The organism is Roseococcus suduntuyensis (assembly GCF_014196305.1).
In the GTDB taxonomy this organism is placed as follows: Bacteria; Pseudomonadota; Alphaproteobacteria; order Acetobacterales; family Acetobacteraceae; genus Roseococcus; species Roseococcus suduntuyensis.
In genome coordinates this window covers 1-109,744 of the sequence record NZ_JACIDJ010000006.1, presented here as the reverse complement: position 1 = coordinate 109,744, position 109,744 = coordinate 1, and the positions used below count along the sequence as shown (strand labels likewise).

Annotated in this window: 113 protein-coding genes and 2 tRNA genes (1 of these 115 cut by a window edge); 60 read left to right on the top strand and 55 right to left on the bottom strand. The window is 70.4% G+C overall.

The window, feature by feature from the left end; all coding sequences use genetic code 11:
* The 4 genes in view from GGQ83_RS15890 to GGQ83_RS15875 are tightly spaced (each overlapping or abutting the next) and all read left to right on the top strand, a layout consistent with a single transcriptional unit that may run on beyond the window.
* On the top strand, positions 1-1,295 hold the 3' portion of the coding sequence (locus GGQ83_RS15890) for a TonB-dependent receptor (protein ID WP_184385775.1). It extends 892 nt beyond the left edge of the window; 1,295 of the gene's 2,187 nt are visible here — the last part of the coding sequence; its start codon lies off the left edge, out of view; its stop codon occupies positions 1,293-1,295.
* Positions 1,289-2,188: an ABC transporter substrate-binding protein gene (locus GGQ83_RS15885; RefSeq protein ID WP_311728492.1), complete on the top strand. Its 900-nt coding sequence runs from the start codon at positions 1,289-1,291 to the stop codon at positions 2,186-2,188. Before GGQ83_RS15890 ends, GGQ83_RS15885 begins: the two co-directional genes overlap by 7 nt.
* Positions 2,185-3,156: a FecCD family ABC transporter permease gene (locus tag GGQ83_RS15880; RefSeq protein ID WP_184385773.1), complete on the top strand. Its 972-nt coding sequence runs from the start codon at positions 2,185-2,187 to the stop codon at positions 3,154-3,156. Before GGQ83_RS15885 ends, GGQ83_RS15880 begins: the two co-directional genes overlap by 4 nt.
* On the top strand, positions 3,149-3,901 hold the full coding sequence (locus tag GGQ83_RS15875; RefSeq protein WP_184385771.1) for an ABC transporter ATP-binding protein: 753 nt from the start codon (positions 3,149-3,151) through the stop codon (positions 3,899-3,901). The genes GGQ83_RS15880 and GGQ83_RS15875 overlap by 8 nt, the downstream gene beginning before the upstream one ends.
* Positions 3,902-3,913: 12 nt before the next feature.
* On the opposite strand, the gene GGQ83_RS15870 is transcribed toward GGQ83_RS15875, so the two are convergent.
* The 5 genes from GGQ83_RS15870 to GGQ83_RS15850 all read right to left on the bottom strand — a co-directional run bounded on the left by GGQ83_RS15870 (position 3,914) and on the right by GGQ83_RS15850 (position 11,718).
* Positions 3,914-4,879, bottom strand: coding sequence for a YihY/virulence factor BrkB family protein (locus GGQ83_RS15870; RefSeq protein ID WP_207018281.1), 966 nt, complete (start codon positions 4,877-4,879; stop codon positions 3,914-3,916).
* 709 nt (positions 4,880-5,588) lie between these two features.
* Entirely contained in the window at positions 5,589-6,572 is a 984-nt protein-coding gene (locus tag GGQ83_RS15865; RefSeq protein WP_184385767.1) for an isopenicillin N synthase family dioxygenase, read from the bottom strand.
* Positions 6,573-6,582: 10 nt separating this feature from the next.
* Positions 6,583-7,869, bottom strand: a complete 1,287-nt coding sequence (locus GGQ83_RS15860; RefSeq protein ID WP_184385765.1) for an amidase — start codon at positions 7,867-7,869, stop codon at positions 6,583-6,585.
* Positions 7,866-9,635, bottom strand: coding sequence for a hydantoinase B/oxoprolinase family protein (locus tag GGQ83_RS15855; protein WP_184385763.1), 1,770 nt, complete (start codon positions 9,633-9,635; stop codon positions 7,866-7,868). Before GGQ83_RS15855 ends, GGQ83_RS15860 begins: the two co-directional genes overlap by 4 nt.
* A 10-nt stretch (positions 9,636-9,645) precedes the next feature.
* Positions 9,646-11,718 (bottom strand): hydantoinase/oxoprolinase family protein, encoded by a 2,073-nt coding sequence (locus GGQ83_RS15850; RefSeq protein WP_184385761.1) that lies wholly within the window; start codon positions 11,716-11,718, stop codon positions 9,646-9,648.
* Positions 11,719-11,831: 113 nt separating this feature from the next.
* Between GGQ83_RS15850 and GGQ83_RS15845 the strand changes: the two genes are divergently transcribed.
* Positions 11,832-12,467, top strand: coding sequence for an isochorismatase family protein (locus tag GGQ83_RS15845; protein WP_184385759.1), 636 nt, complete (start codon positions 11,832-11,834; stop codon positions 12,465-12,467).
* Here GGQ83_RS15845 and GGQ83_RS15840 read toward each other — a convergent pair whose 3' ends face one another.
* Complete coding sequence (locus GGQ83_RS15840; RefSeq protein ID WP_184385757.1) at positions 12,468-14,852, bottom strand: xanthine dehydrogenase family protein molybdopterin-binding subunit; 2,385 nt, start codon at positions 14,850-14,852, stop codon at positions 12,468-12,470.
* Positions 14,853-15,138: 286 nt separating this feature from the next.
* Between GGQ83_RS15840 and GGQ83_RS15835 the strand changes: the two genes are divergently transcribed.
* From GGQ83_RS15835 to GGQ83_RS15815, 5 genes are all read left to right on the top strand, one after another.
* Positions 15,139-16,362, top strand: coding sequence for an ABC transporter substrate-binding protein (locus GGQ83_RS15835; protein WP_184385756.1), 1,224 nt, complete (start codon positions 15,139-15,141; stop codon positions 16,360-16,362).
* Positions 16,363-16,431: 69 nt separating this feature from the next.
* Positions 16,432-17,307 (top strand): branched-chain amino acid ABC transporter permease, encoded by an 876-nt coding sequence (locus GGQ83_RS15830; protein ID WP_184385754.1) that lies wholly within the window; start codon positions 16,432-16,434, stop codon positions 17,305-17,307.
* Positions 17,304-19,148: a branched-chain amino acid ABC transporter ATP-binding protein/permease gene (locus tag GGQ83_RS15825; RefSeq protein ID WP_184385752.1), complete on the top strand. Its 1,845-nt coding sequence runs from the start codon at positions 17,304-17,306 to the stop codon at positions 19,146-19,148. The genes GGQ83_RS15830 and GGQ83_RS15825 overlap by 4 nt, the downstream gene beginning before the upstream one ends.
* Positions 19,145-19,888, top strand: a complete 744-nt coding sequence (locus GGQ83_RS15820) for an ABC transporter ATP-binding protein (protein ID WP_184385749.1) — start codon at positions 19,145-19,147, stop codon at positions 19,886-19,888. The genes GGQ83_RS15825 and GGQ83_RS15820 overlap by 4 nt, the downstream gene beginning before the upstream one ends.
* Positions 19,889-20,023: 135 nt before the next feature.
* Complete coding sequence (locus tag GGQ83_RS15815) at positions 20,024-20,224, top strand: type I restriction enzyme endonuclease domain-containing protein (RefSeq protein WP_184385747.1); 201 nt, start codon at positions 20,024-20,026, stop codon at positions 20,222-20,224.
* Between the two features lie 299 nt (positions 20,225-20,523).
* Here GGQ83_RS15815 and GGQ83_RS15810 read toward each other — a convergent pair.
* Positions 20,524-20,599 (bottom strand) — tRNA-Glu (locus tag GGQ83_RS15810).
* A gap of 123 nt (positions 20,600-20,722) precedes the next feature.
* Here GGQ83_RS15810 and GGQ83_RS15805 point away from each other — a divergent pair.
* The 8 genes from GGQ83_RS15805 to GGQ83_RS15770 all read left to right on the top strand — a co-directional run bounded on the left by GGQ83_RS15805 (position 20,723) and on the right by GGQ83_RS15770 (position 29,601).
* The gene (locus GGQ83_RS15805; RefSeq protein WP_184385746.1) at positions 20,723-22,111 is read left to right on the top strand and encodes a M20/M25/M40 family metallo-hydrolase; all 1,389 of its coding nucleotides are present in this window, start codon (positions 20,723-20,725) and stop codon (positions 22,109-22,111) included.
* A complete protein-coding gene (locus GGQ83_RS15800) occupies positions 22,111-23,148 on the top strand; it encodes a uroporphyrinogen decarboxylase family protein (protein ID WP_184385744.1) in 1,038 nt (345 codons plus the stop codon). The genes GGQ83_RS15805 and GGQ83_RS15800 overlap by 1 nt, the downstream gene beginning before the upstream one ends.
* A 77-nt stretch (positions 23,149-23,225) precedes the next feature.
* On the top strand, positions 23,226-24,746 hold the full coding sequence (locus GGQ83_RS15795) for an ABC transporter substrate-binding protein (protein WP_184385742.1): 1,521 nt from the start codon (positions 23,226-23,228) through the stop codon (positions 24,744-24,746).
* A gap of 3 nt (positions 24,747-24,749) precedes the next feature.
* Entirely contained in the window at positions 24,750-25,667 is a 918-nt protein-coding gene (locus GGQ83_RS15790; protein WP_184385740.1) for an ABC transporter permease, read from the top strand.
* A gap of 1 nt (position 25,668) precedes the next feature.
* Positions 25,669-26,559, top strand: a complete 891-nt coding sequence (locus GGQ83_RS15785) for an ABC transporter permease (protein ID WP_184385738.1) — start codon at positions 25,669-25,671, stop codon at positions 26,557-26,559.
* Positions 26,556-27,554: an ABC transporter ATP-binding protein gene (locus GGQ83_RS15780; RefSeq protein ID WP_184385736.1), complete on the top strand. Its 999-nt coding sequence runs from the start codon at positions 26,556-26,558 to the stop codon at positions 27,552-27,554. Before GGQ83_RS15785 ends, GGQ83_RS15780 begins: the two co-directional genes overlap by 4 nt.
* Positions 27,551-28,537 (top strand): ABC transporter ATP-binding protein, encoded by a 987-nt coding sequence (locus GGQ83_RS15775; protein WP_184385734.1) that lies wholly within the window; start codon positions 27,551-27,553, stop codon positions 28,535-28,537. Before GGQ83_RS15780 ends, GGQ83_RS15775 begins: the two co-directional genes overlap by 4 nt.
* A gap of 92 nt (positions 28,538-28,629) precedes the next feature.
* Complete coding sequence (locus GGQ83_RS15770; protein ID WP_184385732.1) at positions 28,630-29,601, top strand: mandelate racemase/muconate lactonizing enzyme family protein; 972 nt, start codon at positions 28,630-28,632, stop codon at positions 29,599-29,601.
* 43 nt (positions 29,602-29,644) lie between these two features.
* Here GGQ83_RS15770 and GGQ83_RS15765 read toward each other — a convergent pair whose 3' ends face one another.
* The 19 genes from GGQ83_RS15765 to thrS form a co-directional block, all read right to left on the bottom strand.
* On the bottom strand, positions 29,645-30,904 hold the full coding sequence (locus GGQ83_RS15765; RefSeq protein ID WP_184385731.1) for an FkbM family methyltransferase: 1,260 nt from the start codon (positions 30,902-30,904) through the stop codon (positions 29,645-29,647).
* A 42-nt stretch (positions 30,905-30,946) separates the two neighbouring features.
* Positions 30,947-32,200, bottom strand: coding sequence for an aspartate aminotransferase family protein (locus GGQ83_RS15760; protein WP_184385729.1), 1,254 nt, complete (start codon positions 32,198-32,200; stop codon positions 30,947-30,949).
* The gene (locus GGQ83_RS15755) at positions 32,197-32,790 is read right to left on the bottom strand and encodes a peroxidase-related enzyme (RefSeq protein WP_184385727.1); all 594 of its coding nucleotides are present in this window, start codon (positions 32,788-32,790) and stop codon (positions 32,197-32,199) included. Before GGQ83_RS15755 ends, GGQ83_RS15760 begins: the two co-directional genes overlap by 4 nt.
* Positions 32,790-33,215 carry a carboxymuconolactone decarboxylase family protein gene (locus GGQ83_RS15750; protein WP_184385725.1) on the bottom strand — a complete coding sequence of 142 codons (426 nt, stop codon included), beginning with the start codon at positions 33,213-33,215 and terminating at the stop codon, positions 32,790-32,792. Before GGQ83_RS15750 ends, GGQ83_RS15755 begins: the two co-directional genes overlap by 1 nt.
* On the bottom strand, positions 33,215-34,666 hold the full coding sequence (locus GGQ83_RS15745; RefSeq protein ID WP_184385723.1) for an NAD(P)-binding domain-containing protein: 1,452 nt from the start codon (positions 34,664-34,666) through the stop codon (positions 33,215-33,217). Before GGQ83_RS15745 ends, GGQ83_RS15750 begins: the two co-directional genes overlap by 1 nt.
* Before the next feature lie 133 nt (positions 34,667-34,799).
* On the bottom strand, positions 34,800-35,504 hold the full coding sequence (locus tag GGQ83_RS15740) for a class I SAM-dependent methyltransferase (RefSeq protein WP_207018283.1): 705 nt from the start codon (positions 35,502-35,504) through the stop codon (positions 34,800-34,802).
* Positions 35,494-35,958, bottom strand: a complete 465-nt coding sequence (locus tag GGQ83_RS15735; RefSeq protein ID WP_184385721.1) for an Rrf2 family transcriptional regulator — start codon at positions 35,956-35,958, stop codon at positions 35,494-35,496. The genes GGQ83_RS15740 and GGQ83_RS15735 overlap by 11 nt, the downstream gene beginning before the upstream one ends.
* Before the next feature lie 139 nt (positions 35,959-36,097).
* A tRNA-Arg gene (locus GGQ83_RS15730) sits at positions 36,098-36,173 on the bottom strand.
* A gap of 92 nt (positions 36,174-36,265) precedes the next feature.
* Positions 36,266-37,378, bottom strand: a complete 1,113-nt coding sequence (gene leuB, locus GGQ83_RS15725; protein ID WP_184385718.1) for a 3-isopropylmalate dehydrogenase — start codon at positions 37,376-37,378, stop codon at positions 36,266-36,268.
* An 81-nt stretch (positions 37,379-37,459) separates the two neighbouring features.
* The gene (gene leuD / locus GGQ83_RS15720; protein ID WP_184385716.1) at positions 37,460-38,071 is read right to left on the bottom strand and encodes a 3-isopropylmalate dehydratase small subunit; all 612 of its coding nucleotides are present in this window, start codon (positions 38,069-38,071) and stop codon (positions 37,460-37,462) included.
* 3 nt (positions 38,072-38,074) lie between these two features.
* A complete protein-coding gene (gene leuC, locus GGQ83_RS15715; RefSeq protein WP_184385715.1) occupies positions 38,075-39,505 on the bottom strand; it encodes a 3-isopropylmalate dehydratase large subunit in 1,431 nt (476 codons plus the stop codon).
* A 68-nt stretch (positions 39,506-39,573) separates the two neighbouring features.
* Positions 39,574-39,978 (bottom strand): 50S ribosomal protein L19, encoded by a 405-nt coding sequence (gene rplS / locus GGQ83_RS15710; RefSeq protein WP_184385713.1) that lies wholly within the window; start codon positions 39,976-39,978, stop codon positions 39,574-39,576.
* A gap of 23 nt (positions 39,979-40,001) precedes the next feature.
* Positions 40,002-40,709: a tRNA (guanosine(37)-N1)-methyltransferase TrmD gene (gene trmD, locus GGQ83_RS15705; RefSeq protein ID WP_184385711.1), complete on the bottom strand. Its 708-nt coding sequence runs from the start codon at positions 40,707-40,709 to the stop codon at positions 40,002-40,004.
* Complete coding sequence (rimM, locus tag GGQ83_RS15700) at positions 40,706-41,212, bottom strand: ribosome maturation factor RimM (RefSeq protein WP_184385709.1); 507 nt, start codon at positions 41,210-41,212, stop codon at positions 40,706-40,708. Before rimM ends, trmD begins: the two co-directional genes overlap by 4 nt.
* Positions 41,213-41,238: 26 nt before the next feature.
* A complete protein-coding gene (gene rpsP / locus GGQ83_RS15695) occupies positions 41,239-41,574 on the bottom strand; it encodes a 30S ribosomal protein S16 (protein ID WP_184385707.1) in 336 nt (111 codons plus the stop codon).
* A 21-nt stretch (positions 41,575-41,595) separates the two neighbouring features.
* Positions 41,596-42,966 carry a signal recognition particle protein gene (gene ffh, locus GGQ83_RS15690; protein ID WP_184386046.1) on the bottom strand — a complete coding sequence of 457 codons (1,371 nt, stop codon included), beginning with the start codon at positions 42,964-42,966 and terminating at the stop codon, positions 41,596-41,598.
* A 219-nt stretch (positions 42,967-43,185) separates the two neighbouring features.
* Entirely contained in the window at positions 43,186-44,016 is an 831-nt protein-coding gene (locus GGQ83_RS15685; RefSeq protein WP_242535168.1) for a hypothetical protein, read from the bottom strand.
* A 105-nt stretch (positions 44,017-44,121) separates the two neighbouring features.
* The gene (gene infC / locus GGQ83_RS15680; protein ID WP_184385705.1) at positions 44,122-44,646 is read right to left on the bottom strand and encodes a translation initiation factor IF-3; all 525 of its coding nucleotides are present in this window, start codon (positions 44,644-44,646) and stop codon (positions 44,122-44,124) included.
* 68 nt (positions 44,647-44,714) lie between these two features.
* Entirely contained in the window at positions 44,715-46,667 is a 1,953-nt protein-coding gene (gene thrS / locus GGQ83_RS15675) for a threonine--tRNA ligase (protein ID WP_184385703.1), read from the bottom strand.
* Positions 46,668-46,795: 128 nt separating this feature from the next.
* Between thrS and GGQ83_RS15670 the strand changes: the two genes are divergently transcribed.
* The gene (locus GGQ83_RS15670; RefSeq protein WP_184385701.1) at positions 46,796-47,641 is read left to right on the top strand and encodes an NYN domain-containing protein; all 846 of its coding nucleotides are present in this window, start codon (positions 46,796-46,798) and stop codon (positions 47,639-47,641) included.
* On the opposite strand, the gene GGQ83_RS15665 is transcribed toward GGQ83_RS15670, so the two are convergent.
* Positions 47,572-48,738, bottom strand: a complete 1,167-nt coding sequence (locus tag GGQ83_RS15665; protein ID WP_184385699.1) for a glycosyltransferase family 4 protein — start codon at positions 48,736-48,738, stop codon at positions 47,572-47,574. The two genes, GGQ83_RS15670 and GGQ83_RS15665, sit on opposite strands and share 70 nt — an antisense overlap.
* 85 nt (positions 48,739-48,823) lie before the next feature.
* Between GGQ83_RS15665 and GGQ83_RS15660 the strand changes: the two genes are divergently transcribed.
* The gene (locus GGQ83_RS15660) at positions 48,824-49,597 is read left to right on the top strand and encodes an alpha/beta hydrolase (RefSeq protein ID WP_184385697.1); all 774 of its coding nucleotides are present in this window, start codon (positions 48,824-48,826) and stop codon (positions 49,595-49,597) included.
* Here GGQ83_RS15660 and GGQ83_RS15655 read toward each other — a convergent pair.
* Entirely contained in the window at positions 49,532-50,416 is an 885-nt protein-coding gene (locus GGQ83_RS15655) for a Rossmann-fold NAD(P)-binding domain-containing protein (RefSeq protein WP_184385695.1), read from the bottom strand. The two genes, GGQ83_RS15660 and GGQ83_RS15655, sit on opposite strands and share 66 nt — an antisense overlap.
* An 80-nt stretch (positions 50,417-50,496) precedes the next feature.
* Here GGQ83_RS15655 and GGQ83_RS15650 point away from each other — a divergent pair, with 80 nt between their 5' ends.
* A complete protein-coding gene (locus tag GGQ83_RS15650; protein WP_184385693.1) occupies positions 50,497-51,372 on the top strand; it encodes a tetratricopeptide repeat protein in 876 nt (291 codons plus the stop codon).
* A gap of 29 nt (positions 51,373-51,401) precedes the next feature.
* Here GGQ83_RS15650 and GGQ83_RS15645 read toward each other — a convergent pair whose 3' ends face one another.
* Entirely contained in the window at positions 51,402-51,599 is a 198-nt protein-coding gene (locus GGQ83_RS15645; protein ID WP_184385691.1) for a hypothetical protein, read from the bottom strand.
* Positions 51,600-51,625: 26 nt separating this feature from the next.
* Complete coding sequence (locus GGQ83_RS15640; RefSeq protein WP_207018285.1) at positions 51,626-51,808, bottom strand: DUF1289 domain-containing protein; 183 nt, start codon at positions 51,806-51,808, stop codon at positions 51,626-51,628.
* An 89-nt stretch (positions 51,809-51,897) separates the two neighbouring features.
* Here GGQ83_RS15640 and GGQ83_RS15635 point away from each other — a divergent pair, with 89 nt between their 5' ends.
* Entirely contained in the window at positions 51,898-53,214 is a 1,317-nt protein-coding gene (locus GGQ83_RS15635; RefSeq protein ID WP_184385689.1) for a dihydroorotase, read from the top strand.
* A gap of 150 nt (positions 53,215-53,364) precedes the next feature.
* Here the strand turns inward: GGQ83_RS15635 and GGQ83_RS15630 are convergent, their stop codons facing one another.
* From GGQ83_RS15630 to GGQ83_RS15615, 4 genes are read right to left on the bottom strand one after another with little or no spacing between them, the layout of a single operon-like run.
* On the bottom strand, positions 53,365-53,643 hold the full coding sequence (locus GGQ83_RS15630) for a hypothetical protein (protein ID WP_242535169.1): 279 nt from the start codon (positions 53,641-53,643) through the stop codon (positions 53,365-53,367).
* Entirely contained in the window at positions 53,640-54,161 is a 522-nt protein-coding gene (locus tag GGQ83_RS15625) for a GNAT family N-acetyltransferase (protein ID WP_184385687.1), read from the bottom strand. Before GGQ83_RS15625 ends, GGQ83_RS15630 begins: the two co-directional genes overlap by 4 nt.
* Entirely contained in the window at positions 54,158-54,733 is a 576-nt protein-coding gene (locus GGQ83_RS15620) for a helix-turn-helix domain-containing protein (protein WP_184385685.1), read from the bottom strand. Before GGQ83_RS15620 ends, GGQ83_RS15625 begins: the two co-directional genes overlap by 4 nt.
* A gap of 43 nt (positions 54,734-54,776) precedes the next feature.
* Complete coding sequence (locus GGQ83_RS15615) at positions 54,777-55,175, bottom strand: hypothetical protein (RefSeq protein WP_184385683.1); 399 nt, start codon at positions 55,173-55,175, stop codon at positions 54,777-54,779.
* 93 nt (positions 55,176-55,268) lie between these two features.
* On the opposite strand from GGQ83_RS15615, the gene GGQ83_RS15610 reads away from it, so the two are divergent.
* The 12 genes from GGQ83_RS15610 to GGQ83_RS15555 all read left to right on the top strand — a co-directional run bounded on the left by GGQ83_RS15610 (position 55,269) and on the right by GGQ83_RS15555 (position 66,603).
* Positions 55,269-55,919 carry a tetratricopeptide repeat protein gene (locus GGQ83_RS15610; RefSeq protein WP_184385681.1) on the top strand — a complete coding sequence of 217 codons (651 nt, stop codon included), beginning with the start codon at positions 55,269-55,271 and terminating at the stop codon, positions 55,917-55,919.
* Positions 55,919-57,304 carry a PQQ-like beta-propeller repeat protein gene (locus GGQ83_RS15605; protein ID WP_184385679.1) on the top strand — a complete coding sequence of 462 codons (1,386 nt, stop codon included), beginning with the start codon at positions 55,919-55,921 and terminating at the stop codon, positions 57,302-57,304. Before GGQ83_RS15610 ends, GGQ83_RS15605 begins: the two co-directional genes overlap by 1 nt.
* Positions 57,301-58,665, top strand: a complete 1,365-nt coding sequence (der, locus tag GGQ83_RS15600) for a ribosome biogenesis GTPase Der (protein ID WP_184385677.1) — start codon at positions 57,301-57,303, stop codon at positions 58,663-58,665. Before GGQ83_RS15605 ends, der begins: the two co-directional genes overlap by 4 nt.
* Before the next feature lie 85 nt (positions 58,666-58,750).
* The gene (locus GGQ83_RS15595) at positions 58,751-59,566 is read left to right on the top strand and encodes an isocitrate lyase/PEP mutase family protein (RefSeq protein WP_184385675.1); all 816 of its coding nucleotides are present in this window, start codon (positions 58,751-58,753) and stop codon (positions 59,564-59,566) included.
* Between the two features lie 134 nt (positions 59,567-59,700).
* Positions 59,701-60,381, top strand: coding sequence for a 3-oxoacid CoA-transferase subunit A (locus GGQ83_RS15590; protein WP_184385673.1), 681 nt, complete (start codon positions 59,701-59,703; stop codon positions 60,379-60,381).
* 46 nt (positions 60,382-60,427) lie between these two features.
* Positions 60,428-61,072, top strand: a complete 645-nt coding sequence (locus tag GGQ83_RS15585; protein ID WP_184385671.1) for a 3-oxoacid CoA-transferase subunit B — start codon at positions 60,428-60,430, stop codon at positions 61,070-61,072.
* On the top strand, positions 61,069-62,178 hold the full coding sequence (locus tag GGQ83_RS15580) for an acyl-CoA dehydrogenase family protein (RefSeq protein WP_311728389.1): 1,110 nt from the start codon (positions 61,069-61,071) through the stop codon (positions 62,176-62,178). Before GGQ83_RS15585 ends, GGQ83_RS15580 begins: the two co-directional genes overlap by 4 nt.
* A gap of 20 nt (positions 62,179-62,198) precedes the next feature.
* Positions 62,199-62,984 (top strand): enoyl-CoA hydratase/isomerase family protein, encoded by a 786-nt coding sequence (locus GGQ83_RS15575; RefSeq protein ID WP_242535170.1) that lies wholly within the window; start codon positions 62,199-62,201, stop codon positions 62,982-62,984.
* A 277-nt stretch (positions 62,985-63,261) separates the two neighbouring features.
* Positions 63,262-64,431 (top strand): acyl-CoA dehydrogenase family protein, encoded by a 1,170-nt coding sequence (locus GGQ83_RS15570; RefSeq protein ID WP_184385669.1) that lies wholly within the window; start codon positions 63,262-63,264, stop codon positions 64,429-64,431.
* Positions 64,428-64,799 carry a cupin domain-containing protein gene (locus tag GGQ83_RS15565; protein WP_184385667.1) on the top strand — a complete coding sequence of 124 codons (372 nt, stop codon included), beginning with the start codon at positions 64,428-64,430 and terminating at the stop codon, positions 64,797-64,799. Before GGQ83_RS15570 ends, GGQ83_RS15565 begins: the two co-directional genes overlap by 4 nt.
* A 56-nt stretch (positions 64,800-64,855) precedes the next feature.
* Complete coding sequence (locus GGQ83_RS15560) at positions 64,856-66,259, top strand: amidase family protein (protein WP_184385665.1); 1,404 nt, start codon at positions 64,856-64,858, stop codon at positions 66,257-66,259.
* 2 nt (positions 66,260-66,261) lie between these two features.
* Positions 66,262-66,603 carry a hypothetical protein gene (locus GGQ83_RS15555; RefSeq protein WP_184385663.1) on the top strand — a complete coding sequence of 114 codons (342 nt, stop codon included), beginning with the start codon at positions 66,262-66,264 and terminating at the stop codon, positions 66,601-66,603.
* Positions 66,604-66,717: 114 nt separating this feature from the next.
* Here GGQ83_RS15555 and rnhA read toward each other — a convergent pair whose 3' ends face one another.
* The 3 genes from rnhA to ispH are packed head-to-tail and all read right to left on the bottom strand — an operon-like array spanning position 66,718 to position 69,124.
* Entirely contained in the window at positions 66,718-67,173 is a 456-nt protein-coding gene (rnhA, locus tag GGQ83_RS15550; RefSeq protein WP_184385661.1) for a ribonuclease HI, read from the bottom strand.
* Between the two features lies 1 nt (position 67,174).
* Positions 67,175-68,146, bottom strand: coding sequence for a homoserine kinase (locus GGQ83_RS15545; protein ID WP_184385659.1), 972 nt, complete (start codon positions 68,144-68,146; stop codon positions 67,175-67,177).
* 15 nt (positions 68,147-68,161) lie between these two features.
* A complete protein-coding gene (gene ispH / locus GGQ83_RS15540; protein WP_184385657.1) occupies positions 68,162-69,124 on the bottom strand; it encodes a 4-hydroxy-3-methylbut-2-enyl diphosphate reductase in 963 nt (320 codons plus the stop codon).
* Positions 69,125-69,306: 182 nt separating this feature from the next.
* On the opposite strand from ispH, the gene GGQ83_RS15535 reads away from it, so the two are divergent.
* The 4 genes from GGQ83_RS15535 to GGQ83_RS15520 all read left to right on the top strand — a co-directional run bounded on the left by GGQ83_RS15535 (position 69,307) and on the right by GGQ83_RS15520 (position 72,193).
* Entirely contained in the window at positions 69,307-69,825 is a 519-nt protein-coding gene (locus GGQ83_RS15535; RefSeq protein ID WP_184385655.1) for a hypothetical protein, read from the top strand.
* Positions 69,826-70,121: 296 nt separating this feature from the next.
* Positions 70,122-70,622, top strand: a complete 501-nt coding sequence (locus GGQ83_RS15530) for a methanogen output domain 1-containing protein (RefSeq protein ID WP_311728384.1) — start codon at positions 70,122-70,124, stop codon at positions 70,620-70,622.
* Positions 70,609-71,682, top strand: a complete 1,074-nt coding sequence (locus GGQ83_RS15525; RefSeq protein ID WP_184385651.1) for a sensor histidine kinase — start codon at positions 70,609-70,611, stop codon at positions 71,680-71,682. Before GGQ83_RS15530 ends, GGQ83_RS15525 begins: the two co-directional genes overlap by 14 nt.
* Positions 71,683-71,698: 16 nt before the next feature.
* Entirely contained in the window at positions 71,699-72,193 is a 495-nt protein-coding gene (locus GGQ83_RS15520) for a response regulator (RefSeq protein WP_242535171.1), read from the top strand.
* A gap of 7 nt (positions 72,194-72,200) precedes the next feature.
* Here the strand turns inward: GGQ83_RS15520 and GGQ83_RS15515 are convergent, their stop codons facing one another.
* The 6 genes from GGQ83_RS15515 to GGQ83_RS15490 all read right to left on the bottom strand — a co-directional run bounded on the left by GGQ83_RS15515 (position 72,201) and on the right by GGQ83_RS15490 (position 76,958).
* The gene (locus tag GGQ83_RS15515; protein ID WP_184385649.1) at positions 72,201-72,500 is read right to left on the bottom strand and encodes a DUF2312 domain-containing protein; all 300 of its coding nucleotides are present in this window, start codon (positions 72,498-72,500) and stop codon (positions 72,201-72,203) included.
* Between the two features lie 64 nt (positions 72,501-72,564).
* Positions 72,565-72,915 carry a DUF1244 domain-containing protein gene (locus GGQ83_RS15510; protein WP_184385647.1) on the bottom strand — a complete coding sequence of 117 codons (351 nt, stop codon included), beginning with the start codon at positions 72,913-72,915 and terminating at the stop codon, positions 72,565-72,567.
* 53 nt (positions 72,916-72,968) lie between these two features.
* Positions 72,969-74,048 (bottom strand): tartrate dehydrogenase, encoded by a 1,080-nt coding sequence (locus GGQ83_RS15505; RefSeq protein ID WP_184385645.1) that lies wholly within the window; start codon positions 74,046-74,048, stop codon positions 72,969-72,971.
* Positions 74,049-74,099: 51 nt separating this feature from the next.
* A complete protein-coding gene (locus tag GGQ83_RS15500) occupies positions 74,100-74,570 on the bottom strand; it encodes a DUF427 domain-containing protein (RefSeq protein ID WP_184385643.1) in 471 nt (156 codons plus the stop codon).
* Between the two features lie 5 nt (positions 74,571-74,575).
* Entirely contained in the window at positions 74,576-75,562 is a 987-nt protein-coding gene (locus GGQ83_RS15495; RefSeq protein WP_184385641.1) for a Bug family tripartite tricarboxylate transporter substrate binding protein, read from the bottom strand.
* A 79-nt stretch (positions 75,563-75,641) separates the two neighbouring features.
* A complete protein-coding gene (locus tag GGQ83_RS15490) occupies positions 75,642-76,958 on the bottom strand; it encodes an LLM class flavin-dependent oxidoreductase (RefSeq protein ID WP_184385639.1) in 1,317 nt (438 codons plus the stop codon).
* Between the two features lie 99 nt (positions 76,959-77,057).
* On the opposite strand from GGQ83_RS15490, the gene GGQ83_RS15485 reads away from it, so the two are divergent.
* The 5 genes from GGQ83_RS15485 to hemB all read left to right on the top strand — a co-directional run bounded on the left by GGQ83_RS15485 (position 77,058) and on the right by hemB (position 82,669).
* Positions 77,058-78,350, top strand: a complete 1,293-nt coding sequence (locus GGQ83_RS15485; RefSeq protein ID WP_184385637.1) for a glycerate kinase type-2 family protein — start codon at positions 77,058-77,060, stop codon at positions 78,348-78,350.
* 10 nt (positions 78,351-78,360) lie between these two features.
* On the top strand, positions 78,361-79,797 hold the full coding sequence (pyk, locus tag GGQ83_RS15480; RefSeq protein WP_184385635.1) for a pyruvate kinase: 1,437 nt from the start codon (positions 78,361-78,363) through the stop codon (positions 79,795-79,797).
* A 14-nt stretch (positions 79,798-79,811) separates the two neighbouring features.
* Positions 79,812-80,249 (top strand): hypothetical protein, encoded by a 438-nt coding sequence (locus tag GGQ83_RS15475; RefSeq protein ID WP_184385633.1) that lies wholly within the window; start codon positions 79,812-79,814, stop codon positions 80,247-80,249.
* A 64-nt stretch (positions 80,250-80,313) separates the two neighbouring features.
* Positions 80,314-81,600: an O-acetylhomoserine aminocarboxypropyltransferase/cysteine synthase family protein gene (locus GGQ83_RS15470; RefSeq protein WP_184385631.1), complete on the top strand. Its 1,287-nt coding sequence runs from the start codon at positions 80,314-80,316 to the stop codon at positions 81,598-81,600.
* A 58-nt stretch (positions 81,601-81,658) separates the two neighbouring features.
* Entirely contained in the window at positions 81,659-82,669 is a 1,011-nt protein-coding gene (hemB, locus tag GGQ83_RS15465) for a porphobilinogen synthase (RefSeq protein WP_184386034.1), read from the top strand.
* A gap of 59 nt (positions 82,670-82,728) precedes the next feature.
* Here the strand turns inward: hemB and GGQ83_RS15460 are convergent, their stop codons facing one another.
* The 6 genes from GGQ83_RS15460 to GGQ83_RS15435 form a co-directional block, all read right to left on the bottom strand.
* The gene (locus GGQ83_RS15460; RefSeq protein ID WP_184385630.1) at positions 82,729-83,076 is read right to left on the bottom strand and encodes a DUF5368 domain-containing protein; all 348 of its coding nucleotides are present in this window, start codon (positions 83,074-83,076) and stop codon (positions 82,729-82,731) included.
* Positions 83,077-83,092: 16 nt separating this feature from the next.
* Complete coding sequence (locus tag GGQ83_RS15455) at positions 83,093-84,421, bottom strand: NAD(P)/FAD-dependent oxidoreductase (protein WP_184385628.1); 1,329 nt, start codon at positions 84,419-84,421, stop codon at positions 83,093-83,095.
* Between the two features lie 130 nt (positions 84,422-84,551).
* On the bottom strand, positions 84,552-85,400 hold the full coding sequence (locus tag GGQ83_RS15450) for an alpha/beta fold hydrolase (RefSeq protein WP_184385626.1): 849 nt from the start codon (positions 85,398-85,400) through the stop codon (positions 84,552-84,554).
* Positions 85,397-86,602: a CaiB/BaiF CoA transferase family protein gene (locus tag GGQ83_RS15445; protein ID WP_184385624.1), complete on the bottom strand. Its 1,206-nt coding sequence runs from the start codon at positions 86,600-86,602 to the stop codon at positions 85,397-85,399. Before GGQ83_RS15445 ends, GGQ83_RS15450 begins: the two co-directional genes overlap by 4 nt.
* Positions 86,599-87,150, bottom strand: coding sequence for a P-loop NTPase family protein (locus GGQ83_RS15440; protein WP_184385622.1), 552 nt, complete (start codon positions 87,148-87,150; stop codon positions 86,599-86,601). Before GGQ83_RS15440 ends, GGQ83_RS15445 begins: the two co-directional genes overlap by 4 nt.
* A gap of 183 nt (positions 87,151-87,333) precedes the next feature.
* Positions 87,334-87,837: a pyridoxamine 5'-phosphate oxidase family protein gene (locus GGQ83_RS15435; RefSeq protein WP_184385620.1), complete on the bottom strand. Its 504-nt coding sequence runs from the start codon at positions 87,835-87,837 to the stop codon at positions 87,334-87,336.
* A 101-nt stretch (positions 87,838-87,938) separates the two neighbouring features.
* Between GGQ83_RS15435 and GGQ83_RS15430 the strand changes: the two genes are divergently transcribed.
* Positions 87,939-89,450 (top strand): aldehyde dehydrogenase family protein, encoded by a 1,512-nt coding sequence (locus GGQ83_RS15430; RefSeq protein ID WP_184385618.1) that lies wholly within the window; start codon positions 87,939-87,941, stop codon positions 89,448-89,450.
* A 19-nt stretch (positions 89,451-89,469) separates the two neighbouring features.
* Here GGQ83_RS15430 and GGQ83_RS15425 read toward each other — a convergent pair whose 3' ends face one another.
* Positions 89,470-90,756: a replication-associated recombination protein A gene (locus GGQ83_RS15425; RefSeq protein ID WP_184385616.1), complete on the bottom strand. Its 1,287-nt coding sequence runs from the start codon at positions 90,754-90,756 to the stop codon at positions 89,470-89,472.
* A 72-nt stretch (positions 90,757-90,828) separates the two neighbouring features.
* Here GGQ83_RS15425 and GGQ83_RS15420 point away from each other — a divergent pair, with 72 nt between their 5' ends.
* The 3 genes from GGQ83_RS15420 to GGQ83_RS15410 are packed head-to-tail and all read left to right on the top strand — an operon-like array spanning position 90,829 to position 93,668.
* The gene (locus tag GGQ83_RS15420) at positions 90,829-91,785 is read left to right on the top strand and encodes a Bug family tripartite tricarboxylate transporter substrate binding protein (protein ID WP_184385614.1); all 957 of its coding nucleotides are present in this window, start codon (positions 90,829-90,831) and stop codon (positions 91,783-91,785) included.
* A gap of 60 nt (positions 91,786-91,845) precedes the next feature.
* Positions 91,846-92,727 (top strand): class A beta-lactamase, encoded by an 882-nt coding sequence (bla, locus tag GGQ83_RS15415; protein ID WP_184385612.1) that lies wholly within the window; start codon positions 91,846-91,848, stop codon positions 92,725-92,727.
* Complete coding sequence (locus GGQ83_RS15410; RefSeq protein WP_184385610.1) at positions 92,724-93,668, top strand: Bug family tripartite tricarboxylate transporter substrate binding protein; 945 nt, start codon at positions 92,724-92,726, stop codon at positions 93,666-93,668. The genes bla and GGQ83_RS15410 overlap by 4 nt, the downstream gene beginning before the upstream one ends.
* A gap of 3 nt (positions 93,669-93,671) precedes the next feature.
* Here the strand turns inward: GGQ83_RS15410 and GGQ83_RS15405 are convergent, their stop codons facing one another.
* The gene (locus tag GGQ83_RS15405; protein ID WP_184385608.1) at positions 93,672-94,463 is read right to left on the bottom strand and encodes a thiazole synthase; all 792 of its coding nucleotides are present in this window, start codon (positions 94,461-94,463) and stop codon (positions 93,672-93,674) included.
* A gap of 1 nt (position 94,464) precedes the next feature.
* A complete protein-coding gene (gene thiS, locus GGQ83_RS15400) occupies positions 94,465-94,707 on the bottom strand; it encodes a sulfur carrier protein ThiS (protein ID WP_184385606.1) in 243 nt (80 codons plus the stop codon).
* A 141-nt stretch (positions 94,708-94,848) separates the two neighbouring features.
* On the opposite strand from thiS, the gene aroQ reads away from it, so the two are divergent.
* From aroQ to aat, 4 genes are all read left to right on the top strand, one after another.
* Entirely contained in the window at positions 94,849-95,301 is a 453-nt protein-coding gene (gene aroQ / locus GGQ83_RS15395; protein WP_184385604.1) for a type II 3-dehydroquinate dehydratase, read from the top strand.
* Positions 95,301-95,780 carry an acetyl-CoA carboxylase biotin carboxyl carrier protein gene (gene accB, locus GGQ83_RS15390; RefSeq protein ID WP_184385602.1) on the top strand — a complete coding sequence of 160 codons (480 nt, stop codon included), beginning with the start codon at positions 95,301-95,303 and terminating at the stop codon, positions 95,778-95,780. Before aroQ ends, accB begins: the two co-directional genes overlap by 1 nt.
* Positions 95,781-95,930: 150 nt before the next feature.
* Positions 95,931-97,271 carry an acetyl-CoA carboxylase biotin carboxylase subunit gene (accC, locus tag GGQ83_RS15385; RefSeq protein ID WP_184385601.1) on the top strand — a complete coding sequence of 447 codons (1,341 nt, stop codon included), beginning with the start codon at positions 95,931-95,933 and terminating at the stop codon, positions 97,269-97,271.
* Between the two features lie 91 nt (positions 97,272-97,362).
* Positions 97,363-98,031 (top strand): leucyl/phenylalanyl-tRNA--protein transferase, encoded by a 669-nt coding sequence (gene aat, locus GGQ83_RS15380; RefSeq protein ID WP_242535172.1) that lies wholly within the window; start codon positions 97,363-97,365, stop codon positions 98,029-98,031.
* A gap of 157 nt (positions 98,032-98,188) precedes the next feature.
* Here the strand turns inward: aat and GGQ83_RS15375 are convergent, their stop codons facing one another.
* Positions 98,189-98,740 carry a cytochrome b gene (locus tag GGQ83_RS15375; RefSeq protein ID WP_184385599.1) on the bottom strand — a complete coding sequence of 184 codons (552 nt, stop codon included), beginning with the start codon at positions 98,738-98,740 and terminating at the stop codon, positions 98,189-98,191.
* A 3-nt stretch (positions 98,741-98,743) separates the two neighbouring features.
* On the opposite strand from GGQ83_RS15375, the gene GGQ83_RS15370 reads away from it, so the two are divergent.
* Genes GGQ83_RS15370 through GGQ83_RS15355 form a run of 4 tightly spaced genes read left to right on the top strand, consistent with a single transcriptional unit; the run spans position 98,744 to position 102,426 of the window.
* The gene (locus GGQ83_RS15370; RefSeq protein ID WP_242535173.1) at positions 98,744-99,670 is read left to right on the top strand and encodes a hypothetical protein; all 927 of its coding nucleotides are present in this window, start codon (positions 98,744-98,746) and stop codon (positions 99,668-99,670) included.
* A 22-nt stretch (positions 99,671-99,692) separates the two neighbouring features.
* Entirely contained in the window at positions 99,693-100,316 is a 624-nt protein-coding gene (locus GGQ83_RS15365; protein ID WP_184385597.1) for an FMN-binding negative transcriptional regulator, read from the top strand.
* Positions 100,317-101,081, top strand: coding sequence for a short-chain dehydrogenase/reductase (locus GGQ83_RS15360; RefSeq protein ID WP_184385595.1), 765 nt, complete (start codon positions 100,317-100,319; stop codon positions 101,079-101,081). It abuts the gene before it with no gap.
* A 7-nt stretch (positions 101,082-101,088) separates the two neighbouring features.
* Positions 101,089-102,426, top strand: a complete 1,338-nt coding sequence (locus GGQ83_RS15355; RefSeq protein ID WP_184385593.1) for an NAD(P)/FAD-dependent oxidoreductase — start codon at positions 101,089-101,091, stop codon at positions 102,424-102,426.
* A 7-nt stretch (positions 102,427-102,433) separates the two neighbouring features.
* On the opposite strand, the gene GGQ83_RS15350 is transcribed toward GGQ83_RS15355, so the two are convergent.
* Positions 102,434-102,715: a PGPGW domain-containing protein gene (locus GGQ83_RS15350; RefSeq protein ID WP_184385591.1), complete on the bottom strand. Its 282-nt coding sequence runs from the start codon at positions 102,713-102,715 to the stop codon at positions 102,434-102,436.
* A gap of 199 nt (positions 102,716-102,914) precedes the next feature.
* Here GGQ83_RS15350 and GGQ83_RS15345 point away from each other — a divergent pair, with 199 nt between their 5' ends.
* Positions 102,915-104,354: an FAD-dependent oxidoreductase gene (locus GGQ83_RS15345; protein WP_184385589.1), complete on the top strand. Its 1,440-nt coding sequence runs from the start codon at positions 102,915-102,917 to the stop codon at positions 104,352-104,354.
* Positions 104,355-104,659: 305 nt separating this feature from the next.
* Entirely contained in the window at positions 104,660-105,595 is a 936-nt protein-coding gene (locus GGQ83_RS15340) for a Bug family tripartite tricarboxylate transporter substrate binding protein (RefSeq protein ID WP_184385587.1), read from the top strand.
* Between the two features lie 231 nt (positions 105,596-105,826).
* On the opposite strand, the gene GGQ83_RS15335 is transcribed toward GGQ83_RS15340, so the two are convergent.
* Positions 105,827-106,558: an aspartate/glutamate racemase family protein gene (locus tag GGQ83_RS15335; protein ID WP_221223532.1), complete on the bottom strand. Its 732-nt coding sequence runs from the start codon at positions 106,556-106,558 to the stop codon at positions 105,827-105,829.
* A 27-nt stretch (positions 106,559-106,585) separates the two neighbouring features.
* On the opposite strand from GGQ83_RS15335, the gene GGQ83_RS15330 reads away from it, so the two are divergent.
* The 3 genes from GGQ83_RS15330 to GGQ83_RS15320 all read left to right on the top strand — a co-directional run bounded on the left by GGQ83_RS15330 (position 106,586) and on the right by GGQ83_RS15320 (position 109,652).
* Positions 106,586-107,716 carry a M20/M25/M40 family metallo-hydrolase gene (locus GGQ83_RS15330; protein ID WP_184385585.1) on the top strand — a complete coding sequence of 377 codons (1,131 nt, stop codon included), beginning with the start codon at positions 106,586-106,588 and terminating at the stop codon, positions 107,714-107,716.
* 139 nt (positions 107,717-107,855) lie between these two features.
* A complete protein-coding gene (locus tag GGQ83_RS15325) occupies positions 107,856-108,140 on the top strand; it encodes a hypothetical protein (RefSeq protein WP_184385583.1) in 285 nt (94 codons plus the stop codon).
* A gap of 57 nt (positions 108,141-108,197) precedes the next feature.
* On the top strand, positions 108,198-109,652 hold the full coding sequence (locus tag GGQ83_RS15320; protein WP_184385581.1) for a M81 family metallopeptidase: 1,455 nt from the start codon (positions 108,198-108,200) through the stop codon (positions 109,650-109,652).
* The last annotated feature ends 92 nt before the right edge of the window (positions 109,653-109,744 follow it).

Sequence of the window (109,744 nt, the reverse complement as noted above, 5' to 3'; positions counted from 1 at the left end):
CGGTGCGCGACGTGGACCATTTCCGCTGGCGCTCCCCCATCCAGCGGGGGGGCACCGGCCTGCCGGTGATCGGCACCGACGCGGACCGCAACCACCGCACGCTGGACATACTGGGCCTGCGCCTGCAGCCCTCCATGCGGCTGTGGCAGGGAGCGGAGCTGGTCACGGGGCTCGACCTCGAGCATTCCACCCTGCGCTCCACCCGCTGGCGCGTGGGGCTGCCCGGCAGCGGCATCACCACCCAGGTGCCGCCCTACGACAATGACCAGACAGAACGGACGCTGGGCCTCTTCGCGGAATTGTCGCAGCGCCTATGGGATGACCGGCTGACGCTGCGCGGCGGCGTGCGCCGGACCTGGGGCGAGACCCAGGTGGACGCAACCCCCAACCTGCCGGCGCTGCGCCTGCGGAGCGCGGATTACGAGGCCACCACCTGGTCGGCCGGCGCCAGCCTGCGCGTGGCGGAGGGCGCGGTGCTGCGCGCCAATGCGGCCACGGGGTTCCGCGCGCCGACCGCCACCGACCTCGCGGCGGACTTCACCGCGCTGGGCGGCGGGCGCGTCTTCGGCAACCCGAACCTGCGCCCCGAGACCAGCACGCAATATGAAGTCGGTGCCGCCCTGTTCCGCCCCGGCTGGCGCGCCGATGTGGCGCTGTTCCAGAACACCATCCATGACCGCATCACCACCCGCGCGCGGGCCGGCGTGGCCAATACCTCGGACTATGTGAACAACCCCGGCGACATCCTGGTGCGCGGGCTGGAGGTGCAGTTCCAGGCCGACATGGCGCGCGCCTTCGGCGTCCAGGGCTGGCGCTGGACGGCCTTCGCCAATGCGTCCTGGAACTTCGACATGATCGACGAGGGCGCGCGGCTCGGCCCCACGGTGAACACGCGCACGGCGCAGCGCATGTATCGCTACCAGGCGGCCATCGGCACCACGGTGGGCCAGGCGCGCTGGGATGTCTCGGTGCTGGGCATCCTGCGCGGCCCCGTCCACTACGACACCGAGGAGAACCTGCTGATCCCGGCCGCGGAGCCCTTCCGCGAATACATCCACCGCAAGGGCCCCTTCTGGGTGTGGAACCTGCGCGGCAGCTTCCAGCCCCTGCCCGAGCAGGCGCCGGGCTTGCGGATCTTCGGCGCCATCAACAACCTGTTCGACGTGAACAACCACGCGCTCTTCATCGCGACGGCGGGGCAGCCCTTCCTGGGGGATGCGCGCCTGTCCAATGGCGGGCTCGGCAATTCGATGCCGGGGCGCGAGTTCACGGCCGGGATGCGCGTCACATTCTGACGCTGCCGCGCCGCGCGCTGCTGGCCGCGCCACTCCTCGTCCCCGGTTTCGCGCGGGCGGGGTCATGGCCGCGCGCGCTGACGGATGGGCTGGGGCGGCGCGTCGTCATCGCGGCCCCCCCACGTCGGATCGTCGCCATCTTCGCCTCGAACACCGAGATGCTGGCCGCCATCGGCGCGCTGGACCGCGTGGTGGGCATCGAGGCCTACACCCACTTCCCCCCCGAGGTGCAGGGCCTGCCGCTGGTGGGCGGGCGGCTCGGCTTCTCGGCCGAGGCCATCGCGCGACTCGAAGCGGATCTCGTGGTGATGACGCCCGCCCGCAATGCCGCCCATGCGCTGACCGAACCCATGACGCGCATCGGCGTGCCGGTGCTGGTGGTGACCCACCGCGACCTGCCCCAGGTCTTCGCCAACCTCCGCCTGCTGGGAATGGCCACGGGGCAGGAGGGCGTAGCGGAAGCGCTGGTGGCGCGGCTGGAGGCGCGGCTCGGCGCCGTGCGGGCGCGGCTGGCGGGGCGCGCGCCCGTGCGGGTGTTCATGGAGACCTCCAGCACCGGGCGCGGCGTCTATGGCACCCTCCGCCCGGGCAGCTATTCCTTCGACGCCATTCGGCTGGCGGGGGGGGAGAGCGTGTTTCCGGAACTGTCGGCCAACGGCCCGCCCCTCGTCTCGGGCGAGGCCATCCTGCGCGCCGACCCCGCCTTCTACCTGGTGGCCGGGCGCCCGGACCAGGCGGCGGAAGTCCCGCGCCGCACCGCCTTCGCGGCGCTGTCGGCCGTGCGCGCGGGCCGCGTGCACGTGGTCAGCCGCGCGCAATTCCTCATCCCCGGCCCGCGCGTGGTGGACGGGGTGGAGAGCCTGGCGCAGTTGCTGCACGGGACGGCGGCATGATCGCCTGGCTGCTGCCACCGCTCGGCCTGCTGGCCGGGCTGATGCTGGGGGCGGTGACGCTGACGCCGGCCGAGGCATGGTCGCTGCTGGCCGACCCCACGCAGCCCCTGGGACAATTGCTGTGGCAATGGCGCCTGCCGCGCGTGCTGGCGGCGGGCTGCGTGGGGGCGCTGCTGGCGCTGGGCGGCGCGGTGTTCCAGGGCGTGTTCCGCAACCCGCTGGCCGAGCCCTATCTGCTGGGCAGCGCGGGGGGCGCTGCGGTGGGGGCGACGGTGGCGCTGCTGGTCGCGCTGCCGCTGCCGCAATGGTTGTCCCTTCCGATGCTGGCCTTCTGCGGCGCATGGGGGGCCACCTGGCTGGTGCTGGCGCTGGCGCGGCTGGCCGATGGCACCTCCGTCGCGACGTTGCTGCTGGCGGGCGTCGCGGTCGCGGCGCTGCTGGGGGCGGTGCGCTCCTTCCTGATGCTGGCGCTGTCGGACGAGACGGTGAGCCTGCAGGCCGTGCTGGCCTGGGCGCTGGGGGGCGTGCAGACGCCCTCCTGGCCGGAGCTGGCAGTCCTGGCCGCGCTGACGGCGGCGGCGCTGGCCCTGTGCCTCGCGCTGGCGCGGGGGCTCGATTTGCTGGGCCTGGGCGAGGCCGTGGCGGAATCCTTCGGCCTGCCGGTGCGGCGCTTCGTGGCGCTGGCGGTGCTGGCCGGCGCCTTCGTCGTGGCGGTCAGCGTGGTGTGGGGCGGGCTGGTGGGCTTCGTGGGGCTGATGGCGCCGCATCTGGCGCGCTGGACCTCCGGGCCGCTGCATCGGGGGCTGCTGCCGCGCGCGGCCGCCATCGGCGCGGGGCTGGCCATGCTCTGCGACGGCGCGGCGCGGGCCCTGCTGCCGCCCGCGGAAATCCCGCTTGGCTTGGTGACCGCAGCGATCGGGGCGCCCTTCTTCCTGCTGGTGCTGGCGCGGGAGGCGCGGCGTGGCTGAGGCGGCGCTGGACTTGCGGGGCCTGGGCTACAGGACCGGGGCGGCGGCACTGGTGGAAGACGTCACCTTCGACCTGCATCCCGGCGAGGTGCTGGGCCTCATCGGCCCCAATGGCGCGGGCAAGACCACGCTGCTGCGTCTGATGGCCGGGCTGCTGCGCCCCTTCACAGGGGAAGTTCGGCTGCACGGCCGCCCCCTGCCCGACTGGCCGGCGCGGGAGCGCGCGCGGCGGATGGGCTACCTGCCGCAGCATTTCGCGCCGCACTGGGACTACACGGCGCGCGAGCTGCTGCGCCTGGGACTGGAGCGGGGCGGCAGCGCCGAGGGTCTGGAGGATGTGGCCAGCCTGCATGGCGTGGCGGGGCTGCTGGAGCGGCGCTGGTCAAGCCTCTCCGGCGGCGAGCGGGCGCGCGTGCTGGCCGCCTCGGTGCTGGCCACGCGGCCCGGCGTGGTGCTGGCCGACGAGGCGACGGCGGCGCTGGATGTGGGGCAGTCCCTCGCCCTCATGGGGCGGCTGCGCATGGCGGCGCGGGAGGGTGCGGCGGTGGCCGTGGTGGTGCATGACCTCAACCTGGCGCTGGCCGGCTGCGACCGCCTGGCCCTGCTGCACCAGGGCCGCTTGCAGGCGCTGGAGACGGCGGCGAGCCTGGCCGAGGATGCGCGGCTGGACGCCGCCTTCGGCGTGGATTTCGTCCGGGTGCGGACGGAGGGGGGCCTGTTGCTGACCGCCCGCGGGGGCGGTTGAGACGCGCCCCGCCTACCTCGCCGCCACATGGTCGGCCATTTCCGCATGGCGCGTGCCCATCGGCTTGTCCGGTGCGTCGGTCGTGTCGCGGGCGGTTTGGTGCTCCATCTCGGCGTTGAGCTCGCCGCCCAGCAGGATGACCAAGGCCGAGAGCCAGATCCAGGTCATGAAGCCCACCACGGCGCCGAGCGAGCCATAGGTCTCGTTGAAGGTGCCGAAATTCGAGACATACCAGGAGAAGGCCGCGGAGCCCCCCAGCCACGCCACCGAGGCGAAGGCGCTGCCCCAGCTCACCCAGCGCCATTTCGCGCTCGCACGGCTCGGCCCCCAGCGGTAGAGGCAGGCCAGCACCAGGCCCACCAGCATCAGCAGCACCGGCCAGCGGCCGTAGCGCAACAGGGTCTCCGCCGTGCCGCCCATCCCCACCATGCCCAGCACCACCGGCACCGCGACCACGGCCATCATGGTCAGGATGGCGAAGAGGATGAGGCAGAGGGTGAAGGCCAGCGTCACCGCCGTGAACTTGATGAAGCTGCGCTTCTCGCGCTCCTCGTAGACGATGTTCAGCGCATCGAACATCGCCTTCGCCGCCTGGTTGGACGACCACAGCGAGATGAGCAGGCCCACCACCGCGCCGAAGCCCAGCGTGCCGCCGGCGGTCTCGGTCACGCGCGACACCTGCTCCTCGATGATCTGCATGCCGCCTTCCGGGACGAAGCCGCCCAGCGCGGAAAGGTGCCCCTGGATGGTCGCGGGGTCCGTCCACAGCGCATAGAGCGAGGCCATCGCCGCCAGCGCGGGGAACAGCGCCAGCAGGGTGTAGAAGGTGATGGCGGCGGCCTCCATCATCAGCCGGTCCTCATTGGCCTGCTGGGCGGTGCGCTTCAGGATCTGCCACCAGCCGCGAGCGGGTATTTCGGACGGGCTGCGCGCCGCGCCGCCCGAACTGGCGGGTTGGTTCCTGGCGGGCTGGTTCACCGCCCCCTGCGCCGGGACAGGCGGGCGTGGGGATGATGTGAGGGAACTCTTCGCGCCCATCGCCAGGATCGCCGCCAGCGCGGCCCCGCCCAGGAGCCAGTCGCCTCGCCGGCCACCACGCTCATCCCCATATCGCTCCCAGCGTGCCATGCCGAACCCCTGCCTTACCTGCGAAGCCAACGCCGGAGGGCGGCCCGGGTGGCGCGTGGAGATCGGATTTCACGGGCTGATACGGATGTTTTTGGGGGAAGCGTGGAACATCAGCGCCTTAACCGCGCGTGACGGCCCGAGGGGAGACAGATACCTGTCACTCGAACCACGATCTGGTGATGCGGCGGAGAAACGTGGCCAGGCGAAAGGACCTGACGTCAAACATTCTCCGCACAATGCGCGCCGACGTCGCCCCCGGCGTGTCCGGTTCCGGCAGGCCCCCCAAGCTCCCGTCCTCAGCCCCTCACCGCCGCCAACGCTGGAAGCCGGAACCGATCTCTATCCTCGCCCAAATCCTTGCCCACGCTTTCAGGAGCGCCCGTAGATCTTAACGGCATCTTCCGGCGAACCGCGGAAGGCGGTTTTCGTCGGAGGATGCGCTGCGAGCACTTGGCAGTCGAAACCTCCATGCGTGAGCAGAACCGTGATCTGCCGTCACCCAGGGCCCTCGCGCCACGAGCCGGTGGCGGCGCCGGTCTCCGTCAGCGACCCCTGCCCCTCACACCTGCGTGCGCACGAACTGTGCGCGCAGGTGCTCGCCCGAGGTGGTGGGCGCGAAGTTCGGCGCCTCGCCCTCGGGCACGGTGCCGGGCAGGGCCGCCACCGGCGCGTCGTAGTTCGGGTTGTGGAAGAAGACGAGCGAAAGGCGCCGGCTGCCCGCCACGAGTTCTGCTGGCGGGTTCACCACGCGGTGCAGTGTCGCCTTCCATTGGCCATTGGTCCAGCGTGCCATCAACTCGCCGATGTTGACGATGTAGCTGTCGGGCGCGATGGGCACGTCCACCCATTCTTGCGCGCGGTTCAGCACCTGCAGGCCGCCCGGCTTGTCCTCGGCGCGCAGGATGGTGAGGGAGCCATAGTCGGCGTGGGCGCCCGCTCGCAACTGGCCGGGCTTTGGCGGCACCTTCGGCGCGGGATAGTTGCGCACGCGCAGGCGGCTGATGTGGTGGTTGATCTTGGCGGCGAAGAAATCCTCTTCCAGGTCCAGCGCGAGCGCGAACATGGCCATGAGGTCCTCGGCCAGCGCGCCCATCGCGCGGAAGTATTCCTCATACAGGGCGCGCAGTTCGGGCGGGTTCTCGGGCCAGAGGTTCGGGTGGAAGTGCTTGCCCGCGGCGGGGCCGTGGAAATACGCGGTGTCCGGCACATCCACCGGGCCGATCATCAGGCTCTCGTTCAGGTCGCCCGGGACGTCCACGCCCTGGCTGCGGCCCACGCTCTCGGCCTCCAGCGGGATGTAGCCGCGCGTGACGTCCGGTGCCGGGCGCAGAACGCGGTTCTTCTCCGCCGCGTCCAGGTCGAAGAAGGCGTTGGACGCGGCCTGCACCTTCGCGATCAACCCCGGATCCACGCCATGGCCCGTGATGACGAGAAAGCCGATGTCATGGATGGCGCGGCCCACCTCGGCCGCGATGGCGCGCTTCGTGGCGGGGTCACCGCCGTGGAAGGGCGCGACGTTGATGACGGGGACGTTCAGCAGCATGGCAGTCTCCCTACAGGTCCAGTTCGGTGGCGAGGTCGGAGAACAGGAAGCCGGCGAGCCGCGCATCGTGGCCCGGGGCGGCGAAGAGCAGCGCTCCAACCGGCATGCCGGCATCGAGCCCCGCGCGCAGGCTCGCGACGGGCCCGCCAAGCGCCGTGGTGGGGATGACGAAAGAGGGGTCGCCGGTGGTGCCATCGGCGGGCGCGACATCCGGCGCGGCGGGCATCAGCAGCGCGTCGTCGTCGCCGAAGGCGGCCCAGAAGGCGCGCCGCATCCGCGCCAGGTCACGAAGGGCGGCGTGGTACTCGGAATCGCTCATCGCCAGGCCGGTGGCGATGTCCGCGGCGAGACGTGGCGAAATGCGGTCCATCGGCAGCCGCGCATGGGTGCGTCCGGCCTCGGCCAGCAGGACCTGGCGGTGGGCGAGGAGTATGGCCTCCAGCGGGACAGGCGTCCGGGCCTCCACCACCTCCAGCCCCGCTGATTTCAGCGTGGCGGCAAACGCGTCCACGCGGGCCGCCGTGCCCAAGGCCGTCATGCGGGCCAGCATGTCGTCGCGCAGCACCACGACGCGCGGGCGGGTGGGCCGCGCGCCCAGCAGGCCGAGATGATCCGCGGCGAAGCCAGCCGCAAGGAAGGCCGCGTCCTGTGCCGTCTGGCCGAAGGCGCCCATGGTGTCGAAGCTCGGCGCCAGGGGCACCACCCCCACGCCGCCGACGGACAGCGTGGAGGGCTTGAACGCCCCCGTGCCGGTATAGGCGGCGGGCCGGTTCACACTGCCCGCCGTCTGCGTGCCCAGCGCCAGCGGCACCATGCCGGATGCCACCGCGGCGCCCGATCCGGCCGAGGAGCCGCCCGGCGTGCGCGCCGGATCCCATGGATTCCTGGTGGGCGGGACGGGCGCGAAATAGGCGTATTCGGTGGTGTGCACCTTGCCCAGCACCACGGCGCCCGCCGCGCGGAGGTGGGCCACCACGGTGGCATCCGCCGTGGCGGGCGGCGCATTGGCGCGGGAGAGGCTGTTGGCGCGGGTGGGCAGGCCACGCACGTCGATCACATCCTTCACCGCGATGGGAATGCCGTGCAGCGGGCCGCGCTTCGTGGTTTCGCGGTCGAGCGCGCGGGCCTGGGCCAGCGCGTCCTCGGCCAGCACATGCAGCCAGGCCTGCACCTCGCCATCCACGGCGGCGATGCGGTCCAGGCAGCGCTGCACCAGCGCCTCGGAGGTCAGTTCGCCGCGCGCCATGGCGGCGCCGAGGTCGCGCACCCGGCCAGGGTCCTGAACCAGCTTGTTCATGCGCGCAGCTCCGCGCGGCGCGCCTCGGTGGCGGCGATGTCCACGGCGAGCGTCTCATCCTCGATCTCGCCGGTGAACACCACGCCATAGACGTCGCGCGCCTTCTCGCGGCTCTCCCAGCCCTCCAGCACATCGTGCAGCACGCGGTCCAGGCCGCGGTCCAGCGGATTGCCATAGCCGCCGCCCGAACTGTCGCGGCCGCGCAGCGCCTGGCCCTTCTGCAGCGCGACCTGCACCACATTGGGCAGGCGCGCAGCATCGCCATTCTCGCCCAAGAGCCAGGTCTTGCCGGCGGTGCCGTCATGCCCGCCCACCACGCCGCGCGGCGGCGCGTGCTGCCCGTCGCAGGAAATGACGGCGGTGACGGGATTTCCCGTGGCCGCCAGCTCGATCTGCTGCGCCGGCGCGCCGCGATGCCGCCCCGCGCCGGAGCTGTCCGGCACGATCTCGAGGCTGTTTACGCGGATGGGGTGCTTGAGTTCGTCCACCTCCACGCTGTCGCGGTACATGAGGCCGGCGATGACCGGGATGGCGTAGTTCACCCAGCCATCGGCCACCGGAGAGGCCGGGCCGCCATTGGTGGAAAGCATCATCCGGTTCACGAAGGGCGCGTCGCCACGGCGATGATCCTTGCCGGAAATCACCGCCATGCCGGCGCCGAGGCCGGTGCCGCCCTCGCTCAGCCCATGCCCGTCACCAAGCTGCGCGAAGGCGGATTGGGTGATGTTCACCAGCCGCTCGGACACGTTGGTGGTGCCCATCGAACAGGAGTGCGGGAATCTCGGCGCGGCCACCACGCTCTCTTCCGCATACTTGAACGTCAGCCGCCGGAAGCTGCCGGCGTTTCGGGGGAGATCCTTGTCCAGCGCGTTGAAGATGGCGCCGACCACGGCGGAGGTCGCCGCACCCAGCGAGGTGTTCAGCCCCACATCCACGCAGGGTGGGTTGTCGGAAAGGTCCACATGGATCATCGCCACGTCGGGGTCGATCTCGATCTTGACCGTGAGTTCCAGGCCCCCTGGAAGGATACCCTCCAGCGGGTCCGACCTTCCCTTGTTCACCAGCTTCGCGCGCGGCATGCGGCGGATATTCTCGACCATGCGACGCTCGGAGTAGTCAAACCATTCGGCCATGAAATTCTTCACGGTGGCCACGCCGTATTTCGCGCAGAACTCCTCCAGCCGGCGCTCGGCCACGCGCGCGGAACCGAGGCCCGCCAGGTAGTCGCCATACCATTGGTCCGGCACGCGGATGCGCGCCCGGCACATCCGCACGATGTCCTCGATGTTCTTGAAATCGCGCTGGATGCGCACGCCCGGGAAGACCAGCGCACCCTCGTGGTACACATCGCGCGCCAGCACGAAATAGCTCGACGGAATGGAGTTGCCGATATCCGCCATGTGGCACTTCGCCACGGAGGTGAAGAGGTGCTCGCCCTCGAAGAAGATGGGCACCATGAAGGTGTGGTCGGCCGGGTGGGTGTTGCCGCCGTAAGGGTCGTTGTCGAGGTAGGCATCGCCGCGCCGGATGTCGCCCGCATGATAGCGGCGCATGTTGGCCGTTTGGATGTGGCAGCCGAAGATGTGCACGGGCAGGCCTTCGGCCGGCGCCAGCAGCTGGTCATCGCCCGTGACCAGGCAGCAGGAGAAATCCCGCGCGGAGGAAATCACGGCCGAACGCGCGGCGCGCAGCAGCGTGTTCGTCATTTCGCGCACGATGCCGTCGAGGCGGTTGGCCATGACGGAGAGCAGGACGGGGTCCATCATCGGTTCCTCCTCACGCGCAATGCAGGATGTAGTTGCCGGCGGCGGAAAGCTCCGCCGACAGGCCGGGATAGACCACGATGGTGGTGGTCGGTTCCTCGATGATGGCCGGCCCCGCGATCTGCGCGCCAGGTTGCAGCGTGGCACCCCGGAAGATGGGCGTGGGGGCGCGCCCCGTCTCGGTGAAGTAGCAGGGGCGCTGGGTGGCGGGTTCGGGCCTGTGCGGCGTCGCCACGACGTCGGGCGGCGGTGGCGGCGCAAAGAGGCTGATGGAAATGCGCCCCTTCCAGTTCACGAATTCCACCGGGCTGCCTTCGTCGCGCACGGCGTAGACGCGCTCATGCGCCTGGTGGAAGGCCTCGGCGAGGCCGGCGACATCGGCCTCGGCGATGCGGGTGACGGGCAGGCGCGTGTCCAGTTCCCAGACCTGCGCGCGGTAGCGGGCCTCGACCACGAGCTCGACGCTGGCTTCCGCGCCATCCGCGCCCTGCAGGCCGCGGCGGAAGGCGGCGAGTTCCGCCTCGATCTCCTCCAGCGCGCGGTTCACGCCGGCAATGTCGAAGCCCGTGCTGTCGGTCAAGCGGCTGCGCGTCGCCTCGAAGACGATGGCACTGTACTGCATGCCGCAGGCCGACAGCGCCGAGGCCAGGCGCGGCAGCACCACCGTCGCACAACCCAGTTCCTGCGCGATGGGCATGATGTTGAAGCCCGCGGCGCCGCCGCCCGCCACGACCACACTCTCGCGCGGGTTCAGGCCTTCGTTCACCGTGATTTCGCCGATGGCCTTGATCATCAGCTCGTTCGCGATGGTCATGATGGCGGCCGCCGTCTGGTCCGGTGTGCGGCCGATTTCGCCCGCGAGCCGCGTGATGACGCGGGCCGCCGCGTCCGCGTCCAGCGTCAGCCGTCCGCCGTTGAAGTAGGCAGGGTCGATGTAGCCCAGGAAAAGCGCCGCATCGGACACGGTGGGCTGGTCGCCGCCGCGCCCATAGCAGGCCGGCCCGGGCGTGGAGCCGGCTGATTGCGGCCCCACCCGCAGCAACCCGCCCGCATCAAGCCAGGCGATGGAACCACCGCCCGCGCCGATGGACCGCACATCCACTGTGGAGGTGCCGATGATGTCGCCCAGCCAGCGCTGCCCGAGCCAAGCGTCGCGCGTGTAGACAAGCCCGCCATCGCGCACCAGGCCTACGTCGAAGGTGGTTCCGCCGGTGTCGCAGACGATGGCGTTGCCGCCCAGACGCTCCACCGCGCAGGCGGCGCGTCCCGCCACGGGCGCCATGGCCGGGCCCGATTTCAGCGTGTGGATGGGCCGCGCGATCAGTTCCTCCACGGCTTGGCAACCGCCCACGGAGGTGCTGACCAGCAGGTCGCCGGTGAAGCCCGCCCCGCGCAGGTCGGAGGCCATCTCGCCCAGGTGCTTCTGCATCAGCGGCTTCAGCGAGGCATCGATGGCGGTGGCGGAAGCGCGCCGGTATTCGCGCAGGATCGGCACCAGCTGGTGCGACAGCGTGTAGGGCACGCCCGGCATCATCTCGTCCAGCAGCGCGCCCAGCCGCAGCTCATGCGCGGGCTCGGCGATGGACCACAGCAGCGAGACGGCGACGGCCTCCACGCGCCGCGCCTTCAGCGTCTCGATCACCTGGCGCGCCTGGGCCTCGTCGAAGGGTATCACGACCTCGCCCTCGGCGCTGATGCGCTCCGTGATCTCGAAGGAGAGGCGGCGCGGGATGTAGGGATCGGGGTAGTCGTAGCTGTAGTCGTGCGGGCCGTGCTTGCCGCCTTCCTTGAGGGTCAGCGTGTCGCGGAAGCCGCGCGTCGTCAGGAAGGCCGTACGCGCCGTGCGCTTCGTCACCACGGCATTGGTGGCGCGCGTGGTGCCGTAGATCAGGATTGCCGCCTCCGCGAGCAGCGTGCCCAGGCTGATGCCCAGATCACCGGCAACCACCGAAAGCGCACCCTTCATTCCTTCGAAGATCCGGTCGGGCGTGGTGAGGGATTTGCCGATATGCAGCGTCCCGGCATCATCAAGCACGACGATGTCGGTGAAAGTCCCCCCGGTATCCACGGAAATCCGATACGCCATGCCGCTTTCCTTTGGACCAATGCCTGTCTTTCGCGATGGTGCATCGGGCCTTGGGGCTGGCAAGCTGGTCCCCTGTGGGAATCACACGCTCTCAGACATTGGGTGAAAACGGGATGAGCGAAGACGTCTATGCGGCGCGCGGCTATGGCGCGAAGGGGGTGGGCTTCGGTGAGAAGCCCGGCCTGGTGGTCGTGGATTTCCAGACGGGCTTCACCGATCCGGCCTTCCCCATGGGCGGCGCGCCGCTGGTGGACCGCGCGCTGGACAACACCGTGCGCCTAATGCGCGCGGCCAAGGCGGCGGGCGCGCCCATCATCGCCTGTGTCATCGCCTTCGATGGACCCAAGGGAGCGCCGCACTGGAAGGTGCCGCCCGTGCTGGACCTGCTGGCCGGCACCGCGGGCACCGCGCTCGACCCGCGCATCGCCGCCGAGGGGCCGGACGTGGTGCTGACCAAGACGGCGCCATCGATCTTCTTCGGCACGGCCGCCGGCGCCATCCTGACGCGGGAGCGGGTGGATACGGTCATCGTCACCGGCTGCATAACGTCCGGCTGCGTGCGTGCCAGCATCATCGATGCCTTCTCGCTGGGCTTCCGCGTGCAGGTGCCAGAGGATTGCGTGGGCGACCAGGACCAGGCCGCCCATGACCAGAACATCAAGGATGTCGGCCGCCGCTATGCCGACATCACCACCGCCGATGCGATGATCGCGAAGCTGGAGGAATGGCGCACCAGCAACAGTCGCTGATCATTCCGCCGCCATCGGCATCTCCGCGGCCTTGATCGCGCGCCAGATGCGCGCGGGCGTGGCGGGCATGTCGATGTGCGTGATGCCATAGTCCGACAGCGCATCCACCACCGCGTTGATCACGGCCGCCGGGGCGCCGATGGAGCCCACCTCGCCGCACCCCTTCACGCCCATGGGCGTGTCGGTGGAGGGGACGGGATGGTTCTTCATGGCATAGCTCGGCACGTCATCGGCGCGCGGCATGCAGTAGTCCTGGAAGGAACCGCTGAGCATCTGCCCCGTCGCCGGGTCATAGACGCAGTGTTCCAGCAACGCCTGGCCGATGCCCTGGGTCACGCCGCCATGCAACTGCCCCTCGACGATCATCGGGTTGATGACGGTCCCCACATCATCCACGCCGACATAGTTCACCAGCGTGATATGTCCGGTGTCAGGGTCGATCTCCACCTCGGCCACGTGCGCGCCGCCAGGGAAGGAGAAGTTCACCGGGTCGTGGAACGCCTGTTCCTCCAACCCGGGATCCAGCGTCTCCAGCGGATAGTCGTGCGGGACATAGGCGGCCAGCGCCACCTCCTGGAAGGACTTCCCGCGGTCGGTGCCGGCGACGGTGAAGCGGCCTTCGGAGAACTCGATGTCCACCTCGCTCGCCTCCAGCAGGTGGGCAGCGATCTTGCGGCCCTTGGTGATGACGCGGTCCGACGCCTTTGCCAGCGCGGCACCCCCCACCACCAGAGAGCGCGAGCCGTAGGTGCCCATGCCGAACTGCACGCGGTCGGTGTCGCCAAACACGATGTCGATGTCCTCGAACTTCACGCCCAGCTTTTCCGCCACGATCTGCGCGAAGGTGGTCTCGTGCCCCTGGCCATGGCTGTGGGTGCCGATCAGCACCGTGACATGGCCAGTGGGATGCACGCGCACGGTGGCACTCTCATACAGCCCGCCCCGCGCGCCCAACTGCCCGGCGATGCGCGAGGGTGCGAGGCCGCACGCCTCGATATAGGTGGACAGCCCCACGCCCAGGAGCTTGCCGCGCTGCTTCGCGATAGCCCGGCGTTGTGGAAAACCTTCCCAGTTTGCCAGCGCCAACGCACGGTCGAGGCAGCCCAAGGGGTCGCCGCTGTCGTACTTCATCATCACCGGCGTCTGGTAGGGGAAGGCGCTGCGGGCGATCATGTTGCGGCGGCGGATCTCGGCCTTGTCGATGCCCATCTCGATGGCCGCCATGTCCACCAGGCGCTCCACCACGAAGGTAGCCTCGGGGCGGCCCGCGCCGCGATAGGCATCCACCGGCACCGTGTTGGTGAAGGCCACCTTCACCTGGCAATGGATGGCTGGCGTCGTGTACACGCCGGCCAACAGCGGCGCGTAGAGGTTGGTGGGGATATTCGGCCCGAAGGTCGAGATGTAGCCACCGATATTGCCTATGGTCAGCACCTTCATGCCGAGGAACTTCCCCTCGGCGTCGAGCGCCAGCGCGGCCTCGGTCACATGGTCGCGGCCATGGGCGTCGCTGATGAACCCCTCGCTGCGCTCGCAAACCCATTTCAGCGCACGGCCAAGGCGCTTGGCCGCGAAGGTGATCACGGCCTCCTCCGCATAGTGGAACTGCTTCACGCCGAAGCCGCCGCCCACATCGGGGGCCACCACGCGCAGCTTGTGCTGCGGGATGTTGAGCACGAAATTGCCCATCAGCAGCCGCACCACATGCGGGAACTGGCTGGTGGTCCACAGCGTATATTGTCCCGTGGTGGGTTCATATTCCGCAATGGCGGCGCGCGGCTCCATCGGGTTTCCCACCAGGCGGTTGTTCACCAGCTTGAGGCGCGTGACATGGGCGGCGCGGGCGAAGGCGGCATCGGTGGCCGCCGCGTCGCCGATGGACCAGTCGCAGCACAAATTGCCCGGGACATCGTCGAAAATCTGCGGCGCGCCGGGGGCGACGCTGCTTTCCAGGTCCACCGCCGCGGGCAGGGGTGAGTAGTCCACGGTGATGAGTTCCGCGGCGTCGCGCGCCTGGTGCGCCGTCTCGGCCACGACGAAGGCCACCGCGTCGCCCACGTAGCGCACCTTGCCGATGGCGAGTGCGGGGTGCGGCGGCTCCTTCATGGGCAGGCCATCGCTGCCGGTAATGCCCCAGCCGCAGGGCAAGCCGCCCACGCCGGCGGCGGCCAAATCCACCCCCGTGATCACGCCCAGCACGCCGGGTGCGGCCAGCGCCGCCGACACATCCAGCCCGTTCAACACGGCATGCGCGTGCGGTGAGCGCAGGAACACCCCATGCGCCATGCCCGGTCGCTGCATGTCGCCCACGTAGTTCCCGCGGCCGGTGATGAAGCGGTGGTCCTCCTTCCGCCGAACCGATGACCCGATGCCGCTCTGCGCCATGCCTCATGTCCTCCCGTGGGACGCCGAGTGTTGACGAGCGACGGGCGGAATGGCGCGCAAAGAACAAGTCGTTCAGCCGACGAAGAACGCTTCCGCACGCGCCGCAGGCAGTTTTGTGGAAATAGGCACAAAATCTATGCACGACTTCGTCCATATGCCGACAGACCGCGCAGCTGATCCATCGCGGCGCGTTGCGGCCACCTCCGGGCAGCCCCTAGGGTTTGGCGGCTGCCTCGGCAGGCCACCCTCCGGCACGGCCGGACCCGGGACCAAGGAGACGATCCAGATGTCACGAATTCCCCCCTTCGCGCCGCGCCGCGCACTGCTGGGCCTTGGCGTGCTGGCTGGCCTGGCACTTGGTGCTGCCGCACCGGCCGCCGCGCAGCGCGCGCAGCCCTGCATCGGCGCATCCTGGGAGCTGACGGGCCCCCTGGCGCACACGGGCCTTTCCATCCGCATCGCCGTCGAGACCGCGATCGAGGAGATCAACGCGGCTGGCGGCGTGCTCGGCCAGCCGCTGCGGCTCATCGCCTATGATGACCAGGGCGAACCGGCCCGCGCCGTGGACAATGCGCGCCGCATCGGCGAGCGCGACAACTGCATCGTGATGATGGGCGGCTTCCGCACCCCCAACGCCATCGCCCTGCGCGAGCCGCTGGACGAAATGGGCCTGCCCTGGATGGGCGTGATCTCGGCCGGCACGGGCGTCATCGAGCACCCCAACAACGCGAACCGCTGGATGTTCCGCGTCTCCATGAAGGATCGCTGGGTGGCGCCCTTCCTGGTGGATGCCGCCCGCGCGCGCAGCGCCTCGGGCAGGATCGCGCTGGTCTATGAAGGCACCGCCTGGGGCCAGGGCGCCATCCCGGACGTGACGGCGGCCATGCGCGCGGCGAACATCCCGCTGGCCGGCCAGGAGACGTTCAACATCGCCGACACCGACATGTCCGCCCAGCTCATCCGGCTGCGCGATGCCGGCGTGGACACCATCATCTTCTATGGCGTGGACCGCGAGGCGACGAACCTGCTGCGCTCCATGGACCGCCTCGGCTACCGCCCGCAGATCGTCTCGGCCTGGGGCGTCGGCGTCCAGTTCGCGCAGACCGCGGGGCCGCTGGCCAACGGGGTGATCGTCGCCGGCACCTACACCTGGATGGGCGAACTTCCGCCGCGCGCCGCCGGCGTGCTGCAGCGCATTCAGGCGCGCTTCCCGCAGATCCGCACCGCGGCCGACATCCCGCTGCCCTCAGGCACGGCCAACGCCTACGACGCCACGTTCATCATCGCCGAAGCCATCAAGCTGGCCGGGCGACTTGATCGCGAGGCCTTCCGGGAGGCGCTGTTCCGCGTGAACTACCAGGGCATCGTCGCCAACTACGCGCCCGCGTTCGAGCGGCGGCAGGAGCGGCACGACGCCATCCAGGCCAGCGCCTACCAGCTCTTCGCCTTCCATGATGGCCAGCTGCTGCCGATCGCGCAGACGCCCTACGGCCGCGCACGCACGAACTGAGGCAAGACACTCTTCGCGGCGCGGGGCGCCAGCTCCGCGCCGTGTCTGTTTTCACGCACGGAGGCCCGCTTGGAAGCGATCCTGCAATACCTGCTGACCGGGATTTCCGTGGGCAGCGTCTACGCCATGGTGGCGCTGGGCTTCTACGTGATGTGGAGCGCCGCCAAGGCCGTCAACTTCACCTATGGCAACGTCTTCATGCTGGGCGGGGTGCTGACCGTGGTGCTGGTGGAGCTGGGCATGCCGCTGCTGGTCGCGGCCGGCGGGGCCATCGCCATCGCGACGCTGACGGGGGCGGTCATCGAGCGTGTCTTCGTGCGTCCCTTCAATCGCGACGCCAACGCCATCGGCTGGATGCTGACCACCATCGCGGTCGGCATCATGATGGAAAGCTTCGCCACCGCGACCTATGGTCCCCTCGGCCGCCCGCTCGATACGCCCTTCATGCAGGAGCCGCTGCGCATCGGGGGTGCCGGCATCTACGCGCAGGAATTGCTCATTCCGGTGGCGTTGATCGTGCTGACCTTCGGATTGGAGGCCTTCTACCGCCGCACCGTGCTGGGCCGCGCGCTGCGTGCAGTGGCCCTGAACCGCACCGCGGCCGGGTTGGTCGGCATCGACGCGGACCGCATCACGCTGTTCGCCTTCGGCCTCGCCGGCGGCATCGGCGCGCTGGCGGGCTTCCTCATCGCGCCAGTGGTGCAGGCGTCCTCCACCATGGGCGTGGTGGTGGGGCTGAAGGGCTTCATGGTGGCCATCATCGCGGGCATCGCCAACGCCAAGGGCGTGGTGGTGGTGGGCATCCTCTACGGCGTGCTGGAACGGTTCATCGAAGGCTTCCTCTCCAGTGCGGCGCGTGACGCCATCGGCTTCACCATCATGATCCTGGCACTGCTGCTGTTTCCCCAAGGCCTGTTCGGCCGCAAGGAGGTCCGCAAGGTATGAACGCGCACCGCGCCGGATGGCTGGCCCTGCTGCTCCTTGCCGCGATCATCGCGGGCTTCCCCTGGTATGGGGACCTGACGGGCGAACGCTTCCCCACCAGCTACGAATTGCGCCTGGTCATGCGTGCCATGATCTTCGCCATCGTGGTCATCGGTCTGAACCTTCTGGTCGGGCTGGCTGGCCTGGTCTCGCTCGGCCAGGCGGCGCTGTACGGGCTGGGCGCGCATGTGGCGGCGCTGCTGTCGCTGCGCGCGGGCTTCTCCTTCGCCGAAAGCATGGCCTTTGCCATCCTCATCCCCGCCATGATGGGCGCGGTGCTGGCCTTTCCCACGGTGCGGGTGCGCGGAGTGTACCTCGCCGTCATCACCATCGCCTTCGGGCTGATCTTCGTGAACATCCTGCGGGAATGGGTGAGCTTCACGGGCGGTGCCTCGGGCCTCGCCGGCATTCCCCGGCCGACCCTGTTCGGCGAGCCGTTGATGGCCGTCCGCCGCACGAACTTCAACTACTACTACCTGATCCTGCTCTGCCTGCTGCTGGCGGTCTGGGCGCAATACGCCATCACCTACAGCCGCTACGGCCGGGCCATGCGCGCCGCCGCGCAAAGCGAAAATGCAGCGCGCGCCCTGGGCATCAACGTCGTGGCCATTCGCACCATGGCGTTCTCGATCTCGGCCGGGTTCGCAGGGCTGGGCGGTGGGCTGTTCGCCAACCTGGCGCTGTTCGTGAACTACGAGACCTTCACCTTCACCACCAGCATCGAACTGCTGCTGATGGTGATCCTGGGCGGGTCGGGCACCATGGCGGGGCCGCTGGTCGGGACCACCGTTCTGTTCACGGCGACGCAGTTCCTGCAGGGCCTCGGCCAGTGGCAGACCTTCGGCTATGGGCTGCTGCTGGCGGTCGTGCTGTTCGCCATGCCTCAGGGCATCGTGGGGTCCCTTGGCAGGCTGCCGGCGTGGCTTTGGACGAAGCCCAGCCCCCGCGCCACCGGCGGCTGGCCCAACTGGGGCACTGGGCTGGAAGCCGTCGTCGGGCGCTCTGACGCGCGGGGCCAGGCGACGCTTCTCGCGGAGGGCGTCACGCTGCGCTTCGGCGGCCTCACCGCCGTGAACACGGTGAACATGGAGGTCCGCGCCGGCACCGTCCATGCCCTGATCGGACCCAATGGCGCGGGGAAGTCCTCCCTCCTGAACGTCATCTCCGGGTTCTACAGGGCGACCGAAGGGCGCGTGACCCTGTTCGGCGAGCGCCTGCGCGATGCACCGCCCTATGCGCTGGCGCGCCTGGGTGTGGCGCGCAGCTTCCAGAACACGGAACTGTTCTCGCAGATGACGGTGCTGGAAAACGTGCTGGTCGGCGCCCATCCGCACTTCCGCGCGACCTTCGCGGAGACCCTGCTGCGCCTGCCGCGCTTCCACCGTGAGGAACGCGCGGCCCGGGCCGAAGCCTTGCGCCTGCTGGAGTTCGTGGGCATGTCCGAATTCGCCGACGAAGCCGCGGGCAACCTGCCCTTCGGCCATCAGCGCCGGCTGGAGATTGCCCGTGCGCTGGCGCTGCGGCCCAAGCTCCTGTTGCTCGATGAACCCGCGGCCGGCCTGACCCATGGGGAAATCGAGGACCTCATCGCCCTCATCCGCGGCCTCGCGGACCGTGGCATGACGGTGATCCTGGTCGAGCACCATGTGGACATGATCATGGCCGTCTCCGACCGCGTCACGGTACTGGATTATGGCGAGGTGATCGCCGATGGCACCGTGGCCGAGGTGCAGGCGAACCCCAAGGTCATCGAGGCGTATTTCGGGCAAGGCGCCACCCCCTCGCTGGAGGCCGCGAAATGACCGAACGCCCCATCCTGGAGGTCTCGGGCCTCTGCGTTTCCTACGGGCGGATCGAGGCGGTGCGCGGCGTGGACATCCATGTGGGCGCCGGCGAGTTCGTGGGCGTCATCGGCTCCAACGGCGCGGGCAAGACCAGCACGTTGCGCGCGATCTCAGGCGTGGTGAAGCCGGCGGCCGGCGCGGTGAACTTCGACAGCAGCGACGTGACCGGCCAGCCCAGCCACCGCATGGTGGCACGCGGCCTGGCGATGGTGCCGGAGGGCCGCATGGTCTTCTCCGACCAGAGCGTGCGCGACAACCTCGTGCTCGGCGCCTACACCCGCATCAAGACCGACCCGCGCGGCGTGGACGAGGACATCGAGAAGACCATCGCGATGTTCCCCCGCCTGGGTGAACGCATCGACCAATCCGCCGGCACGCTCTCGGGCGGGGAGCAGCAGATGCTGGCCATTGCGCGCGGCTTGCTGTCGCGCCCGCGCCTGCTGGTCATTGATGAGTTGTCGCTGGGCCTCGCGCCCAAGATCCTGGACATGCTCTTCCCGGTGCTGATCGACCTGAACCGCAAGGGCCTGTCCATCCTGCTGGTGGAGCAAATGGCGTCTTACGCGCTTTCCGTCACGCACCGGACCTATGTGATGGAGAACGGGCGGGTGCTGCTGGAGGGCAAGTCCTCGGACCTCGCCCATGATGAGCGGGTGCTGGACGCCTATCTCGGCCGCCGGTCCCACGCGCGGGGATGAGGCGGCCGCTGATCGGGGCCGCAGCCCGCCCTGTCACAGCATCGAGTCGGCAATCTCCATCGCGCCTTGGTCAGGCCTGCACTCAGGCTGGCCTGCAGCCAGGCTGCCATGGCCTGCGCGCCATGCCACCAGAACGTGCTGCCCAGCTTCGTCGCGGATGATTCCCGGCGGCGGGTGGCGGCTGGCATGATGGTGGGCGACGCCTTTCGGCTGCTGGCCCAGATGCTCGTGAAGCGTATCCTTCGGAAGTATGGCTGTCCGTCGGACATTCAGGACGCGGCCTTCCCTACGGTTCTGCAACAGGCCGAGGCGCTGTCGGCGGCACGGGCGCCCTGATCCTCGTCTCGGAGAGGTGGCTACCGATCAACGATTCGGTGCCAGCATCCTTCGCCGCCGCCTCCGCTTCACAAATGCCGCCACGCTTCCGTTTCCGAAAAAAAATTCGCTTTTTCAGGACTTTCCGTGCGGCCCGATAATCGGCCAAGTCACCGGTCTGGAGAATGCGGGCACGGAGAGAGGCTGATTCGGCGCTCATCCCTCCGGCGCCGTAGCCGGGCCGTCCGCAAAAAATCGCGGAAACATCTGCGCTCCCGGCGTGGCCGCCAGGCAGGGAGACAGATGGGTGAGGGTGGAGGTGGCGTCCCGTACGGGATTCGAACCCGTGCTGCCAACGTGAAAGGCTGGTGTCCTAGGCCTCTAGACGAACGGGACTAGCGCTGGGCCGTCGCATAGAGGCCCCCCCGCCGCAGGTCAAGCCGGGGTGGCCCTCGGTTGTGGAATACAGTGCCCAGTGCCAGCATCCGCCCCGCCAAGGCAGGGAGATATTGGGCAAGGATGCAACCGTCCCGGGACGGCGCGCTGCGGCGCGCGGAGGAATGCTTCGACAGCGGTGCCTATCTGGAGGCGCTGCGGCGGCTGGTCGCCGTGCCCACCGAAAGCCAGATGGCCGGCAGCCAGCCCGCCCTGACCCGCTATTGCGAGGAGACCATTCCCGCGCTGATGGATGGCATGGGCTTCGAGGGCCGGGTCATTCCCAACCCCGGCTTCGGCCCGGTCTATGTCGGCACCCGCATCGAGGACCCCGCCCTGCCCACCATCCTGGTCTATGGCCATGGCGACGTGGTGCGCGGCCTGGCCGGCAAGTGGACGGACGGGCTCGACCCCTTCGCCGTCACCGTCAAGGGTGACAAGTGGTATGGCCGCGGCACGGTGGACAACAAGGGCCAGCACCTCATCGCCATCGAGGCGCTGCGCGCGGTGATCGCGGAACGCGGGCGGCTCGGCTTCAACGCCAAGGTACTGGTCGAGACGGGCGAGGAACAGGGCTCGCCCGGGCTGCGCGACATGATCGTGCAGCACCGCGACGCGCTGGCGGCCGACGTGTTCATCGGCCTGGACGGCCCGCGGCAGACCACCTTCATGCCCGAGCTGAAGCTCGGCGCGCGCGGCGGCATCGCCTTCGACCTGGTGGTGCATTTGCGCAACGAGGCGCACCATTCCGGCCATTGGGGCGGCGTGCTGCGCGACCCGGGCTTCGTGCTGGCGCATGCGCTGGCCAGCATCGTGGACCAGGACGGCAAGATCCTGGTGGAGGGCTGGACGCCGAAATCCGTCCCGCCCGGCGTGCGCCAGGCCATCGCGGGCCTGGTCTTCGAGGACATCCCGGGCCTGCCGGAAGCGGACCCCAAATGGGGCGAGCCCGGGCTGACCAAGGCGGAAAAGATCTTCGGCTGGACCAGCGTCATCGTGCTGGCGCAGATCACGGGCCACCCTGACGCGCCCACCAATGCCGTGCAGGGCGAGGCCCGCGCCCGGCTGCAAATCCGCCACACTGCCGATGTGCCCGCGAAGGACTTCCTGCCCGCGCTCCGCGCGCACCTGGACGCGCGCGGCTTCGAGGGCGTGCAGATCATCCCCGTGGCGGAACGCGACGTCTTCGGCGCCGCCCGCACCGACCCCTACAACCCCTGGGTCGGCGTGGTGGCGGAGAGCATGACGCTGACCGCCGGCCGCGCGCCCAACATCGTGCCCAATTCCTCGGGCTCGAACCCGTCGGACATGTTCATCGAGGAACTCGGCATGCCCGTGATCTGGATTCCGAACTCCTATGCCGGCTGCAACCAGCACGGGCCGGACGAGCACGCGCTGGCGCCGCTCCTGCGCGAGGGCATGCGGCTGATGGCGGGCATCTGGTGGGATATTGGCGAAGGAAAGCGCGGCTGATGCAACAGAAACTGCCCCTCCTGCCCACGACGGTCGTGGGCAGCTATCCCCAGCCGGCCTGGCTCGTGGACCATGCGAAGCTGCGCGGGCGCCTGGTGCCCCGCGTGCGCACGCCCGAGGTGTGGCGCGTGGAGGAAGCCTATCTGGAGCAGGCCCAGGACGACGCCACCCTGATCGCGATCCGTGACCAGGAGCGCGCGGGCATCGACATCATCACCGATGGCGAAATCCGGCGCGAGAGCTACAGCAACCACTTCTCCTCCACGCTGGAGGGCATTGACCATGGCAGCCCTGGCGAGGTCATCGGCCGCACCGGCAAGCCCACCATCGTGCCGCGCGTGACGGGGCGTATCGCGCGCACCCGCGCCGTCGAGGTGCGAGACGTGGAATTCGCCCGCGCCAACACCGACCGCGCCATCAAGATCACCCTGCCCGGCCCCTTCACCATGACGGCGCAGGCGAAGAACGAGTTCTATGCCGACGAGGCCGAGCTCGCGATGGATTTCGCCGTGGCGCTGAACGCCGAGATCCGCGAGCTGAAGGCCGCCGGCGCGGACGTGATCCAGCTCGACGAGCCCTGGATGCAGGCCTTCCCCGAGCGCGCGCGCCGCTTCGCCATCCCCGTCATCAACCGCGCGCTGGAAGGGATCGAGGGCACAACGGTCGTGCACATGTGCTTCGGCTATGCGGCGATGGTGAGCGAGAAGCCCTCGGGCTACTCCTTCCTGCCGGAACTGTCGGGCACCACGGCGGCGCAGATCTCCATCGAGGCCGCACAGCCCCGGCTCGACCTCGGCATCCTGCGCGAGCTCGAGGGCAAGGCGGTGATGCTGGGCGTGATCGACCTCGGCACGCGGGAGGTCGAGACGCCCGAGACCGTGGCCGCGCGCATCCGCGCGGGACTGGAGGTTCTGCCGCCCGAACGCCTCATCCCCGCGCCCGATTGCGGCATGAAGTATTTGCCGCGCGATGTGGCCTTCGCCAAACTCCGCGCGCTGTCCGAAGGTGCGGCGATCGTGCGCGCGGAACTCGGCTGAACACCGCGCGCACCCGCCTTCGCGGTTGACCCTGCGGGCGAGGCCCTTATCGTCAAGAACAACAAGGAGGCACAAGCATGAGAAGGTATCTTCTGGGGGCCGTGGCCATGGCCGCCGCGGTGACGTTCGGCGCACCCGCCGTGCTGGCGCAGCCGGCGCAGAACACCATCCGCTGGTTCTCCGACACCGAGCCCGCGAACATGTCGCCCTACTTCAACTCGACGCGCGAGGGCGTGATCTTCGGCTTCCATGTCTGGGACGCGCCGCTCTACCGCAACCTCCGCACCGGCGAGTATGAGAACCACCTGGCGGAATCCGTGCGCATCGTGGACGACACCACGATCGAGCTGCGCATCCGCCAGGGCATCGTCGCGCACAATGGCGACACGGTGGATGCGCGCGACGTGGTGGCCACCGTCGAATTCGCCCTCGACCCGGCGAACCAGGTGACCAATGGCGGCCGCGCGCGCTGGCTCGCGGGCGCGGAGCTGGTGGACAACCACACCGTCCGCCTGCGCACCCCCGCGCCCTTCGGGCCCTGGCAGGAATACCTGACCACGCTGCTGATCATCCCGCGCGCCTCGCTCGCCACCGGGCGCGAGGGCATGGGCCGCAACCCGATCGGCACCGGCCCCTATCGCGTCACGGAGCTCAGCGCCGGCCAGCGCATCGTCTTCGAGCGCTTCGACCGCTATTTCGGCGGCGCGAAGGGCCAGCCCGAGGTGGAGCGGCTCGTCTTCCGCCGCGTGCCCGAGGCCAATACCCGCGTGGCCGAACTGCTGACCGGCGGCGTGGACTGGGTGTGGCGCGTCACACCCGACCAGGCGCGCAACCTGCAGCGCCGCCGCGGCGTGACCGTGGCCTCCGGTGGCACGGTGCGCTTCCACTACCTGCAGATGGACGCGGCCGGCCGCAGCGGCGAGCAGGACAACCCGATGCGCGACATCCGGGTGCGCCAGGCCATCAATCACGCGATTGATCGCGCGGGCATCGTGCGCAACCTGGTGGGCGAAGGCTCCGACCCGCTGAATACCCCCTGCCACCCGGACCAGTTCGGCTGCGTGCAGGAGGGCATCACCCGCTACGACTACGACCCCGCCCGCGCCCGCGCGCTGCTGGCCGAGGCCGGGTTCCCCAACGGCTTTACCGTGAACATCATGGGCTATCGCGAACGCCCCTGGGCCGAAGCCATCATCGGCAACCTGCGCGCCGTGGGCATCACCGCGAACCTGCAATGGCAGCAATACGACGCCTACCAGCGCGCGACGCGCGAGGGGCAGGTGCGGCTGGCCTATGGGTCCTGGGGCTCCACCTCACTGTTCGACGTGGCCAACTCCACCTCCTACTTCTTCCGCGGCTCCACCGACGACATGACGCGCGACCCGGAGGTGATGGCGTTGCTGGAACGCGGCGACAACAACACCGACCCCGCAGCCCGGCGTGAGGCCTATACGGCGGCCATGCGCCGCATCACCGAGCAGGCCTACTGGGCGCCGCTGTGGACCTTCCCGCTGACCTACGCCTTCCATTCCCAGCTGGAGTTCGCGCCCACGGCCGATGAGGTGCCGCGCTTCTACTCGGCGCGCTGGCGGCGCTGATCGGTGCTGCGTTTCACCCTACGCCGGCTGCTGCTGGCGCTGGTGGTCGGCGTCGCCGTTTCCGCCATCGCCTTCATGCTGCTGCGCATCTCCGGCGACCTGGCCATCTCCCTCGCCGGAGAGGATGCAAGCCCCGCGGATGTCGAACGCATCCGCGAGCAATACGGCCTGAACCGCCCGATCATCGTCCAATACGCGGAATGGCTGTGGCGGGCGGTGCGGGGTGATCTCGGGCGTTCGCTCTTCTATCCGGAGAGCGTCGCCAATCTCATCATGTCGCGCCTGCCGGTGACGTTGTCGCTGGCGGGCGCGGGCCTCGTCATCGCGCTGCTGATCTCGCTGCCGCTCGGCATCATCGCGGCCCTCAAGCGCAACACCTGGGTGGATCGCGGCGCGCTGGGCGTCGCGGTCATCGGGCAGGCCATGCCGAATTTCTGGTTCGGCCTGCTGATGATCTTCTTCTTCGGCCTCACACTCGGCTGGCTGCCCATCTCGGGCTCGGACACCTGGCTGCACTTCGTCATGCCGGCCATCACGCTGGGCTGGTTCTCCGCCCCGGTGCTGATGCGCCTCACGCGCGGCGGCATGGTGGAGGTGATGACGTCCGACTACATCCGCACCGCCCGCGCCAAGGGGCTGCCGGCGCGCGTCGTGGTGCTGAAGCACGCGCTGCGCAACGCCATCATCCCGGTGGTGGCGCTGTGCTCCGTGCAGTTCGGCAACATGCTCTCGGGTTCGGTTATCATCGAGACGGTCTTCGCGCTGCAGGGCATCGGCTATCTCGCCTGGGAGGCGATCTCCCGCCGCGACTTCCCGGTGGTCCAGGGCATCCTGCTGCTGGTGGCGCTGTTCTACGTGGCGCTCACCCTGCTGGCCGACATCCTGAACGCCTGGCTCGATCCGCGTATCCGCAGGGGCTGACATGAGCGACATCACCGCAACGCCGCCCCCCATGAAGCTGCGCAAGAAGCGCGGCCGCATCCTGGGCAATTCCGGGCTGATCCTGGCCGGGACCGTGCTCGGCCTCATCACCTTGATGGCGATCTTCGCGCCCTTCATCGCGCCCTATGATCCCTATTTGCAGACGCTGGATGACCGGCTGATCCCGCCCGCCTTCATCGACGCCGAGATGGCCGACCCGCGCTACCTGCTGGGCACGGACAACCTCGGCCGCGACTACCTCTCCCGCCTGATCTATGGCGCGCGCATCTCGCTGCTGATCGGCCTGCTGACCATGCTGGTCTCGGGCGTCATCGGCACGGTGCTGGGCGTGGCGGCCGGCTATTTTGGCGGGCGCGTGGACACGGTGGTGTCCTTCCTCATCACCACGCGCCTTTCGTTGCCGGTGGTGATGGTGGCACTGGCCGTCGTGGCCGTGGCGGGCGGCTCATTGCAGGTGGTGGTGCTGGTGCTGGGCCTGCTGCTGTGGGACCGCTTCGCCGTGGTCATGCGAAGTGCGACCATGCAGTTGCGGAACCTCGAATACGTGGCAGCCGCGCAGGCGGTGGGCTGTTCCACGCCGCGCATCCTGGTGGGCGAAATCCTGCCCAACCTCATCCCCGCGCTGGTGGTCGTGGCCAGCTACGAGATGGCGCAGGCCATCCTTCTGGAGGCGGCACTCTCCTTCCTCGGCCTCGGCGTGCAGCCGCCCTTGCCCTCCTGGGGGCTGATGGTGGCGGAGGCGAAGGAGGTCATGCTCTTCGACCCCTGGGTGATCCTCCTGCCGGGCCTCGCCATCTGCGTGCTGGTGCTGGCCATCAACATGCTGGGCGACGGCATCCGTGACGTCACGGCACCGGAGGGCCGCTCATGACCACCCCCGTCCTCGATGTGAAGCAGCTTGCGGTGCAGATCCCCGTGACGGACGGCATCCTGCACGCGGTGCGCGATGTGACGCTGACGGTGGCGCGTGGCGAGACGCTGTGCGTGGTGGGGGAGAGCGGCTGCGGCAAGTCGCTCACCTCGCTCGCTGTCATGGGGTTGCTGCCCGGTTCGGCGCGGCGCACCGCCGCGCATATGCGCTTCGCGGGCGAGGATCTGCTGACGGTCACGCCGCGCCGCCTGCGCGAACTGCGCGGCAACCGCATGGCGATGATCTTCCAGGAGCCGATGACCAGCCTGAACCCGGCCTGGACCATCGGCGACCAGCTGACCGAGCCCTTCCTGCGCCACGGCAAGGGCAACCGGCGCGAGGCCACCGACCGCGCGGTCTTCCTGCTGGAGCGCGTGGGCATCGCCGCCGCCGGCCGCCGCCTCGGGCAATACCCGCATGAACTCTCGGGCGGCCTGCGCCAGCGCGTGATGATCGCGATGGCGCTGATGTGCGGCCCCGACCTGATCCTGGCCGATGAGCCCACGACGGCGCTCGACGTCACCATCCAGGCGGAAATCCTGCACCTGCTGGCGGAACTCCAGCGGGAATTCGGCATGGGCCTGCTGCTCGTGACGCACGACCTCGGCATCGTGGCCCGCGTGGCGCACCGCGTGGCGGTCATGTATGCGGGCGAGGTGGTGGAAAGCGGCCCTACCGTTACCGTCTTCGACGAGCCGCGCCACCCCTACACCCGCGGCCTGATCGACTGCATCCCCATCCCCGCGCGCAGCAGGCCTGGCGTGCCGCTCGGCACCATCCCGGGCCTGGTGCCCAGCCTGGTGGGTGGCATCGAGGGCTGCGCCTTCCGTGACCGCTGCGCCTTCGCGACCGAACCCTGCGCCCGCCCCGTGCCCGTCGTCACTGGCGCGGAGGGCCATGCCTGGCGCTGCATCCTGCCCTCCGCCGTGCCCTCCCTGCTGGAGAACCCGGCATGAGCGACCAACAGCCCATCCTCGAACTTCGGAACGTGGTGAAGCGCTATTCCGTGGGCCGCGGCATGTTCGCCGCCAAGCGGCCGCTGATGGCGGTGGGGGGCGTTTCGCTTTCCGTGCCGCGCGGCCAGGTGCTGGGCCTGGTGGGTGAGAGCGGCTGCGGCAAGAGCACGCTCGCCAAGATGGTGCTGGGGCTCGAAACCCCCACCGAGGGCGAGGTGCTGATTGATGGCCGCCCCATCGCGCAGCTTGGGCGCCTGGAACGCGCGCGGCTGGTGCAGCCGGTCTTCCAGGACCCCTATTCCTCGCTGAACCCGCGCAAGACCATTGCCTCCATCGTGGGCCTGCCGCTGGCGGTGCATGGCGAGGGAACTGGCCCCGAACGCGCGACGCGCGTCGAGGAGATGCTGGCCATGGTGGGCCTCGCCCCCCGCCACGCCGCGGCCTATCCCTCGCAGCTCTCGGGCGGGCAGCGGCAGCGTGTCGCCATCGCCCGCGCGCTGATCCTGAAGCCGCAGCTTCTCATCTGCGACGAGCCGACCTCGGCACTCGACGTCTCGGTGCAGGCGCAAATCCTGAACCTGCTGATGGATCTGCAATCGCGGCTGGGGCTGACCTCGCTCTTCATCAGCCACAACCTGGCCGTCGTGCAGATGCTCGCGACCCGCGTGGCGGTCATGTATCTGGGCCGCGTGGTGGAGGAGGGCCCGACCGCCGAGGTCATGGTCCGGGCCCAGCACCCCTACAGCCGTGGGCTGCTCGCCTCGGTGCTGACGCCCGACCCGCGCCTGGGCTTGCCCGACACGAGGCTCGGCAGCGTCTTCCCGGACCCGCTCTCACCGCCCCCCGGCTGCGCCTTCCACCCGCGCTGCCCGCTGGTCTTCGACCGCTGCAAGACGGAGGCCCCGCAACTGCGCCACCACCAGGGGGCCTCGCGCGCCGCCTGCCACGCGGCCGAGCGTGACGCCGCCATGGCGCCCGCCTGATAAAGATCAGAAGCATCACGGCCGAGATCCGGCAGCTCGCCAAGCTCGGCACGGCCGCGCGCGGCTATGCCGCGCTCGACGCACCTTCTTTCGTGCTCTGCCGCGTGGAGGGCGAGGACGGGCTGGTCGGCCAGGGCGTCACGGGCCGCTTCCTGGCACCGCAGGTGGCGGAGCTTCTCAACACCGGCATCGCCGAGGCGCTGGCCGGGCAGGATGCGCGGCGCATCGAGGCCATGGGGCCCATGCTCTCCGCGCGCTTCAACCCGCGCGGCCTGGGCACGGTGCTGACGGCCGCCATCTCCGCCCTCGACATGGCGCTGTGGGATTTGCGGGCGCGCGCACTGGGTGAGCCACTGTGGCGGCTGCTGGGCGGCGCGCGGACGGAGGTGCCCTGCTACGCCACGGTGGGCCTGCCGGGCTACAGCACGGAACAGCTCGTGCAGGTCTGCCGCGATGCCACCACGGGCGGCTATGTCGGCGTGAAGATGCTGGTCGCCGCCGGCGGGCGTTCCGTGGCCGAGGACGCGGCGCGGGTGCGAGCCGTGCGCGCGGCCATCGGGCCCGATGCGCGCCTCATCCTGGACGCCAATTGCGGGATGCATCTGGGCGATGCGAAGCGCCTCGCCCTCATGGTCGAGGAATGCGACATCGCCTGGTTCGAGGAACCGCTGCGCGACAACGACATCGAGGGGCTGGTGGAACTGCGCCGCAGCGTCCGCGTGCCGCTGGGCGCGGGGCAGATGATGCACTCGCTGGCCTGGTTTCGGGAGGCACTCTCGCGCGGGGCGCTCGACTGGGTGCAGCCCAACGCGGCCTTCTGCGGCGGCATCACCGGGCTGCTTCGGGTGCTCGCGCTGGCCGAGGCGCATGGCGTGCCCGTGGCCCATGCGGGCGGCTGGGACATCGCCAATGCGGCGGCGCTGGCGGCGCATGGCGCGGGCGGCTGGCTGGAGATGCACGGCGCCCAGGCCTCGCTGCGCGCCATGCTGGCGGAGGATCTGGTCGCCGAGGGCGGCGTCATGCGCCTGCCCGAGCGCCCGGGCATCGGCTTCGCCTTCCGCTGAGACGGCGCGGAATCTCGGTGATTTCCCCGAAGCCGACCGGAGGCTACCTCCAGCGCTTCAGCCACTCCAGGTCGTGGCAGAGCACGAGGTCGCCCATGCCGCCCCGCTTCGTGGTGGTGACGTAGAGGAACCACATCAGCAGCGCATTGTCCTTCAGCGGCGCGGGATTGCCGTCATCGCCGAAACCCACGATGTGGGGGAAGGCGGCGGCCCAGTTCTCCAGCACGCGGCGCGGATTGGCGCCGGCCATGGCCATGATGGTCCAGAGGTTGAACTCGATGTGCACCAGGGTCCGGTAGCGCGCCAGCAGGTCTCCGGCACCGGCCAGCACCTCGTCCTCGCCGCCCTCCACATCCACCTTCAGCACGTCCAGCCGCTCGCAGCCATGGTCCGCCAGCAGCCGGTCCAGCCGCTGCACCGGAACGCGCCGGACCGTGCGCCCGGCGCCGGCGGCGGCAGCCTCATGCGCGACCAGGTGGCCGGTCGCGGAGTTGCGGGCATCGGCCATGAACTCCGCCTCGCCGCCACGCGCGCCCAGCGCCATCTCCTCCACCCGGGCGCGGGGCAGGCCGTTCGCCGCAAGGTTGTGGCGGAGATGACCGGCATTGGCGGCGTTGGGCTCGATGGCCAGCAGCACCGCATGGCCGGGTGCGGCCTGCGCCATGGCCAGCGAAGCGAGGCCGATATTGGCGCCCACATCCATCAGCACCGCCCCCTGCCCGCCCCCGGCCAGATGGGCCCGAGTGACGCGCAGCAGCGAGGTGACGGAGCTTTCCACCACACCATGCCGCAGGGCACACCAATAGGCGTCTTCCTCCTGACCACGGATACGCAGGCGGCGCCCGTCCAGCGTCACCTCCGCCTCGCCATGCGGCGGCAATGGCTGGGGCGCGGCCTCGACCGGCACAGGCGCCTCGCGTCCGTCGCGCGCGGCGGCATAGGCGGCGCTCTCGAGGAAGGCCTCGCGCAGCGCCGTACCGGTCGGGCAGAGCTGGAGGGTGGCCTCCACCTCCTCCGGCGCCGGCAGTGTCCCATGCAGCAGAAGGCCGGTGGCGCGAATGGCCTCGGCATCGAGCGGCGCATCAGGCCAGGTGCCGATCAGCGGGCGGTTCGTGGCCGCGACCTCCGCCGCCTCGCCCGAGCGCGCCAGGTGGCGCAGCACGGCCTGGGGGTCGTGCAGGGAGGCCCAATTGGCGATGACCTTGTCGCTTTCCGGGTCACGGCCGAGCACCAGCCGGTAAGCCCAGCGCACGGCGGCCACCATGTCGGTCTGCGCCACGGGGGTCTGGCTGGCGGCGTTCATGCAACCCGTATCCCTGGCGCGGCGGGCCTGGTCAAGCGCGCGTCACAGCGCCCCCAGCGCCTCGTCGAAGAGCGACAGGGTGCGGTCCACATCGGCATCAGTATGCGCGGTGGAGAGATAGTACTTGCTGTCGCCCTTCATGATGCCGCCCGCGCGCAGATGGCGGTTCACCGCGGCCTGCACGGCGCCATCGGCGCGCAGCGTGTCGCGGTGGTTGCGGATTTCGCCCGCGGCGTAGACCACGTCGAAAAGCACGGGCTCGCCCACCACCTGGCCCGTCACGCCGTGGCGGCGCAGTGCCTCGGTGAGGCCCGCCATCATGCGGCGCCCGCGCGCGAAGACATCGTCATAGGCACCGGGGCGGCGCAGCACGGCCAGGGTGGCAAGCCCCGCCACCGCGGCCACCGGGTTGCCGGAGAGGGTGCCCACCTGCATCAGGAACCCTTCCTCGCCCACCTTCGCGCGGTCGAAATGCGCCATGATGTCGGCGCGGCCGCAGAGGGCCGCCAGCGGGAAGCCCCCGCCGATGATCTTGCCCAGCGTGCAGAGATCGGGCGTCACGCCGTAGTGGCCCTGCGCGCCGCTGTAGCCGAAGCGGAAGCCGCAGACGACCTCGTCGAAAATCAGCGGGATGCCGAGGCGGGCGGTCACGTCGCGGATGGCCTGCAGGAAACCTGGCACAGGCGGGATCAGGCGCTGGAAGGGCTCCAGGATCACGCCCGCCAACTCGTCGTGATGCGCCTCGATCAGCGCCACGGCGGCGTCCGCGTCGTTGAAGGGGGCGACCAGCACCTCATCCTGGACACGGGCCGGGATGCCGGCGCTGTCGGGGATGGGGTGGGGGAAGTTGCCGGGGCGCCGGGGTGCCAGCGACATCAGCGCGTGGTCGCTCATGCCGTGGTAGCCGCCCTCGAACTTCAGGATCTTCTCGCGGCGGCGGAAGGCGCGGACCACGCGCATGGCGTACATGTCGGCCTCGGTGCCGGAGGCCAGGAAGCGCAGCTGCTCGGCGCAGGGCATCGCGTCCACGATCGCGGCGGCGAGTTCGATGCCGGCCGGGTTGTTCGCGAAGAAGGTGGTGCCGAGGGGGATCTGCGCCAGCACCGCCGCCGTCACCTCGGGGTGGGCATGGCCGATGAACATGGGGCCCGAGCCCAGCAGGTAGTCGATGTATTCGCGGCCCTCGCTGTCCCAGACATGCCCGCCCTCGCCCCGCACCAGAGCGATGTCGGAGGCCATGTTGCCGAAATGCCCGCCGGGCAGGACGCGGTGGGCCAGCTGGACCAGTTCGTTCATGGCGCGGCGTCCTGCGGCATCACGGCCTCGCCCAGCGTCTGCATCAGGCGGTTGGCATTGGCGAACATCGCGACCGACATGGCGATGTCCAGGATCTGCGCATCCTCCAGTCCCTGTTCGCGCAGGCGGGCGATGTCGGCCTCGGTGGCGGCGGAGGGCGTGGCGGCCAGCTTCACCGCGAAGTCCACGATGGCTCGGGGGCGGGGCTCCATGGGCGTGTCCACGCCCTGCTCCATCAGCCGCGCCATGAGGTCGGGGTCGCCCTTCATCTGCACGTAGCGCAGCGCATGGACCGAGGCGCAGTAGGGGCAGCCGTTCAGGCGCGATTCGGCGGTCGCGGCCAGCTCGCGCTCGGCGCGCGAGGCGCCGCGCGGGCCATACATGATGGTGTTGAACAGCTTGGAGCGCTGGCGCAGCACCTCGGCCTCCTGCACCAGCAGCAGGTAGTAGGGGTTTTCCTTGGCCTTGGGGTGGCTTTCCTCCAGCACCTTGATCTCGTTCGGCGTGGCGCGGTCGAGATCGAGGACGGGCACCCAGGACGCCCAGTCCAGGCTTTGCATGGGGAAGCCGAAATCATGGGTGGACGGCATCAGGCGCGCTCCAGCAGGCGGAAGGTGGCCAGCATCCGGGCCATGAAGTTCATATGCGCCACAAGCTGCGACAGCATCACCACGTCACGCGGCGCAAGGCCCGCTTCGGCCAGCGCCTGGACCGCGGCGGGCGTGGCCTGGTCGGGACGCTTCGTCAGCATCTCGGCATGGGCCAGGAGGGCGGGCAGGCGGGGCGAGGCCGCGGCACGGGCGGCGTGGTGCGCGGCCAGGGCGGGTTCGTCATTCCACTCGGCCACGGCCTGGGCGACGGCGTGGCGCTCTTCCGTGGTCAGGCCGCTTTCACCTTCGAAGATCGCGGCCTCGCTGCCCGCCACGGCGGCACGCACATCGGGGCGCAGCGCGCGCAGCCCATCGAGGCGGCTGCCGGGCTGGATGCCGGCGAGTTCGTCCAGCAGGTCACGCATCACTTCGGTTCCATTCCTCGCGGCACATAGAAGGGTGTGCTCTCCAGCTCGGGTTCGTCAAATGCCTGAAGCGCCTCGCGGATCGCGGGCCATTCCGCGCGCATCAGCGCGCGCAGGATAGATTGGGCCACGCGATCACCCGCCACCATGACGCCCGGGATGTCGCTGGAGATGGCGCCCAGCGAGGCGATGGCGCCATGGTTCATGAGGTGGATGCGGCCCAGTTCGGACGGCGCGCCGGCGCCGCGCGGCAGCAGTTCGAAGCCCGTGCCCAGGAAGGGGAAGGCCGCGAGGTCGGGCCGCGTGGCGGCATCCGGGATCACGTCGCCGAAGCGTCGGGCATGCGGCGCGAAGCGGGCCAGTTCCGGCACATGGTCCAGGTCCACGCGATAGCCGGTGGCGACCACCAGGTAGTCATGCGCCACCTCGCGCGGGGTCTCGCCGCCCAACGACAGCACCACCTGCGCGCCCTCGCGCCGCGCGCCCAGGGTTGGCGCGCCGAAGACGATGGAAAAGCCCTTCAGGCGCAGCGCGCGGTGCACCGTCTCATGCGGCGGGGGCGAGCGCACGTCGAGCATGTAGCCCATCAGCTCCCAGCGCTGCTCGGGCGTCAGCGCGTCCCAGCCGTGGAAGTAGTGCGGACCGGTGCTGCCGCGGCCCTTGTTGATCTGCGGCAGCGACTTGGCGCGCACATAGAGCGTGGCCGAGGCCGCGCCGCGTTCCAGCGCCGTCGCCGCATTGTCCCAGGCCGAGGCGCCGGCGCCGATCACGGCCAGGGACTTGCCCATAAGGGGCGCGAAATCCAGCGGCTCGCAGGCCTGGATGGCGAGGTCCGGCACCAGCTCCTGCGGCACGAAGGCGGGCCAGACCAGCCCCCCCGCCCCAGCGCGGCCGGTGGCCAGCACCACATGCCGCGCCAGCAGCGTCCGCGGCCCCTGCGGCGTCTCCGCCGTTACGCGCAGCAGGCCTTCCTCGGGGGCGACATCCGTCACGCGCACGCCGTGGCGGACCGGCAATTCCAGCACGCGCTGCAGCCAGGAGAGGTAGTCCTGCCACATGGCGTTGGGGATCTTGTACAGAGCCTCCCAGGCCTCCGGCCCGAAACGGTCCTCATGCCAGGCGCGGAAGGTGAGCGAGGGGATGCCGAGGCACGGCCCCGGCAGCGTCTTGGGCGAGCGCAGCGTATCCATGCGCGCCGTCGTCATCCAGGGGCCCTCGCGCCCCGGCTCCCGCGCCTCCAGCACCGCGATGTTGGAAATGCCGCGATGGATCAGGGCGCCCGCGGCCGCGATGCCGTTCATGCCCGCACCCACCACCACCACATCCAGCACGGCCTCGCCCTGGCGGGCGCGCGGCGGCACCCAGTTGCGGGGCGGCAGGTTCAGGAATTCGAGGTCCCGGCGGACCCGCGCCTCCAGCGCCCCACTGGCCAAGCGGGTGGTCTGGTTCATGCGGCGTCCTCGGGCAAGGGGCGGCATTGCTGCATTCCGGCACTCTGTCACCGCCCCCCTGCCCTGTCCATGCAACGGGATGCGGTCAGGCGCGTGGCCCATCGCCCGGGGATAGGTCGGAGGCCCTCACCGCTCAGGCGTAGGAAACCCAGCCACGCCAGGTGAACGCCGCATAGAAGAGGGCGATGTCCGAGAAGCCGGCGTCGCGCAGAATGGCCTCGTCCTGCTCGGGGCTCAGCATCGGCAGATGCGCGTCGATCGATTTGCTCGCGTTTTCGACCTGCTTGGGATCGGCACCTGATGCGAGGGCAAAAGCGGCATATCGGGACAGCCAGAGGCCCCGCGCGTCTCCGTCCTGCGGAAAGCTGGAATGCGCCACCACGAGGGGCGCACCGGGCGTGAGACGCCGGCGAAGCTCGCGGAGCGTTCGCGTGCGTTCTCCGGTTTCCAGGAAGTGCAGTGTCAAAAGACATGTGGCCGCGTCAAACGGGCCCTCGGGCGCATCGTCGATATAGCCTTCGCAGAGGGCGACACGTGGCGCATCCGGACCGAGCACACGCCGGGCCTCGTCCAGCATGGCGCCCGCCGGATCCACGCCCACGAATGTCCAGCGGGGGTGCGCCTGCGCCATGGCCCGCAGTTCGAGACCACCGCCCGCGCCGAGCACCAGGATGCGCGCATTCTCGGGGGCCCGCTCCGCGACCAGGATCGCCATCATGCGGTGGAGGTCGGCGATGCCAGGGACGAAACGCGACACTCCTTCGCCATATAGCCTTGCGTGCTCAGGCGCGTTGAAGGGCGCCAGCAGCGCCTGCATCGTGATGTCGTCATGCGCCATGAACCGTCTCCAGATCGCAGGGGTGCCGATGCGTCGCCAGGCGGGCACGGAGGTCGGCGCGGAGCTGGGCCAGCGTGACCGATGCGAACCGCTCCAGCAGCATCGCCTCGGCGTCCTCGAAAGCGCGCCCCAAGGCGGCGTTGACCGCCTGTTCCACCAGGCAGCTGGGCGCTTCCGTCCGATTCCCGATGGCCAGGAGCGCAGGCTCCCCCAAGGCTTCATGGACATCGCGCAAGGTCAGTCGCGAGAGATCGCAAGCGAGGGTCCAGCCACCGCCGTGCCCCTTCTCCGACCGGACATAGCCGCGCTCACGCAGGCCCGACATGATCCGGCGAATCACCACCGGATTGGTCTGCATGGCCTTCGCCAGCACCTCCGATGTCGTTGGGCCTTCCTGTTCGGCCATGTGCAGCAGGACGTGCAGCATGCCGGAAAGTCGACTATCGCGCCTCATGTAATATGAGATATTACATGATCAGGCAAAAAGCAATGCGCCGCCTAAAGGGGGCGCTGAAGGGAACGTTGATGATTGTCAGGGATGGCTGCAACACCGCGACCGGCACGTGCGAACGATGCTTTGAAGCGGTGTGAAATGGCGCGCCCGGGAAGATTCGAACTCCCAACCCTCAGATCCGTAGTCTGATGCTCTATCCATTGAGCTACGGGCGCTGGCCGTGACGGGGGAGTTACCGTCCCTCGTACGGAAGCGCAAGCCCCGGGCCCTGCGCTTTCTGCGCATCAGGCCCGGGTTTCGCGCCGCCTCAGTTGGCGAGCTTCTCCAGCTCCCGCACCACGCTCTCGCCCATCACGCTGGTGCTGACCCGGGCCATGCCGGGCTGCATGATGTCGGCCGTGCGAAGGCCGCCGCCCAGCACCTTCTCCACCGCCGTCTCGATCAGCTTCGCATCCTCCTCCATGCCGAAGGAGATCCGCAGCAGCATGGCGAAGGAAAGGATCTGGGCCGAAGGATTCGCGACCCCCTTCCCCGCGATGTCCGGCGCCGAGCCATGGATGGGCTCGTACAGCGCATGCCGCTTGCCCGAGGGCTGCACCGCCCCCAGCGTCGCCGAGGGCAGCATGCCGAGCGAACCCGTCAGCGCCGCCGCGAGGTCGGACAGCACATCGCCGAACAGGTTCGAGCCCAGGATCACGTCGAACTGCTTGGGCCGCGAACACAGCTGCATGGCCGCGTTGTCGGCGTACATGTGCTCCAGCTCCACATCGGCATATTCGGCCTTGTGGACCTCGCTCACCACGGCGCGCCAGAGGCGGCCGGACTGCATGACGTTGGCCTTCTCGGTGCTGGTCACCTTGTTGCGGCGCTGGCGGGCCAGGTCGAAGGCCACACGCGCCACGCGGGCGATCTCGTCCTCGGAATAGACCTCGGTGTCGATGCCCACGCGCTTGCCGGCGGCGTCCTTGTGGATGCCGCGCGGCTCACCGAAATAGATGCCGCCCGTGCTCTCGCGCACGATCATGATATCGAGGCCGCGCACCACATCGGGCTTGAGGCTGGATGCGTCCACCAAGGGGTCCAGCACCACGGCGGGGCGGAGGTTGGCGAACAGGCCCAGTTCCTTGCGCAGGCGCAGGATGCCGAGTTCCGGCCGCTGCTCGAAGGGCAGGCTGTCCCATTTCGGGCCGCCCACGCTGCCGAACAGCACGGCATCGGCCTGGCGCGCGGCTTCGAGGGTGGCATCCGGGCAGGGCTGGCCGGTGGCGTCGATGGCGGCACCACCCACCAGGCCTTCATCAATGCTAAAGCGGGCGGCGCGGCGGTGCTCCATCCAGTCGATGACGCGGCGCACCTCGCGCATCACCTCGGGGCCGATACCGTCACCGGGCAGAACGAGCAGCTTCTTGTTCGCGGACATATTTTTCTCCACCGCCCGGCATCAGCCGCCACACCCACCCTGACGCCGGGCGGTGAGGGACGCGACAGGCGAACTCCGTGTTCAGGCGTAGAGCCAGGGCTGGGCGGCGCGCTGGCGGGCCTCGAAATCATCGATGGCGGGCTTGTGCTGCATGGTCTGGCCGATGTCGTCCAAACCGTTCAGCAGGCAATGCTTGCGGAAGGGGTCCACCTCGAAGGGGATCTCCTCGCCGCTCGGGCGCACCACCACCTGGCGCTCCAGGTCCACCGTGATGCGCGCATTGCCGCCGAGCTTGGCGTCCTCCATCAGCGCCGCGCAGATCTCGCGCGGCAGCTTCACCGGCAGGATGCCGTTCTTGAAGCTGTTGTTGTGGAAGATGTCCGCGAAGTCCGGCGCGATGACGCAGCGGATGCCGAAATCCAGCAGCGCCCAGGGCGCGTGCTCACGCGAGGAACCGCAGCCGAAATTCTCGAAGGCGATCAGCACCTCGGCGTTCCGGTAGGGCGCCTGGTTCAGCACGAAGTCGGGGTTTTCCTGCCCCTGCTCATCGTAACGGAAATTGGCGAAGAGGCTCTTGCCCAGACCGGTGCGCGCGATGGTCTTGAGGAAGCGCGCGGGGATGATCTGGTCCGTGTCCACATTGGCCTTGGGCAGCGGTGCCGCCACCCCGGTCAGCGTCGTGAAGGGCTTCATGGATCAGTGGCTCCCCTGCGGCTGGTAGTCGCGCACATCGGCCAGGTGGCCGGCCAGGGCGGCGGCGGTGGCCATGGCGGGCGAGACGAGGTGCGTGCGCCCGCCCGGCCCCTGCCGCCCCTCGAAGTTGCGGTTGGAGGTGCTGGCGCAGCGCTGTCCCGGCGTCAGCTTGTCGGGGTTCATGCCGAGGCACATCGAGCACCCGGCCTCACGCCACTCGAAGCCCGCCTCGGTCAGGATGCGGTCCAGCCCCTCCGCCTCGGCCTGCTGCTTGATGAGGCCGGAGCCCGGCACCACCATGGCCCGCACGCCGTCCGCCACCTTGCGGCCCTTGGCGATGGCGGCGGCGACGCGGATGTCCTCGATGCGGCTGTTGGTGCAGCTGCCGATGAAGACCACGTCCACCTTCAGCTCCGTCAGCTTCTGGCCGGGCGTGAGGCCCATGTATTGCAGCATGCGTTCCAGCTGCGCGCGGCGCGTCTCGTTGGGCGCCTCGGCGGGGTCGGGGACGGTGGCGGTGATGGGCGCCACATCCTCGGGGCTCGTGCCCCAGGAGACCATGGGCGCGATCTCGGCCGCGTCCAGGAACACCTCCTTGTCGAACACCGCGTCCGGGTCGGACGGCAGGGTGGACCACCAGGCGACGGCGCGGTCGAAGGCCTCGCCCTTGGGGGCGTAGGGGCGGCCCTTCACATAGTCGAAGGTGGTCTGGTCAGGTGCGACCATGCCGGCGCGGGCGCCCGCCTCGATGGACATGTTGCAGACGGTCATGCGCCCGGCCATGTCGAGCGCGCGGATGGCCTCGCCCGCGAATTCGATGACATGGCCCGTGCCGCCGGCGGTGCCGATCTTGCCGATGATGGCCAGCACGATGTCCTTGGCGGTGCAGCCCACGGGCAGCTTGCCATCCACCGTCACGCGCATGTTCTTGGCCGGCTTCTGCAGCAGCGTCTGGGTGGCCAGCACATGCTCCACCTCGCTGGTGCCGATGCCGAAGGCCAGCGCGCCCATCGCGCCATGCGTCGAGGTGTGGCTGTCGCCGCAGACGATGGTCATGCCCGGCAGCGAAAGCCCCTGCTCCGGGCCGATGACATGCACGATGCCCTGCCGCGCATCGAGCAGCGGGATATAGGGCACGCCGAACTCGACGACGTTCTTCTCCAGCGTGTCCACCTGCAGCCGGCTCTCGGGGTCGGTGATGCCGGTGCGGCGGCTGCTGTCGGTCGCGATGTTGTGGTCCACCACGGCGATGGTGGCATCCGGGCGGCGCACCGGCCGGCCGGCCACGCGCAACCCCTCGAAGGCCTGGGGGCTGGTCACTTCATGGACGAGGTGGCGGTCGATGTAGAGAAGTGCCGTGCCATCGGGCAGCGTCTCGACGACGTGGTGCGCCCAGATCTTGTCGAAGAGTGTGCGGGGCCTGTTCTCGGCCATGGTGCTTCCCCCGGAAGTGATGGTCACAGTCAAAAAAGGCCGCGCCTTGCGGCGCGGCCCTGGAAGGCTCAGCCCTCGGCGGCGGGCGTGGCCGGCGTGTCCTTGGTGCCGCGCAGCCCCAGCTTCTCGGCGATGCGGGCCGACTTGCCCGTGCGGCCGCGCAGGTAATAGAGCTTCGCGCGCCGCACCTTGCCGCGCCGCACCACCGTGATCTCGGCGATGGCGGGCGAATGCAGCGGGAAGACGCGCTCCACGCCCTCGCCGTAGGAGAGCTTGCGCACGGTGAAGTTGCTGTGCAGGCCGCGGTTCGAGCGCGCGATCACCACGCCCTCATAGGCCTGGGTGCGGACGCGCTCGCCCTCCACCACCTTCACCATCACGCGCACCGTGTCACCGGCGTCGAACTCGGGCACGGGGCGGGCGGCGACGAGCTTGGCCTTCTGCTCGGCGTCGAACTGCTGCAACAGGTTCATCGGTCAGTCCTTTCTCAATTCATCTAGGCCGCGGCGGCGCCGGCGGCAATCCGTTTCCAGAGATCGGGCCGGCGCTCGCGCGTCGCGGCCTCGGCTTGTTCGCGCCGCCAGCGGGCCACTTCGGCGTGGTGGCCGGAGAGCAGCACGGGCGGCACGGCGCGGCCCTGCCATTCGGCGGGCCGGGTGTAGTGCGGGTATTCCAGCAGGCCGGCGGAGTGGCTTTCCTCCAGCGCGCTCTCGGCGCCGCCCATCACCCCGGGCAGCAGCCGCACGCAGGCATCGAGCAGGGTCAGCGCCGCCATCTCGCCCCCGCTCAGCACATAGTCGCCGAGCGAGATTTCGCGCATGGCGCGCGCCTCGATCACACGCTGGTCCACGCCCTCATAGCGGCCACAGAGCAGCACCACGCCAGGCCCCGAGGCGATCTCCCGCACCAGCGCCTGGTCGAGCAGGCGCCCGCGCGGGGTCAGGTAGACCAGCGGGCGCGTGTCCCCTTCGGGCATGGCGGCCGCGATGGCCGCGTCCACCACGTCGGGCCGCATCACCATTCCCGCGCCGCCGCCGAAGGGCGTGTCATCCACCGTGCGGTGGCGATCGTGCGCCTGGGCGCGGATGTCCTGGGCGTCGAGCCGCCAGATCCCCTCGCGCAGGGCACGCCCCGCGAGGGAGAGGCCAAGCGGGCCCGGGAACATCTCGGGGAAGAGGGTGAGCGCGGTCGCGTGGAAGCTCATGCCGCATCCTCCTCCCGTCCCACCACGCTTTCGGCGGGCGGGACGATGACGAGGCGCCGCGCCGCCACATCCACCACCGGCACCGCGGCGCGGGTGAAGGGGATGAGGCGCTCGGGCGGGCCGGACAGCACCAGGAATGCCCCGCCGCCATGGTCCTCGACCGCGCGCACCTCGCCCAGGCTTTCGCCCGCTTCGGTGAAGGCGGCCATGCCCTGGAGGTCGGCCAGGTAGAACTCCTCCTCCTCGGGCGGGGGCAGGGCCTCGCGCGGGACGTAGAGCTTGGTGCCGGTCAGGCGGGCGGCGGCGTCGCGGTCGGTGATGCCGTCGATGCGGGCGAGGTCGGGGGCGACCAGCGTCAGCACGAGGGGGCGGCCGGCCTGATCCACCAGCGGGCCATAGGCGGTGAGGCCCTCGGGCGCGGCGGCGAAGCTGCGGACGCGCACCAGGCCCCGCACGCCGTGCGGCCGCCCGATCTCGCCCAGCAGGATCATTCCCGCGCCCATGGTACCGCCCTATGCGCCCCGGTGCCTCAGCCGCGCGCCGCGGCGGCGGCGCGTTCCTGCGCCTTCTTCTTCGGCGCGGACTGGACGGGCTGCTCCTTGTAGACGGGCATGGGGATGATGCCGGCCTTGCCCAGGAACTTCGCCACGCGCTCGGTCGGCAGGGCGCCCTTGCCCACCCACTCGGCGATCTTCTCGTTCTGCAGGCGCACGCGGTCGGCATGCTCGGCCGGCAGCATGGGGTTGTAGCTGCCCAGCTTCTCGATGAAGCGGCCGTCGCGCGGGCTGCGGCTGTCGGCCACCACGATGTGGTAGTAGGGGCGCTTCTTGGCGCCGGCGCGGGCGAGGCGGATCTTCAGGCCCATGAACTCACTTCTCCTGTCGGTCTAGAATGGACGCTTGCCTTGGGGCATGAGCGCGGCGAGCCCGCCGCGCATCAAGCCCTTCTGGCCCATCTTGTTCATGCGCTTCATCATGTCGCGCATGTCCTCGAATTGCTTGAGCAGCCGGTTCACCTCCTGCACGGAGGAGCCCGAACCGGCCGCGATGCGCCGCTTGCGCGACGCCTTGATGAGGTCGGGGTTGCGGCGTTCCTTCACCGTCATGGACGAGATGATGGCCGCCTGCTTCTTCAGGATGGTCTGGTCGAGGTTGGCGCCCTCGAGCTGCGACTTCAGCTTGCCGATGCCCGGAAGCATGCCGAGCATGCCGGACAGGCTGCCCATCTTGCCGATCTGCTTGAGTTGGGAGGCATAGTCCTCGAGCGAGAACTGGCCCTTCTGCATCCGGGCCGCGAGCTTCTCGGCCTCGGCCTGGTCAATGGTCTCGGCCGCGCGCTCCACCAGGCTGACGATGTCGCCCATGCCCAGGATGCGGCCGGCGATGCGGTCGGGGTGGAAATCCTCCAGCGCGTCGAGCTTCTCGCCCGCACCCAGCAGCTTGATGGGGGCACCCGTGACGGCGCGCATGGAGAGTGCGGCGCCACCGCGCGCATCGCCATCCACGCGCGTCATCACGATGCCGGTGACGCCCACCTTCTCGTTGAAGGCACGGGCGGTGTTCACCGCGTCCTGGCCGGTCATGGCGTCCACGACCAGCAGGGTCTCGTGCGGCTTCACGGCGGCTTTCACGGCCGCCACCTCGTCCATCAGCGCGTCGTCGATGGCCAGCCGGCCCGCGGTGTCGAGGATAACGACGTCATAGAGTTCGCCGCGCGCCGTCTCCATGGCCCGCTGCGCGATCTGCAAGGGCGTCTGGCCGGCGATGATGGGCAGCGAGGTGACTTCGGCCTGGCGCGCCAACGTCTCCAGCTGGAGCTGCGCGGCCGGGCGGTGCACGTCCAGGCTCGCCAGCAGCACCTTCTTGCGCTCGCGGCCGCGCAGGCGCAGCGCGATCTTGCCCGAGGTGGTCGTCTTGCCCGAACCCTGCAGGCCCACCATCAGGATGGGCACCGGGGACGCGGCCGCAAGATCAATGCCCTTGGCGGCGTCCTTCCCGCCAAGCGCGTCCACCAGCGCGTCATGGACGATCTTGACCACCATCTGGCCGGGCTGGATGGAGCGGATCACCTCCTGCCCCACCGCGCGCTCACGCACCTTGGCGGTGATGTCCTTCACGACCGGAAGCGCGACATCGGCCTCAAGCAGGGCCACACGCACCTCGCGCAGAGCGTCGTTCACATCGGCTTCGGAGAGGGCGCCACGGCCGCGCAGGCGGTCGAACACACCCTGCAGCTTGGAACCCAACGCCTCGAACACGGTGAACACGCCTCCAAACGAAAATGCGCCGCTGCGCGAATCTCGCGGAGCGACGGTGATCCCGCATGGGGCGGGACCGGAAAAGGCCTTAGGCCAAGGTTGGCTGATACTCTTCCGACCGTGCCGCGTCAATGCAAGCTAAACGACGGGGCAAGCTAAACGACGGGGCAAGCTAAACGACGGGGCAAGCCAAGCGACGGGACAGACCGGGCGGCAGAATCAGGAGACCAGGTCGGCGACCACCAGCCAGCCCTGGGGTTCCTTCGTTACCTCGGCCAGGGAGACATTGGCCGCGCGCCCGAAAGCCACCTGTTCCCACAGCACTTCCAGGATGCGCATGGCGGGCCCCTTCCCCCCGCCGAACGCACTGCCCACGACCGATTCCCGGAAGGCGTACCAATGCAGACCCTGCGCCAGCGTCTGCACATCCTGCCCGAACAGCGCGTCGAGCTTCTCCTGCAACTGGCTCGCCGCCGCATTCACGAAGATACCGGCAAGTCCACCCGTGCCGAAGGCGATGCCCGTCTTGGTCACGCCGCCGGCCGTGCTGTACATCTTTTGCCGGATGATGCGCGTCATCTGGATTTCGAGGCTGCCCGCCGGCACCGCCTTCTTGGCCACCTGCCAGGAATACCAGGCCGCATACTCCACGCTCTTGCCGCGCCGCGACGGCGGGATCATCGTGTTGAACAGGGCGTTGATGCGATACCAGACCACCGAATTCTGTACCGCGCCCGCCCCGCTGGTCAGCCCGCCCACATCGGCCAGGTTCACCACCACGGAACCGAGCATGCCGAGCGATTTTTTCTGAAAGAGGTATTCCTGCGTCTTGGGTGACGGCCCGCCATGCCCGTTCTGCCCAAAGAAGGGATTGTCCAGAGCATCCCCGTCCGGGTCCTGCATGGCCACGTCGAGGATGCCGGCCAGCAGGTTGCCGGCATTTTCATGGACGGATTTCAGCCCCTCGACCGCCAGGCCCGCGGCCGCGGACTGCCCGGCCTTCGTGCTGAGGACGTATTTGACCGCTTCCGCGCCACGACTGCCCGACATGCATTCCTCCCGGCCCATACAGGGGCTCCGGTCATGCATTTAGCCGGAGCGGCGGAAGACACGCCAGGGTTGTCTGTCCGCCCCGAAAGGACGCGGCCAGGGGCGCTACTTCGGCGCCAACACCATGATCATCTGGCGGTTTTCCAGGCGAGGCATGGATTCCACCTTCACGATCTCGGCCAGTTCCGTCCGAATCCGCTCCAGCAGCTTCACGCCCAGTTCCTGGTGCGCCATCTCACGGCCGCGGAACCGCAGCGTGACCTTCACCTTGTCGCCTTCGCCGATGAAGCTTTTCGCCTGCTTCATCTTCACGTCGTAGTCATGGTCATCAATGTTCGGGCGAACCTTGATTTCCTTGATCTCGACGACCTTCTGCTTCTTGCGGGCCTCGTTGGCCTTCTTCTGCTGTTCGTACTTGAACTTGCCATAATCGGTGATCTTGCAGACGGGCGGAACCGCGTTCGGGCTGATCTCCAGCAGGTCCAGGCCCGACTGGTAGGCGCGATACAGCGCATCGCGGATGCTCAGTACGCCGAGCATTTCGCCATTCTCGTCGATCAGGCGGACCTGCGGGACGCGAATTTCTTCATTGACGCGGGGGCCTTCGCGCGAGGGCGGCGAGGGCGGCATGGGGCCACGGGCTATGGTCTTCTCCTGTGTCTGTTGCGAGGCAATTGGGCAATCTTATGGGGCGGCGTTCATTCCGCTGCAACGGGGGCGCTTGACAAATCGGGCGCCATGCCCTCGCGGCGCAGCAGGGCCACGGCCTCCGCCAGCGGCAGCACCTCCTGCTCGCGGCCCGGCAGGCGGCGGAGAACCAGCTTGCCCTCCTCCGCCTCGCGCCGGCCCACCACGGCCAGCACGGGCACGCGCTGCTCGATATGGTCCACCACCTTGCGGTTGATCTTCTCGTTCCGCAGGTCGGTCTCGACGCGCAGCCCGGCGGCGCGCAGGGCGGCCGCGGCCTGCTGGGCGAAGGGGGTGGCGTCGTCCACGATGGTCGCCACCACCACCTGCACGGGCGCCAGCCAGAGCGGGAAGCGGCCGGCATGCTGCTCGATCAGGATGCCCAGGAAGCGTTCGAAGCTGCCCAGGATGGCGCGGTGCAGCATGACCGGGCGCTTGCGGGTGCCGTCCTCGGCCACATAGGTCGCGTCCAGCCGCTCGGGCAGCACGAAATCCACCTGCAGCGTGCCGCATTGCCAGTCGCGGCCGATGGCGTCGCGCAGCACGAATTCCAGCTTGGGGCCGTAGAAGGCGCCCTCGCCCGGGTTCAGCTCATATTCCACGCCGGCGGTGACGCAGGCTTCCTTGAGCGCGCCCTCGGCGCGGTCCCATACGGCGTCCTCGCCGGCGCGCACCTCGGGGCGGTCGCTGAACTTCACGCGGAAATCGGTGAAGCCCAGGTCGCGGTAGATGGCCGAAAGCAGGTCCACGAAGCGCACCGTCTCGGCCGCGATCTGGTGCTCCTCGCAGAAGATGTGCGCGTCATCCTGCGTGAAGGCGCGCACGCGCATGATCCCGTGCAGCGCGCCCGAGGGCTCGAAGCGGTGGCAGGCGCCGAATTCCGCCATCCGCATCGGCAGGTCGCGGTAGGACCGAATGCCCTGGTTGAAGATCTGCACATGGCAGGGGCAGTTCATCGGCTTCAGCGCATAGGTGCGGTCGGCCTCGTCCTTGTCCTCGACCTTGGCGAGGAACATGGCGTGACGGAATTTTTCCCAATGCCCGGAGGCTTCCCAGAGGCGGCGGTCCACCAGCTGCGGGGTCTTCACCTCCTCGTAGTCGGCCGCATCCAGGCGGCGGCGCATGTAGTCCTCGACGGTGCGGTAGAGCTTCCAGCCCTTCGGATGCCAGAAGACGCTGCCCGTCGCCTCCTCCTGCAGGTGAAACAGGTGCATCTCGCGGCCGATCTTGCGGTGGTCCCGCTTTTCGGCCTCCTCCAGCATGGTGAGGTAGGCGTCGAGTTCCTTCTGGTCACGCCAGGCGGTGCCGTAGATGCGGCTCAGCACCGGGTTCTCGGGCTTGCCGCGCCAATAGGCGCCGGCCACCTTCTGCAGCTTGAAGGCCGGACCAATGTCCGCGGTGGTCCGCATGTGCGGGCCGCGGCAGAGATCGGTCCATTCGCCCTGGCTGTAGAGGGTGATCACCTGGTCGGCCGGCAGGTCGCGGATCAGCTCCACCTTGAAGCGCTCGCCCTTCTTGACGAACACGTCCACGGCCTCGGCGCGGCTCACCACCCGGCGCTGGAAGGCGGCCCCGCGCGCGATGATCTCGCGCATCTTGGCCTCGATGGCGGGAAAATCCTCGGGGGTGAAGGGCTCGTTGCGGTGGAAGTCGTAGTAGAAGCCGTTCTCTATCGAGGGGCCGATGGTCACCTGGGTGCCGGGAAACAGCTCCTGCACGGCTTCCGCCAGCACATGGGCGCAGTCATGGCGGATCATCTCCAGCGCCTCGGGGTCGCGGCGGGTGATGAAGCGCAGCTTCGCGTCCGTCCCGATCTCGGCCGAGAGGTCCATCAGCCGGCCATCCACCTCCATGGCCAGTGCCGCCTTGGCCAGGCCCGGCCCGATGCTGGCGGCCACCGTCGTGCCCGTCACCGCGCCGTCGAAGGGGCGGGTGGAACCGTCGGGCAGGGTGATCACGGGCATCGGGGACTCACGATAGAACAGGGGTTGCGCGAAGGGGCGGGACCATGGGCACCCCCCGCCCCGCGGTCAAGGGCGGCCACTCGCGACCGGCGCTTGCGGCGGCCCCCGCCCGCGCGCAGATTGGCATCATGAGTGAAAACAACGCACGGCGCAGCGCGATCTATGTCGATTTCGACAATGTCCTGTCCGGGCTGCGCGAGGGCGCGGGGGTCGAGGTGGCGCGCCACTTCGCGGAGGCGCCGGAGGAATGGCTCGCCTGGCTCAGCCAGGGCGTTCCGCGCCGCTTCCTGCTGCGCCGCTGCTACATGAACCCGGCCGGCTACCTCGAGGAAGCCGACGGCATGCGCCGCTATTTCAGCAGCTTCAGATTTGCCTTCCAGGCGGCGGGCTTCGAGGTGGTGGACTGCCCGCGCCTGACCCGCATGAAGAACGGCGCGGACCTTCGCATCGCGCTGGACGTCATGGACGCGCTGGCCTCGCCGCTCGCCCGCATCGACGAGTTCACCCTGCTCTCCTCCGACAGCGACTTCGTGCCCCTGCTGCTGCGGCTGCGCGCGGCGGACCGGACCACGCGGCTGGTCGCCCATCCGGAGCTGGGCCGCGTGGTGCGCGCGGCGGCCGATGAGGTGCTGGGCCTGGACGCCCTGGCCGAGGCGCTGGGCTGGCAGCGCGAAGCCAACCGGGACCAGCTCTTCGGCCCCGACCTGAACCAGGCCATCCTCGGCGTGATCCGGGAGACCATGGAGGGCGCGGCGGAGCCCCTGCATCTGCCGGACCTCGGCCAGATCGTCCGCGACCGCACGGGCGAAACGCTGCGCGGCAGTGACTATGCCGGCTTCGGCTCGGTGGATGCGATGCTGGAGGCGGCGGGCGGCTATGTCCGCCAGGACGGCACGGGCGGCGGCTATGTGCTCCGTCCCGAATGGCTTGCGGCACCGGAGCCCGCCGCCGAACCGGCCAGCATCTCCGAATAGACCGCGAGCGTGGCCGCCTGCATCGCGGCCACGCTGGGTGCCGCGGCGCGGGCCGCCCGCCCCAGCCGCGCCAGCGCCGCGGCATCCAGCGCCAGCACATGGGCGATGGCGTCCGCCAACGCCGCCGCATCGCCGGGCGGGACGCGCCAACCCGTCACCCCCTGCGCCACCGTCTCGCGCGGGGCGCCAAGGTCCGAGGCGATGACCGGACGGCCCATGGCCTGGGCCTCCACCACCGTCCGGCCGAAGCCCTCGGGCTGCACACTGGCATGGACCACCACATCGGCCGCCAGCAGCGCGGCGGGCATGTCGGCCACATGGCCCACGACATGGGTGCGGTCCGCGACCCCCAGCCGGTCCGCAAGGGCGCGGAGTTCCGCCACGAAACCCTCCCGCCCCTGCGCGTCGCCGGCCAGCACGGCATGGGCGCCGGGCAGGCGGGCCAGGGCCTCCACCAGCACGGCCTGGCCCTTCCAGCGGGTAAGGCGACCGGGCAGCAGGATGAGCGACGCGCCCTCCGGCACCCCCCAGCCCGCCCGCAGCGCCGCCGCGCGGGATGGGTCCACCCGCGCCGGGTCGAACAGCGACAAATCCGCCCCGCGCGGGATGATCCGCAGCCGGTCCTCCGCCACGCCATGCCGCGCGCGAATGTGGTCGGCGATGTGGTGGCTGATGGCGATGACGCGGTCGCCCTTGGCCATCACCGCATTGTAGGCGCGCTTGCCCGGGAAGTTCTCGGAGTAGGTGGCGTGGTAGGTGGTGACGAAGGGCAGCCCCGCCCGCCGCGCCGCCCAGAGCGCCGACCAGGCCGGGGCACGCGAGCGCGCATGAACCAGCGACACGCCCTCGGCGGCGATCAGCGCCGTGAGCCGCGCCGCATTGCGCCAGATGCCCCAGGGTGACTTGGTGGCCAGCGGCAGCATGACATGCCGTGCCCCCAGCGCCTCCAGCGCCGGCACCAGCCGCCCGCCGGCCGAGGCCACCACGGCCCGCTGCCCGGCCGCCACCAGCGCGGCCGCGATCTCGAGCGTGCCGCGCTCGACGCCCCCCGCCTCCAGGGCGGGCAGCACCTGCAGGATGGTGGCGGGGCGTTCCATCCCGTGGTGGTAGGGGAGGCGCGCCGCCACCTCAAGGCCATGCCCCCGCTTGCCGCCCGCCCGGCCCGGTGCCATGCCGCAAGACATGGACGAGATCACCGGCACCATCCCCGCCCCAGACGGCACGCCCATCGCCTTCCGGCGCCTGGAGGGTTCGGGCCCTGGCATCGTCTTCCTGGGCGGCTTCCACAGCGACATGACGGGCAGCAAGGCGCAATTCCTCGCCGAATGGTGCGCGGCGCGGGGGCAGGCCTATCTGCGCCTGGACTACAGCGGCCATGGCGCCTCGGGCGGGCGCTTCGAGGAAGGCACCATCGGACGCTGGGCCAGCGATGCCGAGGCCGCACTGCTGGCGCTGACCCAGGGGCCGCAGATTCTTGTGGGCTCCTCCATGGGCGGCTGGATCGCGCTGCTGCTGGCACTGCGCCACCCCGCGCGGGTGCAGGCGCTGGTCGGCATTGCCCCCGCGCCTGACTTCACCGAGGACCTCATGTGGGCCGAGATGCCCGAGCCGGTGCGCCAGGCCATCCTGACGGAAGGCCAATGGCTCCGCCCCAGCGCCTATGGCACGCCCTACCCCATCACCCGCGCGCTGATCGAGGAGGGGCGGCGCCATCTGCTGCTCCGCACCCCCATCGTACTCGACGTCCCCATCCGCCTGCTGCACGGCCAGGCCGATGCGGACGTGCCCTGGCAGCATTCGCTCCGCATCGCCGAGCAGGTGACGGGCCAGGATGTCCAGGTCACGCTGGTCAAGGGCGGTGACCACCGCCTCTCCGGCCCGGCCGAGCTGTCACTGCTGGGCCGCACACTGGCCTCCCTCCTCGGCCCCCCTCTCCTCGGCGAGAATGCCGCGTAGCCCCTCGCGGAAGCTCGGATAGGCCCATTCGATGCCCAGCGCCGCGCGGGTGCGCGCGCTGGAGACGAGGCGGCTCTCGGCCCAGAAGCTGCGGCCCATCTCGCTCATGCCCGGCGCGGCCTCGGCATAGGGGGTCTCGGGCGGCGGGGTCATGTTCAGCAGGCGCGCGGCTTCCTCCACCACCTCGGCGCCGGTGCAGGGTTCGTCATCCACCAGGTGCAGCACCCGCACCCCGGGCGCGGGCGGACGGCTGGCCGCGGCGAAGAGGGCGCGGGCGATGTCATCGCGGTGGATGCGGCTGAAGCGGTGGCCGGGCCGCACAACCCGCCGCGCCGTGCCGGCCCGCATCTCGTCCAGCGGGCTGCGGCCGGGACCGTAGATGCCCCCGGTGCGGAACAGGTCCACCGCCGCGCGCCCGGCCAGCTCGGCCCATTGCCCCTCGGCCGCCACGCGCCGCCGGCTGCGGTCCTGGGTGGGCGCGGGGGGCGTCGTCTCGTCCACCCAGGCGCCGCCGCGGTCGCCATAGACGCCGGTGGTCGAGATGTAGCCCACCCAGCGCAGGGGCGCGGCCCGCAGCGCCTCGGCGTGGGCGGCCCAGGCGGGGTCGCCCTCCGGGCCGGGCGGGGCGGTGGCGACGAGGTGCGTGGCCGCCCGCAATGCCGCGCCATCGGCGAAGGGCACCACCTCCACGCCCGGCGGGGCGGCCACACGGGCGGGGTCGCGCGCCGTGGCCAGCACGCGCCAGCCGCCGCGCATGGCGAGTTCCGCCAGGGCACGCCCGGAATAGCCAAGGCCGATCAGGGTCAGGGTCTGTGTCATGCGCCCCATCTGGGAGGATCGTCGCAAATTCGGCAACGGGGCCGATTCCGCATTGGCGCATCACGCCCTATGTTCCGGGCGTGAATCGCCGCCTCTCTCTGCTGCTCAGCCTCGCCGCCCTGCTCGTGCTCCTGGCACTCGGCGCGCTGTGGTGGCGTGAGCCGCCGCCGGTGGTGAACGTCGCCGCCCCGCCGCCGCCCGCCGCGCCCGCGGCGCCCGCCCGCCCCGCGCCGGACCTTCCCCTGCCCCTTCCGCCCGAATTGCCTCGGCTGAGCGACGGGCCGGATTACGACAACTGCCTCGCCCTGCTGCGCGACGACCCGGAGGAGGCGATGCGCTTCGCCCAGGCCTGGGACGCGACCGGCGGCGGCGATGGCGCGCTGCATTGCGCCGCTCTCGCCATGATCGGCCTGGGCCAGCCCGACACCGCGGCCGAGCGGCTGGAACGGCTGGGCGCCGGCAGCCGCGCGGGCGGGCTCGCGCGCGCCGCGGTCTATGGCCAGGCCTCCCAGGCCTGGATGATGGCGGGTGACGCCAACCGCGCCTTCGGCGCCGCCACCATGGCGCTGACCCTGGCCCCCAACGACCCCGACCTGCTGGTGGACCGCGCCGTGATCCAGGCGGCCCTGGCCCGCTACGGCGATGCGCTGGACGACCTGGACCGCGCCCTGGCGCTGGAGCCGGACCGGGTGGAGGCCTTGGTCTTCCGCGCCGCCGCCCTGCGCCACCTCGACCGCGCGACCGAGGCCGTGAATATGATCCAGCGCGCGCTGAACCTCGCCCCCGACAATGCCGAGGCCCTGCTGGAACGCGGCATCCTGCGGCAGTTGCGGGGCGACGCCGCCGGGGCCCGGCAGGATTGGGAGCGTGTGATCACCGTGGCCCCCGAGAGCATGGCGGCGAGCCTGGCCGCGCAGAACATCGCCCTCAGCGAGGTGGGGCCGGCGTCGCGCTAGGGCGCGGTCCACCTTTGGTGGATGGCGCCCTATCCTTTTTCGGGCGACTGATTCACCGCTCCGGCCATCCGGCCTCCGCGGATCAGGCGCCGGTTTTTGGGCGACTGATTCACCGCTCCGGCCATCCGGCCTCCGCGGATCAGGCGCCGGTTTTCGGGCGACTGATTCACCGCTCCGGCCATCCGGCCTTCGCGGATCAGGCGCCGGTTTTCGGGCGACTGATTCACCGCTCCGGCCATCCGGCCTTCGCGGATCAGGCGCCAGGCGCCGGCCGACGCGCCATTGCAGCCTTCACGATCGCCGCGCGCTGCGCCTCGGTGGCGGTGGACCAGGCGGCGATCTCGTCCAGCGTCCGCCCGCAGCCACGGCAGACGCCCTGTGCGCCGACGCGGCATTCTCCGGTGCAGGGCGAGGGGGTGGCCATGGGGCGCTGCATGTGCCCTGGCTGCGCCCCCCTGTCCATGGCTTGCGTCCATCCGGGATGCACGGGATAGCTTGGGCGCCCGTTTCTGACCGGAGAGTGGAATGCCCCGTTTCGACATGATCCTGCGCGGCGGCCAGGCCGTCCTGCCCTGGGGCATCGAGCCTTTGGACATCGGCGTGCGCGACGGTCGCATCGCCGCCATGGGCGACCTGCGCAAGGCCGAGGCCGATCAGGTGCTGGACTGCGCGCGGCTGCATGTCCTGCCCGGGCTGATCGACGCCCATGTCCACCTGCGCGAGCCGGGTGATCCCAACGTCGAGACCATCGCCACCGGCACCAGGGCCGCCGTGCTGGGTGGGCTGGCCGCCGTCTTCGACATGCCCAACACCAGCCCTTCTATCACGGACAGCGACCAGCTCGCCTGGAAGCGCGGCCATGTGAGCGAACACGCCTGGTGCGACATGGGCCTTTACGTGGGCGCGTCCAAGAAGAACATCGCGGAGCTGGCCTCGCTGGAGACCGAGGAAAATGTCTGCGCGGTGAAGGTCTTCGCCGGCTCCTCCACCGGCGACCTGCTGATCGAGGACGACGCGACGCTGGAGGCCGTGATGCGCTCCGGCCGCCGGCGCATCTGCTACCATTCCGAGGACGAGTATCGCCTGCAGGAACGCAAGAAGCTGTTCACCGCGGGCATGCCCCACCGCAACCACATGGAGTGGCGCGACGTCGAGACGGCCATGCTGGGCACCAAGCGCCTCATGGCGCTGGCCCGCAAGACCGGCCGCCCCGCGCATATCCTGCACGTCAGCAGCGCGGAGGAGCTGGAATACCTGGCCAGCTTCCGCGACCTCTGCACCGTCGAGGTGCTGATGAACCACCTGACCCAGACCGACGAGGCCTATGACCGCCTCGGCGGCTATGCGGTCATGAACCCCCCGATCCGCGACCGCCGCCACCTGGAGGCTGCCTGGGAGGCCGTCCGCAACGGCACGGTGGACGTGGTGGGCAGCGACCACGCGCCACATTCCCGCGCCGCCAAGGAACGCCCCTGGCCCGACACGGCGGCGGGGCTGACCGGCGTGCAGACCATCGTCCCCGTCATGCTGGACCATGTGAGCCAGGGGCGCCTCAGCCTCATGCGGCTCGTGGATCTGATGTGCGCTGGGCCGGCGCGGGTCTATGGCGCGGTGAACAAGGGCCGCCTCGCGGTCGGTTACGACGCCGACTTCACCCTGGTGGACATGGCCGCCAGCCGCGAGATCACGGAGGACTGGATCGCGAGCCCCTGCGGCTGGACGCCCTTCGCCGGGTATCGCTGCCAGGGCTGGCCGGTGGGGACCATCGTGCGCGGGAATGTGGTGATGCGCGAGGGCGAGGTGCTGGGCGCGCCCACGGGCAAGCCGGTGGAATTCAGATAGTTTTCCGCCCTCAGGCGCCGGGCGCGGCCTCCGGCCGCGGGGCTTGCCCGCCGCGCCGGACGCGCGGGCTTGCTGGTCGGTCTGGGCGCGCCGGCCGCGGCGCGGCCGGATTCTGGCGGGGCTGTTCCCGGCGCTTTGGGTGACGCCGCCCTACAAATGCCGCCCGCGCTCCAGGATTTCCAGCGTGTACTCCCGGTAGGTCATCCCCAGTTCCTCCGCCCGCGCCAGGCGCCGCAGCGCGATCTCGGGCGGCGGGGTCTTCCAGGCGCGGCGGTGCGCGCGTCGCCATATCCATTGCCGCCAGGAGGCGCCGCCAGGGTCCTCCTCCTCCAGCGGCGGGCCGCCATTGTGGCCCGGAGCATTTTCGAGCTGAGCCGAGACGCTCGGCGACTCGGAAAATGCGGCATGACAACAAGCTGGCGCCGTCATCCGAGGCGCTTGTACATGATGGCGGTGCCCTCCAGCCGGTCCTCCCGCGCCGCGCGCGCCCAGCCGGGCAGCACCCCTACCAGCACATAGCCCAACGATTCATAGAGAGGCTGCGCGGCGCTACCGGCCACGGTGTCGAGGGTGAGCAGGCTTCGCCCCTCGGCGCGGGCGAGGGGCTCCACCGCCGCCATCAGCGTCCGGCCCAGGCCCTGGCGGCGGGTGTCCGGGTGGACCAGAACCTTGCACACCTCGGCCCGGTGGCGCTGGTTGGGCGGGGTGCCGAGGTCGAGCTGGGCCGTACCCAGGATGCGACCCGCGCGGCGGGCCACCAGCAGCCGCCGCTCCCCCTCCGCCACGGCGGGCAGCACCTTGGCGCGCCACCAATGGGCGGAATCCTCCGGGGCGAAGGGCAGGATGAACCCCACGCTGGCCCCGCCATGGACGCAGCCGTGCAGGATTTCGGCCAGTTCAGGCAGCGCGGCCTCGGCGGCGGGCGCGTCCAGTTCCTCCACGGTCATGGCGCGGCGATCGCGATGAGGTAGGCGGCGCCATCCGGCCCCGCCGCCAGCCTTGTGGGACCGTTCAGGATCAGGCGCAGGCAGTCGCCCGGTGCCAGATCCCAGCCCTGTGGCCCATGCTCGAAGCGCAACGCGCCCGTCGTCAGCAGCAAATGTTGCTCCATTCGCGGCACGGGCGGCGCGGGATAGGCGATGGCCGCCCCCGCCGGCAATTCGCCCGCCACCATCTCCATGCGCAGCCCCGCCCCCGGGGGCGAGGCGGCACGGCGGCGAAAGCCTGTCTCGGGGTCGGTCCATCGGGGCTGGTCAGCCAGGCGCACCAGGGCGGGGGCGGCACCCTCGGCCTCGGCCATCAGCCGCGACAGGGTCCAGCCGTGCACGGCGCAAAGACGACCCAGCATGGCGGCGGTGGGGCTGGTCTCCCCGCGTTCGAGGCGGGAGAGGGTGGCGCGGGAAATGCCGCTGCGCTGCGCCAGTTCCTCCAGCGACAGTCCGGATTCGGCGCGCAACGCGGCGAGGCGCGCGGCGATGCGGCGTTCAAGTGGGTCATCCAACAGCGCGACGTCTTGCATATGAGAAAATTTCCCACCAACAAGATGCTGCGTCAAGCGCCCATCAGAACAGCCCGGGCCAGCGCGCCGCGCGGTCGGCCTCCTGCGCGGGGGTCAGGCTGGTGGGGCCGTCCACCACGCCACGTGGGCCGGTGGAGAGTGGCGGGCCGAGCATGGGGGGTCGCGTCACCCAGCAATCCGCCTGGCCCAGGCTGCGCGTGCAATAGGGCGCGTTGCCGGGGGCCGGGGCGGGGGCGGCGCAATAGCTCATGCCGCGGTCCAGCCGGACGATGGAGCAGTCCCGCCCAGTGACGGCGCTCACCAGCAAATCGGGCGGCGCGCGGCCGGTCAGCGGCAGGGAAACGACCGTCGCCGCCCCCAGCCCGACCAGTGAGGGGCCGTCGCAGGCGGGCAGCGCCAGGGCCAGCAGCAGGGGGAGGAAACGCCGGGGAAAGGGAGCCATACCCCCTTCCAGCACGCCCAGCCTTAACGCAAGGCGAAGCGCAAGCTATACCCCCTGCTCCCACGCGGCCCACATCCGGAAAAGCCCAGAGCCTTGCCCGATCTTGTTGACGAAGTTGATGAGGAACTGCGCGCCGAACGCGCCAAGCGGCTGGCCTCGCGCTACGGCAGCCTGCTGGCCGGCGTGCTGCTGCTGCTGTTGGCGGGCGTGGCCGGCTGGCAAGGCTGGCGCTGGTATGAGAATCGCCAGGCCGGCCAGGCCGCCGCGCAATTCCTGACCGTGGCCCAGCAGGCCGCGGCCGAGGGCGCGGACATGCGCGCGGCCGCCGAGCGCTTCAACGCCATCGCCACCGAGGCACCCCCCGGCTACCGCACCCTGGCCCGGCTGCGCGCCGCCGCCCTCCTGGCAGAGACGGGCCAGCGTGACGAGGCGCTGGCCGCCTACAACGCCCTGGCCGGCGATGGCGGGGTGGACAGCCTCTACCGTGACCTCGCCACCGTGCTATGGGGCCTGCACGCGGTGGACGTGGCCGATGCGGGCGAGATCACGGCCCGCCTCACCCCGCTGGCGGGCAATGCCGCCCCCTGGCGCGCCTCGGCGCGGGAGGTCCTGGCGCTGGTCGCGCTGCGCGCCGGACGCAATGCCGAGGCGCGCGGACATCTTCAGGCCCTGCTGGCCGATGCGGCGACGCCGCCCGGAATCCGGGAACGCGCGAACCGCCTGATGCAAGGAATGGGAAGCTGATGGACACGCCCGTGAATGCCCGCCCCCAGGGCTGCCGCCTTTGGGGCCGCCGCGCCGCCCTGCTGGGCGCCGCCGCGCTGGTCGCCGGCTGCGACACCATCACCGATGCGACCGACCGTCTGCTCGGCACCCGCAAGGAACCGCTGCCCGGCAGCCGCGCGCCCGTTCTCTCGGCCCAGCGCACGCTGGGGGTGGATGCCTCGGCCCAGGCCCGGCCCTTCACCCTGCCCGCGCCGGTGGTCAACACGGCCTGGACCACGCCCGGCGGCAATGCCGGCCATGCGCCGGGGCACCTGGCCCTGGCCCGCCCGCTGGGCGAGGTGTGGCGCAGTTCCATCGGCACCGGCACCGGCTACCGCCAGCGCATGACCGCCCCGCCCTTGGTCGAGGGCGAGACGGTCTACGCCATGGACGCGATGGGCCGCGTCTCGGCGCTCGACATCGCGCGCGGCAGCCGCCGCTGGCAGCGCGACACCCGCCCCGAGGATTCACGCGGCGGCGCGCTGGGCGGGGCAATGGCCCTGCACGAGGGCAGCCTCTACGTCGTGACCGGGATGGCCGAGGTCATGGCGCTGGACCCCGCCACCGGCGAGATCCGCTGGCGCGCGCCCATGCCTTCGGCCGCGCGCGGCGGCATCGCGGTGGCGGGCGGGCGCATCCTGGTGCCCAATATCGAGAACAATGTGGTGGCCTTCTCCACCCAGGATGGCAGCCGCGCCTGGTCCTTCCGCGGCACGCCCGTGCAGGCGCTGATGCTGGGCCAACCCAGCCCCGCCGTGGACGGGGACATCGCGGTGATGGGCCTCGCCTCGGGCGAGATCGTGGCGCTGCGCGTCGCCGATGGCCGCACCGTCTGGACCGAGAGCCTGGGCATGGCGCGTTCCGGCGCGCCCTCGCTCTCCGACATCAGCGCCATCACGGCCATGCCCGTCATTGACCGTGGGCGCGTGCATGTGACCAGCGTGGGCGGCACCAGCGCCTCGCTCGACCTGCGCTCGGGCCGGCGGGTATGGGAGCGCGACGTGGGCGGCCCCGTGACGGTGGCGGCCGCCGGCGACTGGGTGTGGCTGCTCTCGCGCGAAGCGGAACTGATCTGCATGGGGCGCGAGGATGGGCGCATCCGCTGGATCACCGCCCTGCCCTCCTTCGGCGACCCCGACCGGCGGCGCGACCCCATCCTCTACGGCCCGCCCGTCCTCGGCGGCGGGCGTCTGCTGCTGACCAGCAGCACGGGCCAGGCCATCGAGGTGGACGCGGATGCGGGCGAGATCATCGCACGCTCCCGCCTGCCATCGGGCTGCACCCTGCAGCCGGCGCTGGCGCTGGAAGGCGCCTACCTGCTGGTGGACAGCGGCAGCGTCGTGGCACTGCGCGGCGTGGGATGAGCACGCCCGAAACCGGCGGCAGCCTGCCCGTCGTCGCCATATTGGGCCGGCCGAATGTGGGGAAATCCTCCCTGTTCAACCGGCTGGTCGGGCGGCGCATCGCCATCGTGGACGACACGCCCGGCGTCACGCGCGACCGCAAGGAAGCCGAGACGATGATCGCCGGCCGCGACGTGATGCTGGTGGACACGGCGGGGCTGGAGGAAGCGGCCCCCGAGACGCTGTTCGGCCGCATGCGCGCCAGCAGCGAGGCGGCGCTGGAAATGGCCGACGTCGCCATCTTCGTGGTGGATGTGCGCGCCGGCATCACGGCGGCCGACCGCGCCTTCGCCAACTGGCTGCGCCGCGCCCGGCGCCCCGTGATCCTGGTGGCCAACAAGGCCGAGGGGCGCGGCGGCGCTTCCGCCGCCATGGAGGCCTATGAGCTGGGGCTGGGCGACCCCATCGCCGTCTCGGCCGAGCATGGCGAGGGCATCGGCACCCTCATGGACGAGATCGCGGAGCACCTGCCCGCGCCGCTCAAGGACGACGCGCAGGACGATGCTAACCGCCCGCTGCGCCTCGCCATCCTGGGCCGGCCTAACGCGGGAAAATCCACGCTGCTGAACACCCTCATCGGCGAGGAGCGCATGATCACCGGGCCGGAGCCCGGCCTCACGCGCGATGCCATCGCCTCGGAATTCGAGGATGAGGTGGGGCGCATCCGCGTGGTGGACACGGCGGGGATGCGCAAGCGGGCCCGCATCACCCACCGCCTGGAGGAAATGAGCGTCGCGGCCTCCATCAACGCCCTGCGCGAGGCGGAGGTGGTGGTGCTGGTCCTCGACGCCCTGCTGGGGCTGGAGGAGCAGGACATCCGCATCGCGCGCCTCGCGGAGCGCGAGGGCCGCGCCGTGGTCATCGCGCTGAACAAGTGGGATGCGGTGGAGGATCGGGCCGCGGCGCGCGGGCGTATTTCCGACACGCTGGAGACCTCGCTGAACCAGCTGCGCGGCATCGAGGTGGTAACCATGTCCGCCGCCACGGGTGCCGGCGTGGACAAGCTGATGCCCGCGGTGCGCCGCACCCATGAACGCTGGAACCGCCGCATCGGCACCGGCGCCCTGAACCGCTGGTTCGAGCACATGCTGGAAAAGCACCAGCCGCCGCTGGTGGATGGGCGACGCCTCAAGCTCCGCTATGCCACCATGCCCAAGGCACGCCCGCCCACCATCGTGATCTTCGGCACGCGGGCGGAGCAGGTGCCGCTGGAATACCAGCGCTACCTGCTGAACGGTTTCCGCACGGAATTCGACATGCCGGGCGTGCCGATCCGGCTGCAGCTGCGCGGGACCGAGAACCCCTACGCCGAGGCCGAATAAGCGCAAGGCAGGGTTTCGCAGAACGCCGAAGCATTTCGGTTTCCTCCCGGTGCAGGCTTGCCGCCCGCGCCGAGGAGACGCCGCCATGTCCGCCGCCCATGAAGCCTTCCACGCCCTGCACCAGGGCCCCTGCTTCGTCATGCCCAACCCCTGGGATGGCGCCTCGGCGGTGCTGCTGGCGCGGGAGGGGTTTGCCGCACTCGCCTCCACCTCGCTCGGCATCGCCTTCGCGGCGGGCGTGCCCGATGCGCGGGCGGCCATCAGCCGCGACGCCGCCATCGCCAATGCCGCGCTCATCGCGCGGCTGACCGGGCTGCCGGTGAATGGCGACCTGGAGGATGGCTTCGGCCCCGCGCCCGGGGATGTGGTGGCGACGGTGGAGGCCGCCATCGCCGCCGGCCTCGCGGGGCTGGGCATCGAGGACATCACGACCGACCCCGCGCGCCCCATCCATGACTTCGACCACGCCGTGGCGCGCGTCGCGGCTGCCGCGAAGGCCGCGCGCGGGCGCATCGTGCTGACCGCGCGCTGCGACAATTTCCTGCACGGGCGCCCCGACCTGGACGACACCATCCGCCGCCTGGTCGCCTTCGCCGAGGTGGGGGCGGATGTGCTCTACGCCCCCGGTCTGCCGGACATGGACAGCATCCGCGCCGTGGTGCGCGCCGTGGCGCCCCGCCCAGTGAACGTGGTCTTCGGCCCGCGCTCCGGCCCCGTGCCGCTGGAGGAACTGGCCGCGGCAGGAGTGCGGCGCGTCTCGCTCGGCGGCGCGCTGTACCGCCACGCCATGGGCGCGCTGGTGGGGGCGGCGCGCGAACTCCGCGCCGGCCGCTTCGACTTCATGCAGGGCGCGGTGACGACGCCCGAGGTCACGGCGCTGCTACCAACCGCGAAAGGTTGAAAATCCGCTCCGCCCCCTTGGAGAACGCGGCCCCTGCCCGCACACTCCGCCGCGACAGAGAGCGGCGGCGCGCGGTGCGCCGCCCACCGGGCTGCGGCGTACCTCGCGCCCGGGGCTTGAGGGCAGGAAAGCGGATGATCAACAAGATCGTGAATTCGGTGGCGGAAGCGCTTGCGGGCGTGAAGGATGGCAGCACCGTCCTGATCGGCGGCTTCGGCAGCGTGGGCCAGCCCGATGAACTCATCGAGGGGCTGATCGAACAGGGCGCCACCGACCTCACCTGCGTGGCCAACAATGCGGGCACGGGGCATGTGGGGCTGGCCCGCCTCATGGAGCTGGGCCGGGTGCGGAAGATCATCTGCTCCTTCCCGCGCAGCGCCGGCAGCGTGGTCTTCGAGGAGCTGTACCGCGAGGGGAAGATCGAGCTGGAGATCGTCCCCCAGGGCACCATGGCCGAGCGCATGCGCGCCGCGGGGGCCGGCATCCCCGCCTTCTACACCGCCACCTCCACCGGCACGCTGCTGGCCAAGGGCAAGGAGGAGCGGGAGTTCAATGGCCGCAAATACGTGATGGAGCACGCGCTGAAGGCCGATGTGGCCCTCATCGAGGGCTGGGAGGCCGACCGCTGGGGCAACATCACCTACAACCAGTCCGGCCGGAACTTTAACCCCGTCATGGCCATGGCCGCCGACATCACCATCGCGCAGGTGCAGCACATCCGCGAACTGGGCGAACTCAGCCCCGAGATGATCGCGACCCCCGGCATCTATGTGAAGCGCGTGGTGCGCGTGGACCGCGGCGCGCCCTGGGCGTGACCGTCCGCCCTTTCCTGACCTAAACTCCCCAACGAGGAGAAACGCCATGCAGCCCTTTTCCCGCGCCCAGATGGCCGCCAAGGCCGCCGCCGACATTCCCGAAGGCTGGGTCGTCAATCTCGGCATCGGCATTCCCACGCTGATCGCCGACCATGTGCCGCTGGAGCGCGAGGTGATCTTCCAGTCCGAGAACGGCGTGCTGGGCATGGGCCCGGCCCCCGAGAAGGGCCGCGAAGACCCCTGGCTGATCAATGCCGGCAAGCAGATGGTCACGCTGCGGCCCGGCGGCAGCTTCTGCCACCACGCCGACAGCTTCGCCATGATCCGCGGCGGGCACATTGACCTCTGCGTGCTGGGCGGCTTCGAGGTGGCGGAAAATGGCGACCTCGCCAACTGGGCCACCTCCGAGAACGACACGGCCCCGGCCGTGGGGGGTGCGATGGACCTGGGCGTGGGCGCCAAGCAGCTCTGGGTCGTGATGGAGCACACCACCAAGGATGGCCGCCCCAAGATCGTGGAGCGCTGCGGCTATCCGCTGACCGCGCCCGGCAATGTGCGGCGCGTCTATACGAACCTGGCCGTGCTCGACATCGAGCCTGGCCTGGGCTTCGTGGTGCGCGACATCGCGCCCGGCATCAGCCTCGAGGAACTCCAGGCGAAGAGTGCGGCCAAGCTGCACACCCGCTCGTGAGCGCGGCACTCGCCGCCGGCGTGGCGCCCTTCGAGGGCGACCGCGCCGAGAGCATCGAGATGATCCGCGACAGCGCGCGCGGGCTTCTGGGCACCGACATGGCGCGCGTGCGTGCCCTGCGCTTCCAGGAACCGGGCTTCGACCCGGCCCTGCTGCGCGCCATGGGCGAGGCGGGCTGGATCGGCCTATCCGTCCCTGAAGCCGCCGGCGGCACGGGGCTGGGCCTGGGCGAGGGCGTGGCGCTGGCCGAGGAAGTGGGCCGCGCCTGCGCGCCCGAGCCCGTGGTGGCGCTGATGCTCTCCGCGCACCTGCTGGCGGCCGCGGGCGAAGCCACCGTCCTGCCGCAACTCCTGGCCGGCGAGGCGGTGGTGCTGACCGCCTGGCAGGACCGCGCGCACACGCTGTCCCCCGCGACCTCGGCCGAGGGCGCGCGGCGCTTCGTGCCCATGGCGGCGGGGGCCACGCACATCCTCTGGCCGGTGGCTGAGGGCGGGCGCGTGGCCCTTCACCAGCTGACCCGCGACCAGGTGGAGATCACCACCGAGCAGACCCAGGATGGCGGCCACTACGGCACCGTCCGCCCCCTGCCCTTCGCGGGCCACGGGCCGGGCACGCACATCGCCGATGACGTCGGCGCGGCGCTGGCCGAAGGGCTGGACCGCGCGGCGCTGCTGACGGCGGCCTCGCTGCTGGGGGGCATGGAGGCGGCGTTCACCATGACGCTGGACTACCTCCGCACCCGCCAGCAATTCGGCAAGATCATCGGCACCTTCCAGGCCCTGCAGCACAAGGCCGCCGACGCCAAGATCCAGGTGGCGCTGACCCGCGCCTCCGTGGAACAGGCGGCCGCCGCGCTGGATGACGGGCTTTCGGGCGACGCCGCCTGCGCCCTGGTCAGCCGCGCCAAGGCCCGCGCCAGCGAGGCCGGCATGGCGGTGCAGCAGGCCTGCGTCCAGCTCCATGGCGGCATCGGCTACACCGACCAATACGATGTGGGCCTGCACCTGCGGCGGACCATGGTGCTGGCGCCGGCCTATGGCGGCGCCAACCTGCACCGGCGCCGCTTCATGGAACTGGCACCCGAGACCGAGGACGAGGCGGCCTGACGGCCGCGCGGGAGGAAACAATGGACGGCATGGACCCCAAGACGCGCATGCGCATCACCGAGGAGCGCCATGGCGCCGTGGTGGTGCTCACGCTGGACTACCCCGCGCGCCGCAACGCCCTTGCGGTGCCGCTGCGCGTGGAGCTGGAACAGGCCCTCGAACGCGCCTCGGCCGATGGCCAGACGCGCGCCCTGGTGCTGACGGGCAGCGAGGGCGTCTTCTCGGCCGGTGGCGACATCTCGGGCATGGACATCGAAAGCGCCTATGACGGGCGCGAGCGGATGCGCCGCACCCACCGGCTGGTGCGCCTTCTGGCGCGCGGCAACCTGCCCATCGTCGCCGCCGTCGAGGGCTGGGCGGTGGGGGCGGGCCTCTCGCTCGCCCTGCTGTGCGACCACATCGTGGCCGCCGAGGACGCCCGCTTCATGGCCGGCTTCCACAAGATCGGCCTGATGTCGGACATGGGCATGCCCGCCACTCTGCCGGCACGTATTGGTGTTGGCCGCGCGCGCGACATGCTGCTGTTCCACACGCAGTATCTCGGCACCGAGGCCAAGTCGATCGGCCTGGTGGACCATGTGGTGCCCAAGGGCAAGGCGCTGGAAGTGGCGCTGGAACGCGCCCAGACGCTGGCCCAGGAAGCGCCCCTGCCCATCGCCTTCACCAAGCAGTGGTTCGCGGACGACCTGGAAACAGCGCTGGCCCGCGAATCCGACTTCCAGGCCACCCTCTTCACCACCACCGACTTCCGCGAAGGCCGCGAGGCCTTCCTGAACAAGCGCAAACCGCGCTTCCAGGGGCGATGAAAGTGGCGCGGGCGGCGCTTGGGAGGGCCCTGCCCTCCCAAACCCTCCCGCCAGGGGCCATTGGGCCCCTGGACCCTTTCACCGGGGTTGGGTTTGGAGGGAGGGGGCCGCGCGCGCCCTTCGCCAAGGCTGCGACCTCGACGCCCCCTCCCTCCAAACCCAATACACAGCGAGAGGGGTCCGGGGACCCAAAGTCCCCGGCGGATGGGGTCTGGGGAAGGCGGCGCCTTCCCCAGCCGCCACCGCGCCACCCCCATCATGCCTCGGGAGAAGCCCCATGAATGCCATCACGCCGCGTGAGCCGGATGATCTGAACGCCCTGCCGGACGAGGCCTTCCGCCTGCACATCCGGTCCTGGATCGAGGCCAATTATCCGGCCGAGTTGCGGAACCCGGAGAAGCGCCTCCACTGGGAGGAAAACAAGGTCTGGTACTTCAAGCTGGCCGAGAAGGGCTGGCTCTGCCCGGGCTGGCCGCGGGAATATGGCGGGCTTGGCCTGTCGCCCGCGAAGCAGATCATCTTCACCGAGGAGCTGGAGCGCTGGGGCTGCGCCCGCTGCAACGACCACGGCATCATCATGCTGGGGCCGCTCGTGATCCGGTATGGGACGGAGGCGCAGAAGCAGCACTTCCTGCCCAAGATCCTGAATGGCGAGCACATCTGGTGCCAGGGCTATTCCGAGCCCAACAGCGGCTCCGACCTGGCCAGCCTCCGCACCGAGGCGGTGGACATGGGCGACCACTATGTGGTGAACGGCCAGAAGACCTGGACGACGCTGGCGCAGGACGCGAACTGGATCTTCCTGCTGGTCCGCACCGACAAGGCGGCCAAGAAGCAGGAGGGCATTTCCTTCCTGCTGGTGGACATGAACACGCCCGGCATCACCGTACGGCCCATCATCAACCTGGAGATGCATGACGAGTTCTGCGAGGTCTTCTTCGACAATGTGAAGGTGCCGAAGGAAAACCTGGTCGGAACGCTCAACAAGGGTTGGGACATGGCCAAGGCCCTGCTGAGCTTCGAGCGCATCTACCTGGGCAGTCCCCGCCAATCCGCCTATGCGCTGACCCGCCTGCGCCAGCTGGCCGAGCGGATGGGCATGGCGGAAGACCCGCTGTTTGCCGACCGCTACGGCCGCCATCGCACGGATCTGGAGGATTTGAAGGCCCTCTACGCCCGCTATGTGGAGGTGCTGAAGCAGGGCCGCCCGCTGGGCGCCGACGTCTCCCAGCTCAAGATCGTGCAGTCCGAGCTGTTCCAGCGCATCACCGAGACGGCGCTGGAGGTGGCGGGCGAGAATGCCGGGCTGTTCGGGCCGATGGAGGGCAACCGGAACCTCAACCCCGGCGCGCTCTATATCCAGGCGCGGCCCACCACGATCTATGGCGGCACCAACGAGATCCAGCGCAACATCCTCAGCAAGAACGTGCTGGAACTGCCGGGATGAGCCAGCGCGACGAATTCCACCGCCTGGACGACACCGCCGCCGGCCTGTTCCGCGAGTTGGCGCCCGGCGTCACCACCCGCATCTTCGCGGGCGAGCAGGCCATGCTCTCGGTGGTGGAAATCACGCCGGGTGCCGAGGGCGTCATGCACCACCACCCGGAGGAGCAATGGGGCGTGCTGCTGGAAGGCAGCGCCACCCGCTTCCAGGGCGATGAGGCGATCGAGGTGCGGAAAGGTGATTTCTGGCGCACCCCGGGCGGCGTGCCGCACACCATGCGCGCGGGGCCCGAGGGGTGCCGCGTGCTCGACATCTTCAGCCCGCCGCGGCCGGAATACCGCAAGCCGGGTTCGGGCTTCGGCACCGGCTGATTGACGCCCGGCCCCTCCCGGCGATGATGCCGGGAGAACCGAGCACGGGGGCGGCGATGACGGAGATCTGGGGCTGGACGGCCAGCGAGACGGTGGCGGCCATCGCCGCGCGCAAGGTCTCGGCGCGGGAAGTGGCGCAATCGGCGCTGGCGCGGCTCGATGCCGTGAACCCCCGCCTCAACGCCGTGGTCCAGACCATGCCCGAACAGGCCCTGGAAGCGGCCGACGCCGTGGACGCCGCCCTGGCCCGGGGCGAGGCGCCCGGCCTGCTGGCCGGCGTGCCCGTCACCATCAAGGTGAATGTGGACCAGGCGGGCTTCGCCACCACCAATGGGCTGCGCGCCCAGGCCAACCATCGCGCGCCGGAAGACAACCCGGTGGTGGCCAACATGAAGAAGGCCGGCGCCGTCATCATCGGGCGGACCAACACACCCGCCTTCTCGGTGCGCTGGTTCTGCTCGAACCTGATCCATGGCGCGACCTACAACCCGCTGGGCCAGCACATCACGCCGGGGGGGTCCTCGGGCGGGGCGGGCGCGGCCACCGCGGCGGGCATCGGCGCCATCGGGCATGGGACGGATATCGGCGGCTCGGTGCGCTACCCGGCCTATGTCTGCGGCATCCATGGGCTGCGGCCCACGCTGGGGCGGATTCCCGTCTGGAACCCTTCCCTGCCCGAGCGTGATATCGGCCCGCAGCTGATGTCGGTCAGCGGGCCGCTGGCGCGCAGCCTGGCGGATGTGCGCCTCGGTCTGCACGCCATGAGCCTGCCCGACCACCGCGACCCCTGGTATGTGCCCGCCCCCCATGACGGCCCCGAACTGCCCCGCCACGCGGCGCTGTGCGTGGCGCCGGAGGGGATGAAGGTGGACCCCGCCGTCGAGAAGGCGCTGCGCGAGGCCGCCGCCCGCCTCAAGGAAGCCGGCTGGACGGTGGAGGAGGTGGACGCCCTGCCCCCCCTGCGCGAACCGGCCCGCCTGCAAGGCATGCTCTGGATGGAGCTGCTGCACCGGGGCGTGATGGCGGCGGTCGAACAGGAGAACGAGCCCGCCTCGCTGGCGGTCTACCAGCACCTGGCCAAGCTCACCCCGCCGCCCGCCGACCTCGCGGAGTTGCAGGACGCGCTGACCGCGCGCGCGGGCTTCGTGCGGCAATGGATGCAATTCTTCACCCGATACCCGGTGGTGCTGCTGCCCGTCTGTGGTGAACTGCCCTTCGACAACGAGGAGGACACCAAGGGCTTCGACCGCTTCCGGGACATGCTGGACGCGCAGTTGACCCAGGTGGGCCTGCCCTTCATCGGTGTGCCGGCGCTCACCGTCACCACCGGCATGGCGGGCGAGTGGCCGGTGGGCGTGCAGCTCGCCGGGCCGCGCTACCGCGAGGATGTGCTGCTGGCGGCCGGCGAGGCCATCACCGGCGGCGCCGCCATCCCCGCCATTGACCCGAATTGGAGCTGACCATGTGGCGCGTTCTTCCCCTCTTCCTCCTGGCCGGCTGCGTGGCGGCCGGTGGCGGCACGCCCATGGGCCGCTGCGACGCCGTGCTGCGCGTGAGCAATGGCGCGGGCCAGGCCATCGAACAGCTTTATGTCAGCGGCACCGGCCCGGCCGGCTGGGGGCGTGACCGGCTGGCGCCCAACCTCCTGCCGCCCGGCGGCAGCTTCCAGACGCCGGCCGGCGCCGAGCCCCAGGCGGTTCGCGTCGTCTTCGTGGATGGCAGCGCCATCGAGATGGCGGGGCTGGAGGTCTGCGCGACACCCGTGCTGCGCGTGGGGCCGCGCAGCCTTCAGCCGGAGCGGTAGAGCGGAGCGTTGTCGAGCGGCTGATTCACGCCTCCGGCATTCACCGGAGGCGATCAGGCGCAAATTGCCGAGCGGCTGATTCACGCCTTCGGTGTCACCGAAGGCGATCAGACGCTACCGGCCCAGGCTTTCCCGCGCCTGGGTCGCCAGCACATCGGCGCGCTCGTTCATCACGTCGCCGGCATGGCCACGCACCCATTTCCACTCGACCTGGTGCGGTTTGGCGGCGGCCAGCAGGCGCTGCCACAGCTCGTAGTTCTTCACGGGCTCGCGCGCCGCGTTGCGCCAGTTGTTGCGCACCCAGCCCTTGATCCAGCGCTCCATGCCGTTGCGGACATATTCGCTGTCGGTGTGCAGCACCACGCGGCAGGGGCGCTTCAGCGCCTCCAGCGCCGCGATGGCGGCGGAGAGTTCCATCCGGTTGTTGGTCGTTGCCGGCTCGGCGCCGGTCAGTTCGCGTTCGGCCGCGCCGAAGCGCAGGATGGCCGCCCAGCCGCCCGGGCCCGGATTGGGCTTGCAGCCGCCATCGGTCCAGATCTCGACCACATCGCCGCCCGTCTCGCCCGACATCTCAGCCCCCGATCGCGGCGGCGTCGCGCGCATGGGCGAAGAAGCGCAGGCGATGCAGGTATTCCAGCGGGTCCTTGCGCGTGACCATGGCGCCCGGGGGCGTGTTCACCCAGTCATAGAGGCGGGTCAGCAGGAAGCGCATGGCCGCCCCCCGGCACAGCACCGGCAACGCCGCCCATTCGGCCGGGGTGAGCGGCCGCCGCGCGCCATAGGCGGAAAGGATGGCCCGCGCCTTGGTCACGTTGAACTGGTAGTCGCTCTCGAAGCACCAGGCGTTCAGCACGATGGCGATGTCATAGGCCAGCATGTCCGTGCAGGCGAAGTAGAAGTCGATCAGCCCCGAGATGCGTGGCCGCCGCCCCGCATCCTCCAGGAAGAAGACATTGTCCGGGAACAGGTCGGCATGGATGTGCCCGATGGGCAGGGCGCCGGGGGCTGGCCATTCGGCGAGGATGGCGGCCAGCGCGGCATCGAGCTCCGCGATCAGGCCGGGTTCGCCATCCGCCCTGCAGCGGTCCAGCAGCGGCGCCCAGGCCTCCGCGCCCAGCCCGTTCTTCCGGGTGGCCGGGAAGCCCATCCCGGCCGCGTGCAGCCGCGCCAGCGCATCGCCCAGCGGCGCGCAATGCGAGGGCCGCACCCGCCGCGGCCAGAAACCCGGCAGGAAGGTGCAGATGGCCGCGGGCCGCCCGGCCAATTGCCGCAGCGCCGCGCCATCCCGCCCCGGCACCGGCTCCGGGCAGGAGAGGCCCTGCGCCGCGAGATGCCGCATGAGGCCGAGGAACCAGGGCAGTTCCGCCGGGTCCACCCGCTTCTCATAGAGGGTCAGGATGAAGTCGCCCTGGGTGGTCTTCAGCGCGTAGTTGGAATTCTCGACGCCTTCCGCGATGCCGCGATAGGCCTGAAGCTCGCCGATGCCATATTCGGCCAGGAAGGCGCGCAGCGCCTCATCCGTGACCTCGGTGTAGACCGCCACTGAACAGGGTGCGGATCAGGCGGCGGGCGCGGTGGCGAGGGCGGAGGGCAGCTTGAAGATGATCTTCTCCTCGGCCACCACCACCTCCTCGATGTCGAGGCTGTAGCGCTCACGCAGCTTGGCCAGAACCTCCTCCACCAGCAGCTCGGGCGCGCTGGCGCCGGCGGTGATGCCCAGGCTGGAATACTTGGCCACCTGGTCGAGATCCAACTCCCGGCCGCGCTGCACCATCACGGCCGCCTTGCAGCCCGAACGGCTGGCCACCTCGACCAGGCGCAGCGAGTTGGAGGAATTGGGCGCGCCCACCACGATCATCATCTCCACGCGCGGCGCGATCTCCTTCACGGCGGCCTGGCGGTTGGTCGTGGCGTAGCAGATGTCCTCCTTGGCGGGGGCGGAGATCTGCGGGAAGCGTTCGCGCAGGATGTCCACGATCTCGGCCGTGTCATCCACCGAGAGCGTGGTCTGCGTGATGAAGGACAGGTCATGGCCCGGCGGCGGCTCCACGCTGCGGGCCTGGGCCTCGTCCTCGACCAGGGTGATGGCGCCGGGGGGAAGCTGGCCCATGGTGCCGATCACTTCCGGGTGGCCCGCATGGCCGATCAGGAAGATGTGGCGGTTGCGGGTGAAGTGGTGCTCCGCCTCGCGATGGACCTTGCTGACCAGCGGGCAGGTGGCATCCAGGAAGAACATCTGCCGGCGCTCGGCCTCGGCCGGGATGGCCTTGGGCACGCCATGGGCGCTGAAGACCACGGGCTGGCCGTCATTGGGGATTTCGTCGAGTTCCTCGACGAAAACGGCGCCCTGGGCCTCCAGCGACTGCACGACGAAGCGGTTATGAACGATCTCGTGCCGCACATAGACCGGCGCGCCGTAGCGTTTCAGCGCCTCCTCGACGATCTTGATGGCGCGGTCCACCCCGGCGCAAAAGCCGCGCGGACCGGCGAGCAGAACCTTCAGGGTGGGCTTTTGGTCCATGGATGGTTGTATTCCCAGCGCGTGTTCGAGCACCCGAGACTACCGCTTCGGCGCGATCGGTGCCAGACGTGAGGCGCCGGAGACATGGCGCAACCCCGGCACCGCGACAAGTCATGCGGGGCGCCGGGCTGCGCGTGGAACAGAGGGGAGTGGCGATGCGGGGCAAGTTCTGGGGTTTGGGGATGGTTGTTCTGGCCGCGCTGGGGCTGGCCGGGTGCTCGCAATCCCGCGTGGACAACCTGCTGATCGCCTGCCCGACGCTGAGCCTGCCCTCGGACGTGGCCGATCTGTCGCGCCACCGCCCCGGCACGCCGCCGGACCTCTCGACCCTGCTGCTCGATGCCCGCATCCAGGCGCTGGACGGCGCCTGCCGCGGCGCGCGGCGCGGCGAGGGCGTTTCCGTCTCGCTCGCCGCCCGCTTCCAGGTGGAACGCGGCCCCGCGGGCACGGAGCGCAGCGTGGACCTGCCCTGGTTCATCGCCATCGTCGAGGACGGGACGGAGACCATCCTGAACCGCCAGACCTTCGTCCAGCGCGTGACCTTCGCCCCCAACACGACGGTCGCGGCCGTGACCTCGCCCCGAGTCGAGCTGGTCTTCCCCTTGCGCGCCGAGCGTCGCATCCAGGACCACCGGATCATGGTGGGCTTCCTGCTGACGCCGGAGGAATTGGCGCTCAACCGGACGCGCGGGCCGCGCTGACATGCGGGGCGCAAACGCGCCCGGCGAAACACCTAAGAATCAAACGGCAAAGTCCAGGGTGAAATCTTCTAAGGTTTGCCGCGTGGGAACCTCCAGCTACTTCCTTGACCCGGATGGCCTTCGGCCGCCATAATTGGTCCGTGCAAACTAATTTGTTCCAAGGGACACCGCGCTGTTCCGAGGCACGGCACGTAAATGTGCGATTCCCGCACCTTTGGCTTCTCTCGATGGGGGATGTGGACATGTCCGATCATCACTCCCCCGTATCACCACCGGGGGACGTCGCCGGGATTTCGGTGCCGCTGGAGCGGGACGTCTTCCTCCGCCGCCTGCTGCGGGAGCTTTCGGGCGCCCTCGAGGATGTGGTGGGGCTGGAGGAGGCCTCGGGCTACATCAGCCTCGTGGGCGCCGCCATGGGCGAGCACATCAACGATGAATATCGTCGCGCCCTGGTGGTGGAGCGCCTCGATCGCCGGCAGCTCGGCGAGGTGCTCGTGGACCTCAAGCGCCGAATCCATGGCGATTTCTCGATCCTCGAGGAGGATGAGAACCAGATCGTCTTCGGCAACACCACCTGCCCTTTCGGCGATTTCGTGCAGGGGCGGCCCTCGCTCTGCATGATGACCTCCAACGTCTTCGGCGCCATCGCGGCCGAGAGCCAGGGCTATGCGGCCGTGCGGCTGGAGCGGACGATCGCGGCCGGAGACCCCGCCTGCCGGGTGGTCGTGCTGCTGCGCCCCGCCGACGCTGCAACGCCCGGGGCCCGGGAGTACTTTCGTCGAGATGACGTTGGCTGAAGGCGCGGCCCAGGTGCTCCAGACCCTACCCGAACCCGCGCTCGTCCTGGGCACCGATGCGCGGATCGGCTTCGCGAACCGGGCGGCGCGGGCGCGCTTCGGCGCGGGCGTGGAGGCGGGCGCGGACCTCACCGCCCTGGGCCCCGACCCGGCGGCGGCCGAGCGGATGCGGCACTGGCTGCGGCGCTGCTCGGGCAGTCGCACCGCCCTGCCGGGCGCGTTGCAGCTGCGCGGCGCCGACGGCCGGCTGACCCGTTTCCGTGGATTCGGCGCCGTCCTCGCCCCCGCGGGGGCCGAAAGCCGCGCCAAGCTTCTGCTGCGCCTGGTGGACCGCGAGGATGACCGCTTCCCCCTGCTGGGCCGCAAGCTCGATGAACTGAACGTGGAGATCAGCCGCCGGCGGCGCGCCCAGCTTGCCCTTGAGGCCGCGGTGCAGGACCGGGATGTGCTGCTGAACGAGCTGCACCACCGGGTGAAGAACAACATCCAGATGCTGGTGGGCATGCTGGCCATGACCCGTCGCGCCGCGGCCTGGGCGGCGGACCCGCAGGCGGTGCTGGCCGAAGCCTCGCGCCGCCTGGCGGCGGTCGGCACGGTCCACCAGATGCTCTACCTGGGCGACAATCTTCGTGGCGTCCCGGGCGAGACCTTCCTGCAACAGGTGGCCGGCGCGGTGCTGGCCAGCATGGGGGTGCCCCACAGCGTCAGCCTCTCGGCGGACCCGCTGGAGATCTCGAACGATGCCGCCGTGCCACTCGGCCTCGTTCTTCACGAATTGTTGGTCAATGCCGTGAAGCATGGCTGCCCGGAGGGGGTGGAGCCAGGCAGCATTCGCGTCTCCCTCCGACGCTTTGAGGGTGCGCTGGTCGAGGTGCGGGTCGAGGATGATGGACCCGGCTTCACGCTCGACGCCGCAACCCGCGTGGGCGCAACCGGGTTGAAGCTGGTGCTCGGACTTGCACGGCAGTTAAATGGTGAACTGTCGGTGGCACCGGGCGCGGCGGGAGGGACCTGCGCGGTGCTGCGTTTTCCGGCATCGGTTGACCCGCCGAAGGAATGAAAGGAGTGCGACTGACATGTCGCAGGTGAAGGATCGCGGCGAAACCGTCCTGATGCAGGGCGAGGGCAAGCTTTCCGGCCGGGTGGCGCGCGCGGCAGATGACACCCAGGGCGGCGTCGAGCCGCCACGCGGGCGCGTGCTGATCGTCGAGGATGAGTTTTTCGTCGCCATGGACGCCGAGGACAGCCTGACGGCCGCCGGCTTCACGGTCATCGGCATCGCCGCCACGGCCGATGCGGCGGTGAACCTGGCCGAATCGCAATCGCCGGACATCGTGCTGATGGACATCCGCCTGGTGGGCCGGCGGGACGGCATTGATGCCGCGGCGGAAATCCGGGAGCGCTTCGGCATTCCCTGCGTCTTCGCCACGGCCCACTCTGACCCGACCACCCGCCACCGGGCGGAGGTGGCCGCGGCGCCGCTCGGCTGGCTGTCCAAGCCCTATACGCGCGCCGAGGTCACCAACGCCCTCGGCCGCGCCCTGCAGCGCTACCGGCAGGAGCGCGGCTGACCGCGCGCTACATTCCCAGCGCGCGCTTGTAGAGGTCGAGCAGGGTTTCCTGCTCCTCCACCTCGGCCGGCTCCTTGCGGCGCAGCATGATGAGCTGGCGGATCACCTTGGGCTCGAAGCCCGCCGACTTCGCCTCGGCGTAGATGTCCTTGATGTCGGAGGCGAGCGCCTTGCGCTCCTCCTCCAGCCGCTCGATGCGGTCGATGATCGAGCGCAGCCGCTCGGGCGCGATGCCACCCACCTCGGATTCGGCGGCCTTGGCCTGGCGGGCGCGGCTCTCGGCGGCGGTGTCGGGCGTGTCGGACATGGGCGCCTCCTTGGGCCGTTCAGGGGGGCTGGGTCTAGCCCCAAAACCCCCCTCGCGGAAGCCGTCAGCCGTGCTTGGCCATGGCGTCCTTGAAGGCTGCCTGCTGGGTGGGGCTCGCTTCCTTCTGGTTCGCCGCCTGCCAGGCCTTGTAGTCCATGCCGTAGACGATCTCGCGCGCGGCGGGGGTTTCCAAGGGCAGCCCGGCCTCGCCCGCCGCTTCCTGGTACCAGCGGCTGAGGCAGTTCCGGCAGAAGCCGGTCAGGTTCATCATGTCGATGTTCTGCACATCGGTCCGGTCGCGCAGGTGGGCCACCAGCTTGCGGAAGGCCGCGGCCTCGATCTTGTCGCGGGTCGCGGCGTCCAGGCTGGTGGCGGCGCCAAGGGCCAGGTCGGCTTCGGGCTGGGGGGCGGGCATGGCGTATCTCTCCTCTGCTCTCGCCCCTCAGATGCGCCCTGATGCACGCCGCTTCAATCCGGCGCGTTGTCGCCCCGGATGGCGGCGATGACGGCCTCGGTCACGTCATCCATCCGCGCCGTGCCGCCCAGATCCGCCGTCAGCACGCCCTGGGCCGTCGCCGCCTCGATGGCGCGCATCAGGCGGCGTGCGCCGGCGCCCTCGCCCAGGTGTTCCAGCATCATGCAGGCGGTCCAGAAGGTGGCGATGGGGTTGGCCACCCCCTGCCCCATGATGTCGAAGGCCGAGCCATGGATGGGCTCGAACATCGAGGGGTATTGCCGCGTCGGGTCCAGGTTGGCGGTGGGCGCGACACCCAGCGAACCGGCCAGCGCGCCCGCCAGGTCGCTCAGGATGTCGGCGTGCAGGTTGGTGGCGACGACGGTATCAATGCCGGCGGGCTTGCGGACCATGCGGGCCGCCATGGCGTCCACCAGCTCCTTCTCCCAGCGGACCTCGGGGAAGTCCTCGGCCACCTTGGCCGCCACCTCGTCCCAGAACACCATGCCGTGGCGCTGCGCGTTGGACTTGGTCACCACCGTCAGCAGCTTGCGCGGGCGCGAGGCCGCGATGGCGAAGGCGGCGCGCATGATGCGTTCCACGCCGGCACGGGTGAAGATGGAGGTCTCGGTCGCCACCTCGATGGCATGGCCGCGATGGGCGCGGCCGCCATGGCCGGCATATTCGCCCTCGCTGTTCTCGCGCACGATCACCCAGTCAATGGCGCCGGGCGCCAGGCCGCGCAGCGGGCTTTCGAGGCCGGGCAGCACGCGGGTGGGGCGGATGTTCGCGAACTGGTCGAAGCCCTGGCAGATGGCCAGGCGCAGGCCCCACAGCGTCAGGTCATCGGGCAGATGCGGGTCACCCACCGCGCCGAAATAGATGGCGTCGAAGCGCTTGAGCTGGTCCAGCCCGTCCTCGGGCATCATGCGCCCGTTGGCGCGGTAGTAGTCGCTGCCCCAGGGAAACTCGGTCACGTCCAGGCGAAAATCGCCGGCGCGCTCGGTCAGTGCCCGCAGCACGGCGAGGCCGGCGGGGATGACTTCCTGGCCGATGCCATCGCCCGGAATGGCCGCGATCTTGTGGGTCCGCATTGGGGGGTGCCTCCTTGCCTTCCCCGCCGCATTGCCATGGCGGGCGTGGCCCTACCAGCCCCGGGTGCCGGGCGCGCCCTTGAAGGGGCCCTCCACATCGGGCGTGATCCAGCCGCCGTAGAAGCCGCCGGGCTGGGGCTCGACGCGGTCCTCGTCCACCAAGCAGGCGTCCACCCGGCCGGCATAGAGCGCGACATGCCCGGCGATGGGGGCGAATTCGGGCGTGGGGTCGGGGTAGGACCAGGCGGCGCGCGCCGCGACCTGCCCGCCGCCCAGCAGGTCCAGATAGCGCGCGCTGCCCTTCCATTCGCAGAAGCTCGACCCCTGGGCGGGGCGCAGCGCACCGGGGGCGAAGGCGGAAGCGGGGATATACCAGGAAGGCGGGTGCCAGGTTTCCAGCACGCGCCAGCACTCCCGGCTGTCCACGATCACCTCCCCGCCCAGGATCACCCGCACGCGGCGCGTGCTGGGCTCCAGGCGGGGTGGGCGGGGGTAGTCGGGGGCGCGTTCGCGGGCGGGCATCGGCGTCAGAAGGTGGAGCGGATGCCGGCGCTGCGGATCAGGGCGCCCCATTTGGCCTGCTCCCGCGCCAGGAAGGCGTCGCCATCCGCGGGGTTGGAATGGATCGGCGCGAAGCCGAGCTCCGCCAGGCGCGGCGCGATCTCGGGCGCGCGGGCGGCGGCCAGCGCCACCTCGTTCAGCCGGTTCACCACCGCGTCGGGCGTGGCCTTGGGCGCCACCAGCATGACCCAGGTGTAGACCTCGTATTCCGCGAGGCGCTGGTCGCTCTCGGCCATGGTGGGCACGTCCGGGTATCCCGGGATGCGCGACTGCACCAGCGAGGCCAGGGGCCGGATGGTGCCCGCCCGCATCTGCGCGCCGGCCCCCGGCAGGTCGGCGAAGACCATCTGCACCTGCCCGCCCATCAGCGCCGCGATGGCCGGGCCCGATCCGCGATAGGCGACATGCACGATGTCGGCACCCGTCATCATCCGGTACATCTCGCCGCCCAGGTGCAGCGGCGTGCCATTGCCGGACGAACCATAGTTGAGACGCCCTGGGTTGGCCGCCACGTAATGATGGAACTCGGCCATGTCCCGCGCCGGGAAGTCGTTCCGCACCACCAGGATATAGGGCACGGTCGCGATGTGGCTGATCACGCGGAAGCTCGCCGACGTGTCGAAGGGCGGCGGGTCCATGGTCAGCGGTGCCGTCAGGAAGGAGATGGGCGCCATCATGATGGTGTGGCCATCGGGCTGCGCCTGCATCACGGCGCGCGATCCGATGGTGGACCCGGCGCCGGGGCGGTTGTCCACATTCACCGGGCGGCCCAGCAGTTCGGCCATGCGCGGCGCCATGAGGCGGGCCGCGATGTCGGGCGAACCGCCGGGGGCGAAGGGCACGATCACCGTGATCGGCCGTTCGGGGAAGGCGGATTGCGCGCGGGACGCGGCGACGGGCAGCGCAGCCCCCATCAGGCCCAGCGCCGCGCGGCGCGATGTGTGGATCGCCATCCTGGTGTTCTCCTCCTGCTTGTTGTTGGGGAGGAGGTTAGGACGACGATCGCCCGCAAGGGAACGGCTTGCGGGCGCCTCAGCCAGGGAAGAAGCGGTTGGGTGGGCGCGGCAGGCCCAGATTGTCGCGCAGCGTGGCCCCCGTGTATTCGCCCCGCACCAGGCCGCGCCGGCGCAGGATGGGGACCACATCCTCGACGAAGCGCTCGAACTGGGTGGGGAAGAAGGGGGGCATGATGTTGAAGCCATCGGCCGCGCCACCGCGGAACCATTCCTCCAGCGCATCCGCCACCTGCTCGGGCGTGCCCCAGACGATGCGGTGCCCGCGCGCCCCGGCCACCAGGTAGTAGAGTTCCCGCAGGGTCAGGTTCTCGCGCCGGGCGAGGTCCGTCAGCAGCCGCGCCCGGCTCTGCAACTGGTCGGATTGCGGCAGGTCGGGCAGCGGCCCGTCCAGGTCGTAGCCGGACACATCATGCCCCAGCCGGTCATTCAGCAGCAGGATGGCGGCGGCGGGATCAATGCCGCCCTGAAGCTGGGCGTAGAGCGCCTTCGCCTCGGCCTCGGTGCCGCCGATCACGGGGCAGACGCCCGGCAGGACCATCACATGGCCGGGGTCACGGCCGGCCTCGCGCACCTGGGCGTGGAGCCCTTCGCGGAAGGCCTGGCCCTCGGCCTGGGTCTGCTGGGCGGTGAAGATGATCTCCCCCACCCGCGCCGCCAGCCGCTGTCCCGGCCCGGAGGAACCCGACTGGATGATGACCGGATGCCCCTGCGGCGGTCGCGAGACGTTGAGCGGCCCGCCCACCGTGAAGAACCGGCCCTGGTGGCTCAGCGTGTGGACGCGCCCCGGCTCCACATAGACGCCGCGCGCCTTGTCCTTCACGAAGGCATCGTCGGCGAAGCTGTCCCACAGCCCGCGCACGACATCGATGAACTCCTCGGCGATGGCGTAGCGGTCGTCATGGGAGGGGTGCTGCCCCCGCATGAAATTGGCCGAGGACCGCGCATAGGAGGTGGTGACGGCATTCCACGCCGCCCGCCCGCCGCTGATGTGGTCCAGGCTCGCGAAGGCGCGGGCGAGGTGGAAGGGCTCGGTGTAGGTGGTGGACATGGTGGCGGCCAGGCCGATGTGCCGCGTGGACATGGCCAGGGCCGAAAGCAGCGCCACCGGCTCCAGCCGCGCGACGAAGGAGGGGTGGGCATCGGCGCTGGTGGTCAACCCATCGGCAAGGAAGAGCAGGTCAAAATGCCCCGCCTCGGCCGTGGCGGCGATGCGCTGGATCAGGCCCAGGTTTTCGCCGCCGAACTCCGCCTCGGGGTGACGCCATCCGGCGACGTGGTGACCCGCGCCCTGGAGGAAGAGGCCAAGGCGCATGGGGCGAGCGAGGGCGTTCATGGAAGCGACTGAAAAGCCACGGCCCTGCCCTGTCAATCAGCGCCCCGGTGGCCGTGGCGCGCATCCTTGTCCATAGTGGCAGGAAGAGGAGGGCAAGGCATGTCTGGCGGCTGGGATGATGCGCGGGCCGAGGCCGCGCTGCGGGCAATGTTCGCGGCCGGCGTGCGCGCGGCCGATCCGCTGTCCGTGCTGGCCGCCCATCTGCCGGAGCCCCCGCGCCAGGGCCGCGTGATCGTGGTGGGCGTCGGCAAGGCCGCGGCCAAGATGGCGCAGGCCGTGGAAACCGCCTGGGCCGATGTGCCGCTGACCGGCCTCGTCATCGCGCCGCACGGGGCGGGGCTGCCGCTGTCGCGCATCGCGCTGCGCTTCGGTGCCCATCCGGTGCCCGATGCCGGGGGGGCCGCGGCGGCGGGCGAGATCCTTTCCATGCTGGACGGCCTGACCGAGCGCGACCTGGTGCTGGCCCTGATTTCGGGCGGAGGTTCGGCGCTGGCCACCCTGCCGGCGGAGGGGCTCACGCTGGAGGACCTGATCGCCACCAACCGGGCGCTGCTGGCCTCGGGCGCCTCCATCCACGCCATGAATGCCATCCGCAAGCATCTCTCCGCCTTCTCGGGCGGGCGGCTGGCGGCGGCGGCGCATCCGGCGCGGGTCGTGACGCTCGCCATCTCCGACGTGCCGGGGGATGACCCGGAGGTGATCGCCTCCGGCCCCACCGTCGCCGACCCGACCACCTTCGCCGAGGCGCGCGCCCTGGTGGCCCATCACCGCATGGAATTGCCACCGGCCGTGGCGGCGCACCTGGCCGCCGGCGCCGAGGAAAGCCCCAAGCCCGGCGACCCGCGCCTCGCCACCGCCGAATTCCGCATGATCGCCACACCCATGATGGCGCTGCGCGCCATGGCCGAGGCGGCGCGGGCGGAAGGCCTCACCCCCCTCATCCTCGGTGAAGCGCTGGAGGGCGAGGCGCGGCATGTGGGCACCGCGCTCGCCGGCATCGCGCGCAGCGTGGCCGCCCATGGCCACCCCCTGCCCGCGCCCTGCGTGCTGCTCTCGGGCGGCGAGACCACCGTCACCCTCCCTCCCGGCACGAAGGGCAGCGGCGGGCGCAACACCGCCTGCCTGCTCGCCATGGCGCTGACGCTGAACGGCGCGCCCAACACCTGGGCGCTGGCCGCCGACACCGACGGGATTGACGGAAGGTCCGAGGCCGCCGGCGCCATCGCGGGGCCGGGCACGCTCGCCGCCGCCCGCCAGAAAGGCCTCGACCCGCGCGCCTGCCTGGAGGAGCATCGCAGCCTCGACGTCTTCGAGGCTGCCGGGACCGCGCTGCTGACCGGCCCCACCCTCACCAATGTGAACGACGTCCGCGCCATCCTGATCGGCGCCTGAAGGAGACGCGATGCCCCCTCGCATTCCCATGCGGCGCCACCGGCGCACCAAGATCATCGCCACCCTCGGCCCCGCGAGCAGCACCGTCGAGATGATCGAGAAGCTGTTCCGCGCGGGCGCCGACGTGTTCCGGCTGAATTTCAGCCATGGCAGCCACGAGGACCACGCCCAGCGCATCGAGATGATCCGCGACGTGGAAAAGCGCCTGGGTCGGCCCATCGGCATCCTGGCCGATGTGCAGGGGCCCAAGCTGCGCGTGGGCAAGTTCGCCGCCGGCCGCGTGCAGCTGACGCCCGGCAAGCCCTTCCGCCTGGACCTCAGCCCCACGCCAGGCGATGTGCGCCGGGCGCAATTGCCCCACCCCGAGATCATCGCCGCGGCCCGGATCGGCACCAGCCTGTTGCTGGACGATGGCAAGCTGAAGCTGCGCGTGACGCGCCAGGTGGAGGGCGACCACCTGGAGACCGAGGTGGTGGTCGGCGGCCCGCTGAGTGACCGCAAGGGCGTGAACGTGCCCGACGTGGCCCTGCCCATTCCGGCCCTGACCGCCAAGGACCGCGCCGACCTCGACTTCGTGCTGCCGCTGGGCATCGAATATGTGGGCCTCAGCTTCGTGCAGCGCCCCGAGGATGTGGCCGAGGCGCAGGAGATCGCCGCCGGCCGCGCCTGGATCATGGTGAAGATGGAAAAGCCCCAGGCCGTCGAGAACATGGACGGCATCCTGGCGCTGGCCGATGCGGTGATGGTGGCGCGCGGAGATCTCGGCGTGGAACTCCCGCCCGAGGAGGTGCCGCTGGTGCAGAAGCGGCTGGTGCGCGCGGCCCGGGCGCTGGGCAAGCCCGTGGTGGTGGCGACGCAGATGCTGGAGAGCATGATCACCGCCCCCTCCCCCACCCGCGCCGAAGCCAGCGACGTGGCGACGGCGGTGTTCGACGGGGCGGATGCGGTGATGCTCTCGGCCGAGACGGCGGCGGGGCAATACCCGCTGGAGGCCGTCTCCATCATGGACCGCATCGTGGCCCGCACCGAGCAGGATGCCGGCTGGCGTGCCCAGACCGACCAGAGCCGCCCCGAGGCCGAGCGCACCAGCGCGGGCGCCATTGCCGCCGCCGCGGCGCAGGTGGCGCGCACCATCGGCGCGCAGGTGGTGGCCACCTTCACCTCCACCGCCAGCACCACCCTGCGGGTGGCGCGGGAACGGCCGGACTGTCCCATCCTGGGCCTGACGCCCCGCATGGAATCGGCGCGGCGCCTGGCGGTGGTGTGGGGGGTGCATCCGCTCGTGGTCCAGGATATCCACTCCATGACGGAGATGGTGGCGCGCGCCACCCGGGCCGCCATGCAGGAGGGGTTCGCGAGGACGGGCGAGGAGATCGTCGTCACCGCGGGCGTTCCCTTCGGCACCCCGGGGACGACCAACTCCCTCCGTGTCGCCCTGGTGAAATGAGGATACCCGCCCCGATGAAGCGCCTTTTCCTGGCCGCGCTGCTGGCCCCCACCCTGCTTTGGGCCGCCACCGCCCCGGCCGCCGCCCAGCGCAGCGGCGTCTATGAGGTGACGGGGCGCAACCTCGACGGCTCCGAATACCGGGGGTTGCTGGAACTGCGGCAGGTGGGGCTGACAAGCTTCCACCTGGTCTGGAACATCGGGCGCGAGACGATCGAGGGGGTGGGCATGGTCTCCGGCCGCACCTTCGCCACCGCCTTCACCGCCGGCAACATGACCGGCATGGGCATCTATGAGCTGCGCGACGGTGACGTGATGGAGGGCAGCTGGACGCTGATGGGCGCCCAGGGCAATGGCAGCGAAACGCTGCGGCCGGCCACCGAGACGCCGCCGCCGGGCATCACCCCGGGCGTCACCCCCGGCACCCAGGCCCCCGCCCCGTCCCGGCCCTGAAGCCCAACCCTTCCGCCGGCACGCAACTGATGGCACCCTCGCCGCAAATGCGAGGGATGCCAGGATGAGCCAGTACACCAACCCCGAGACCATCGCCCTGCATGGCGGCAGCCACCGCGCGGACCCGAACACCGGCTCCGTCGCGGTGCCCATCCACCAGACCACCAGCTTCCAGTTCCAGGACACGGGCCACGCCGCGCGCCTCTTCGGCCTGGCGGAGCTGGGCAACATCTACACCCGCATCATGAACCCCACCTGCGACGCGCTGGAGACGCGCATCGCGGCGATGGAGGGGGGTGCCGCGGCGCTCGCCGTGGGTTCGGGCCAGGCGGCGACGACCTTCTGCGTGATGAACCTGTGCGAGGCGGGCGACAACATCGTCTCCTCCACCGACCTCTATGGCGGCACCTGGAACCTCTTCGCCAACACGCTGAAGCAGTTCGGCATCGAGGTCCGCTTCGTGGACCCCTCCGACCCCGAGGGCTTCGCCCGCGCCACCGACGCCCGCACCCGCGCCTACTACGCCGAGACGCTGCCCAACCCGAAGCTGCAGGTGTTTCCCATGGCGGAGGTGGCGGCCATCGGCCGGCGGCTGGGCGTGCCGCTGATCATGGACAACACGGCCGCACCCATCATCTGCAAGCCCTTCCAGCACGGCGCGGCCATCGTCATGCACTCCACCACCAAGTGGATCGGCGGGCATGGCACCTCCATCGGCGGCATCGTGGTGGATGGCGGCAATTTCGACTGGGAAGCCGGCGGCGACCGCTTCCCCACGCTGAACAAGCCCGACCCGAGCTATCACGGCGCGGTGTGGTCGCAGGCGGCCAAGCCACTCGGCCCCATCGCCTACATCCTGCGCATGCGGACCTGCCTGCTGCGCGACATCGGCGCGCCCATGTCGCCCTTCAACGCCTTCATGTTCCTGCAGGGGCTGGAGACGCTGCCGCTGCGGATGGAGCGGCATTGCGCCAACGCCATCAAGGCGGCGGCCTGGCTTGCGGCCCACCCCAAGGTGACGAAGGTGATCCACCCCTCCCTGGCCGAGGGCGAGGCGCGGAAGCGCGCCGACACCCACCTCAAGGGTGGCATGGGCAGCCTGATGGGCATCGAGCTGGCGGGCGGGAAGGAGGCGGGGCAGGCCTTCATCGAGAAGCTCAAGATGTTCTACCATGTGGCGAACATCGGCGATGCGCGCAGCCTGGCCATCCATCCCGCCACCACCACCCACAGCCAGCTCGACGAGAGCGAGCAGGCGATGAGCGGGGTGACGCCGGGCTATGTGCGCCTGTCCATCGGAATCGAGCACATTGACGACATCATCGCGGACCTTGAGCAGGCGCTGAGCTGATGTGCGTCACCGATTCAGCCTTCCGCGCCCTACTGGCGCTCCAGCCATCGGAGGCGTGATGCACTACGCCGGTTCCTTTCCCACCACCCGCATGCGGCGCAACCGCCAGGACGCCTGGACGCGCGCCCTGGTGGCCGAGAACGCCCTGCACGTGGGCGACCTGATCTGGCCCATCTTCCTGACGGACGGCACGGGCCAGCGGGTCGAGGTGCCCTCCATGCCGGGCGTGCTGCGCGTCAGCCCCGATGTGGTGGCGGAGCATGTGGCCGAGGCCGCCTCGCTCGGCATCCCCGCGGTCGCGCTCTTCCCCTACACCCCCATGGAGGCGCGCGACGAGGACGGCACGGGCGCGCTCGACCCCGACAACCTCACCTGCCGCGCCGCGCGCGCGCTGAAGGCCGCGCATCCGGGCCTCGGCGTCATCGGCGACGTGGCGCTCGACACCTACACCACCCATGCCCATGACGGCGTGGTGCGGAATGGCGAGGTGGACAATGAGGAGAGTGTCGCCGCCCTCGTCACCATGTCGGTGAACTACGCGAAGGCGGGCGTGGACATCGTGGCGCCCTCCGACATGATGGACGGCCGCATCGGCACCATCCGCGCCGCGCTGGACGCCGAGGGGCTGCAGCGCACGCGCATCATGTCCTATGCGGCGAAGTATGCATCCGGCTTCTACGCGCCCTTCCGCGACGCCATCGGTTCGCTCACCGGGCCGGACCGCGCGGGGCCGAAGGACAAGAAGACCTACCAGATGGACCCCGCCAACACCGACGAGGCGCTGCGCGAAGTGGCGCTCGACCTCGCGGAGGGGGCCGACATGGTGATGGTGAAGCCCGGCCTGCCCTACCTGGATGTCGTGCACCGGGTGCGGCGCGAATTCGGCGCGCCCACCTTCGTCTATCAGGTGAGCGGCGAGTATTCGATGCTGATGGCGGCGGTGGAACGCGGCTGGCTGGACCATGACCGCGCGATGATGGAAAGCCTGATGTGCTTCAAGCGCGCCGGCGCCAACGGCATCCTGACCTACTTCGCGGTGCAGGCGGCGCGGCTGATCAAGGCGGGCTGACCTCTCAAGCCGCGCAGCTGATTCACGCCTCCGGTGCTGCCACCGGAGGCGATCAGACGCTACGCCACGCTACGCCGGAACAGGCCGAGCGCCGCGTAGAGCCCCAGCGCCGTGCCCACGGTGCCGAAGCCGAAGATGGCCAGCACCAGCAGCCAATCGATCGGCCCGCCCAGATCGGCGAAGCCCGAGCTGGTCACGGTGAACATCACCAGCACCGCCACCACACCGCCCATGACGCCCAGCGCCTCGGCCCAGACAAGCCGCTGGGGAATGAGCGAACGGTCGCGCAGCAGCACGCGCAGGAAGGCCAGCGTGACCAGGGCGGCCAGCGCCACCAGCGGCCAGAAGGTCCAGCCCAGCATTTCCTGGAAGACGGCCACCAGCGTGGCGAGATCGAGTTCCTTCATGGGTTCAACCCCTCCTTCACGCGCGGCCGCGCAGCATGGCGAGATAGGTGGGCTTCAGCCCCACCTCCTTCATGATCCAGGAAATCCAGAGCTCCTCCAGCGGCGCGATCACGCCGGGGAAGGAGGGCACCAGGTTGTCGTTGTAGTCGAACTCCACCAGCATCGCCCGGCCCACCCGCGTGATGAGCGGGCAGGAGGTGTAGCCATTGTAGTGCTCGGCGCTCTCGCGGCCCTGGATGGTGGCGATGAGGTGATCCACCGCCACCGGCACCTGCCACTTCACGCTGGCCGCGGTCTTGCCCTTGGGCACGCCCGCCACGTCGCCCACGCAGAAGACCTCGGGGAAGCGGACGTGTCGCAGGGTGTGGCGGTCCACCTCGGCCCAGCCATCACCGGCCCAGGGGCCCGCCTGCCAGCGCAGCGGCGAGTTGCGGACCACCTCCGGCGCGCGCATGGGGGGGATCACGTTGATGAAGTCGTAGCGCTGCTCGGCATCGCCAGCCGGCGTACGGAAGGTCGCGATGCGGCGGTCGAGGTCGATCTTGCGCAGCACATGGTCATGCGTCACGCGGATGTTGCGCTCGGCGTAGAGCATCCGCACGCGCTCGGCCACGATGGGCACGCTGAACAGCACGCGGTTCTGTGCGTTGTAGGTGAGTTCCGCGCGGCCCCTGTTGCCGCGGCGGCGCAGGAAGTCATCGGTCAGGAAGGCGTATTTCAAGGGCGCGCCGGCGCATTTCATCTCGGTGGCCGGGCGCAGGAACACGCCCTGCCCGCCCTTGTCCGCGAAGTCCGACATGGCGCGCCAGGTGGCCGCGGCCTGGGCGGGGCCGGCATAGACGCTGCCCAGCCCGTTCTGGCCGATGCGGGAGACATCCATGCCCTCGATGGCGCCGTAATCGAGCGTCAGGCCCGTCGCCACCACCAGGAAGTCGTAGGGCAGGCGCTGCCCGGCATCGGTGGTGACCACCTTGCCCACCGGGTCGATCTCGGCCGCCGCCTCCTCCACCCAGTTCACGCCGCGCGCCACCCATTGGCGGGTGGAGGAGAGCACATAGTCCGGGCTCTTCAGCCCCGCGGCCACGAGGGTGTAGCCGGGCTGGTAGTGATGCTCCCGCCGCTTGTCGAGCATCGTGATGCTGGCCCCCGACAGCCCCATGGCGAGGCGCGAGGCGGTGGCGAGGCCGGCGGCACCCGCCCCGATGATGACGATTTTCGCCGAGGTGGCGACCGCCGCCTGGGGCGCGCGCGCCACGGCGCCCACCCCGGCCATGGCGCCCGCGCCGAGCAGCAGGCCACGCCGACCGAGGATTGCGCGAAGTTGGGTGTGCTCCAGCCCTGACATGTCGCCTCCTGAATTCCGCATTTATTAAGATACTTAATATATCTTGTAATGCTTAATAATGCGGGCAAGATAGGACAGGGGGGCGGGGTGTTCCTTGATCTGGATCAAACGGGAGGTTGGTGGCGCGGCCTCAGGCCCGCGCCAGGAACCCGGCCACGAGGGCGGTCTGCGCGCTGTCCATCAAAGCCGGCGCATGGCCGCAGCCAGGGATGGTTTCCAGCCGGACGCCCGGGCTCTGGACCATGCGCGCCGCGACCTCGGGCGCCAGCAGCTCGGACGCTTCGCCGCGCAGCACCAGGACCGGCCGCTTCGCGACCATCGGCCAGAGCGGCCAGAGATCCACGCTCGGCAGCGCGGGCTTCATGAGCGGCACGAGGATGGCGGGGTCGAAATGCGCCACGACACGGCCGCCGGCCGTCATCCGCGCCCCATGCCACGCCATCGCCGCCCATTGCGCGTCGGTCAACGCGCCGAAACCTGCATTGGCTTTGCGGAGATAGGCTTCGTATTCCGCGACATCCGCGAACTCGCCGGGCGCCTGGCCCAGATGGTCACGCAGCCGTTCCGTGCCCTCCCCGGAGAGGTAGGGGCCGACATCGTTCAGCACGAGCCGGCGCAGCCTGACGCCCGGCACCGTGCATTGCCCCATGGCGATGAGCCCGCCCATGGAGGTGCCCACCACATCCACCTCGCCCAGCACCTCCAGCAGCGGGGCCAGGACGGCGATGTAGGTGGGCACGGCATAGGAGGCGGGCGTAGGCAGCCAGCCCGACATGCCCCGGCCCGGCATGTCGGGGCAGATCACCCGCCGTCCCTGCCCCGCCAGCACCATGGCCAGCGCGTCGAAGTCGCGCCCGTTGCGGGTCAGCCCATGGAGGCAGAGCACCGGCCGCCCCTCCACCGGCCCCCATTCCACCCAGCGCAGGGTGACGGGGCCGGTCGGCAGCGTGGCGCGGAGCTGGCCGGTGCGCGGCGTCACAGGATGCCCTTCTCCTTCAGCGCCGCCACCTCGGCCTCGCTCATGCCCAGCAGGTCGCGCAGCACGCTGTCGGTGTGCTGGCCGAGCACCGGTGGCGGCACGCGGTAATCGGGCGGCGTGGCCGAGAGCTTCACGGGGTTCGCGATCACCTCGATCTCCTGCCCGCTGGCATGCGGCATCTTCACCCGCATGCCCCGCGCCTGGACGTGCGGGTCCGCGAACACCTGCTCCAGCGTGTTGATCGGCCCGCAGGCGATCTTCAGCGCCTCCAGCGCCTCCACCCACTCGGTGGTGGTCTTGGACTTGGTGAGCGGTGTCAGCGTCTGCGTCACCAGGTCGCGGTTGGCCACGCGCTGGGGGTTGGTGGCGAAGCGCGGGTCGGCCAGCAGCGCCTCCTGGCCGAAGGCCTTGCAGAAGCGTTCGAAGGTCGGGTCGTTGCCGACGGCCAGGATCATGTAGCCGTCCTTGGTCGGGAATTCCTGGTAGGGGCTGATGTTGGGGTGCTGGTTGCCCAGGCGCGGCGGGTTCTCGCCGGTCGCGATGTAGTTCATGCCCTGGTTGGCCAGCCAGGCCACATGCGTGTCCAGCATGCCGATGTCGATCTGCTGGCCCTCGCCCGTGGCGTTGCGGTGGTTCAGCGCGGCCAGGATGCCGATGCAGCCATAAAGGCCGGCGAACAGGTCGGCCACCGGCACGCCCACCTTCTGCGGCGACCCGTTCGGCTCGCCGGTCAAGGACATCACACCGCCCATCGCCTGGATCAGCGCGTCATAGCCCGGGCGCGGCGCATAGGGGCCGGTCTGGCCGAAGCCGGTGATGGAGCAATAGATCAGGCGGGGATACTTCTCCTTCAGCTGCTCCCAGCCCAGGCCATACTTGGCCAGCGCGCCGACCTTGAAGTTCTCGGCCAGGATGTCGCAATGCTCCAGCAGCTTGTGGATCAGCGCCTGGCCCTCGGGCTTGGCGATGTCCACCGTGACCGAGAGCTTGTTGCGGTTCACGCCGAGGAAATAGGCGCTCTCCTTCGTCTCCGGCCAGAAGGGGGGTGCGAAGCCGCGCGTGTCGTCGCCCGCCTCGGGCCGTTCGATCTTGATGACCTCGGCGCCGAGGTCGCCCAGCATCTGGGTGCAGGTGGGCCCCGCGAGGACGCGGGTGAGGTCGAGCACGCGAAGCCCCTTGAGCGGGCCGGAGGGTGTGGTCATGCGAATATCTTCTCCAGCGCCGCATCCGTGCGGCGCACCAGTTCATCCGGCGGCAGAGTGCCTTCGAGGCGCAGCAGGGGGCAAGGGAGGGTGCTGAACCAGGCCTCATGCCGGGCCCGACTGCGCCCCGGCTCGGTGCCGGCGTCATAGGAGGCGGCCCAGGCCAGGAATTCCAGATATTCCGCCCGCCGTGCGCCGCCAGGCGCCACCGCCGCGCCAAATCGCGCCGCCTCGCGCAGCCTGAGGCGCGCCAGCCGCACCTCCCGCGGCGTGTCGAGAAACACCACAAGGCGGAATTCCGGGGTCAGCGCCTCGCCCCAGCCCAATATGGCGCCGGCCAGGACATAGGGCTGGCCCTCCGGGATGTGGGTGCGAAGGAAGGGGATTCGCTCCGGCGCTGGGCGCAGCTCCTCATAGGGTGGCTCGGTGGGCAGCCACAGCGCGTCGTCCGTTTCGGCATAGGCCCAGCCCCGGCGCTGCGCGAGCCGCGCACCCAGGGTCGAGGTCCCTGCCCCCGCCGCGCCGGTGATGTGGATGCCCCCCGCCATGGGAAGGCCCCTTCGCACTCGCAGCATGGCGGGCGCAAGTGCGAAATCAGCCGCGCTTGCAGGTGTTGGCGCGCGCCCCGCGGGTGGCGCGGGCCGCGATCTCAGCGATGCGCGCAGCGCGCCTGGCGGGGCGTGATGGAGAGCGCGGGGCTCTCCATCACCCGCGGCTGAAGAGGGGGGCGATCAGCCCCCGAACTTCGCCTTGCCGTGCTGGGCCTCGCCTTCCTCGCCCTCGTGCATCGCCTGGATGTAGCTGAAGGCCAGGAAGCCGCCCGTGGGCTTGCTGTCCCAGTATTCGGCCGAGCGCATGGTGACGGAGATCAGCGCCAGATCCTCGCTGCGGGCGCCTTCCGGGAACCAGGGGCGGGCATCCTCGGTCCAGAGCTCGGCCTGCTTCGCCACGTCCTGCACCACGCGGGCCGTGCCGGCCACCGAGACGTATTCCTTCCGCTCGGGGCAGGAGGCCGCGACCAGCACGTCGTGATCGCGCCCGATCTCCATGGATTTCGGGCTGTCCACATCGGTGAAGAACCAGATGGTGCTGCCCTCCAGCCCCACGATCTGCATGGGCCGGGAATGCAGCCCGCCCTCGGGCGAATGGGTGACCAGCATGACGATGCGGATATCGTCCAACAGGGCGCGGGCCTTCTCGCGCGACATGGCATCGGGGGTGGTGGGCTCGGTCATCGGGGGTCTCCTTTGTTGACCAAGCAACGGCGGCGGCCCGCCAGGGTTGCCCGGCGCCCCCCATCCGTCGCATGGTCGCCGCCCTACGGAGGATTTCGCCCATGCTCGACACGCCGCACCCCACCCCGGCCGACCCCACCACGGATTGCCGCGCTCTGGCCAAGGCGCTGTCAGGGCTGCACTTCATCGGCGGGCGCTATGTGCCGGCCCGCTCCGGCAAGACCTTCGCGGTGGTGAACCCCGCGACCGGCGAGGAAGTGGCCCGCGCCGCCGAGGGTGACGCCGCCGATGTGGACGCCGCCGTGCAGGATGCCGCCCGCGCCCAGAAGGAATGGGCCAAGGTGCCGGCCCGCAAGCGCGGCGCCCTGGTGCATCAATGCGCGGCCCTGCTGAAGGCGCACCAGGAAGAACTCTCGCGCCTGATCGCGCTCGAGACCGGCAAGGCGCTTCGCACCGAAAGCCGCGTGGAAGCGGGCGTGGTGGCCGATGTGTTCGAGTTCTTCGGCGGCCTGGGTTCCGAGCTGAAGGGCGAGAGCGTGCCCTTCGCCCCCAACGTGCTGTCGGTCACGGTGCGCGAGCCGCTGGGCGTGGTCGGCGCCATCATCCCCTGGAACGTGCCGCTGCTGCTGATGGCGCTGAAGATCGCGCCCGCGCTGGTGGCCGGCAACACGGTGGTGGTGAAGTCGGCCGAGGAGGCGCCGCTGACCGTGCTGCGCATCTGCGAGCTGATGAACCGCATCCTGCCGCCGGGCTGCTTCAACATGCTCTCGGGCTTCGGGCCGGAATGCGGCGCGCCGCTGGTCACGCATCCGAAGGTGCGGAAGGTGACCTTCACCGGCAGCGTCGAGACCGGCAAGATCGTGGCCAAGGCCGCGGCCGACAAGCTGGTGCCCGTCACGCTGGAGCTGGGCGGCAAGTCGCCCATGATCGTCTTCGCGGATTGCGATTTCGAGAAGACCGTCTCCGGCGCCATCACCTCCATGCGCTTCACCCGCCAGGGGCAGAGCTGCACGGCGGCGAGCCGCATCTATGTGGAGCGCCCCATCTTCGAAGCCTTCGTGGCCGAGATGAAGAAGGCCGTGGACGCCATGGTGATGGGCGACCCGCTGGACGAGAAGACCGATATCGGCACCATCATCAGCGAGGGCCAGTTCGAGAAGGTCCAGGGCTTCATCGAGGAAGGCAAGCGCACGCCGGGCGCCAAGGCGCATGAGTGCAGCGCCATGCCGACCGACCCCGCGCTGAAGAAGGGGCTGTTCCTGCGCCCCGTGATCTTCACGGGCCTCGATGGCAATTCCCGCCTGGTGCGCGAGGAGATCTTCGGCCCCGTCACCGTCATCCAGCCCTTCGACGACGCCGAGGCCGTGCTGGCCGAGGCCAATGACAGCGAATACGGGCTGGCGGCGAGCCTCTGGACGAACAACCTCAAGGTCGGCCTCGATCTGGCCCACCGGCTGGAGGCGGGCCTTGTGCAGATCAACCAGAACCTAGTGGTGCAGGCGAACCTTTCCTATGGCGGCGTAAAGTCCTCGGGCCTCGGCAAGGAGGCCTCGCTGGAGGCCATGCTGGAGCACTTCACGCACAAGAAGACCATCATGGTGAACATGGCCTGATGGGCTGTGCGGCGCGGCCTCAACCGCCGCGCCGCGCCTTCAGCCCGGCCCAGTAGTCCAGGCGCTTGCGGATTTCCCGCTCGAAGCCGCGCTCGTTCGGCGTGAAGAAGATTTCGGCGCGCAGCGCTTCGGGCAGGAAATCCTGCCCGGCATAGGCTTCCGGCGCGTCGTGGTCGTACTGGTAGCCGGCGTGGTAGCCCAACTCCTTCATCATCTTCGTGGGCGCGTTCAGCACCGACAGCGGCGGGGGCAGATGCGCGCTGCGCTCGGCGGCCGCGAGCGCCCGGGTGAAGCCCATATAGGCCGCATTGGACTTGGGCGCCGTCGCCACATAGGTAATGGCCTGGGCCATGAAGAGCTTGGCCTCGGGCCAGCCCACCCGCTCATAGGCGTCCCAGGCGGAAATCACCTGCACCATGGCCTGGGGGTCGGCCGTGCCCACATCCTCGCTGGCGGCGCAGAGCAGGCGGCGGAACACCACCTCCGGCGCCTCGCCCCCCACCATCATCCGCGCGGCGTAATACAGCGCGGCCTGCACGTCCGATCCGCGCAGGGATTTGTGGAAGGCGCTCAGCAGGTCGTAATGGCCGTCGCCCGCCTTGTCGTGGGTGGCCATGCGGCGTTGCAGCACGCGGCCGAGGCCGGCCGGGTCCAGCACCTCCTCGCCCGGCAGGGTGGCCACCTGCTCCACCAGGTTCAGCAGGTAGCGCCCATCGCCGCCGGCCAGTGAAAGCAGGGCGGCACGCGCTTCGTCCGTCAGGCGCAGCGGTGCGCCCAGCGCCGCCTCCGCCCGCGCCACCAGCGCGCCGAGTGCCGCCTCGTCCAGGGCCCGCAGCACCAGCACCCGGCAGCGCGAGAGCAGCGCGCCGTTCAGTTCGAAGGAGGGGTTTTCCGTTGTCGCGCCGACCAGCGTCACCGTGCCGTCCTCGACCACGGGCAGGAAGGCGTCCTGCTGGGCGCGGTTGAAGCGATGGATCTCGTCGCAGAACAGCAGCGTGCCCTGCCCGCCTTCGCGCCGGCGCCGCGCCGCCTCGAAGATCTTGCGCAGTTCCACCACGCCCGACTGGATGGCGCTGATCGCCTCGAAATGCAGGTCCGACACCTCGGCCAGCAGGCGCGCGATGGTGGTCTTGCCCGTGCCCGGCGGCCCCCAGAGGATGAGCGACGATAGCGCGCCCGCCGCCACCATCCGCCCGAGCGGCCCCTCCGGCCCGAGCAGGTGGTCCTGCCCCACCACCTCATGCAGATGCGCTGGCCGCATCCGGTCCGCGAGGGGCCGGGGCGCCTGGCCGGCGAAGAGGCTCATGGTGAGCTCTGACTAGGCTTGCGAAGGACGGGCATCGGCGCATCCTACGCCGATCAACACCGGAGGAAACCGATGCCCACGAAACGTGGCCTTCTCATCGCCGGCGCTGGCCTGCTCGCCGCGCCCGCCATCGCGCAGCAGCGTGTCACCCGCCTTCTCGTCACCTTCCCGCCGGGTGGGTCCACCGACATCCTGGGCCGCATCATCGCGCCCGCGATCGAGCGGCATCTTGGCCATACGGTGGTGGTGGACAATCGCGGCGGCGCCAATGGCGCGGTGGCCATGGCGGCCCTGGCCAGCGCGCCGGCCGATGGCAGCACCTTCGCCCTCGACGCGGGCGGGGCCACGACCAACCCGCACCTCATGCGCGGCCTCGGCTTCGACTACGCGACGGCCTTCGCGCCCGTGACGCAGGCCACCATCCTGCCCGCGCTGCTGATCGTGCGCGGGGACAGCCCCATCCGCGACTTCCAGGGCTTCGTGGCCCATGCGCGCGCCAATCCGGGCCAGGTCAGCTATGGCAGCTCGGGCGTGGGCACCGGCTCGCACCTGGCGGGCGCGCTGCTGATGCGCCGGGCGCAGCTCCAGGCCACGCACGTGCCCTATCGGGGGGGCGCGGACCAGCTGACCTCCATCCGCCGCGGCGACACCATCACCACCTTCAGCACCATCCCGACCATCGCGGGGCTGATCCGCGACGGGGCGATCCGGCCGCTGGTGGCCTCCACGCCGCAGCGGGCGCGCGCCTACCCGGATGTGCCGACCGTGGCGGAAAGCGGCTTCGCGGGCTTCTCCATCTATGACTTCCACGCGATCTACGCGCCGGCCAACACGCCAAGCGAAGCGGTGTCGCGCATGGCTTCCGCGGTGCGGGCGGCGATGAACGACCCGGAACTGCAGCAGCGCTTCCTCAGCCTCGGCCTGGAACCCGCCGCGCATGGGCCGGAGGCCTTTGCCACCTTCCTGCGCCAGCGGCGCGAGGAAATGGGCGCGCTGATCCAGGCCGAGGGCATCCGGCTCGAGGGCTGATGCGTCGGCGGCAAGAATAGCCGATTACGCCCTTGCGCCGGATGGTCTATGGGCCGGCGCATGATCACGCGACGCACCGTGGGGCTGGGGCTGGCCACGGCCCTGGCCGCCCCCTTGGCCATACGCCCCGCCCTGGCCCAGGGCTGGGCCACCCTGCCCGAGACCTTCGCCCGCATCGAGCGGCGGCATGGCGGAAGGCTCGGCGCCGGGGTGCTGGACCTCGCCACGGGGCGGACCATCGCCCATCGGGGCGAGGAACGCTTTCCCCTCACCAGCACCTTCAAGTTGCCCCTGGCAGGAGCCGTGCTGGCGCGGGTGGAGGCGGGGCAGGAAAGCCTGGACCGCCGCATCGCCTTCGGGCGGGAGGCGCTGGTCACCTGGTCACCGGTCACGGAAGGCGCGGCGGGCGGACCGGGGCTGACGGTCGGGGCGCTGGCCGAGGCCTGCATGACCATCAGCGACAACACCGCCGCCAACCTGCTGCTCGACGCGCTGGGCGGCCCGGCGGCGCTGACCGCCTTCCTGCGCGGCATCGGCGACACACAATCTCGCCTGGACAGGATCGAGACCGCGCTCAACGAAGGCCGCCCCGGCGACCCGCGCGACACCACCACACCGCTGGCCATGCTGGACACGATGCGGGCACTGACGCTGGGGGATGCGCTCTCGCAGGACAGCCGCGCCCGGCTGCTGGCCTGGTTGCGCGCGAACCGCACGGGCGGCCCGCTGCTGCGCGCAAGCCTGCCCGATGGTTGGACGGCGGGAGACCGCACCGGGGCGGGCGGCTTCAACAGCCGCGCCGTCATCGGCCTGCTCTGGCCGCCGGGCGGGCGGCCCCCCATTCTGGTCAGCGCCTACCTGACCGAGGGCCCGGCCGCGATGGCGGCGCGCGACGCGGCGCTGGCGGAAGTGGGCGCGGCGGTGGTGGCCGCCACCGCATGAGGCGCCGCGCGCTGCTGGCGCTGACGCTGCTGCCGGCCGTGGCGCAGGCGCAGCCCACGACGATCCGCCTCGTCATCGCCTTCCCGCCCGGCGGTTCCACCGACATCCTGGGCCGGCTGCTGGCACCCCGCATGGCGGCGAGGCTCGGCGCGCTAGTGACGCCCGAGAACCGCAGCGGCGCGGGCGGGGCCGTGGCTTCGGGCCATGTGGCGCATTCCGCCCCCGATGGCGGCACCCTGCTGCTGGATTCCGGCGGCCAGGCGGTGAACCCGGCCCTGATGCGGGGCCTCGGCTTCGACTATGCGCGGGACCTGGCGCCGGTGACGCTACTGGCCACCCTGCCTTTGCTGCTGGTGGCGCGCCCCGGCTTCGGCGTGGGCGACCTGCCGGCCCTCGTCGAGCGGCTGCGGGCCGACCCCCGCCATGCGCGCTATGGCAGCGTGGGGGTGGGCTCGCGCACCCATATCGCCGCCGCCGCCCTGCTGCGCCGCGCGGGCGTCGCGGGCGAGCATGTTCCCTATCGCGGTGGCGCGGACCAGGTGCAGGGGATGCTGCGGGGCGATGTGCCCTTCGGCTTCACCTCTCTCGCTTTGGCCGCGCCCCTGCTGGCGGATGGACGGCTGCGGGCGCTGGGCGTCTCCACCGCCACCCGCGCCGCCGCACTGCCCGAGGTGAAGACCATCGCCGAACAGGGCCTCCCCGGCTTCGCCCATGGCGACTGGGTGGCGCTGCTGGTGCCGACGGGCACGCCGGAGGCGGCGATCGCGCGCCTGGCGGAGGCCGCCGCCGAAGCGATGGGTGAGGTGGAGATCGCTCCCCGCCTCGCCGCCATCGGCCTCCAGCCGGAAGCACGCGGCCCGGCCCATCTCGCAGGCTTCCTGGCGGAGGAACGCGCGCTGATGGCGCGGATCATCGCCGAGGAGGACATCCGGCTGGACTGAAGCTCAGCGAATGGTCCCGGTGGTGGGGCTGGACGGGTCCGCCCGGTAGTCGCGCGGCATCCGCCCCGCGAGATAGGCATGGCGCCCCGCGATCACCGCATGCTTCATGGCGGCGGCCATCCGCACCGGGTCCTGGGCATGGGCGATGGCGCTGTTCAGCAGCACCGCGTCGCAACCCAACTCCATGGCGAAGGCGGCCTCGCTGGCCGTGCCGATGCCCGCATCCACCAGAACGGGCACCTTCGCCTGGGCCTTGATGGCGCGGATCATGTAGGGGTTCACCACCCCCATTCCGGAGCCGATGGGCGCACCCAGCGGCATGATGGCGACACAGCCCATCTCCTCCAGGCGCTTGGCCGCCACGGGGTCGTCGGCGCAATAGACCATCACCTCGAAATTGTCGGCCAGCAGGGCAGAAGCGGCCTCGAAGGTGGCGGCCATGTCCGGGTAGAGGAAGGGCGGCGGGCCCAGCACCTCCAGCTTGACCAGGTTCCAGCCCCCGGCCTCGCGCGCCAGCCGCAGGGTCCGCACCGCGTCCTGCGCGGTGTGGCAGCCGGCCGTGTTGGGCAGATAGGTGTATTGGGTGGGCGGAACGAAGTCCTGCAGCATGGGGGCGTTCGGGTCGCTGAGGTTCACCCGGCGCACGGCCACGGTCACCATCTCGGCGCCGCTGGCGGCGATGCTGGCCGCCGTCTCCTCCAGCGACTTGTAACGCCCCGTGCCGACCACGAGGCGCGAGCGGAAGCGCCGCCCGGCCACGGTCCAGCCGTCATCCTCCAAGGTGGTCGCGTTCATGTCAGCCGCCCCCGATGAAATGGACGATCTCGATCTGGTCGCCGTCGCTCAGCAACGTCTCGTCGTAGAGGGAGCGCGGGACGATCTCGAGGTTGCGTTCCACCGCGATCTTGCGGCGGGGCAGGCCCAGATGGTCCAGCAGCCCGGCCACGCTCACGCCCGCGGCGAGCGAGAGGGCCTCGCCATTCACCGTGATGCGGAGGGTGGGGGCCGTGCGCGTCCCGGCCAGGGAGGTGTCCGTCATGGGGGGAACATGGCGAGGCCCCGCCATCAGGGCAAGGACGCCCCCGCGCCCCTGCCACCCCCCCCCGGGCCGCTTGCCGCTCTGCGGGCGCGCGTGCTAGCCGCACCACTCGCGCCTTTTGTCACCGGTCCGGATCAAGCCATGCAGCTCGTCGCCGTCCTGAACGGCCCCAACATCAACATGCTCGGCACGCGGGAACCGGAGAAATACGGCACCGCCACGCTGGACGATGTGGAGGCCCTCTGCGCCGAGGCGGCGGAGGAGCTGGGGCTGGCCATCGATTTCCGCCAGACGAACTCCGAGGGCGAACTCGTCACCTGGATCCAGGAATGCCGGGGCCACGCGCAGGGCATCGTCATCAACCCGGCGGGCTACACCACCACCTCGGTGGCCGTGCTCGATGCGCTGCTCGCGGTCGGGCTGCCGGTGATCGAGGTGCACATCACGAACATCCACCGACGCGAGGAATTCCGTCAGCACAGCCTGGTCTCCAAGGCGGCGACGGGGGTCATCGCCGGGCTGGGGGTGGCGGGCTATGCGCTCGCCCTCCAGGCCATGGCGGGACTGATCGCGGATGGTGAGGACGAGGAATAATGACCAGCGGAATCCAGTTCGACCCGGAGGCGATCCGTCGCCTCGCGGACATCCTGCGTGAAACCGACCTGACCGAGATCGAGCTGTCCGAGAAGGATGCGCGCATCCGCGTGGCGCGGGTGGTGACGGTGGCGCCGGCGGCCCCGGCCTATTACCCCGCGCCCCAGGTGCCCGCCCCGGCCCCGGTGCCGGTGGCGCCCGTCGCCGCCGCGGCGGCCGCGGCTGATTCGCTCGACCCGAAGCATCCCGGGCTCGTGACCTCGCCGATGGTGGGCGTGGCCTACCTGGCGCCCGAGCCGGGTGCGGCGCCCTTCGTGAGCCTGGGCAGCAAGGTGGCCGTGGGCCAGACCCTGCTGCTGATCGAGGCCATGAAGACCTTCAACCAGATCAAGGCCACGCGCGCCGGCACCGTCACGCGCATCCTGGTCGAGGCCGGCACGCCCGTGGAATACGGGGAGCCGCTGGTGCTGGTGGAGTGATGCCCATGGCCACCCGCGCGCAACCCCACCGGCCCGTCACCTCCCCAAGAGAATCCGGCCGCAACGCGGCCGGCGCCGCCCCCCTGACCTCCCTGCTCGCGTTGCGCGGCGAAGCCAAGCCGGCGCAGCCGGCGCCCGGCGCCTGAGGGCATGAAAAAGGTCCTCATCGCCAATCGCGGCGAGATCGCGCTGCGGGTGCACCGCGCCTGCCAGGAAATGGGCATCCGCACCGTGGCGGTCCACAGCACGGCCGACGAGACGGCCATGCATGTGCGCCTCGCGGATGAGAGCGTGTGCATCGGCCCCCCGCCCGCGCGGGAGAGCTATCTCAACGTCGCCAACATCCTCTCGGCGGCCGCCATCACGGGCGCGGACGCCATCCACCCGGGCTATGGCTTCCTCAGCGAGAACGCCAAGTTCGCGGAGATGGTGGAGGCGCACGGCTTCACCTTCATCGGCCCCACCGCGGACCACATCCGCATGATGGGCGACAAGATCACCGCCAAGGACACCATGCGCCGCCTGGGCGTGCCGCTGGTGCCTGGTTCCAAGGGTGCGCTGTCCTCGCTGGAGGAGGCGCGTTCCGTGGCCGAGGAGGTCATGTACCCCGTGCTGATCAAGGCCGCGGCGGGCGGCGGCGGGCGCGGCATGAAGGTGGCGCGCGACGCCTCCGAGATCGAGGAGGCCTGGCGCGTGGCCCGCACCGAGGCCAAGGCCGCCTTCGGCAATGACGAGGTCTATCTCGAAAAATACCTCGACCGCCCGCGCCACATCGAGTTGCAGGTCCTGGCCGACACCCACGGCAATGTCGTGCATTTCGGCGAGCGTGACTGCTCGCTCCAGCGCCGCCACCAGAAGCTGGTGGAGGAAGCGGGCAGCCCCGTGCTGACGCCCGCCGAGCGCGACGCGCTGGGCGCGCAGGTGACGGCCGGCCTGCGGCAGTTGGGCTACCGCAACGCCGGCACGCTGGAATTCCTGTGGCAGGACGGGCAGTTCGCCTTCATCGAGATGAACACCCGCCTGCAGGTGGAACATCCCGTGACCGAGATGGTCTGCGGCGTGGACCTGGTGCGCGAGCAGATCCGCGTCGCCGCCGGCGAGAAGCTGGGCTATGGCCAGGAGGATGTGCGCTTCTCGGGCCACGCCATCGAGTGCCGCGTCACGGCCGAGCACCCCGTGACCTTCGCGCCCTCGCCCGGCCGCGTCACCACCTACCACGCGCCGGGGGGCCTTGGCGTGCGGGTGGATAGCGCGCTCTATTCCGGCTACGCGGTGCCGCCGCACTATGACAGCTTGGTGGCCAAGCTGATCGTCCATGCGCCGACGCGCGCCCAGGCCATCGCCCGCACCCGGCGCGCGCTGGACGAGATGGTGGTGGACGGCATCGAGACCACGCTGCCGCTGCACAAGCGCATCATGGAAGACCCGGAATTCCAGGCGGGCGACTACACCATCCATTGGCTGGAACGGTTTGTGGGTCGGGGCGGCTGACGCGAAGCCCGTGCCTTCCCGGCGCGGCTGTGGCATCATGCGCGCCATGCCCCATTCTGTCCCAGCGCGTCGGGCGGGCTGAGCAACACCCATGTCCACCCGCCGCCAGATGGAAATCACGCCGGAGCTGATGCTCCGCGCCTACCGCATCGGGCTCTTCCCGATGGCGGAAAGCCGTGACGCGCAGACGCTCTACTGGCTGGACCCCGAGCAGCGCGGGGTGATCCCGCTGGAGGAATTCCACCTGCCGCGGCGCCTGGCGCGACGGGTGCGGCAAGCGCCCTATGTCATCACCGCCGACAGGGAATTCGAGGCGGTGATCGACGCCTGCGCCGCGCCGCGACCCAACAGCACGGACAGTTGGATCAACGAGGAAATCCGCCGCCTCTTCCTCGCCCTGCACAACCAGGGGCATGCCCATTCGCTGGAGGCCTGGCGGGACGGGACGCTGGTGGGCGGGCTCTATGGCGTGGCCCTGGGCGGGGCCTTCTTCGGCGAGAGCATGTTCAGCCGCGCCGATGATGCGTCGAAGATCGCGCTGGTGCATCTGGTGGCGCGGCTGCGGCTGGGGGGCTTCACCCTGCTGGACGCGCAGTTCCAGACCGAACACCTGGCGCAGTTCGGCACGCGCGAGGTTCCACGCACCCTCTACAAGCAATTGCTGACGGAGGCGGTGGAAAAGCCCGCCAGGTTTCTCGCCACCCCGGAGCCCGCGCTTCTGACGGCCGAGCTGGAACGGATGCGCCAGAAGCCGGGCTGAGGGCCGCAGCGTGATCGCCATTCGCTGATCACGCAGGACGCCTTGCCGAGCGGCTGATTCACGCCTTTGGCCAATCCGCCAAAGGCGATCGGACGCAGCAGGCCTTGCCGAGCGGCCCATTCACGCCTTTGGCCAATCCGCCAAAGGCGATCGGGCGCTACACCATCCGCAGCAGCGTGCCGTCCTTGCGGATGGCCTGGTGATGGATGGCGGCGCCGATATGCGCCACCAGCAGCGCCGCGATGGTCCAGCCCACATAGCGGTGGAACATCAGCAGCCATTCGGCCAGTGGCACGTTGGCTTCCATGAATTTCGGCAGGTTGATCAGGCCCATATAGGCCGTGGCGCCCTGCATGGGAAAGCCGAAGGCGTTGGTGGCGAAGAAGCCCAGCAGCGGCTGCAGGATGATGGCGGCATAAAGCGCGTGGTGGACGCCATCGGCCACGCGGCGCATGCCATGCGGCACGGCGGGATTGGGGGGCACCGGGTTCCGCAGCCGCCAGGCCAGCCGCGCCAACGCCACGAAGAAGAGCGTGAAGCCCGCGCTTTCATGGATGGCGTAGAAGGCCATCTTGCTCTCGTCCTTCACGTGCGGGATGACGAAGCCCAGGGGAAGCGCAACGGCCATCAGCCCGGCCGTGACCCAGTGGAACCATTTCGCCGTGGAAGTGTAGCCCATGCGCGCCTCCTGCCCCGTGATCCGCATCATGCCATGGCCATGATCGCGGCGCACGCCGATTGGTCCATGGACCCGCGCAAGCGCTGGGTGGCGGTGGCCCGCCGGGGCCGCGAGGGCTGGCGCATGGAGGCACCCGTCCCGGTTGGCGAGCCCGCGCTCCTGGCGGCCCGGCTGCTGGCCGAGGGCGTGCCGGCGGTGCTGGGGCTCGATCTGCCGCTCGGCGTGCCGCGCGGCTTCGCGGCCGGGCGGCCCGAGGGGGGCTTCGTGGAATTCCTGGCCGGCCGCGCCGGGGATGCGCGCTTCTTCACGGTGAACCCGGGGCTGGAGGGCGTGGGGCGGGACGCGCCCTTCTATCCGGCGCGGGGGGTGAAGGGCATGACGCGGGCGGCGCATGCGGCGGCGCTGGGCCTGGACGGCCCCGGCGCGCTGAACCGCTGGTGTGACCGCGCCACCTCCACGCGCCCGGCCGGCGCGCCGGTGTTCTGGACGCTGGGCGCCAACCAGTCGGGCAAGGCCGCCATCACCGCCTGGCGGGACTGGCTGGCGCCGGCGCTGGCGGAGGGGGCGCCCTATGACCTCTGGCCCTTCGCCGGCCCGCTGCACGGGCTGTTGCGGCCGGGGCGGCTTGCCCTGGCGGAGGTCTATCCGGCCGAGGCGCTGCGACAACTCGGGCTGCGCCTGCATGGCAGCAAGCGCGCCGAGGCCGCGCGCCGTGCCCTGGCCGAACCGTTGCTGGCCTGCATGGCGGCGCTGGGCGTCGAAGCGACCTCCGCCCTGGCCGTTATGGTGCGCACGGGCTTCGGCGCCGATGCGGCGGGCGAGGACCGGCTGGATTGCACGCTGGGCCTGCTCTGCCTCATCGCCGTGCTGGACGGCGTGCGGCCGGACACCATCCCGGAGGATACCATGGTCCGCGCCTGGGAGGGCTGGGTGCTGGGCCAGGCCCTTCCGCTGGCGTGACGGCTGCGGCAACCTTGGCGTGATGTACAACCCGCCCGCCTTCCGCGAGGACCGCCCTGAAATCCTGCACCGCCTGATGGCCCAGGCGCGCCTGGCCGTGCTGGTGTCCAACGGCGCGAGCGGCGTCCCCGATGTCAGCCACCTGCCGCTGATGCACAGCCCGGCCCAAGGGATCATCCTGGGCCACCTCGCCCGCGCCAACCCGCACTGGAAGGCGCTGCGGGAGGCGGGGCGGGCCATCGCCATCTTCCAGGGGGCGGAGGGCTATATCTCGCCTTCCTCCTACCCCTCCAAGGCCGAGCATCACCGCGTCGTCCCCACCTGGAACTACGAGGCCGTCCATGCCGAGGGCCCGGTGGAAATCGTGGAGGATGCGGCCCGCCTGCACGACATCGTGAGCACGCTCACCGACCTGCACGAGGGCACGCGGAAAAACCGCTGGCGCGTGACCGACGCGCCGGCGGACTTCATCCAGGGCCAGCTCAAGGGCATCGTCGGCATGGTGCTGCGCGTCGAGACGCTGATGGGCAAGCGCAAGCTCTCGCAGAACCGCAGCGCCGCGGACCGCGAGGGGGCGCTGGCCGGACTGACCACGGAACAGGCCGCGCTGGCCGATGCCATGCGCGCGCAGCAAGGGGGCAAGTGAATGGAACTGGGCCTGAGCGGCAAGCGCGTCGTCATCACGGGGGCGTCCAAGGGCATCGGCTTCGCCTGCGCCGAGGCCTTCGCGGCCGAGGGCTGCGACCTGGTGCTGGCCGCCCGCCAGCCGGAGGAGGCGGCGGCGAAGCTGCGCGCCCGCTTCCAGCTGCGCGTCGAGGCGGTGACAGCCGACCTCTCCCGCCCCGAGGACCGCGCCCGCCTGCACGAGGTGGCGGCCGAGGCCGACATCCTGGTGAACAATGCCGGCGCCATCCCCTCGGGCGGCATCGCGGACATTTCCATGGAACGCTGGATGGAGGCGTGGAACCTCAAGGTCTTCGGCTATTTCCACCTGACGCAGCTGTTCCTGGCCTCGATGCGGGCGCGGCGGCAGGGCGTGATCTGCAACATCATCGGCATGGCCGGGCGGGCCTGGAAGCCAGGCTACATCGCGGGCACGGCGGGCAATGCGGCGCTGATCGCCTTCACCTCCGCGGTGGGGCATGACGCGCAGAAGGATGGCGTGCGCGTCTTCGGCATCAACCCGGCCGTGACGCGCACCGAACGCATGGAGACCCAGGCCCGCTTCCGCGCCGAGCAGGCGCTGGGCGACCCCACCCGCTGGCGCGAGATGGTGACGGGCCTGCCCTATGACCGGCCCATCGAGCCGCAGGAAATCGCGGACATGGCCGTCTTCGGCAGTTCCACCCGCGCGGGCTACCTGAACGGCACCGTGGTGGACATTGACGGCGCCGGCCAGTTCAAGGGGTGATGGGCTGATGGTCGCAACCCGCGCGCTCGACCTTGTGGAGGGCGACGACCCCCTGCCGCAATCCGCCGATGTGGTGGTGATCGGCGCCGGCATCATCGGCGTCTCGGCGGCGTATCACTTGGCCAAGGCCGGGCATGCGGTGGCGCTGCTGGAAAAGGGCGTGGTGGCCGGGGAGCAATCCAGCCGCAACTGGGGCTGGTGCCGCACCATGAACCGCGACGAGCGGGAAATCCCGCTCATGCAGCACAGCCAGACCCTTTGGGACACGCTGCCCGAAGAGATCGGCGCGGAGATGGGGTTCCGGCGCGCGGGGCTGGTCTATGTGACGAAGGACCCCGCGCAGCTCGCCGATTGGGAAAGCTGGATCGAGAAGACCCGGCCCTACCAGGTGGGCGCGCGCGTCATTGACGCGGCGGAGGCGCGTCGCCTCGCCCCCTGCCCTGGCGAGGACTGGCTGGGTGGCGTCATCTCGCCCCGCGATGGCCGGGCCGAACCCGCACTGGCCGCCCCCGCCCTGGCCCGCGCCGCCCGCGCGCGCGGCGCGACGCTGCACCAGAACTGCGCGGTGCGGGGCCTGGACACGACCGGCGGGCGCATCAGCGGCGTCTTCACCGAGAAGGGCTTCATCCGCACCCGGGCCGTGGTGCTGGCGGCGGGCGCCTGGGCCTCCATGTTCCTGCGGCGGCATGGCGTGGACATGCCGCAATCCTCCGTGCACTCGACCATCTTCGCCACCACGCCCGGGCCGCGCGTCAGCGAGGGGCCCATCTACACGCCCGAGGTCATCCTGACCCCGCTGCTCGACGGGGGCTACCTGGTGGCGGCCAAGGCACGCGGGCGGCTGGAACTGACGCCGGCCGGCATCCGCTACGCCCGCCAGTTCCTGCCCAGCCTGCGCAAGAACTGGAAGCTGGTGGAACTGCGCTTCGGCCGCTCCTTCTTCGAGGGGCCGGATGCCTGGCATGGCAAGTGGTCCTTCGACCAACCCACCGTCTTCGAGCGGATGCGCGTGCTGGAGGCCAGGCCCAAGGCCAGCATCGTGCAGCCGGCGCTGGACGCCATCGCCGCCGCCTTCCCGCAACTGGCCGAACTGAAGCCCGCGCGGCTCTGGGCGGGCTGGATCGATTCGACGCCCGATGCGGTGCCGGTCATCTCACCCGTGGCATCGCTGCCCGGGATGGTCGTGGCGGCGGGCTTCAGCGGGCATGGCTTCGGCATCGGGCCGGGTGCGGGGCGGCTGGCCGCGGACCTCGCCACCGGCGCGCCGCCCGTGGTGGACCCGGCGGCCTTCGCCCTGTCGCGCTTCCATGATGGGTCGAGGCTGCGGGCCCCCGCGGGGATCTGAGCCGGCCTCAGGCCCGGCGGAACATCCGCCGCATCGTCCGGGTGCGGCGGGCATACCAGGCCAGCGCCCGGCGCTCGCGCTCCTCGATGGCGGGAATGGCCTGGGGCCAGCGGGCGCGGATCTTCTCCACGCCGCGCGCCGCCCAGACATACTGGTCGCGCAGCATCCACACGGCGAGGGCCAGGAAGATCCAGCCCGGCATGATGGGCAGGATCAGACCGATCACGCCCAGAAACAGGGCGCCGAAGCCCAGCAGCTTGCGGGTCAGGGAAGGACGGAGCACGACCATGAGCACGGAGGTGGCCCCGGCCACGCCCTGGTTCAAGCGAGGCCCATGGCCCGGAATGCGGCCGCTTTGGACATGGCGCCGCGGTGCTGGCGCTTTTGGTGGCACCTTTCATATCCCCCCCAGCGGCCGGCCGGCATCAGGCGTTGCGCGGCCCCGTCCGGCCGGCTTCCATGCCCCTGTCTCCGCCATCGAGGACCCCATGCCCGCACCGCGAAACCTCGCCGAACTGGAAGCCGATGTGGCGCGGGACCTGGAGCTGACGGCCCATCCCCGCGCGCCCTGGCTGGTGCCGCGCCAGGTGGGGGGCCAGGACATCCTGGACGTGCTCATCATCGGCGGCGGGCAATGCGGGCTGGCGGTGGCCCATGCGCTGCGACGCGACAAGGTGGACAATATCCTGGTCGTGGACCGCGCGGGCTACGGCCAGGAAGGCCCCTGGGTCACCTATGCGCGAATGCGCGCCCTGCGCAGCCTGAAGGACCAGACGGGACCGGACCTCAAGCTGCCCTCGCTGACCTACCAGGCCTGGCACGAAGCGAGCTTCGGCCGCGACGACTGGGACCGCATGCGCTGGATCCCCAAGGAATTCTGGAACGACTACCTGCTGTGGTTCCGCCGCGTCACCGGCATTCCCGTCCGCAACGGCGTCGAGGCCGGCCCCATCATCCCCATCCGCACCGATTGCGGCCTGCCGGCCCTGGAAGTCGCCACCAGCGCGGGGGTGATGCGCGCCCGCAAGGTGGTGCTGGCCACGGGGCAGGAGGGCGTGGGCGGCTGGTGGATGCCCCCGCACATCGAGGCCCTGCCCCGCCCCTTCCGCGCCCACACCAACGAGATGATCGATTTTGCCGCCCTGCGCGGGAAGGTGGTGGCCGTGCTGGGCGCCGGCGCCAGCGCCTTCGACAACGCGGCCGTGGCCCTGGAACAGGGTGCGGCCGAGGTCCACCTGTTCTGCCGCCGCGCCGAGCCCATGGTGGTGCAGCCCTATCGCTGGCTCACCTTCGCGGGCTTCCTGCGCCACATGGGCGAGATGCCCGATGAATGGCGCTGGCGCTTCATGTCCTACATCCTGGGCCTGCGCGAGGGCTTCGCCCAGGACCACTACGACCGGGTGATGAAGCATGCCAATTTCCACATGCATGTGGGGCGCGAATGGACGGGCGCGGCCGTGGACAATGGCCGCGTGGTCATCGCCACCCCCACCGGCCCCTTCACGGCCGACTTCCTCATCACCGGCACGGGCACGCGCATGGACCCGGGCCTCTGCCCCGAACTGGTCCATTGCGCGGACAACATCGCCCTCTGGGCCGACCGCTACACGCCGCCGCCTGAGGAGGCGAACCCGCGCCTCGGCCAATTCCCCTACCTGAACGCGGACAGCGCCTTCCTGGAACGCCGCCCGGGCGAAACGCCCTGGGTCGCGGACATCCACCTCTTCGGCATCGGCACGACCATGAGCTTCGGCCCGGCCGGCAGCTCCATCAACGCCATGTCCATCAGCGCGCCGCGCGTGGCGGCGGGCGTCACGCGCGGCCTGTTCCAGGCCGACCTGCCACGCCTCTACGCCGACCTGCGCGCCTATGAGCAGAAGCAGGTGGAACTGGACCCCGCCCGCCCGGTGCGCCAGGCGGCGGAGTAGGGTGGCCCTGCGAGGGGGCCCTGCCCCCTCGCGCTCCCCCGCCAGGGGCCAGTGGGCCCCTGGACCCGATGCGTTTGTCGGGTTTGCGGGGAGGGGCATGGTGCGCGTGTGATCATGGGCGCACCCATGACGCCCCTCCCCGCAAACCCGACCAAGGTCTCAAGGGGTCCGGGGACCCAAAGTCCCCGGCGGGGAGGCGCGGAGGGGCAGCGCCCCTCCGCAAAGGCGCGCCCCCACGCCGCTGGCCGGGTGGTCCGGATGGCCGGCCATGGGTTAGCCTCTCCCCACATCTTGGGAGAGAAACGATGAAACGCTTTTGCGCGCTGATTCTGGCGCTTGGCCTTGCCATGCCGGCCGCGGCGCAGGACTACCCCAGCCGCCCCGTGCAGATGGTCATTCCCTTCCCCGCCGGCGGGAACACGGACCTGATGGCCCGCGCGCTGCAGCAGGAGATGTCGCGCATCCTGGGCGGCACCGTGGTGGCCGTGAACCGCGGCGGTGCCGCCGGCACCATCGGCAACCGGGAGGTGCATCGCGCGGCACCCGACGGCCACACCATCGGCCTTTCGCCCAACAATGCGCTGACCACCCAGCCGCACCTTCAGCCCGGCACCTATGCCGTGGACCAGTTCCGCTACATCTGCGGCGTCTATGAGAACCCCTATGTCGTGGTGCTGGGCCGCAACGCCCCCTTCCGCGACTTCGCGGGGATGATCGCGCATGCCCGCACCGGCCCCGAGGCGCTGGTCTATGGGGGGCCTGGCCAGGGCAGCACGCCGCATCTCGTCATGGCGCAGCTGCTGCAGCGCGCAGGCGTCACCGGCCTCTTCGTGCCCTATCAGGGCTCGGGCCCCATGGCCCAGGCGGCACTGGCCGGCGACATCATGGTCTTCGCCGAGGCCGCCACCATCCCGGCCACCACGGGCCTGGGCATCCTCGCCGCCATTGACCACCAGCGCATGCCCAGCCTGCCCGACGTGCCCTCCGTGGCGGAACTCGGCCTGCCCATGCGCGGTTCGACCTATGGCGGCCTGATCGCGCCCGCCGGCCTGCCCGACGCCATCGCCCAGCGCCTGGAACAGGCCTGCCAAACGGCGGTGAACAGCGAACCCTTCCAGGCCGCCGCACGCCGCCTCAACGCCGAACCCGCCTTCACGCCGGGCGCCGCCTTCCGCACCCGCCTCACGGAAGAAAGCCAGGCCAATCAGGAACTGATGCGGACGCTCGGCATCGGGCGGTAGGGGGCACCCCGCGGGAGGGCTCCGCCCTCCCGGACCCTCCCACCGGGGACTTTGGGTCCCCGGACCCCTTGAGACCTTGGTCGGGTTTGCGGGGAGGGGCGTCATGGGTGCGCCCATGATCACACGCGCACCATGCCCCTCCCCGCAAACCCGACAAACGCATCGGGTCCAGGGGCCCACTGGCCCCTGGCGGGGGAGCGCGAGGGGGCGGCGCCCCCTCGCAGGGCCACCCTACCCCCGAAGCAGCGCGGCCAGCTTCGGGTCCAGGTTGACGCTGGCTCTGCCGCGCGGGGGTGCGAGGCTGCCCTGTGTCGGCTTGGGCAGGTTCAGGGCGACCAGGGCTTCCAGGAACTTCACTCCGCAGGCGATGCCGTCCAGCAGGGGCACAGGGGCTTGCGGCTGGAGTTGGGGCCCGAAGCCGGCCAGGGCCGCGCCGCCCATGATGACGGCGTCCGCCCCTTCGGTGACCGCGCGCTGGATGCCATCCAGGACCTGGCGGGCCACGCCGTCCGGGTCGCGCAGGCTGTCCTGGGGCGTGACGTCGAGGCCCACGAGGCTCGCGCAGCGCGAGGTCAGGCCGTGCGCGGCGATACGTTCGCGATAGGTCTCGACGCCCCCGAAGGTAACAAGGCCGAAGCGCGCGCCGAGGAAGCAGGCGCCGAACAGCGCGGCCTCGGTCATTCCCACCACCGGGCAGGGCATGAGCTGGCGCGCGGCCTCCAGCGCCGTGTCGTGGCTGACGGCGAGAAGGACGCCCTCCACCTGACCGGCGTGCTGGGCGAGCAGTTCCAGCAGCGCATGCCCCGCGATGATGTTCTCGGCGCGGGTGGAGATCACCTCCGGGCCGAAGCGCGGCGTGGCGGGGATGATCGCGGTGCCTGGCGCGGCGGCGGCGCGGGCGGCGTCCGCGCAGCGCTGCGTGATGGCCTCGGTGGTGTTGGCGTTGGCGATGAGCAGGCGCATGATTTTCCCATCCAAGAGGGAATCACCATGGAAGCCAAGCTCGACCTGCCCTTCGACGCGGACAAGATGCTCGCCGGTCTGCAGCGCTGGGTGGAGTGCGAAAGCCCCACCCATGACGCCGAGGCGGTGAACCGCATGATGGCCATGGCGGGCCGCCACCTGGCGCTGATGGGGGCCACGGTCGAGACCATTCCCGGCCGCATGGGCTTCGGCGATTGCGTGCGGGCGCGCTTCCCGCATGAAAGCCGGGAGAAGGGCATCCTGGTGCTGGCCCATCTCGACACGGTGCATCCGGTGGGCACGCTGGCCCAGGGGCTGCCCTTCAAGCGCGTGGGCGACAAGGCCTATGGGCCGGGCATCCAGGACATGAAGGGCGGCACCTACCTGGCGGTGGAGGCCATCGGCCAGCTCATCAAGGCCGGCATCCCGACCTCCAAGCCCGTGACCGTGCTGCTGACCAGCGACGAGGAGGTGGGCAGCCCCTCCACGCGTGACCTGATCCAGGCCGAGGCCGCGCGGCACAGCGTGGTCCTGGTGCCCGAGCCTGCTCGCCCCGATGGCGGCGTGGTCACCGGCCGCTATGCCATCGCGCGCTTCAACCTGCGGACCACGGGCCGGCCCTCCCATGCGGGCGCGCGGCTGGGCGAGGGTCGCAGCGCCATCCGGGAGATGTGCAAGCAGATCATCGCCATCGAGGAGATGACGACCGAGGCCTGCACCTTCTCGGTCGGCCTCATCCATGGCGGGCAGTGGGTGAACTGCGTGGCCACCCATTGCGACGCCGAGGCGCTTTCCATGGCCAAGCGCCAGGAGGACCTTGACGCGGCGGTGGAGCGGATGCTGTCGCTCAAGCCCACGGGCAATGAGGTGCACCTCCAGGTCACGCGCGGGGTGACGCGGCCGGTGTGGGAGCCGGACGACAAGGTGCTGGCGCTGCACGCCCAGGCGGAAGCACTGGCGAAGCGGCTGGGCTTCGCTTTGCCGCATGAAAGCTCGGGCGGCGGGTCGGATGGCAATTTCACGGGGGCCATGGGCATCCCCACCCTGGACGGCCTCGGCATCCAGGGGGCGCTCGCGCATACCTTGCAGGAGCATGTGCAGATCAGCTCCATGGTGCCCCGGGCCAAGCTTTTCGCGGGGCTGCTGCAGAACGTCTGATTTTTGAGGCGGGCCCCTTCGCATTTTTTTGCGTGGCGAATGTTTATTTTGATGCAATTCGGAGTGGGTTCATTTACCTTCTCCGTATTGCCACTTGCGGAACACGGATATGCGCCTGCCCCTCGCTCTCGCGGCCTCGATGCTTCTCGCGGTTCCGGCCTTTGCCCAGAGCGGCTTCTCACCCGGCGGCGTGGCCAATTCCCGCGCCGCCGCGCAGCGGCAGATTCCCGGCGAGGCACTGAACGCCCGCCCCGAGTTGGCACCGCGTTCCGGCACCGCCGCGGCGGACCGGATGACGCGCCAGCAGATGCAGCAGCGGCAGGGCCAGGGATTCAACAGCTCCGGCCTCGCCCGCAACGCGGCGCCGCCGCCGGCCAGTGCGCTGACCCATGTGCCCGGCGGAAGCACCCCGCCCCGGCGCTGATTGACGCGGGCAGGGATTGCCCGCACCGATAGGGACCCCAGACACGCAAGGGTCCCGATGCCGCGAATCGCTGCCGCCCGCCTCTGGTTCGAGGGGAACAGCTTCTCTCCTGTTCCCACGCCGCTCTCGGCCTTCCAGGGCCGCGAGTGGGTGGCCGGCGAAGAGGCCTTGCAGCGCTATCGCGGCACCGCAACCGAGATCGGCGCGCTTGATGCCTTCGTGGCCGCCCGCCCGCATTGGGACCTGACATTGCTGCGCTGCGCTTCGGCCCAGCCCGGCGGGCCCATGACGCAGGACGCCTTCGACACCTGGCTGGACGAGGTGGAACGACCGCTGGCGCGGGGCAGCTTCGACGGTATCTATCTCTCCCTCCACGGCGCCTGCGTGACCGAGCAGGACCCCGAGGCGGACCTCACAATCCTGCGCCGCATCCGCGCGGTCATCGGGCCCCATGCCAAGCTGACGGCCAGCTTCGACTTCCACGGCAATGCCTCGCCACGGATGGTGGGGCTGCTGGATGGCGCCTCGGTCTATCGCACCTATCCGCACGTCGACATGGACGCGGCCGCCCGGCGCGCGCTGACCATGCTGGAGCGCGCGCTGGACGGCGACACCTTCCACGGCGCGCTGGTGAAGCGGCCCATGGTGCTGCACAGCTTCCACATGCGCCACGAGGCCGGCCCCATGGCCGAGGTCTGGGCGGAAGCCGCGGCGGCCGAGGGCGGAGCGATCCAGGACGCCTCGCTCTTCGGCGGCTTTGCCTGGGGTGACAGCCCCTGGGCCGGGCCATCCGCCATGGTCTGGGCGCGCGAGCATGGCGCCGCACGGGCGCTGGCCCGGGATCTGGCGGATGCCATCGCTGCCCGCCGGCCCCGCTTCGCCGTGACCCTTCCTTCGCCCGAGGCGGCGCTGCGCCAGGCGCTGGCCGCACCTCCCGGCGTGGTCGCGCTGCTGGACCCGGCCGATAACCCGCTCTCGGGCGGCGTGGCGGACACGCCGGGCCTGCTGCGCGCCCTGGTCGAGGCGGCGCTGGAGGTCGAGACGGTGTTCTGCTTCCTGCACGACCCCGGGGCCGTGCGCGCGGCGCAGGTGGCCGGGCGGGCCGGCGCCTTCAACCGCCCCCTCGGCGGCCAGGCCACGGTGGATTTCGGCCCGCCCGTGCCCTTCGAGGGGGTGGTGGAGACGCTGACGGCGGGGCAATTCCTCAACACCGGCCCCATGGAACATGGCGCGCCGGTGGATTTCGGCCCGACGGCCGTGGTCCGGCGCGGGCATCTGCGCGTGGTGCTGACCACCCGCAAGGAGGCGGTGGTGGACCCCGCCTTCTTCGCCCTGCACGGGATTGACCTGGGCGGCGTGCGGCTGCTGGCCAACAAGGCCAAGAACCATTTCCGCGCGGCCTTCGCCGGGCGGTGCAGCGCCATCATCGAATGCGACGCGCCGGGGCCCGCGGCACTCGACCTGGCGCGCCTGCCCTTCCGGCATGTGCCGGAAGGGTGGCGCCAGGCTTAGAGCGGGATGCGTTGAGGTGGAATCACCGAGAACGCTGAATCCCGCTCTCAACAAAGGTTAGAGCAGGCTGCGTGAACGCATGTGAACGCAGC

Bases quoted from the DNA above. Each gene is read 5' to 3' on its own strand.
- GGQ83_RS15565 (WP_184385667.1), top strand. From the start codon at position 64,428: ATGAGCCAGCGCGACGAATTCCACCGCCTGGACGACACCGCCGCCGGC.
- GGQ83_RS15365 (WP_184385597.1), top strand. From the start codon at position 99,693: ATGTACAACCCGCCCGCCTTCCGCGAGGACCGCCCTGAAATCCTGCAC.
- GGQ83_RS15630 (WP_242535169.1), bottom strand. From the start codon at position 53,643: ATGACGGCGCCAGCTTGTTGTCATGCCGCATTTTCCGAGTCGCCGAGC.
- GGQ83_RS15405 (WP_184385608.1), bottom strand. From the start codon at position 94,463: ATGAACGCGACCACCTTGGAGGATGACGGCTGGACCGTGGCCGGGCGG.
- aat (WP_242535172.1), top strand. From the start codon at position 97,363: ATGTCCACCCGCCGCCAGATGGAAATCACGCCGGAGCTGATGCTCCGC.
- GGQ83_RS15520 (WP_242535171.1), top strand. From the start codon at position 71,699: ATGTCGCAGGTGAAGGATCGCGGCGAAACCGTCCTGATGCAGGGCGAG.
- GGQ83_RS15535 (WP_184385655.1), top strand. From the start codon at position 69,307: ATGGTTGTTCTGGCCGCGCTGGGGCTGGCCGGGTGCTCGCAATCCCGC.
- GGQ83_RS15685 (WP_242535168.1), bottom strand. From the start codon at position 44,016: ATGTCGGGCAGTCGTGGCGCGGAAGCGGTCAAATACGTCCTCAGCACG.
- GGQ83_RS15435 (WP_184385620.1), bottom strand. From the start codon at position 87,837: ATGACCGAGCCCACCACCCCCGATGCCATGTCGCGCGAGAAGGCCCGC.
- GGQ83_RS15750 (WP_184385725.1), bottom strand. From the start codon at position 33,215: ATGCGTGACCTGCTGGACGAACTCGCCGGCATCCAGCCCGGCAGCCGC.
- GGQ83_RS15835 (WP_184385756.1), top strand. From the start codon at position 15,139: ATGTCACGAATTCCCCCCTTCGCGCCGCGCCGCGCACTGCTGGGCCTT.
- GGQ83_RS15615 (WP_184385683.1), bottom strand. From the start codon at position 55,175: ATGGCTCCCTTTCCCCGGCGTTTCCTCCCCCTGCTGCTGGCCCTGGCG.
- GGQ83_RS15670 (WP_184385701.1), top strand. From the start codon at position 46,796: ATGAGTGAAAACAACGCACGGCGCAGCGCGATCTATGTCGATTTCGAC.
- pyk (WP_184385635.1), top strand. From the start codon at position 78,361: ATGCCCCCTCGCATTCCCATGCGGCGCCACCGGCGCACCAAGATCATC.
- GGQ83_RS15420 (WP_184385614.1), top strand. From the start codon at position 90,829: ATGCCCACGAAACGTGGCCTTCTCATCGCCGGCGCTGGCCTGCTCGCC.
- GGQ83_RS15340 (WP_184385587.1), top strand. From the start codon at position 104,660: ATGAAACGCTTTTGCGCGCTGATTCTGGCGCTTGGCCTTGCCATGCCG.
- GGQ83_RS15735 (WP_184385721.1), bottom strand. From the start codon at position 35,958: ATGAGGCGCGATAGTCGACTTTCCGGCATGCTGCACGTCCTGCTGCAC.
- GGQ83_RS15510 (WP_184385647.1), bottom strand. From the start codon at position 72,915: ATGCCCGCCCCCCAGCCCGAAGCCGACCTGGCCCTTGGCGCCGCCACC.
- infC (WP_184385705.1), bottom strand. From the start codon at position 44,646: ATGCCGCCCTCGCCGCCCTCGCGCGAAGGCCCCCGCGTCAATGAAGAA.
- GGQ83_RS15440 (WP_184385622.1), bottom strand. From the start codon at position 87,150: ATGGCGGGGGGCATCCACATCACCGGCGCGGCGGGGGCAGGGACCTCG.
- GGQ83_RS15760 (WP_184385729.1), bottom strand. From the start codon at position 32,200: ATGAACGAACTGGTCCAGCTGGCCCACCGCGTCCTGCCCGGCGGGCAT.
- GGQ83_RS15355 (WP_184385593.1), top strand. From the start codon at position 101,089: ATGGTCGCAACCCGCGCGCTCGACCTTGTGGAGGGCGACGACCCCCTG.
- GGQ83_RS15800 (WP_184385744.1), top strand. From the start codon at position 22,111: ATGCAACAGAAACTGCCCCTCCTGCCCACGACGGTCGTGGGCAGCTAT.
- GGQ83_RS15325 (WP_184385583.1), top strand. From the start codon at position 107,856: ATGCTTCTCGCGGTTCCGGCCTTTGCCCAGAGCGGCTTCTCACCCGGC.
- rplS (WP_184385713.1), bottom strand. From the start codon at position 39,978: ATGAACCTGTTGCAGCAGTTCGACGCCGAGCAGAAGGCCAAGCTCGTC.
- GGQ83_RS15570 (WP_184385669.1), top strand. From the start codon at position 63,262: ATGAATGCCATCACGCCGCGTGAGCCGGATGATCTGAACGCCCTGCCG.
- GGQ83_RS15345 (WP_184385589.1), top strand. From the start codon at position 102,915: ATGCCCGCACCGCGAAACCTCGCCGAACTGGAAGCCGATGTGGCGCGG.
- GGQ83_RS15825 (WP_184385752.1), top strand. From the start codon at position 17,304: ATGAACGCGCACCGCGCCGGATGGCTGGCCCTGCTGCTCCTTGCCGCG.
- GGQ83_RS15590 (WP_184385673.1), top strand. From the start codon at position 59,701: ATGATCAACAAGATCGTGAATTCGGTGGCGGAAGCGCTTGCGGGCGTG.
- GGQ83_RS15820 (WP_184385749.1), top strand. From the start codon at position 19,145: ATGACCGAACGCCCCATCCTGGAGGTCTCGGGCCTCTGCGTTTCCTAC.
- GGQ83_RS15660 (WP_184385697.1), top strand. From the start codon at position 48,824: ATGGACGAGATCACCGGCACCATCCCCGCCCCAGACGGCACGCCCATC.
- GGQ83_RS15370 (WP_242535173.1), top strand. From the start codon at position 98,744: ATGGCCATGATCGCGGCGCACGCCGATTGGTCCATGGACCCGCGCAAG.
- rpsP (WP_184385707.1), bottom strand. From the start codon at position 41,574: ATGGGCCTGAAGATCCGCCTCGCCCGCGCCGGCGCCAAGAAGCGCCCC.
- GGQ83_RS15455 (WP_184385628.1), bottom strand. From the start codon at position 84,421: ATGTCAGGGCTGGAGCACACCCAACTTCGCGCAATCCTCGGTCGGCGT.
- GGQ83_RS15430 (WP_184385618.1), top strand. From the start codon at position 87,939: ATGCTCGACACGCCGCACCCCACCCCGGCCGACCCCACCACGGATTGC.
- GGQ83_RS15460 (WP_184385630.1), bottom strand. From the start codon at position 83,076: ATGAAGGAACTCGATCTCGCCACGCTGGTGGCCGTCTTCCAGGAAATG.
- rnhA (WP_184385661.1), bottom strand. From the start codon at position 67,173: ATGTCGGGCGAGACGGGCGGCGATGTGGTCGAGATCTGGACCGATGGC.
- GGQ83_RS15485 (WP_184385637.1), top strand. From the start codon at position 77,058: ATGTCTGGCGGCTGGGATGATGCGCGGGCCGAGGCCGCGCTGCGGGCA.
- GGQ83_RS15625 (WP_184385687.1), bottom strand. From the start codon at position 54,161: ATGACCGTGGAGGAACTGGACGCGCCCGCCGCCGAGGCCGCGCTGCCT.
- GGQ83_RS15655 (WP_184385695.1), bottom strand. From the start codon at position 50,416: ATGACACAGACCCTGACCCTGATCGGCCTTGGCTATTCCGGGCGTGCC.
- GGQ83_RS15595 (WP_184385675.1), top strand. From the start codon at position 58,751: ATGTCCGCCGCCCATGAAGCCTTCCACGCCCTGCACCAGGGCCCCTGC.
- aroQ (WP_184385604.1), top strand. From the start codon at position 94,849: ATGCAGCTCGTCGCCGTCCTGAACGGCCCCAACATCAACATGCTCGGC.
- rimM (WP_184385709.1), bottom strand. From the start codon at position 41,212: ATGGGCGCGGGAATGATCCTGCTGGGCGAGATCGGGCGGCCGCACGGC.
- GGQ83_RS15330 (WP_184385585.1), top strand. From the start codon at position 106,586: ATGGAAGCCAAGCTCGACCTGCCCTTCGACGCGGACAAGATGCTCGCC.
- GGQ83_RS15320 (WP_184385581.1), top strand. From the start codon at position 108,198: ATGCCGCGAATCGCTGCCGCCCGCCTCTGGTTCGAGGGGAACAGCTTC.
- GGQ83_RS15375 (WP_184385599.1), bottom strand. From the start codon at position 98,740: ATGATGCGGATCACGGGGCAGGAGGCGCGCATGGGCTACACTTCCACG.
- GGQ83_RS15850 (WP_184385761.1), bottom strand. From the start codon at position 11,718: ATGGCGTATCGGATTTCCGTGGATACCGGGGGGACTTTCACCGACATC.
- GGQ83_RS15605 (WP_184385679.1), top strand. From the start codon at position 55,919: ATGGACACGCCCGTGAATGCCCGCCCCCAGGGCTGCCGCCTTTGGGGC.
- bla (WP_184385612.1), top strand. From the start codon at position 91,846: ATGATCACGCGACGCACCGTGGGGCTGGGGCTGGCCACGGCCCTGGCC.
- thrS (WP_184385703.1), bottom strand. From the start codon at position 46,667: ATGCCCGTGATCACCCTGCCCGACGGTTCCACCCGCCCCTTCGACGGC.
- GGQ83_RS15845 (WP_184385759.1), top strand. From the start codon at position 11,832: ATGAGCGAAGACGTCTATGCGGCGCGCGGCTATGGCGCGAAGGGGGTG.
- GGQ83_RS15860 (WP_184385765.1), bottom strand. From the start codon at position 7,869: ATGAACAAGCTGGTTCAGGACCCTGGCCGGGTGCGCGACCTCGGCGCC.
- GGQ83_RS15560 (WP_184385665.1), top strand. From the start codon at position 64,856: ATGACGGAGATCTGGGGCTGGACGGCCAGCGAGACGGTGGCGGCCATC.
- GGQ83_RS15745 (WP_184385723.1), bottom strand. From the start codon at position 34,666: ATGAACCAGACCACCCGCTTGGCCAGTGGGGCGCTGGAGGCGCGGGTC.
- GGQ83_RS15500 (WP_184385643.1), bottom strand. From the start codon at position 74,570: ATGCCCGCCCGCGAACGCGCCCCCGACTACCCCCGCCCACCCCGCCTG.
- trmD (WP_184385711.1), bottom strand. From the start codon at position 40,709: ATGAGCTTCCACGCGACCGCGCTCACCCTCTTCCCCGAGATGTTCCCG.
- GGQ83_RS15855 (WP_184385763.1), bottom strand. From the start codon at position 9,635: ATGATGGACCCCGTCCTGCTCTCCGTCATGGCCAACCGCCTCGACGGC.
- GGQ83_RS15635 (WP_184385689.1), top strand. From the start codon at position 51,898: ATGCCCCGTTTCGACATGATCCTGCGCGGCGGCCAGGCCGTCCTGCCC.
- GGQ83_RS15665 (WP_184385699.1), bottom strand. From the start codon at position 48,738: ATGGAACGCCCCGCCACCATCCTGCAGGTGCTGCCCGCCCTGGAGGCG.
- GGQ83_RS15335 (WP_221223532.1), bottom strand. From the start codon at position 106,558: ATGCGCCTGCTCATCGCCAACGCCAACACCACCGAGGCCATCACGCAG.
- der (WP_184385677.1), top strand. From the start codon at position 57,301: ATGAGCACGCCCGAAACCGGCGGCAGCCTGCCCGTCGTCGCCATATTG.
- accB (WP_184385602.1), top strand. From the start codon at position 95,301: ATGACCAGCGGAATCCAGTTCGACCCGGAGGCGATCCGTCGCCTCGCG.
- GGQ83_RS15470 (WP_184385631.1), top strand. From the start codon at position 80,314: ATGAGCCAGTACACCAACCCCGAGACCATCGCCCTGCATGGCGGCAGC.
- GGQ83_RS15495 (WP_184385641.1), bottom strand. From the start codon at position 75,562: ATGGCGATCCACACATCGCGCCGCGCGGCGCTGGGCCTGATGGGGGCT.
- GGQ83_RS15840 (WP_184385757.1), bottom strand. From the start codon at position 14,852: ATGGCGCAGAGCGGCATCGGGTCATCGGTTCGGCGGAAGGAGGACCAC.
- GGQ83_RS15640 (WP_207018285.1), bottom strand. From the start codon at position 51,808: ATGCAGCGCCCCATGGCCACCCCCTCGCCCTGCACCGGAGAATGCCGC.
- GGQ83_RS15360 (WP_184385595.1), top strand. From the start codon at position 100,317: ATGGAACTGGGCCTGAGCGGCAAGCGCGTCGTCATCACGGGGGCGTCC.
- ispH (WP_184385657.1), bottom strand. From the start codon at position 69,124: ATGGACCAAAAGCCCACCCTGAAGGTTCTGCTCGCCGGTCCGCGCGGC.
- GGQ83_RS15515 (WP_184385649.1), bottom strand. From the start codon at position 72,500: ATGTCCGACACGCCCGACACCGCCGCCGAGAGCCGCGCCCGCCAGGCC.
- GGQ83_RS15575 (WP_242535170.1), top strand. From the start codon at position 62,199: ATGGACGGCATGGACCCCAAGACGCGCATGCGCATCACCGAGGAGCGC.
- GGQ83_RS15795 (WP_184385742.1), top strand. From the start codon at position 23,226: ATGAGAAGGTATCTTCTGGGGGCCGTGGCCATGGCCGCCGCGGTGACG.
- thiS (WP_184385606.1), bottom strand. From the start codon at position 94,707: ATGACGGACACCTCCCTGGCCGGGACGCGCACGGCCCCCACCCTCCGC.
- accC (WP_184385601.1), top strand. From the start codon at position 95,931: ATGAAAAAGGTCCTCATCGCCAATCGCGGCGAGATCGCGCTGCGGGTG.
- GGQ83_RS15475 (WP_184385633.1), top strand. From the start codon at position 79,812: ATGAAGCGCCTTTTCCTGGCCGCGCTGCTGGCCCCCACCCTGCTTTGG.
- GGQ83_RS15525 (WP_184385651.1), top strand. From the start codon at position 70,609: ATGACGTTGGCTGAAGGCGCGGCCCAGGTGCTCCAGACCCTACCCGAA.
- GGQ83_RS15785 (WP_184385738.1), top strand. From the start codon at position 25,669: ATGAGCGACATCACCGCAACGCCGCCCCCCATGAAGCTGCGCAAGAAG.
- GGQ83_RS15775 (WP_184385734.1), top strand. From the start codon at position 27,551: ATGAGCGACCAACAGCCCATCCTCGAACTTCGGAACGTGGTGAAGCGC.
- leuC (WP_184385715.1), bottom strand. From the start codon at position 39,505: ATGGCCGAGAACAGGCCCCGCACACTCTTCGACAAGATCTGGGCGCAC.
- GGQ83_RS15505 (WP_184385645.1), bottom strand. From the start codon at position 74,048: ATGCGGACCCACAAGATCGCGGCCATTCCGGGCGATGGCATCGGCCAG.
- GGQ83_RS15555 (WP_184385663.1), top strand. From the start codon at position 66,262: ATGTGGCGCGTTCTTCCCCTCTTCCTCCTGGCCGGCTGCGTGGCGGCC.
- leuB (WP_184385718.1), bottom strand. From the start codon at position 37,378: ATGTCCGCGAACAAGAAGCTGCTCGTTCTGCCCGGTGACGGTATCGGC.
- leuD (WP_184385716.1), bottom strand. From the start codon at position 38,071: ATGAAGCCCTTCACGACGCTGACCGGGGTGGCGGCACCGCTGCCCAAG.
- GGQ83_RS15620 (WP_184385685.1), bottom strand. From the start codon at position 54,733: ATGCAAGACGTCGCGCTGTTGGATGACCCACTTGAACGCCGCATCGCC.
- GGQ83_RS15585 (WP_184385671.1), top strand. From the start codon at position 60,428: ATGCAGCCCTTTTCCCGCGCCCAGATGGCCGCCAAGGCCGCCGCCGAC.
- GGQ83_RS15805 (WP_184385746.1), top strand. From the start codon at position 20,723: ATGCAACCGTCCCGGGACGGCGCGCTGCGGCGCGCGGAGGAATGCTTC.
- GGQ83_RS15880 (WP_184385773.1), top strand. From the start codon at position 2,185: ATGATCGCCTGGCTGCTGCCACCGCTCGGCCTGCTGGCCGGGCTGATG.
- GGQ83_RS15425 (WP_184385616.1), bottom strand. From the start codon at position 90,756: ATGAGCCTCTTCGCCGGCCAGGCGCCCCGGCCCCTCGCGGACCGGATG.
- GGQ83_RS15410 (WP_184385610.1), top strand. From the start codon at position 92,724: ATGAGGCGCCGCGCGCTGCTGGCGCTGACGCTGCTGCCGGCCGTGGCG.
- GGQ83_RS15350 (WP_184385591.1), bottom strand. From the start codon at position 102,715: ATGGTCGTGCTCCGTCCTTCCCTGACCCGCAAGCTGCTGGGCTTCGGC.
- GGQ83_RS15490 (WP_184385639.1), bottom strand. From the start codon at position 76,958: ATGAACGCCCTCGCTCGCCCCATGCGCCTTGGCCTCTTCCTCCAGGGC.
- GGQ83_RS15765 (WP_184385731.1), bottom strand. From the start codon at position 30,904: ATGAACGCCGCCAGCCAGACCCCCGTGGCGCAGACCGACATGGTGGCC.
- GGQ83_RS15445 (WP_184385624.1), bottom strand. From the start codon at position 86,602: ATGACCACACCCTCCGGCCCGCTCAAGGGGCTTCGCGTGCTCGACCTC.
- GGQ83_RS15865 (WP_184385767.1), bottom strand. From the start codon at position 6,572: ATGCTGCTGAACGTCCCCGTCATCAACGTCGCGCCCTTCCACGGCGGT.
- GGQ83_RS15780 (WP_184385736.1), top strand. From the start codon at position 26,556: ATGACCACCCCCGTCCTCGATGTGAAGCAGCTTGCGGTGCAGATCCCC.
- GGQ83_RS15755 (WP_184385727.1), bottom strand. From the start codon at position 32,790: ATGCCGTCCACCCATGATTTCGGCTTCCCCATGCAAAGCCTGGACTGG.
- hemB (WP_184386034.1), top strand. From the start codon at position 81,659: ATGCACTACGCCGGTTCCTTTCCCACCACCCGCATGCGGCGCAACCGC.
- GGQ83_RS15740 (WP_207018283.1), bottom strand. From the start codon at position 35,504: ATGGCGCATGACGACATCACGATGCAGGCGCTGCTGGCGCCCTTCAAC.